105 protein-coding genes, 3 tRNA genes and 1 other RNA gene (2 of these 109 cut by a window edge) are annotated in these 115,343 nt (G+C 42.1%); 58 read left to right on the forward strand and 51 right to left on the reverse strand.

All coding sequences use genetic code 11. The features are described from left to right. Window positions 1-630, forward strand: the 3' portion of a protein-coding gene (locus tag VHE99_04270; protein HVV68238.1) for an FAD-dependent oxidoreductase. It extends 522 nt beyond the left edge of the window; only the last 630 of its 1,152 coding nucleotides appear in the window; its start codon lies beyond the left edge, outside the window; its stop codon occupies window positions 628-630. A gap of 46 nt (window positions 631-676) precedes the next feature. On the opposite strand, the gene VHE99_04275 is transcribed toward VHE99_04270, so the two are convergent. Continuing rightward, window positions 677-1,600, reverse strand: coding sequence for an aldose epimerase (locus VHE99_04275; GenBank protein HVV68239.1), 924 nt, complete (start codon window positions 1,598-1,600; stop codon window positions 677-679). Between the two features lie 335 nt (window positions 1,601-1,935). Here VHE99_04275 and ilvB point away from each other — a divergent pair, with 335 nt between their 5' ends. From ilvB to VHE99_04370, 19 genes are all read left to right on the forward strand, one after another. Then, window positions 1,936-3,633 carry a biosynthetic-type acetolactate synthase large subunit gene (ilvB, locus tag VHE99_04280; GenBank protein HVV68240.1) on the forward strand — a complete coding sequence of 566 codons (1,698 nt, stop codon included), beginning with the start codon at window positions 1,936-1,938 and terminating at the stop codon, window positions 3,631-3,633. A gap of 13 nt (window positions 3,634-3,646) precedes the next feature. Beyond that, complete coding sequence (locus VHE99_04285) at window positions 3,647-3,904, forward strand: ACT domain-containing protein (GenBank protein HVV68241.1); 258 nt, start codon at window positions 3,647-3,649, stop codon at window positions 3,902-3,904. Window positions 3,905-4,060: 156 nt separating this feature from the next. Continuing rightward, window positions 4,061-5,131, forward strand: coding sequence for a ketol-acid reductoisomerase (gene ilvC / locus VHE99_04290; protein HVV68242.1), 1,071 nt, complete (start codon window positions 4,061-4,063; stop codon window positions 5,129-5,131). Window positions 5,132-5,202: 71 nt separating this feature from the next. Beyond that, a complete protein-coding gene (thrC, locus tag VHE99_04295) occupies window positions 5,203-6,999 on the forward strand; it encodes a threonine synthase (GenBank protein HVV68243.1) in 1,797 nt (598 codons plus the stop codon). A 47-nt stretch (window positions 7,000-7,046) separates the two neighbouring features. After that, window positions 7,047-7,997: a bile acid:sodium symporter family protein gene (locus VHE99_04300; GenBank protein ID HVV68244.1), complete on the forward strand. Its 951-nt coding sequence runs from the start codon at window positions 7,047-7,049 to the stop codon at window positions 7,995-7,997. Next, the gene (ilvD, locus tag VHE99_04305) at window positions 7,981-9,663 is read left to right on the forward strand and encodes a dihydroxy-acid dehydratase (protein HVV68245.1); all 1,683 of its coding nucleotides are present in this window, start codon (window positions 7,981-7,983) and stop codon (window positions 9,661-9,663) included. Before VHE99_04300 ends, ilvD begins: the two co-directional genes overlap by 17 nt. A 9-nt stretch (window positions 9,664-9,672) precedes the next feature. Then, window positions 9,673-10,575, forward strand: coding sequence for a branched-chain amino acid transaminase (locus VHE99_04310; protein HVV68246.1), 903 nt, complete (start codon window positions 9,673-9,675; stop codon window positions 10,573-10,575). Window positions 10,576-10,622: 47 nt separating this feature from the next. Further along, a complete protein-coding gene (gene aroA, locus VHE99_04315) occupies window positions 10,623-11,915 on the forward strand; it encodes a 3-phosphoshikimate 1-carboxyvinyltransferase (protein ID HVV68247.1) in 1,293 nt (430 codons plus the stop codon). Continuing rightward, window positions 11,902-12,453 carry a shikimate kinase gene (locus tag VHE99_04320; protein HVV68248.1) on the forward strand — a complete coding sequence of 184 codons (552 nt, stop codon included), beginning with the start codon at window positions 11,902-11,904 and terminating at the stop codon, window positions 12,451-12,453. Before aroA ends, VHE99_04320 begins: the two co-directional genes overlap by 14 nt. Further along, on the forward strand, window positions 12,453-13,496 hold the full coding sequence (locus VHE99_04325) for a 3-deoxy-7-phosphoheptulonate synthase (GenBank protein ID HVV68249.1): 1,044 nt from the start codon (window positions 12,453-12,455) through the stop codon (window positions 13,494-13,496). The genes VHE99_04320 and VHE99_04325 overlap by 1 nt, the downstream gene beginning before the upstream one ends. Beyond that, entirely contained in the window at window positions 13,496-14,605 is a 1,110-nt protein-coding gene (gene aroB / locus VHE99_04330) for a 3-dehydroquinate synthase (GenBank protein HVV68250.1), read from the forward strand. The genes VHE99_04325 and aroB overlap by 1 nt, the downstream gene beginning before the upstream one ends. A gap of 59 nt (window positions 14,606-14,664) precedes the next feature. Further along, window positions 14,665-15,363 carry a transporter substrate-binding domain-containing protein gene (locus VHE99_04335; GenBank protein HVV68251.1) on the forward strand — a complete coding sequence of 233 codons (699 nt, stop codon included), beginning with the start codon at window positions 14,665-14,667 and terminating at the stop codon, window positions 15,361-15,363. Between the two features lie 257 nt (window positions 15,364-15,620). Continuing rightward, on the forward strand, window positions 15,621-16,703 hold the full coding sequence (gene aroC / locus VHE99_04340) for a chorismate synthase (protein HVV68252.1): 1,083 nt from the start codon (window positions 15,621-15,623) through the stop codon (window positions 16,701-16,703). Between the two features lie 36 nt (window positions 16,704-16,739). Then, entirely contained in the window at window positions 16,740-17,480 is a 741-nt protein-coding gene (locus tag VHE99_04345) for a prephenate dehydrogenase (protein HVV68253.1), read from the forward strand. Next, window positions 17,467-17,730 (forward strand): chorismate mutase, encoded by a 264-nt coding sequence (locus VHE99_04350; protein HVV68254.1) that lies wholly within the window; start codon window positions 17,467-17,469, stop codon window positions 17,728-17,730. Before VHE99_04345 ends, VHE99_04350 begins: the two co-directional genes overlap by 14 nt. After that, complete coding sequence (locus tag VHE99_04355) at window positions 17,727-18,902, forward strand: aminotransferase class I/II-fold pyridoxal phosphate-dependent enzyme (GenBank protein HVV68255.1); 1,176 nt, start codon at window positions 17,727-17,729, stop codon at window positions 18,900-18,902. Before VHE99_04350 ends, VHE99_04355 begins: the two co-directional genes overlap by 4 nt. Before the next feature lie 87 nt (window positions 18,903-18,989). Further along, window positions 18,990-19,259, forward strand: a complete 270-nt coding sequence (locus tag VHE99_04360; protein HVV68256.1) for a hypothetical protein — start codon at window positions 18,990-18,992, stop codon at window positions 19,257-19,259. A 100-nt stretch (window positions 19,260-19,359) separates the two neighbouring features. Further along, entirely contained in the window at window positions 19,360-19,575 is a 216-nt protein-coding gene (locus tag VHE99_04365; protein HVV68257.1) for a hypothetical protein, read from the forward strand. Next, window positions 19,566-19,640 (forward strand) — tRNA-Val (locus VHE99_04370). Before VHE99_04365 ends, VHE99_04370 begins: the two co-directional genes overlap by 10 nt. Before the next feature lie 145 nt (window positions 19,641-19,785). Here the strand turns inward: VHE99_04370 and fdxA are convergent. Beyond that, entirely contained in the window at window positions 19,786-20,121 is a 336-nt protein-coding gene (fdxA, locus tag VHE99_04375) for a ferredoxin FdxA (protein ID HVV68258.1), read from the reverse strand. 174 nt (window positions 20,122-20,295) lie between these two features. On the opposite strand from fdxA, the gene VHE99_04380 reads away from it, so the two are divergent. Together VHE99_04380 and grxD are read left to right on the forward strand one after the other, a co-directional pair. Beyond that, a complete protein-coding gene (locus VHE99_04380) occupies window positions 20,296-20,517 on the forward strand; it encodes a BolA/IbaG family iron-sulfur metabolism protein (protein ID HVV68259.1) in 222 nt (73 codons plus the stop codon). 10 nt (window positions 20,518-20,527) lie between these two features. Beyond that, window positions 20,528-20,881 carry a Grx4 family monothiol glutaredoxin gene (gene grxD / locus VHE99_04385; GenBank protein ID HVV68260.1) on the forward strand — a complete coding sequence of 118 codons (354 nt, stop codon included), beginning with the start codon at window positions 20,528-20,530 and terminating at the stop codon, window positions 20,879-20,881. A gap of 215 nt (window positions 20,882-21,096) precedes the next feature. Here the strand turns inward: grxD and VHE99_04390 are convergent, their stop codons facing one another. The 5 genes from VHE99_04390 to VHE99_04410 all read right to left on the reverse strand — a co-directional run bounded on the left by VHE99_04390 (window position 21,097) and on the right by VHE99_04410 (window position 24,405). Further along, a complete protein-coding gene (locus VHE99_04390) occupies window positions 21,097-21,288 on the reverse strand; it encodes a CBU_0585 family protein (GenBank protein ID HVV68261.1) in 192 nt (63 codons plus the stop codon). A gap of 246 nt (window positions 21,289-21,534) precedes the next feature. After that, entirely contained in the window at window positions 21,535-22,416 is an 882-nt protein-coding gene (locus tag VHE99_04395) for a HEPN domain-containing protein (GenBank protein ID HVV68262.1), read from the reverse strand. 159 nt (window positions 22,417-22,575) lie between these two features. Beyond that, window positions 22,576-22,962: a type II toxin-antitoxin system VapC family toxin gene (locus VHE99_04400; GenBank protein ID HVV68263.1), complete on the reverse strand. Its 387-nt coding sequence runs from the start codon at window positions 22,960-22,962 to the stop codon at window positions 22,576-22,578. Then, window positions 22,949-23,188 (reverse strand): AbrB/MazE/SpoVT family DNA-binding domain-containing protein, encoded by a 240-nt coding sequence (locus VHE99_04405; protein HVV68264.1) that lies wholly within the window; start codon window positions 23,186-23,188, stop codon window positions 22,949-22,951. Before VHE99_04405 ends, VHE99_04400 begins: the two co-directional genes overlap by 14 nt. A gap of 341 nt (window positions 23,189-23,529) precedes the next feature. Beyond that, window positions 23,530-24,405 (reverse strand): HEPN domain-containing protein, encoded by an 876-nt coding sequence (locus VHE99_04410; GenBank protein HVV68265.1) that lies wholly within the window; start codon window positions 24,403-24,405, stop codon window positions 23,530-23,532. Between the two features lie 400 nt (window positions 24,406-24,805). Between VHE99_04410 and VHE99_04415 the strand changes: the two genes are divergently transcribed. The 10 genes from VHE99_04415 (at window position 24,806) to VHE99_04460 (ending at window position 38,747) form a co-directional block, all read left to right on the forward strand. Beyond that, window positions 24,806-28,339: an FAD-dependent oxidoreductase gene (locus VHE99_04415; protein ID HVV68266.1), complete on the forward strand. Its 3,534-nt coding sequence runs from the start codon at window positions 24,806-24,808 to the stop codon at window positions 28,337-28,339. Window positions 28,340-28,359: 20 nt separating this feature from the next. Next, window positions 28,360-29,907, forward strand: a complete 1,548-nt coding sequence (murJ, locus tag VHE99_04420) for a murein biosynthesis integral membrane protein MurJ (protein HVV68267.1) — start codon at window positions 28,360-28,362, stop codon at window positions 29,905-29,907. Between the two features lie 46 nt (window positions 29,908-29,953). Continuing rightward, window positions 29,954-30,883, forward strand: a complete 930-nt coding sequence (locus tag VHE99_04425; GenBank protein ID HVV68268.1) for a bifunctional riboflavin kinase/FAD synthetase — start codon at window positions 29,954-29,956, stop codon at window positions 30,881-30,883. Continuing rightward, on the forward strand, window positions 30,880-31,836 hold the full coding sequence (locus VHE99_04430) for a DMT family transporter (protein HVV68269.1): 957 nt from the start codon (window positions 30,880-30,882) through the stop codon (window positions 31,834-31,836). Before VHE99_04425 ends, VHE99_04430 begins: the two co-directional genes overlap by 4 nt. After that, window positions 31,829-34,288, forward strand: coding sequence for a bifunctional aspartate kinase/homoserine dehydrogenase I (gene thrA / locus VHE99_04435; protein HVV68270.1), 2,460 nt, complete (start codon window positions 31,829-31,831; stop codon window positions 34,286-34,288). The genes VHE99_04430 and thrA overlap by 8 nt, the downstream gene beginning before the upstream one ends. Before the next feature lie 10 nt (window positions 34,289-34,298). After that, window positions 34,299-35,228, forward strand: a complete 930-nt coding sequence (locus VHE99_04440) for a homoserine kinase (protein ID HVV68271.1) — start codon at window positions 34,299-34,301, stop codon at window positions 35,226-35,228. A gap of 34 nt (window positions 35,229-35,262) precedes the next feature. Continuing rightward, window positions 35,263-36,537: a threonine synthase gene (gene thrC / locus VHE99_04445; protein ID HVV68272.1), complete on the forward strand. Its 1,275-nt coding sequence runs from the start codon at window positions 35,263-35,265 to the stop codon at window positions 36,535-36,537. A 136-nt stretch (window positions 36,538-36,673) separates the two neighbouring features. Continuing rightward, window positions 36,674-37,303 (forward strand): hypothetical protein, encoded by a 630-nt coding sequence (locus VHE99_04450; GenBank protein HVV68273.1) that lies wholly within the window; start codon window positions 36,674-36,676, stop codon window positions 37,301-37,303. Between the two features lie 195 nt (window positions 37,304-37,498). After that, a complete protein-coding gene (locus tag VHE99_04455) occupies window positions 37,499-38,476 on the forward strand; it encodes an Rpn family recombination-promoting nuclease/putative transposase (GenBank protein ID HVV68274.1) in 978 nt (325 codons plus the stop codon). Window positions 38,477-38,513: 37 nt separating this feature from the next. Beyond that, the gene (locus tag VHE99_04460) at window positions 38,514-38,747 is read left to right on the forward strand and encodes a hypothetical protein (protein HVV68275.1); all 234 of its coding nucleotides are present in this window, start codon (window positions 38,514-38,516) and stop codon (window positions 38,745-38,747) included. Window positions 38,748-38,806: 59 nt separating this feature from the next. On the opposite strand, the gene dnaJ is transcribed toward VHE99_04460, so the two are convergent. The 3 genes from dnaJ to grpE all read right to left on the reverse strand — a co-directional run bounded on the left by dnaJ (window position 38,807) and on the right by grpE (window position 42,840). Continuing rightward, window positions 38,807-39,940, reverse strand: coding sequence for a molecular chaperone DnaJ (gene dnaJ, locus VHE99_04465; protein ID HVV68276.1), 1,134 nt, complete (start codon window positions 39,938-39,940; stop codon window positions 38,807-38,809). A 206-nt stretch (window positions 39,941-40,146) separates the two neighbouring features. Continuing rightward, window positions 40,147-42,114 (reverse strand): molecular chaperone DnaK, encoded by a 1,968-nt coding sequence (dnaK, locus tag VHE99_04470; protein ID HVV68277.1) that lies wholly within the window; start codon window positions 42,112-42,114, stop codon window positions 40,147-40,149. 111 nt (window positions 42,115-42,225) lie between these two features. Next, complete coding sequence (gene grpE, locus VHE99_04475; protein HVV68278.1) at window positions 42,226-42,840, reverse strand: nucleotide exchange factor GrpE; 615 nt, start codon at window positions 42,838-42,840, stop codon at window positions 42,226-42,228. Window positions 42,841-42,975: 135 nt separating this feature from the next. Between grpE and prfB the strand changes: the two genes are divergently transcribed. The 3 genes from prfB (at window position 42,976) to VHE99_04490 (ending at window position 46,000) form a co-directional block, all read left to right on the forward strand. Further along, window positions 42,976-44,077 (forward strand): peptide chain release factor 2 gene (prfB, locus tag VHE99_04480; GenBank protein ID HVV68279.1). Its coding sequence is split into 2 segments (ribosomal slippage): window positions 42,976-43,053 and window positions 43,055-44,077, totalling 1,101 coding nucleotides; the frame shifts between segments, so codons are not numbered across the junction. A 56-nt stretch (window positions 44,078-44,133) separates the two neighbouring features. Further along, window positions 44,134-45,639 (forward strand): lysine--tRNA ligase, encoded by a 1,506-nt coding sequence (gene lysS, locus VHE99_04485; protein ID HVV68280.1) that lies wholly within the window; start codon window positions 44,134-44,136, stop codon window positions 45,637-45,639. A 76-nt stretch (window positions 45,640-45,715) separates the two neighbouring features. Continuing rightward, on the forward strand, window positions 45,716-46,000 hold the full coding sequence (locus VHE99_04490) for a hypothetical protein (protein ID HVV68281.1): 285 nt from the start codon (window positions 45,716-45,718) through the stop codon (window positions 45,998-46,000). Between the two features lie 82 nt (window positions 46,001-46,082). On the opposite strand, the gene VHE99_04495 is transcribed toward VHE99_04490, so the two are convergent. The 5 genes from VHE99_04495 to ffs all read right to left on the reverse strand — a co-directional run bounded on the left by VHE99_04495 (window position 46,083) and on the right by ffs (window position 49,993). Next, window positions 46,083-46,928, reverse strand: a complete 846-nt coding sequence (locus VHE99_04495; GenBank protein HVV68282.1) for a hypothetical protein — start codon at window positions 46,926-46,928, stop codon at window positions 46,083-46,085. Window position 46,929: 1 nt separating this feature from the next. After that, window positions 46,930-47,529 (reverse strand): recombination mediator RecR, encoded by a 600-nt coding sequence (gene recR, locus VHE99_04500; protein ID HVV68283.1) that lies wholly within the window; start codon window positions 47,527-47,529, stop codon window positions 46,930-46,932. Window positions 47,530-47,593: 64 nt separating this feature from the next. Then, window positions 47,594-47,968, reverse strand: a complete 375-nt coding sequence (locus VHE99_04505) for a YbaB/EbfC family nucleoid-associated protein (GenBank protein HVV68284.1) — start codon at window positions 47,966-47,968, stop codon at window positions 47,594-47,596. Window positions 47,969-48,184: 216 nt separating this feature from the next. Continuing rightward, on the reverse strand, window positions 48,185-49,852 hold the full coding sequence (gene dnaX / locus VHE99_04510; protein HVV68285.1) for a DNA polymerase III subunit gamma/tau: 1,668 nt from the start codon (window positions 49,850-49,852) through the stop codon (window positions 48,185-48,187). A 45-nt stretch (window positions 49,853-49,897) separates the two neighbouring features. Continuing rightward, window positions 49,898-49,993, reverse strand: an RNA gene (gene ffs, locus VHE99_04515) — signal recognition particle sRNA small type. 304 nt (window positions 49,994-50,297) lie between these two features. On the opposite strand from ffs, the gene VHE99_04520 reads away from it, so the two are divergent. Further along, window positions 50,298-51,173 carry a hypothetical protein gene (locus VHE99_04520; protein ID HVV68286.1) on the forward strand — a complete coding sequence of 292 codons (876 nt, stop codon included), beginning with the start codon at window positions 50,298-50,300 and terminating at the stop codon, window positions 51,171-51,173. 21 nt (window positions 51,174-51,194) lie between these two features. Here VHE99_04520 and trpA read toward each other — a convergent pair whose 3' ends face one another. From trpA to VHE99_04550, 6 genes are read right to left on the reverse strand one after another with little or no spacing between them, the layout of a single operon-like run. Then, entirely contained in the window at window positions 51,195-51,989 is a 795-nt protein-coding gene (gene trpA / locus VHE99_04525; protein HVV68287.1) for a tryptophan synthase subunit alpha, read from the reverse strand. Between the two features lie 40 nt (window positions 51,990-52,029). Next, the gene (gene trpB / locus VHE99_04530; protein HVV68288.1) at window positions 52,030-53,205 is read right to left on the reverse strand and encodes a tryptophan synthase subunit beta; all 1,176 of its coding nucleotides are present in this window, start codon (window positions 53,203-53,205) and stop codon (window positions 52,030-52,032) included. Further along, complete coding sequence (locus VHE99_04535; GenBank protein HVV68289.1) at window positions 53,189-53,812, reverse strand: phosphoribosylanthranilate isomerase; 624 nt, start codon at window positions 53,810-53,812, stop codon at window positions 53,189-53,191. Before VHE99_04535 ends, trpB begins: the two co-directional genes overlap by 17 nt. Before the next feature lie 48 nt (window positions 53,813-53,860). Continuing rightward, a complete protein-coding gene (locus VHE99_04540) occupies window positions 53,861-54,634 on the reverse strand; it encodes an indole-3-glycerol phosphate synthase TrpC (GenBank protein ID HVV68290.1) in 774 nt (257 codons plus the stop codon). After that, window positions 54,627-55,652 carry an anthranilate phosphoribosyltransferase gene (gene trpD, locus VHE99_04545; GenBank protein ID HVV68291.1) on the reverse strand — a complete coding sequence of 342 codons (1,026 nt, stop codon included), beginning with the start codon at window positions 55,650-55,652 and terminating at the stop codon, window positions 54,627-54,629. Before trpD ends, VHE99_04540 begins: the two co-directional genes overlap by 8 nt. Before the next feature lie 23 nt (window positions 55,653-55,675). After that, window positions 55,676-57,076: an MFS transporter gene (locus tag VHE99_04550; GenBank protein HVV68292.1), complete on the reverse strand. Its 1,401-nt coding sequence runs from the start codon at window positions 57,074-57,076 to the stop codon at window positions 55,676-55,678. Window positions 57,077-57,184: 108 nt separating this feature from the next. Here VHE99_04550 and VHE99_04555 point away from each other — a divergent pair, with 108 nt between their 5' ends. Beyond that, window positions 57,185-58,492 (forward strand): NCS2 family permease, encoded by a 1,308-nt coding sequence (locus VHE99_04555; protein HVV68293.1) that lies wholly within the window; start codon window positions 57,185-57,187, stop codon window positions 58,490-58,492. Window positions 58,493-58,694: 202 nt separating this feature from the next. On the opposite strand, the gene VHE99_04560 is transcribed toward VHE99_04555, so the two are convergent. From VHE99_04560 to VHE99_04570, 3 genes are all read right to left on the reverse strand, one after another. Further along, window positions 58,695-59,261, reverse strand: coding sequence for a 3'-5' exoribonuclease (locus VHE99_04560; GenBank protein HVV68294.1), 567 nt, complete (start codon window positions 59,259-59,261; stop codon window positions 58,695-58,697). A 24-nt stretch (window positions 59,262-59,285) separates the two neighbouring features. Then, the gene (locus tag VHE99_04565; GenBank protein ID HVV68295.1) at window positions 59,286-60,452 is read right to left on the reverse strand and encodes a multidrug effflux MFS transporter; all 1,167 of its coding nucleotides are present in this window, start codon (window positions 60,450-60,452) and stop codon (window positions 59,286-59,288) included. A 121-nt stretch (window positions 60,453-60,573) separates the two neighbouring features. Next, window positions 60,574-60,894: a hypothetical protein gene (locus VHE99_04570; GenBank protein ID HVV68296.1), complete on the reverse strand. Its 321-nt coding sequence runs from the start codon at window positions 60,892-60,894 to the stop codon at window positions 60,574-60,576. Between the two features lie 120 nt (window positions 60,895-61,014). Between VHE99_04570 and apbC the strand changes: the two genes are divergently transcribed. Beyond that, on the forward strand, window positions 61,015-62,085 hold the full coding sequence (gene apbC / locus VHE99_04575; GenBank protein ID HVV68297.1) for an iron-sulfur cluster carrier protein ApbC: 1,071 nt from the start codon (window positions 61,015-61,017) through the stop codon (window positions 62,083-62,085). A gap of 221 nt (window positions 62,086-62,306) precedes the next feature. Further along, window positions 62,307-62,873, forward strand: coding sequence for a dCTP deaminase (dcd, locus tag VHE99_04580; GenBank protein HVV68298.1), 567 nt, complete (start codon window positions 62,307-62,309; stop codon window positions 62,871-62,873). Between the two features lie 54 nt (window positions 62,874-62,927). Here dcd and VHE99_04585 read toward each other — a convergent pair whose 3' ends face one another. From VHE99_04585 to purM, 3 genes are all read right to left on the reverse strand, one after another. Next, window positions 62,928-63,239, reverse strand: a complete 312-nt coding sequence (locus VHE99_04585) for an integration host factor subunit beta (GenBank protein HVV68299.1) — start codon at window positions 63,237-63,239, stop codon at window positions 62,928-62,930. A gap of 142 nt (window positions 63,240-63,381) precedes the next feature. Further along, complete coding sequence (gene purN, locus VHE99_04590; protein HVV68300.1) at window positions 63,382-64,071, reverse strand: phosphoribosylglycinamide formyltransferase; 690 nt, start codon at window positions 64,069-64,071, stop codon at window positions 63,382-63,384. Then, the gene (purM, locus tag VHE99_04595) at window positions 64,071-65,117 is read right to left on the reverse strand and encodes a phosphoribosylformylglycinamidine cyclo-ligase (GenBank protein HVV68301.1); all 1,047 of its coding nucleotides are present in this window, start codon (window positions 65,115-65,117) and stop codon (window positions 64,071-64,073) included. The genes purN and purM overlap by 1 nt, the downstream gene beginning before the upstream one ends. A 212-nt stretch (window positions 65,118-65,329) precedes the next feature. On the opposite strand from purM, the gene VHE99_04600 reads away from it, so the two are divergent. The 3 genes from VHE99_04600 to VHE99_04610 all read left to right on the forward strand — a co-directional run bounded on the left by VHE99_04600 (window position 65,330) and on the right by VHE99_04610 (window position 67,549). Continuing rightward, a complete protein-coding gene (locus tag VHE99_04600) occupies window positions 65,330-66,484 on the forward strand; it encodes a DUF2066 domain-containing protein (GenBank protein HVV68302.1) in 1,155 nt (384 codons plus the stop codon). Window positions 66,485-66,508: 24 nt separating this feature from the next. Beyond that, complete coding sequence (gene hda / locus VHE99_04605) at window positions 66,509-67,189, forward strand: DnaA regulatory inactivator Hda (protein HVV68303.1); 681 nt, start codon at window positions 66,509-66,511, stop codon at window positions 67,187-67,189. 192 nt (window positions 67,190-67,381) lie between these two features. Further along, window positions 67,382-67,549 carry a hypothetical protein gene (locus tag VHE99_04610; protein ID HVV68304.1) on the forward strand — a complete coding sequence of 56 codons (168 nt, stop codon included), beginning with the start codon at window positions 67,382-67,384 and terminating at the stop codon, window positions 67,547-67,549. 53 nt (window positions 67,550-67,602) lie between these two features. Here the strand turns inward: VHE99_04610 and wrbA are convergent, their stop codons facing one another. Beyond that, window positions 67,603-68,193 (reverse strand): NAD(P)H:quinone oxidoreductase, encoded by a 591-nt coding sequence (gene wrbA, locus VHE99_04615; GenBank protein HVV68305.1) that lies wholly within the window; start codon window positions 68,191-68,193, stop codon window positions 67,603-67,605. A gap of 102 nt (window positions 68,194-68,295) precedes the next feature. Between wrbA and VHE99_04620 the strand changes: the two genes are divergently transcribed. Together VHE99_04620 and VHE99_04625 are read left to right on the forward strand one after the other, a co-directional pair. Beyond that, on the forward strand, window positions 68,296-69,282 hold the full coding sequence (locus VHE99_04620; GenBank protein ID HVV68306.1) for a L,D-transpeptidase family protein: 987 nt from the start codon (window positions 68,296-68,298) through the stop codon (window positions 69,280-69,282). Window positions 69,283-69,333: 51 nt separating this feature from the next. Continuing rightward, window positions 69,334-70,371 carry a hypothetical protein gene (locus tag VHE99_04625; GenBank protein ID HVV68307.1) on the forward strand — a complete coding sequence of 346 codons (1,038 nt, stop codon included), beginning with the start codon at window positions 69,334-69,336 and terminating at the stop codon, window positions 70,369-70,371. A gap of 148 nt (window positions 70,372-70,519) precedes the next feature. Here VHE99_04625 and VHE99_04630 read toward each other — a convergent pair whose 3' ends face one another. The 5 genes from VHE99_04630 to ubiG form a co-directional block, all read right to left on the reverse strand. Beyond that, the gene (locus VHE99_04630) at window positions 70,520-71,332 is read right to left on the reverse strand and encodes a MetQ/NlpA family ABC transporter substrate-binding protein (protein ID HVV68308.1); all 813 of its coding nucleotides are present in this window, start codon (window positions 71,330-71,332) and stop codon (window positions 70,520-70,522) included. Window positions 71,333-71,348: 16 nt separating this feature from the next. Next, window positions 71,349-71,999 (reverse strand): methionine ABC transporter permease, encoded by a 651-nt coding sequence (locus VHE99_04635; protein ID HVV68309.1) that lies wholly within the window; start codon window positions 71,997-71,999, stop codon window positions 71,349-71,351. Further along, window positions 71,980-73,026, reverse strand: coding sequence for a methionine ABC transporter ATP-binding protein (locus VHE99_04640; protein HVV68310.1), 1,047 nt, complete (start codon window positions 73,024-73,026; stop codon window positions 71,980-71,982). The genes VHE99_04635 and VHE99_04640 overlap by 20 nt, the downstream gene beginning before the upstream one ends. Further along, a complete protein-coding gene (locus tag VHE99_04645; protein HVV68311.1) occupies window positions 73,010-74,488 on the reverse strand; it encodes an oligopeptide:H+ symporter in 1,479 nt (492 codons plus the stop codon). The genes VHE99_04640 and VHE99_04645 overlap by 17 nt, the downstream gene beginning before the upstream one ends. A 74-nt stretch (window positions 74,489-74,562) precedes the next feature. After that, window positions 74,563-75,276 carry a bifunctional 2-polyprenyl-6-hydroxyphenol methylase/3-demethylubiquinol 3-O-methyltransferase UbiG gene (ubiG, locus tag VHE99_04650; GenBank protein ID HVV68312.1) on the reverse strand — a complete coding sequence of 238 codons (714 nt, stop codon included), beginning with the start codon at window positions 75,274-75,276 and terminating at the stop codon, window positions 74,563-74,565. A 213-nt stretch (window positions 75,277-75,489) separates the two neighbouring features. Between ubiG and VHE99_04655 the strand changes: the two genes are divergently transcribed. Then, the gene (locus VHE99_04655) at window positions 75,490-80,346 is read left to right on the forward strand and encodes an NACHT domain-containing protein (protein ID HVV68313.1); all 4,857 of its coding nucleotides are present in this window, start codon (window positions 75,490-75,492) and stop codon (window positions 80,344-80,346) included. Between the two features lie 396 nt (window positions 80,347-80,742). On the opposite strand, the gene VHE99_04660 is transcribed toward VHE99_04655, so the two are convergent. The 4 genes from VHE99_04660 to VHE99_04675 form a co-directional block, all read right to left on the reverse strand. Next, window positions 80,743-81,636 (reverse strand): cation diffusion facilitator family transporter, encoded by an 894-nt coding sequence (locus VHE99_04660; GenBank protein ID HVV68314.1) that lies wholly within the window; start codon window positions 81,634-81,636, stop codon window positions 80,743-80,745. Next, the gene (gene sohB / locus VHE99_04665; GenBank protein ID HVV68315.1) at window positions 81,620-82,621 is read right to left on the reverse strand and encodes a protease SohB; all 1,002 of its coding nucleotides are present in this window, start codon (window positions 82,619-82,621) and stop codon (window positions 81,620-81,622) included. Before sohB ends, VHE99_04660 begins: the two co-directional genes overlap by 17 nt. A gap of 112 nt (window positions 82,622-82,733) precedes the next feature. Beyond that, window positions 82,734-83,561, reverse strand: coding sequence for a hypothetical protein (locus VHE99_04670; GenBank protein HVV68316.1), 828 nt, complete (start codon window positions 83,559-83,561; stop codon window positions 82,734-82,736). 183 nt (window positions 83,562-83,744) lie between these two features. Continuing rightward, entirely contained in the window at window positions 83,745-85,058 is a 1,314-nt protein-coding gene (locus tag VHE99_04675; protein HVV68317.1) for a TolC family protein, read from the reverse strand. Between the two features lie 197 nt (window positions 85,059-85,255). On the opposite strand from VHE99_04675, the gene rpmE reads away from it, so the two are divergent. After that, entirely contained in the window at window positions 85,256-85,504 is a 249-nt protein-coding gene (gene rpmE / locus VHE99_04680) for a 50S ribosomal protein L31 (protein ID HVV68318.1), read from the forward strand. A gap of 383 nt (window positions 85,505-85,887) precedes the next feature. On the opposite strand, the gene VHE99_04685 is transcribed toward rpmE, so the two are convergent. From VHE99_04685 to rlmD, 3 genes are all read right to left on the reverse strand, one after another. Beyond that, complete coding sequence (locus tag VHE99_04685) at window positions 85,888-88,080, reverse strand: ankyrin repeat domain-containing protein (protein HVV68319.1); 2,193 nt, start codon at window positions 88,078-88,080, stop codon at window positions 85,888-85,890. A gap of 304 nt (window positions 88,081-88,384) precedes the next feature. Further along, on the reverse strand, window positions 88,385-90,604 hold the full coding sequence (relA, locus tag VHE99_04690; GenBank protein ID HVV68320.1) for a GTP diphosphokinase: 2,220 nt from the start codon (window positions 90,602-90,604) through the stop codon (window positions 88,385-88,387). A 3-nt stretch (window positions 90,605-90,607) separates the two neighbouring features. Beyond that, window positions 90,608-91,939 (reverse strand): 23S rRNA (uracil(1939)-C(5))-methyltransferase RlmD, encoded by a 1,332-nt coding sequence (gene rlmD, locus VHE99_04695; GenBank protein ID HVV68321.1) that lies wholly within the window; start codon window positions 91,937-91,939, stop codon window positions 90,608-90,610. A 155-nt stretch (window positions 91,940-92,094) separates the two neighbouring features. Here rlmD and rseP point away from each other — a divergent pair, with 155 nt between their 5' ends. Further along, complete coding sequence (gene rseP, locus VHE99_04700) at window positions 92,095-93,456, forward strand: RIP metalloprotease RseP (protein ID HVV68322.1); 1,362 nt, start codon at window positions 92,095-92,097, stop codon at window positions 93,454-93,456. An 8-nt stretch (window positions 93,457-93,464) separates the two neighbouring features. Continuing rightward, window positions 93,465-93,863, forward strand: a complete 399-nt coding sequence (gene msrB / locus VHE99_04705; protein ID HVV68323.1) for a peptide-methionine (R)-S-oxide reductase MsrB — start codon at window positions 93,465-93,467, stop codon at window positions 93,861-93,863. Here msrB and VHE99_04710 read toward each other — a convergent pair. Continuing rightward, a complete protein-coding gene (locus VHE99_04710; GenBank protein ID HVV68324.1) occupies window positions 93,826-95,064 on the reverse strand; it encodes a serine hydrolase in 1,239 nt (412 codons plus the stop codon). The two genes, msrB and VHE99_04710, sit on opposite strands and share 38 nt — an antisense overlap. 141 nt (window positions 95,065-95,205) lie before the next feature. Between VHE99_04710 and VHE99_04715 the strand changes: the two genes are divergently transcribed. Both VHE99_04715 and VHE99_04720 read left to right on the forward strand, forming a co-directional pair. Continuing rightward, entirely contained in the window at window positions 95,206-96,303 is a 1,098-nt protein-coding gene (locus tag VHE99_04715) for a citrate synthase/methylcitrate synthase (GenBank protein HVV68325.1), read from the forward strand. Window positions 96,304-96,672: 369 nt separating this feature from the next. Then, window positions 96,673-97,545 carry an SPOR domain-containing protein gene (locus VHE99_04720; GenBank protein HVV68326.1) on the forward strand — a complete coding sequence of 291 codons (873 nt, stop codon included), beginning with the start codon at window positions 96,673-96,675 and terminating at the stop codon, window positions 97,543-97,545. Window positions 97,546-97,782: 237 nt separating this feature from the next. Here VHE99_04720 and VHE99_04725 read toward each other — a convergent pair. Next, window positions 97,783-97,869 (reverse strand) — tRNA-Leu (locus VHE99_04725). A gap of 126 nt (window positions 97,870-97,995) precedes the next feature. On the opposite strand from VHE99_04725, the gene VHE99_04730 reads away from it, so the two are divergent. Together VHE99_04730 and queA are read left to right on the forward strand one after the other, a co-directional pair. Next, window positions 97,996-98,502, forward strand: coding sequence for an acyl-CoA thioesterase (locus tag VHE99_04730; protein ID HVV68327.1), 507 nt, complete (start codon window positions 97,996-97,998; stop codon window positions 98,500-98,502). 184 nt (window positions 98,503-98,686) lie between these two features. After that, entirely contained in the window at window positions 98,687-99,706 is a 1,020-nt protein-coding gene (queA, locus tag VHE99_04735; GenBank protein ID HVV68328.1) for a tRNA preQ1(34) S-adenosylmethionine ribosyltransferase-isomerase QueA, read from the forward strand. Here queA and VHE99_04740 read toward each other — a convergent pair. Beyond that, complete coding sequence (locus tag VHE99_04740; protein HVV68329.1) at window positions 99,696-103,847, reverse strand: tetratricopeptide repeat protein; 4,152 nt, start codon at window positions 103,845-103,847, stop codon at window positions 99,696-99,698. The genes queA and VHE99_04740 overlap by 11 nt on opposite strands. A 126-nt stretch (window positions 103,848-103,973) precedes the next feature. On the opposite strand from VHE99_04740, the gene tgt reads away from it, so the two are divergent. From tgt to secF, 4 genes are all read left to right on the forward strand, one after another. Continuing rightward, window positions 103,974-105,080 carry a tRNA guanosine(34) transglycosylase Tgt gene (tgt, locus tag VHE99_04745; GenBank protein ID HVV68330.1) on the forward strand — a complete coding sequence of 369 codons (1,107 nt, stop codon included), beginning with the start codon at window positions 103,974-103,976 and terminating at the stop codon, window positions 105,078-105,080. A 31-nt stretch (window positions 105,081-105,111) separates the two neighbouring features. After that, the gene (yajC, locus tag VHE99_04750) at window positions 105,112-105,486 is read left to right on the forward strand and encodes a preprotein translocase subunit YajC (protein HVV68331.1); all 375 of its coding nucleotides are present in this window, start codon (window positions 105,112-105,114) and stop codon (window positions 105,484-105,486) included. Window positions 105,487-105,678: 192 nt separating this feature from the next. Then, a complete protein-coding gene (gene secD, locus VHE99_04755) occupies window positions 105,679-107,571 on the forward strand; it encodes a protein translocase subunit SecD (GenBank protein ID HVV68332.1) in 1,893 nt (630 codons plus the stop codon). Window positions 107,572-107,590: 19 nt separating this feature from the next. Next, on the forward strand, window positions 107,591-108,508 hold the full coding sequence (secF, locus tag VHE99_04760; GenBank protein ID HVV68333.1) for a protein translocase subunit SecF: 918 nt from the start codon (window positions 107,591-107,593) through the stop codon (window positions 108,506-108,508). A gap of 208 nt (window positions 108,509-108,716) precedes the next feature. On the opposite strand, the gene plsY is transcribed toward secF, so the two are convergent. Continuing rightward, complete coding sequence (gene plsY / locus VHE99_04765; GenBank protein ID HVV68334.1) at window positions 108,717-109,295, reverse strand: glycerol-3-phosphate 1-O-acyltransferase PlsY; 579 nt, start codon at window positions 109,293-109,295, stop codon at window positions 108,717-108,719. A gap of 313 nt (window positions 109,296-109,608) precedes the next feature. Beyond that, window positions 109,609-110,907 (reverse strand): SH3 domain-containing protein, encoded by a 1,299-nt coding sequence (locus VHE99_04770; protein ID HVV68335.1) that lies wholly within the window; start codon window positions 110,905-110,907, stop codon window positions 109,609-109,611. A gap of 94 nt (window positions 110,908-111,001) precedes the next feature. On the opposite strand from VHE99_04770, the gene orn reads away from it, so the two are divergent. Then, window positions 111,002-111,574, forward strand: coding sequence for an oligoribonuclease (orn, locus tag VHE99_04775; protein ID HVV68336.1), 573 nt, complete (start codon window positions 111,002-111,004; stop codon window positions 111,572-111,574). Window positions 111,575-111,576: 2 nt separating this feature from the next. Here orn and VHE99_04780 read toward each other — a convergent pair. Together VHE99_04780 and VHE99_04785 are read right to left on the reverse strand one after the other, a co-directional pair. Beyond that, window positions 111,577-111,663: transfer RNA gene (locus VHE99_04780), tRNA-Leu, on the reverse strand. 117 nt (window positions 111,664-111,780) lie between these two features. Then, complete coding sequence (locus VHE99_04785) at window positions 111,781-112,071, reverse strand: hypothetical protein (GenBank protein ID HVV68337.1); 291 nt, start codon at window positions 112,069-112,071, stop codon at window positions 111,781-111,783. Window positions 112,072-112,175: 104 nt separating this feature from the next. On the opposite strand from VHE99_04785, the gene VHE99_04790 reads away from it, so the two are divergent. Next, complete coding sequence (locus tag VHE99_04790; GenBank protein ID HVV68338.1) at window positions 112,176-112,994, forward strand: DUF2797 domain-containing protein; 819 nt, start codon at window positions 112,176-112,178, stop codon at window positions 112,992-112,994. Here the strand turns inward: VHE99_04790 and VHE99_04795 are convergent. The 4 genes from VHE99_04795 to minC form a co-directional block, all read right to left on the reverse strand. After that, window positions 112,935-113,615, reverse strand: a complete 681-nt coding sequence (locus VHE99_04795; protein HVV68339.1) for a phosphatase PAP2 family protein — start codon at window positions 113,613-113,615, stop codon at window positions 112,935-112,937. The two genes, VHE99_04790 and VHE99_04795, sit on opposite strands and share 60 nt — an antisense overlap. A gap of 65 nt (window positions 113,616-113,680) precedes the next feature. Further along, the gene (gene minE / locus VHE99_04800) at window positions 113,681-113,944 is read right to left on the reverse strand and encodes a cell division topological specificity factor MinE (protein HVV68340.1); all 264 of its coding nucleotides are present in this window, start codon (window positions 113,942-113,944) and stop codon (window positions 113,681-113,683) included. After that, complete coding sequence (gene minD, locus VHE99_04805) at window positions 113,941-114,777, reverse strand: septum site-determining protein MinD (protein ID HVV68341.1); 837 nt, start codon at window positions 114,775-114,777, stop codon at window positions 113,941-113,943. The genes minE and minD overlap by 4 nt, the downstream gene beginning before the upstream one ends. A 137-nt stretch (window positions 114,778-114,914) precedes the next feature. Beyond that, window positions 114,915-115,343 carry the 3' portion of a septum site-determining protein MinC gene (gene minC, locus VHE99_04810; GenBank protein HVV68342.1) on the reverse strand. The gene runs 309 nt beyond the window's last position, so only the last 429 of its 738 coding nucleotides appear in the window; its start codon lies beyond the right edge, outside the window; its stop codon occupies window positions 114,915-114,917.

Genomic DNA, 115,343 nt, shown 5'->3' on the forward strand with positions numbered 1-115,343 from the left:
GCGCCTGCGCGTTATCCTCTTGAGCAATTGTTGCCTGAAGCAGCTGGATTGGCATTAGAACGTGGGTTAGCAGTAAAAGGTGCTAAGTGGCATTTGCAGGATGTAGCAACCAATATAGAGAAAAAAGGCGCAGAATATCAAATTACCTTGGCCAGCCAAGCGCTGCTATCTGCAGACTTAATTTTATCTACCATTGGTTTACGCCCAGATGTGCAATTAGCTAAAGCAGCGGGTCTGGCAATTAATCGCGGCATTCAGGTGAATCGGCACTTACAGACTAGTTGTGAAGATATTTATGCTTTAGGAGATTGTGCTGAGGTGGAAGGATTGGTGTTGCAATTTGTTGCGCCGTTATTGCAGGGCGCACGTGCTTTAGCAAAGACTTTAGCGGGCGAAAGGACGGAAGTGAAGTATCCTGCCATGCCTGTGGTGTTAAAAACGCCGGCTTGTCCAACTGTGTTGTTGCCTGCGCCAATTGGATGTGAGGGTGAATGGCAAATTACCGGTGATGAGCAAAATATTAAAGCCTTATTTGTAGATACGAGTCAGCGCTTGCGCGGCTTTGCATTGACAGGTACGGCTGTTACCGAGAAAAACGTTTTAAGCAAAGAAATTCCCGAATTGTTTTAGCATAGATGCAACCTCTCACCCCCTTTTTCACAGGGGGTGACCCTTTTTAAGTTTTATGCAATTCTAGCCGCAACAATCCATGCTCATTTTGTTCTGGCTGTAACCAGCGAACTCCGCCAACAGTATTCATGGCATTAGGATGCCCCATCCACGGTTCAATGCAAATAAAAGGCTGCTCAATCGGAGTGTAAATCTGAATATACGGAAATAAATCAGGATCTTCGACGCCGCCTGCTGTCATTTCAATGATGTCTCCATTGGGAAAGATCAGCCGAGTAGTTTTATCAATGCCTAATTGGGTTAAGCGTTCATTAATATCAGCAGTTATTGTAGTGGGTACAGCGTATAAATCTCTTTCGCCCACTAAATCAGTTAAGGTTTCATTATAAGCCAGGCATTTAATAGGGTGAAAGTCTAGAATCACTTTTTCCTTGCCTTGATTAAATGCGGGTGTCGAAAAATACGGGTGAAATCCCGCGTAATAGGGCATGGGTTTGTCGCTGCGATTAGTGTAGGTTTGGGCGCATAACAAAACGCCGGATTCGATGGTATAGTCTAGCTCTAAAGTAAAATGAAATGGATAAACAATCCTTGTTTCTGCATTATCTTCTAGGATTAAAATAATCCGCTTATCGGTATACTCAGCAACCTGCCAAGGGAGTCGCCAAGCAAATCCATGTATGGGTAATTGGTAATGATGACCATCATAAAAGTAATATCCCTCTTTGCCATAACGTTCTAGTCGGCCACAGGTTGGAAAACAAAAAGGCCAGCCGCCGGTTAAGCGTGTGAAGTCAGAGTCCCAAAAATATTCGTGCTGAAACAGTAATTCCCGTGGACCCGAATTGCCAGGCATGATAATAGATGAAGCCATGCCGCCGCGTTCAGGAATAAATGTGGCTTGAGTCGAGCCATCAGGTGAACTGATACTATAGCTTTTACCGATAGGGGTGGTTTTTATTTGAGGCATTTTAGATTTATCCTTGTGAGATTTTCGCAAGTATTTACTTCTAAGTTTTCATCCTGAGCGTAAGAGAAGGATGACAGCTTTTGCGGTTGACATTGGTAGCCTATAACTTTAAGATACCAAGATTATATACTTCAAATAAATTAGAGTACAAAATGTCTTCATATAAAAACATAGCCATTCGCATTTTTAACCTTATTATCGTGGTGATTCTTAGTCGCGAGGTGCGGGGCTGTGTCTTGAAACGATAGACGAACAGCAGGGTAAAAGACCCCGCACCTCTTCCAGAGATGCGGGGTTTTTTTTTGAGCAGAATTTTTTTTAGTAAGGTGGATCTTATGCAAATGACAGGTGCACAAGCTCTGTTGCAATGCTTATTGCATGAAGGAGTTGACCTTCTATTTGGTTATCCCGGCGGGGCTATCATGCCCACTTATGATGCTTTGTATGATGTGCGTTCGGAGTTGCGTCATATTCTAGTGCGCCATGAACAAGGTGCAGCGCATGCAGCGCAAGGTTACGCACGGGTAACAGGTAAGACGGGAGTATGTTTGGTAACTTCTGGGCCGGGAGCCACTAATTTAATTACTGGTATCACCGATGCTATGCTGGATTCTACCCCGATTGTTTGTATCACTGGGCAGGTAGCCAGCTCCTTTTTGGGCACTGACGCTTTTCAGGAAGCAGATATTATTGGTATGTCATTGCCCGTCACCAAATGGAATTATCAAATTACTGATGCAGAAGAAATTCCAAAAGTAGTGGCTAAGGCATTTTATATTGCCCGCCATGGCCGACCCGGTCCGGTACTGATAGATATCACGAAAGATGCACAATTTGGTCCATTAAATTTTTCCTATCAAAAATACATACCTGTCGATCCTCCGGTTCATCATCAACCACTTTCACAACAATCATTAATTAAAGCAGCTGAGTTAATTAATCAATCGCATCGCCCATATATTTTAGCGGGGCAGGGAGTTTTATTAGCACATGCTGAACAAGAGCTACTAGATTTTGCAGTGAAAGCCAATATACCGGTTGCTTGTACTTTATTAGGATTGTCGTCATTTCCCATGGATCATCCATTGTATGCGGGAATGCTAGGAATGCATGGCAATTATGGGTCTAATTTATTAACAAATGAAGCCGATGTCATTATTGCAGTGGGAATGCGTTTTGATGATAGAGTCACGGGTAATTTGGCTAATTATGCCAAACAAGCCAAAATTATCCATATTGATATTGATCCCGCGGAGATCAATAAAAATGTCCAAGTTGAAGTGGGACTGTTGGCGGATGCTGGATATGCGCTAAGAGAATTAATGCCTTATTTAGATGGTCAACGCAGCCAGGATTTACATGAAGCTTGGGTAAATCAATTTAAAGAATGTTATCAAACTGAATATGACCAGGTCATCGTTCATGAAATTCACCCTGATGGTAAAAACATCAAAATGGCAGAAGTCATTCATGAACTATCCAATAAAACAGAAGGTAAAGCCATTTTAGTCACAGATGTAGGCCAGCATCAAATGGTGGCCGCACGTTATTATCGGTTTATGCAGCATAATTCTTTAGTGACTTCAGGTGGGCTTGGCACCATGGGTTTTGCCTTGCCAGCGGCAGTGGGCGCCAAACTCGGCGATCCTAACCGGCACGTGATTGCAATTATTGGTGATGGCGGCTTTCAAATGAATATACAAGAACTGGGTGTTATCTCACAAGAAAACTTGCCAGTGAAAATTATCATACTGAATAATGGCCATTTGGGTATGGTGCGGCAATGGCAGGAATTATTTTTTGAACAACGCTATTCATTTGTACAGTTGAAAAATCCTGATTTTATAAAAATTGCTGAGGGTTATGCGATTTCTGGCTGTAGAGTGAAAGACAGTGCTGAATTTCGTTCCGCACTGGATACGATGTTAAATTTTGATGGGCCGTATTTGTTAGAAGTGGTTGTGGAAATGGAAGAAAACATTTTCCCTATGGTGCCATCGGGTTGTGGTGTCGGAGAAGTCCGATTATCTTAAGAGGTATGTTTAAATGCAATATATTTATGCAATTTCAGTAGTCACTGAAAATACTTTGCGGGTTTTGCAACGTTTAGCGGGTATATTTGCGCGTTATCGCTTGAATATTGAACAGATGAATGTCTTTGAAACCGGCAATCGGGGGACTTCGTATTTTAATATTATTGTGCACAGTAATGCTAAAACCGCAGATCGCGTGATAAAACAGCTGGAAAAAATTTTTGAATTGAAAGAGGTTAAGATAGTCAGTCAGATACCATTGTCATCTTGATTCAACCCCACTCGTCGTTCCGGCATGGATGCCGGGATCCATGTCGCATGGAAAGCGAAACTTTAACTTCCCTGTCAACTGGATTCCGGTATCCATGCCGGGACGACGTACCAGGGGTACAGCGTTTATTCCCAATAAAACCATAGGAGTTAATTTATGCCAACCATGCAATTTGGTAGTGTTTCTGAAAAAGTAATCACCCGTGAAGAATTTCCATTAACTAAAGCTAAAGAAGTATTAAAAGACGAAGTGATTGCTATTATTGGCTATGGCGTACAAGGCCCTGCTCAAGCGCTCAATTTAAGAGATAGTGGATTTAAAGTAATCATTGGTCAAAGGCAGAATAGCCCTTCTTGGCAACAGGCTATTAAAGATGGCTGGATTCCAGATAAAGATTTATTTAGTATTGAAGAGGCTTGTGAAAAGGCGACTTTTATTTGTTATCTCTTGTCTGATGCGGCGCAGATTCAAGTATGGCCGACGGTGAAAAAATATTTGACTCCAGGAAAAACCCTTTATTTTTCTCATGGTTTTGCTGTGACTTACCATGACCAAACTCAAGTATTACCTCCTAAAGACGTGGATGTCATATTAGTAGCACCTAAAGGTTCTGGCCGTAGTGTGCGCCGATTATTTTTAGACGGCAAAGGTATTAATTCCAGTTATGCGGTTTTCCAAGATGCTACAGGCAAGGCTGAACAAAAGGCATTGGCATTTGGCATTGGTGTAGGTTCTGGATACCTATTTCAAACTGATTTTAAGAAAGAAGTTTACAGTGATTTATTCGGAGAACGTGGTGTGTTGATGGGCGCTTTGGCCGGAGTCATCAAGGCACAATATGAGGTGTTGCGCAAAAATGGTCATTCTCCCACTGAAGCGTTTAATGAAACCGTAGAAGAGCTGACACAAAGTTTGGTGCCGCTGGTCGGTGAAAATGGCATGGATTGGATGTATGCCAATTGTTCTGCTACTGCACAGCGTGGGGCATTAGATTGGTTGCCAAAATTTCAGCAGGCGGTATTACCGGTTTTTGAAGCACTTTATAAAAGTGTGGCCGATGGTAGTGAAACGGCGCGGGTGATTGAAGCGAATGGTCAGGCAAATTATAAAGAAAAATTAAATAAAGAACTTGAGCAAATGCGCAATGAGGAGCTCTGGCAAGTAGGCGCTAAGGTTAGGGCGCTGCGACCGGAGTCGGAGAGTAAGAAAAGTACTATTACCTCATAAATAAGGAGATATTATATTTCCTTCTCCCACAAGGGGAGAAGGATATCTGCAAGTAACAAACGGATCACATCATGTATCAACTTTTAGATTTTGCCACTAAAAAACCAGTAACTCCACGCGGTTTAGTATTCACCGGCGAAGACTCTCCCTGGGAAGTAGTCATGGACATTGCTGCGATTAAAAAGCAGCTCAATCTGGATTACTTTAAAATCGCTCCACCAGGATTGTCGAAATATTTGCCTTTTATGCCGATTCAGCAAAGTGCTGAATTTATTTCTTTGCGTGAAACGGCCACGCCGCTTATAAAAAGTAAAACCATAGGTAAATTATTAGGTTTAGATTTATATTTCAAAGTTGAGGGAAAAAATACCACCGGTTCATTTAAAGATCGGGGCTCGGCGGTGGATATTTCTGTCGCGCGCGAATTTGGCGCAAGTAGTATTATTTTAGCTTCAACAGGTAATATGGCTGCTTCCTGCGCTTGTTATGCAGCCGCAGCAAAAATTCCATGCTTTATTTTGGTGCCAGAAGGTGTTGCGGTAGCCAAGTTGGCACAGGTGATTGCTTTTGGCGGACGTATTGTGCAAATCAAAGGTCATTATAATGACGCAGCACGTCTAGCGGAATCTCTTGCCGAAAAAATGGGATTTTATTTGGCGGGGGATTACGCTTATCGTGTTGAAGGACAAAAAACCGCCGCCTTTGAAATTATTGACCAATTATTTTTTCAGCCACCTGATCTGGTGGTCGTTCCCATTGGTTGTGGCACTAATATTACCGCCTATAAAAAAGGCTTTAGTGAATATCGAGAGTTGGGTTTAATCGATAAAATACCACAATTGATGGGCGTAGAAGCTGAAGGTGCGGCGGCGGTGGTCAATAGTTTTGAAAAGCATGTCACGACTATTCAACCATTGGAAAGCGCTAATACCATTGCTACGGCTATCGCTGTGCCCAATCCTTTAGATGGCATAAAAGCTTTAGATGCGATTTATTCAACCGGTGGCAGTGCAGTGGCTGTTAGTGACCAGGAAATTTTACAAGCACAATATTTGTTATCAACTGAAGAAGGCTTGTTTGTTGAAAGTGCTGCTGCAGCTACCGTTGCCGCATTGCTTAAAGCGGGTCGCCAGCAAAAACTTGTTTCTGGCAAGGTAGTCTGCGTTTTAACTGGTGATGGGCTTAAAGATGCGAATGTGGTGTTAAAAGCCGCAATTAAACCGCCAACTATTTACCCGGATGAAAAAGCTTTTCTTTCGTTATATCAGAATAATTTCTTCAAAGGCAAGAGCATGATTTTTGTGGATAAAAATCAAGTGCTGTTTGCATCCGAACCGAGTATTTCCCAAATCAAAGAACAACTCGCTTTGCTGTTTGAGGCAGATTATTCAGAAGAATATTTACTGAAAATTAAATCCATTCTTGGAAAATTTTTGCAAAAAGGTAAGGCGGTTACCGTTTCGGATTTTCAAGATTGCATACAAGATGCTTTAGAAACACCACAAAATAAACCGCAAGAAACCTTTGCGGTGGTAGATTTTGAAGTGACTACAGGCAAAGACCGTGCATCTGTAGCTTCGGTAACGATAAAAATTGACGATAAAGAGCATAAAGCTACTGCTCAAGGGGTAGGTCCAGTAGATGCCGTGATTAGCGCTTTGACACATGCCTGTGCCGAAAGAATTGTTTTTACTCTAACAGATTATAAAGTAGATATCCGCAGCCAAGGTGTTGATGCAGTGGTTTATGTGGAATTAAAGTTGGCCAAAGATCATTTTTATTCTTTGGGTCGAGGAACTTCACCGGATATTATTCAGGCTTCTATTGAGGCATTTGAAGAGGCGTATAATGGTTTTGTGGTAGCTTAAATAATGAGAATGAAAATTCTAAATCTTTTAAAAATAATACATTCACTATGATATCCAAAATCGAAAAAACATTTCCGCTAGTGATTATTGTTGTGTCTGCACTGGCTATCTTTTCTCCCGAATTATTTCTTTGGATAAAACCCCATATCCCCATGTTTTTAGGCATAGTCATGTTCTCAATAGGCTTAACTCTGGAAACAGGTGATTTTGTTAAGGTGTTTAGTCTACGCTGGCAAATCGCAGCATTAGCAATACTTAAATATCTTATCATGCCGATTTTAGCTTATCTTATTGCCGTAGTATTTGGTCTATCGCAAACGGATTTTATGGGTTTGATAATCATTAGCGCTTGTCCTGGCGGCACTGCTGCGGCTGTCATGTCTTATTTATCCAAATCAAATGTTGTGTTGACTGTGGTACTCACATTGTTAACAACCTTATTGTCTCCCATTGTCACACCTATCATTATTTATGTATTTTTGCATAAATATGTACCCATCCCATTAACACAGATTGCCAGCACGATATTTTGGATTGTCTTATTTCCGTTATTTGACGGCTTAGTTTTAAGAAGATTATTGGGTAAAAAAGTCGAGGCGATCAAACCGGTTTTGCCTTTGGTATCCATGACAGCGATAACCTTATTGATCGCGTGTATAGTAGCAATGAATCACCAAAACATCCTGGCTTTACCATTTCTGGCAGGATTTGCCGTTCTAACAGACAATCTTTTGGGATTGACTATTGGTTACAGCATTGCCAAAAAACTCTTTGGTTTTAATGCTAAAAATTGCCGTTCAGTGGCCTTTGAATTTGGTATTTTGGATACAGGCATGGCGGTAGTCTTGGCAACTAAATTTTTTGGAGTTGCCACAGCACTTTGTGGTGCCTTGTTCAGTGCAATTCAGAATGTGACTGGCGCGTGTTTGGTCAGAGTATTGCAAAGTGATAGCCAGCATCTAAATATACGGAGGAAAGATCATGAGGCAACTCAATAAATATAGCGCGCATATTACCCAACCCCGTTCGCAGGGTGCATCGCAAGCGATGTTATACGCAACTGGTTTGACGGAAACTGATCTGAATAAACCTCAAGTTGGCATAGCCAGCATGTGGTATGAAGGCAACCCCTGCAATATGCACCTGCAGGATTTAGCCAATATTGTCAAACAAGGGGTACAGGCAGCGGATATGGTGGGTATGCGTTTTAATACCATTGGTGTGAGCGATGGTATCTCCATGGGTACGGAAGGCATGCGTTTTTCACTGCAATCACGTGATCTCATTGCTGATTCAATTGAAACGGTAATGAGTGCGCAGTGGTATGATGGATTGATTACCTTGCCAGGCTGTGACAAAAACATGCCGGGTTGTTTGATTGCTATGGGACGTTTAAACCGTCCGAGTCTGATGATATATGGCGGTACTATTAAAGCAGGTAAATTGGGTAAAGAATCACTGGATATTGTTTCTGCCTTTCAATGTTATGGTGAATATTTAAGTGGCAGAATCGATGATAATCAGCGTAAAGCCATTATTCAACACGCTTGCCCAGGTGCTGGTGCCTGTGGCGGAATGTATACCGCGAATACCATGGCTTGCGCCATTGAAGCCTTAGGAATGAGTCTACCTTACAGCTCCTCTATGCCGGCCATCTCCGCCGAAAAACATCAGGAATGTCTGACAGCAGGTGCCGCAATGCGTTTACTGCTAGAACGTGATATCAAACCGCGAGATATCATGACACGTAAAGCGTTTGAAAATGCTGTGGTATTAGTGATTGCTCTGGGCGGTTCCACCAATGCCGTTTTACACTTGATTGCAATGGCGCGCACCGTCGATGTGTCGCTAACGTTGGATGATTTTCAGACCATCAGTGCACGTACCCCGCTGTTGGCGGATTTTAAACCCAGTGGTCATTTTGAAATGGAAGATTTGCACCAATATGGCGGTACTCCGGCGGTGATGAAAATGCTGCTGGAAGCGGGATACTTACATGGTGATTGTTTAACGGTGACGGGTAAAACCCTGGCTGAAAATTTAGCATCACTACCTGGGTTATCTAAAGGACAGCCAATTATTCACTCGTTAGATCACCCGCTGAAATCAACGGGACATTTGAGAATTTTATATGGCAATCTTGCAGAAAAAGGCGCTGTGGCTAAAATTACCGGTAAGGAAGGATTACGTTTCAGCGGCCCCGCCCGAGTATTTGACTCAGAAGATGATATGGTTCATGCTCTTGAAGAAAAAAAGATTAATAAAGGCGATGTGGTGGTCATCCGTTACTGTGGTCCTAAAGGCGGTCCTGGTATGCCAGAAATGTTGAAGCCTACTTCGGCGATTATGGGGGCAGGTTTAGGCAAAGATGTGGCCTTGATTACAGATGGTCGTTTTTCCGGTGGTTCGCACGGATTTATTGTTGGCCATATCTGTCCTGAAGCTCAGGTAGGCGGTGTGATTGCCCTGATTCAAGAGGGCGATCGTATTGAAATTGACGCTGAAAATAATACCTTAACCGTGGATGTGAGTGAGGCGGAATTAAATGCACGGCGTGCCAAGTGGGTGATGCCGTCTTATAAAGTGACGCAGGGCACTTTGTATAAATATATTAAGAATGTTGCATCAGCCCAATTAGGCTGTGTCACTGATGAAAATGTATAGGAGAAATGCATGCAAACAACTGAATCTATCTGGTTCAATGGCAAAATGGTTCCCTGGGATGAGGCGAAAGTTCATGTGCTGACCCATAGCTTACATTATGGTGGTGGTGCATTTGAAGGCATACGCTTCTATAAAACCCCTAAAGGTACAGCGATTTTTAAATTGAAAGAGCACATTAAGCGCTTATTATATTCAGCCGGTGCGTTAAAAATGTCTTTACCTTATTCCCAAAAAGATATTGAAGCTGCGGCCATTGAAGTCGTGCGGATTAATAAATTGGAAGAAGGATATATTCGACCAATTATCTTTTTTGGCTATGGCAAAATGGGCGTCAATCCCGTGGGCAGTCCTGTCGATATTGCGATTGCTTGTTGGCCTTGGGGCGCTTATTTGCCGCATGATGCAGTCGATATTAAAACCAGCGAATTTATTCGTATTCATCCAGACTCCACGATAGTAGATGCGAAACTAACCGGACATTATTTAAATGGTATTTTGGCGTCACTTGCCATACAGGGTACGCATTACCATGAGGTATTATTTTTGGATAGCGAAGATTTTATTTCCGAAGGTGGCGGTGAGAATTTTTTCATTGTTAAAGATGGCGTGTTGTACACCCCGCAGTTGGGTACGATCTTAGCTGGTATCACACGAGAAACCATTATGCAGCTCGCTCAAGATATGGGTATAAAAGTAGTGCAGAAAAATATTACCCTGGATGAAGCTTATGCAGCGGATGAGGCATTTTTTACGGGTACGGCTGCAGAAGTGACGGCAATTCGTTCTATTGATGACAAAGCAATCGGTGCGGTGCAACCAGGTTCGGTGACGACGCGGATCAAAACGGCTTATATGGATTTGGTACATGGTGGGAATCCTAAATATGCGGAAAGTTTGACTTATGTTAAGTGAAGAGCCGCTGTCATTATCTTAGGAAAAAAGTAACGGTGAATTTAATTGTGCATAAAACCTCAATCTTTACAGGGCAGGTCACTGCCCCGAGCTCCAAATCGCAGTCTGTGCGTGGCTTGCTATTTGCTTTGCTTGCCAGTGGTAAATCTACCTTAACGAATGTGCTGGCTTCAGATGACACACAGCATGCAATTCAAGTCTGTAAAGATTTAGGTGCTACCATCACCCAAGCAGAAGGCAAAATAATTGTGGAAAGTAGAGGTATACCTCTGCCGTCAACTGCACAACTGATTAATACGGGTAATTCCGGCATTACCACACGTTTTATTATGCCAATACTCGGCTTACGTTATCATCCACAACAGCCGATTATCCTAGATTGCAATGAACAAATGCGTTCCCGCCCCATTCGTTCTTTAGCGACAGCTTTAACTGCACTGGGCATGACATGTGCGTATCAAGGTCAAGCTGGTTCGTGCCCGATTGCAGTGTCGGGTGAATTGCAGGGTGGCATAGCTGAAGTGGAAGGTATCACTTCGCAATATTTATCGGCATTATTAATTGCGTTGCCCTGTGCTCCACAAGATAGCGAAATCCGCGTCCATGATTTGCATGAAAGGCCATATGTAGAACTTACCTTAAGTTGGCTGCAAGAGCAGGGTATTTATTTCGAACATCAACGCCTGGGCAAGATGGATATTTATAAAATCCGTGGCAAGCACCGTTATCAACCATTTCAAAAAACCATTATGGGTGATTTTTCATCGGCTTCTTATTTGTTAGCGGCAGCAAGCTTGTTTGAGGGTAGCGTCACATTGCAGGGTTTAGATATGTCAGACTCTCAGGGAGACAAACAGTTAATTGATATTCTGCAGAAAATGGGTGCCGATATTCGGGTGAATCGCAATGATATTATTGTGCATGGCGGTAAGCCGTTACAGGGAATAGCCATTGATGCGAACGAAATCCCTGATTTATTACCTACCTTGGCGGTATTGGGTGTGCACGCAAGCGGTGAGACGCGGATTTATAATGTGCCTCAGGCACGTATCAAAGAGACTGATCGAATCCATTCTATGACTGAAGGTTTAAGAAGATTAGGGGCTAAGGTGGAAGAATTTAAGGATGGTTTAACCGTATCAAACAGTCAATTGCGCGGTGCGGTAGTTGAAGGTTATGACGACCATCGTACAGTGATGGCCTTGGCTTTAGCTGGCATGCAGGCAGAGGGAGAAACGGTCATTACCCAGGGTGAGGCGATTAATAAAACCTTTCCGACATTTGTGAGCTTGATGTGTTCGTTGGGTGCTAAAATGGAGTTAATAAATGTCGCGCAGTAATCAGCATATTATTTTTATAGGTTTTAAAAATGCAGGCAAAACAGTAATAGGTAAGGAGGTTGCCACCCGATTAAAAAGACCCTTCATTGATCTGGATAAAGAAATTGAAAAATTATACGCCGAACAGCTGAACGAAGCATTGTCTTGTCGAGAAATCAGTAAACGGCATGGTGAAACTTTTTTCCGCGATTTAGAAGTTAAAGCACTGCAAGAAGTGATTCATGTGCAACCGTCGGTTATTGCCTTAGGCGGTGGGGCGCCGCTCCGAGAAGAAAATCGCTTACTGCTAAAGCCACATATTTTAATTTACCTAACAGCTTCCCCGGAAATTGTATTTCAGCGCATTATGGCAGGCGGTATTCCCAGTTTTTTTGAAGAAGAAGATCCGCTGGGGTCATTTAAAAGTTTATGGGCGCAGCGTCAACAGGTTTATCAAGATTTAGCGGTGTTGACTATTGATAATAGCGGAGATGTGCAAGATGCTATCCAAGAAATTCTGGAAAAACTGACAGTGATTTGTAAAGAGGAAAATCAGTAATGAACTATACCATCATCAAAAAATTACCCCCAGTAGAAGAGATGCTACAATCCATTCCCTTGTCAGATGCCGGGTATAAACAAATTCAACGTGATCGGGAAGAAATTAAAGATATCCTGGCGGGTAAAGATGATCGCTTACTGATTATTGTGGGTCCCTGTTCCGCATGGCCGAAAGAAGCTGTGTTGGAATATGCAGCAAAACTGCTAAAATTAAATCGACAAGTCAAACACGCGCTCAAATTAATTATGCGGGTTTATATTCAAAAACCACGCACCACCAAAGGTTGGACCGGACCAGTTAACCAACCTGATCCATTTGCCTATCCCGATATTGAAGCGGGTGTACGCTATACCCGTGAAATGATGGTCAAAGTTATCGAAATGGGTTTGCCGATAGCTGATGAAGCTTTATTTACGCATAATGCGCGTGGATTTTTAGAATTATTGTCCTGGGTCGCTATCGGTGCACGTAGTGCTGAGGATCAAGAGCATAGAATTTTTGCTTCAGCCATTGATTGCGCAGTTGGCTTGAAAAATCCTACGCATGGTTCTTTGGCGGTCGGTGTTAATAGTGTGGTCGCTGCACAGCATCCACATGTTGCTGTGTTTGATGGTTATGAAGTACAAACGAATGGCAATTGTTATGCCCATTTGGTATTACGCGGCAGTGATAATCAGCCGAATTATTCCATTCCACATCTCACAGAAGTCAAGCGTCACATGGATGCACATCAGATCAAAAATCCCGCCGTGATTATTGACGCAAGTCACGATAACTGCTTACGCAACGGTAAAAAAGATTATAGTCTGCAGCCAGCAGTCATCAACGAAGTTTTAGATAGTCTTTCTCAACATCCTGAATTAAGAAAACTCGTGAAGGGTTTTATGATCGAGAGTTTTTTAAAAGCTGGGAATCAGAAAGTCGACGGGCAAGACCCGACCCATATTGATATTAATGGCTTATCTATTACTGATCCTTGTTTAGGTTGGGAACAAACAGAGAAAATGTTGCAGGATTTAGCGGATAGGTTGAGCGCTTGATGAAAAAATTATTGATAAACATTCCTGCAGCTGCCACGCATAGCTATCCTATTCTGATTAATTCAGGCTTGCTTGAACAGCCGGAGGCTTTTTTGCCGGAAAACAGAAATTTCGGCAATCTAGTTTTGGTCACTGATAATACCGTGAAAAAATTATATGCTGAGCGTTTTGCCGAGAAACTTATTGGATTGGGGTATAAAGTGACTTTATTGGCATTTCCTGCAGGCGAGCAGCATAAAAATTATCAGACCAAGCAACATTTAGAAACACGCATGTTACGCCATCGTTTCGGAAGAGATAGTTTATGTTTGGCGCTGGGGGGCGGGGTAGTAGGCGATCTCACCGGGTTTGCCGCAAGTACTTATATGCGCGGAATTCCTTACGTACAAATTCCTACCACATTGTTAGCAATGGTCGATAGCAGCGTTGGGGGAAAAACTGGCATAGATACTCCACAGGGTAAAAATTTGATTGGTGCCTTTTGGCAGCCGCAGGCAGTTGTTGCGGATATTAACTGTTTAAAGACTTTGCCGAAAAAACATCTGATTAACGGCTTAATAGAGGCATTAAAAATGTTTTTGACCAGTGATGCTGAAAGTCTGGTTTATGCGCAAGCGAAACTTGATAAGATATTGGCAGGAGATGAAACAGTTTTAAAAAATCTGATTTATCGTGCAGTGAAAGTTAAAGCCGATGTGGTAGCCAAAGATGAAAAAGAAAATAATTTGCGCATGATTTTAAATTTCGGGCATACGATCGGTCATGCAGTAGAAACTTTAAGTCAATATAAAATTTTACATGGTTATGCGGTGGCTTTGGGAATATTGGTTGAAGCAAAAATAGCGCAATTGTTGGGTCTTTTGGATTTTGACAAATATTTATTGATTTATAATTTGTTTACTGGTTTAGGTATTGTGACATCTGGCTTAAAAAAATATACGATTAATCATATTATCAATGCCACAAAGTTAGATAAAAAAGTCAGAAATGGTGCGGTGAATTATGTTTTACTACGCGATATCGGCCAGGTCTATGAAAATAAAAAAGCCTTCGCCCATCCTGTCGAGGATGACATTGTAGTAAGGGCATTGATTGAAGTGATGCAATGATTCGGGCATTGTTATTGATTTTCATGGGTATATTTTCCGTTGGTGCAAATGGTGTGGGCATGAATTACGCAAATAATATAAAAATAGGAATTACCGGAGATTATCCCCCATTGACTGCTTTTGATGAAAATACAGGGGAATATCAAGGGTTTGATATTGATATGGCGCATAATCTTGGGAAATTTCTGCACAAAAAAATTATCTTTGTTAAGACAACCTGGCCTAGTTTAGGAGAGGATTTACAAGCGCATCAATTTGATATTGCTATGGGTGGGATTGCAATAACTAAAGAACGTGCACAACAATTTATTTTCTCTAAGCCGGTACTGGTGGATGAAAAAGTGGCGGTTTTTAATTGTGAGAATCAATCAAAGTATCAATCACTAAGTGATATCGATCAGCCCCATGTAAAAGTAATTGAAAATCCAGGCGGCACGAATGAGCGTTTTGCGCGCCAACAACTACCAAAAGCTGATATCAGGATTTTTGCTGATAATACAACTATATTTTCCCAGTTATTAAATCATCAAGCTGATGTGATGATTACTGATGCAATTGAAGCAGGTTATCAGCAGAAGCTGCATCCAGAATTATGTGTGCTACATTTTCCGCACGAAACTGAGCAGGAGCGTAAGGCGTATATGTTGCGGCCAGAGGATCAACAGTTATTGGCTGAGGTGAATGCTTGGATAAACCAGATAGAAGCTAATCGAGTGTTGGATGAAATCAAGAGTAAGTGGTTGTGGTTGTCATCCTGAATATGCTGTCATCCTCCGCTCCTCCATTAGTATCCGGTAAACTACTGTATCCCCTCTCCCCTTGTGGGAAAGGGTTAGGAAGAGGGGTAGCTAAGGTCGTTTCGCTTAAAAACGAATAAATTTTATATAATTTTTTTAATGAAATGGCTTAATCTCCCCCTTTCCCCAACCCTCTCCCACAAGGAGAGAGGGGGTTACAGTAGTTAACTGGGTGCTACGCTCAGGATGACAGTTTAGACTTATCAGAGTAAAAAATTATGTCAGGAAACACCTTCGGAAATTTATTTAGAATTACCACCTGTGGTGAATCACATGGCGGCGCAGTCGGCGTGATTGTTGACGGCTGCCCGCCGGGGCTGGCAATCACCGAGTCGGAAATTCAGCAAGAATTGGATAGACGTAAACCTGGACAAAGCGCCATTACCACCCCCCGCAAAGAGGAAGATATTATCCATATCCTCTCTGGTGTATTTGAAGGCAAAACCACAGGCACGCCGATATTGCTGATAGCCTATAACGCCGATATGCGTCCTCAAGATTATGCGGAATTAAAAGACATTTATCGTCCGTCACACGCAGATTTTACCTATTTAATGAAATACGGCTTACGAGATTTTCGCGGCAGTGGCCGTGCCAGCGCGAGAGAAACTTTGGCGCGGGTCGCAGCTGGAGTGATTGCATTAAAATATTTAAAGCAATACCTGAATATTGATATTTTCAGTTTTGTGGAGCAAGTAGGTGATATTCGCGCCGATATTGATTACCAGAAAGTGCAACGAGAAGCGATTGAAGCGAATATTATTCGTTGCCCAGATCAAGAAATGGCGAAAAAAATGATCGCGTTGGTGGAGACAGTTAAACAAGATAATGACTCCATTGGTGGCGTGATTAAAGGCGTGATACGCAATGTCCCAGTAGGGCTAGGTGAGCCGGTATTTGATAAATTATCCGCAGATTTAGGTAAGGCCATGTTGAGTATTAACGCGGTAAAAGGTTTTGAAATAGGCTCTGGTTTTGCAGGAACATCGATGCGTGGCAGCGCACATAACGATCCTTTCGTAATTGACCGGGGTGAGCTCAAAATGAAAACCAATCATGCGGGAGGCATTTTGGGCGGAATTTCCAGCGGTGAGGATATTTATTTCCGCGTGGCCTTTAAACCGGTATCGACTATCAGCAAAGAACAAGAAACGTTAAGTGTTATGCATGAGCCTGTCACTTTGGCAGCTGCAGGCCGGCATGATCCTTGTGTGCTACCGCGGGCAGTGCCCATTGTTGATGCGATGGCAGCATTAGTTATAATGGATCATTATTTAAGAAATAAGGCGCAGAATGGTTAATGAACTGTCATCCTCACAGCAACACTGGAGTCAAACATGAAATTTGGAATAGTAGGTTATGGCCGGTTTGGCAAGTTATGGGCAAAAGCCTTGTCCGCTTTTGGAACCGTCATGGTTTGTGAAAAAGCATTCAATCCACAAACTACAGAAGACGCGATACAGATAGTAGACTTACAGCAAGTAGCGCAGGCGGATATGGTGTTTTTGCTAGTGCCGATTTCAGAATTTGAAAGCTGCTGCCAGCAGATCAAACCTTTTTTAAAACCGGAAGCTGTAGTGGTGGACTGCTGTTCAGTTAAAGTTCACCCAGTGACAGTGATGCAAAAAACCTTTGTCCCCACGCAGGCAATTATTGCAACTCACCCACTTTTTGGTCCCGATTCAGTGCAACGCACGGGTGGATTTCAGGATCACAAAATTGTTTTATGTCCGGTGCGTTGTTCTGCCCAACAGCAAACCAAATTGCAAAATATTTTTGAAGAAATGGGACTCAAGGTATTGCTCTCAAGCCCAGATGAACATGATAGGCAAATGGCCAATTCACAAGCTTTGGTACATTATATTGGCAGAGGTCTTGCAGCATTAGATTTGCATCCACAAGAATTGGCTACGCCGGATTTCCAAGCTTTGTTAAATATTAACAAAATGGTAGTCAATGATACTTGGCGGTTATTTCTCGATATGCATCAATATAATACTTATGCCAAGCAAATACGTAAAAAATTTATTCATCAATTGTTACAAATAGAAAAGGCGATCGATCATGCAAAAGCTTGAGCAATTGCGTAAAAAAATTGATGTCATTGATGCAGCAATCATTGAAAAACTTAAACAACGACAAAAACTGACACAGCAAATTGGCCAATATAAAGCCTTGCATAATATCCCAATAAAAGATCGGGTGAGAGAAGAGAATTTGTTAACGCATTATGAGGAATTAAGTGAGCAGCATGGATTACCACCGTTATTAGTCACACGTCTATTTAAAATAATTTTCACTTATTCACGGAAGCAACAAAGCAAATGAGCGCCAATAATTCTTTACCCATTATTAATTCCGCTACCGTTATGATTAATTCTCTGGCGCAGCAAAAAATGGCTGCTGGGGTTAAAGTTTATAACTTAAGCGCCGGTGAACCGCATTTGCCCCCGCATAAACAGGTTGTTGCTGCTACATTGGCAGTGTTGGAACAAGGTAAGATATTTTATCCACCCGTTGCTGGCTTGCCTGAGTTAAAACAATTGGCGGCACAGTGGATGAATGACAGTTATCAATGTCAGTATAAAACGCAAAATTGCTTAGTAGTCAATGGCGGAAAATTTGGCTTATATTTATTATTACAATTATTATTACAACCGCAAGATGAAGTGATAATTGCTGCACCCTATTGGGTTTCTTATCCGGCGATTACGCAAATTTTTGCTGGTAATCCAGTCATCGTGCCCACTACCCCGGGTAATGGTTGGAAATTAACATTAGCTAATATCAAAAAAGCCTATACTGATAAAACCAGAATTTTATTGTTAAATAGTGGTACCAATCCTACAGGGGCAGTTTATTCACGCCGTGAATTAGCTGCTATATTGAAATTTGCTGCACAGCATGATTTGCTAGTTATTTCCGATGAAGTTTACAGTGGTTTGACTTATCAAGATGATCTTTATGTCTCTTGTGGCTCATTTCCCGAATACCAAGATCGGGTGATAGTGATTCAAAGTTGTTCCAAAAATTTTTCTATGACGGGTTGGCGTATCGGCTTTGTTTTTGCGGCGGAAAATTTAATCTCACAGCTAACGTCCTTGGTAAGCCAAAGTACTAGCGGGGTTGCTAAGGTTAGCCAATGTGCTGCAATCGCAGTATTGGCAAAAGCTAAGCAGGTGAATACTTGGGTCAGACGTGCGATGCACAAGAGAAGAGATGTTTTGCTCTCTGCATTGAATACCTATTTTAAAATTTCTGTTGATCCGCCGATCGCCGGTTTGTATGTGTTTATTTCGTTAAAAGAATTGGGTATTAAGAAAATGGGTTCGCCGGAATTTTGTCGCTTGGCTTTGGAACAAGCGAATGTAGCATTGGTTCCTGGAGAGGCTTTTGGTAAGGAAGGTTTTGTTAGATTTTCATTTGGCGTACAGGAACGAGATCTAAAAGAGGGTGTAAAAGCTTTGGCGCAGTTTTGTACTAAATTATCCGTGGGTTAAATAGTCATAATTTTCTTTTAATAAATAGGAGTTATTATTTGTTTGTTAAACTTAGTTAACAATCAACGGTATTTTTAGGAGAGATTTATGTCTGGCGATAAATGTGAAAGAGTAGGGCTGGCTACTTTAGGGTCAGTTCAGGTGGCTACTGGAGTTATGTGTTGTTTAAGCTCCGTGTTTGTAGGTCCAGCATCACTATGTTGTAATTGTTGTCTTGGAGAGATGGTAATAAAAGCTGGAGCGGATTGTGTTGCAAAGGGTCAGAAAAATATTGCAGAAGCTTGTTGTGGGGCTGAAAGACCTGAGCACCAACAAATGGATGATGATGAGCCACCACCCTATAAAAAATTTAATTGAAGCTTGAGTTTTTCATATTATAAAATATGCCTGATTTTTTAATGGCAAATTGAAGTTATATGCGCTAGTATTTGTGAAGGAGAACGAGGCTCCAGCAAATATGCAGGAGAAAGATTTTAAGACAAACCTAGATGAAAAGTATTTTGGCAAGTGGGTTCCTGTGAAGCTTAGCGAGACGAAGGGCACTCCTCCTCTAGCTCCTAGTTCGTCAACTAATGAAAGCTCTCTTACAATAGATACTGAAGATAAAAACCCAAAATTAATAACTGTTGACGAGGATGAGGAGGAGCGTTTCAATCCAAAATTAGGCACGTAGCTCAGTGGTAGAGCACCACCTTGACATGGTGGTGGTCGGTGGTTCGATCCCACTCGTGCCTACCAATAAAATCAATAGCTTACCCGGGTCTTACCCAGGCGCAATCTAGCTCCAAATGCGACAATCATTTTTGTATTGCTATTTACCAATGAGGCACCTTCCGCCTTGCCAGTCAGTGCATAGTTGTGGCTGGATGGATGTTAAGGCGGTTTATTCTAATTCTTCTTTAGATAAGGTCGCTAATTTATTTGTTTTACCTTCCCATTCTGCGGCATCCGGTGGGGCTGTCTTCTTAGTGGTAATGGCCGGCCATTTTTTTGCAAGTTCTGCATTGAGTTCAATAAAATGCTTTTGCGATTCAGGGACATCGTCTTCAGCAAAAATCGCATCAACTGGGCATTCCGGGACGCATAAATTGCAGTCAATGCATTCATCAGGGTCAATGACCAGGAAATGAGCACCTTCACGGAAACAGTCTACTGGGCAGACTTCCACACAATCAGTGTATTTGCAGCGTATGCAGCTGTCAGTGACTACGAAGGTCATGGCGCGATTCTCCAGAATTAAAGTATTCTCCCTTTTTTCAAGGGGGTAAGTAGTTGCTAAAGAGGATTAGAAACCGATATTTTACTAGAAAATTATTTTTCGTCGAGATAATCTTACGTGTTTACGGGAAATAAGCTAAAATAAGCCCAAATATTCTATGGAGATATATCCTTGATAACTGCACCAGAGATTAAACAGTGGATAGAAAGCGGCTTGCCTGGGGCAGAAGCGCAGGTTGAAGGGGAGGATGGTGCGCACTTTCAAGCTGTCGTTACTTGCCCGGGGTTTGCCAATAAAAGTACGCTGGAGCAACATCGTATGGTTTATGAGACACTAGGGGGTAAAATGCAAAGTGCGATACATGCTTTATCGCTGCGTACGTTGGTTCCCAAATGAGGTATAAAAAATGACTGTTTTTGATCGCATTAAACAACAATTGGCACAGTATCCGATTGTACTTTATATGAAAGGTACCCCCATATTTCCACAATGTGGGTTTTCTTCCAAAGCTTCCAAACTGTTGCAGGAGTGTTTAAAAGCTACCTCTGCCAGCCCAGATGATGTGTTATATGTAAATGTTCTTGAAGATGATGAAATACGTGAGGGTATCAAACAATATGCAAATTGGCCGACTATTCCGCAATTGTATATCAAGGGTGAGTTAATAGGTGGCAGTGATATTCTCGGGGAATTGCATAGCCAGGGTGAGCTGATGAAACTAGTGCAGGCGGCTTTTAAAGAGGAGAGAGCTAGTTATTAGTTGTTGGCACAAAATTCAAAAAATGCACGTCGTCCCTGCAGGGATGCTGGGATCCATGCCGCAGGAAAGCAAAACTTTAACTTCCCTGTCAACTGGATCTCGGCATTTTGCTGGGACGACTTGCATTTTTTGAGTTTTGCGCTAGTGACTAAGTGGATGCTTGTAGCTACGAGGATTAGCTTTCTGTGAATGGGCTTTTTTGCAAAAAATGGGATTTATACACTACCATCCGCTAAATCTTTAGCTTCCGCGGCAGTCAACGGTTGATCTCGTAAGGCATATACCCGCTGGTATTTAGCAATTTCTGCCTGCTGGGAAGCAGAAAAAGCATGAGTTCGGTCAAACTCTGCTAAATACAAGTCGATGTTGCTGACAAAGTTGGTATTTTTTTTGCTGTGCTTCATCATAATTATACCGGTTGAAAGTGGTTGAAGGCAGGTAGTATGTAAGCATAAAAAGTGCTTTGCTTCAACTAATTATAGTTATAAAAATAAACTATCAATAACCAGGAGGCCAAATGAAGACTATAATTAGTTATATTGATTTTTGAAGCATTTAATAGTGGTATTCTTTCTAGCTTGAGGTCACCGTTTATGAACTCAAGTTTTCAAGCTCTTCTGTTTTCAACTTTATTGAATCCAAGTTATTGAGAATTACTCCTTAGCTTCCAACAAAAAACTCTGGATTTTTTCCTGGCATAGTTTATCGGCTAGTTGGATGAGATGATTGACTTCATTTGCCAGCCAGGCTAATTCCTTCTCGGTGATGGTAAATTTAGGTTTATAGCGGGCATCCACATAAGCATTGCACAGTAATTCAAAATATCGCTGCTCATCAGGGGTTGATAGAGCGAAAACTTTAATGAAGCGTGGGTCAAGGGTGTTAACCAGATTTCTTAACTCTTTCAATTTGTGGGTATTGGGTTTGTAGCGGGTGAAGACTAGCAAAATTGCACTATATAGGCGCTCAGTTACTTGATGCAGTTCAAAAGCTGCATTGGAGTAATACTCTAATCCTTTTTCAAAATTAAAAAGAAAAGTTTCATAGAATTTTATGGCACTAGTAAACCAATATTCAAAGTCTTCTTTAGCAAACCGATAACGCTCTTTAGGGTTTAATTCGCGCGGTGTGCTTAATTTGAATTTTCCAGAATCATATAAAAGTACCCCTTCTTTTTTTATCTCGGAAAAAAAATATTGTGCACGCGTCAAACGCCGGTTGACAAAATCAATATCGTGAACAATTAGAGAAATGGGTGTATTTACAGTGGGTAATGGTCGGATAGCTTTTTCAATTTCCCGTTGTATGCGTGCTTGTTCCGAAGCTGAGCGGGTTTCCACAATGATGAGTAGATCAAAGTCACTTTGGTATTTAAAATGCATCCCATCATCGGCAAATTCTTCTACCCAATTACCGCGAGCATAGCTGCCAAATAAAATGACCATTTCTACTTGCGCCAGCTGACAAATAGGCTGCAGCAGTTCATGCAGTTCTTGCTGTTTGTCTGGTGGCAAATGCGCTAGGGAGTTTTTCATGGTTGTTCTCTATTCAATAGCAAAACCCAAAATCACTCTGTTTTTATCATAATAAGAGGACGATGATAGGTGCAGAGAGAAATTCATTCATTTTGAGAACACTCAAAAAAATTATGCCTTTATCCAGCTTGCGGTGAATGATTCTTCAAGTGTATAGTTTTATAGTTTTTTTACCGATTTAAGTCGGGAAAATTTGGCATCAAATGTATAAATATGTTCAATGCCGGCAGCCTTAGTTTCGGCTAAAATGAGGCAATCAGAAAAATCAGTATTATTTTCTTTAAACGTAATCAATGCTTCTAAAAATTGCTGCTCTTGCTCAATTATAAATGCTGAATTGTCCAAAAGTTCCTGCAAAATGCAGCAAATTTGTGCTTTGGTCAATTGGTAAGCTCGTGTTAAAACCCATACCAATTCGGCCAATACAATTTGAGCAATATAGATGTGTTTGGCTTTTTGTGCTAAATTTCTCGCCTTTTCTATTTGCGCATGATCTAAATCATCGACAAATATACGTACTAAAATATTAGTGTCAACTGCGATCATCTGTATATCCCTCGGCTATAGCTTTCTGGATATCTTTAAGTGAAATTTTTTTATTAATATGAAACATACCAAATGCCTGTGTGATATCGTCTTTCTTTTTAAAAATCAATATCTTATCATCGAAAGCTTCAAATGCTATTTTATCACCAGTATGCAGATCTAATGCTTGCCGCAGCTCGATAGGTACAGTAACTTGACCTTTCGAAGTAAGGGTAGAAAAAAGCATGGTTACCTCCAATATAAAGTATTACTTATACTTTAAGTATTACATCTATCTCATTGTAAGTCAAATGGATGCTTGTACTCTATAGTATCTCATTTAATCCTGTAAATTCATTAATTAGTCGCTGGCGCGAAACATAAAAATAGTGTCATTCCCGCGCAGGCGGGAACCCATCCTTCCAGGGCATTTGATGACTCATCAGCATAAAAGTATCGAATCTGTGAAAAAAATATAAATAAATGCCCTGGATGGGTTCCCGCCTGCGCGGGAATGACAGACTTGAATTTCGCGCCAACGATTAATTAAAGGGGTGAGGCTCTTGCAATTCTCTAAAGTGGTGAGAATTACCCCTTAGCTTCCAACAAAAAACTCTGGATTTTTTCCTGGCATAGTTTATCAGCTAGTTGGATGAGATTATTGACTTCATTTGACAACGAGGTAAGTTCCTCTTCAGTGATGGTAAATTTAGGTTTATAGCGGGCATCTACATAAGCATTGCACAGTAATTCAAAGCATCGTTGGTCGTAAGGGGTGGACAAAGCGAAAACTTTAATGAAACGTGGGTCAAGTGTATTAACTAGATTTCTTAAGTCTTTCAATTTATGGGTATTGGGTTTATAGCGGGTGAAGACTAGCAAAATTGCACTATATAAGCGCTCAGTTACTTGATGCAGCATAAAAACTGCATAACAATAATCTTTTTCAGAAAAGTAAAATGAAAATCCTTTGAAAAATTTGTTCGCACTAGTAAACCAGTATTCAAAATCTTCTTTAGCAAACCGATAGCGTTCCTTAGTATCTAATTCACGTGGTGTGCTTAATTTGAATTTTCCAGAATCATATAAAAGCACCCCTTCTTTTTTTATCTCGGAGAAAAAATATTGCGCGCGCGTCAAGCGCCGGTTGACAAAGTCAATATCGTGAACAATTAAAGAAATGGGTGTGTTAACAGTAGGTAACGGGCGGATAGCTTTTTCAATTTCCCGCTGTATGCGCGCTTGTTCTGAAGCTGAGTGGGTTTCCACAATGATGAGTAGATCAAAGTCACTTTGATATTTAAAATGAATCCCATCATCGGCAAATTCTTCTACCCAATCGCCGCGGGCGTAGCTGCCAAATAAAATAACCATTTCTACTTGCGCCAGCTGACAAATAGGCTGCACCAGTTCATGCAGTTCTTGCTGTTTGTCAGGTGGTAAATGCGCTAGGGAGTTTTTCATGGCTATTGTCTATTCAAGAGTAAAACTCAAAACATAATAATGGAATGATATTTTTCCCGTTGGTCAAACGGTACTATAACCTCATTTTGAGTGCACTCAAAAAATAACGCTATAACTTTCGAATGTACTCAAAAATTATGTTTTTGTCCAGATTTCAGGAGGTGCCTTGAAGAAGGAAACCATAATTATGAGGATTCAATTAAAAAAATCTAGTTTTGCCTATAAAAATGCATTTTGACGGAAAATATTGGCTTCAGCAATTCAGTCCTTTCATTAAAGTACGCCTAAACCACTTCTGGGGAAAGGTGGGTTAGCAAATTTCCCTTAAAAATACCCTATTCTAAGGAGTCAACTTAGCGAACATCTTGACACTAGCCCGCTATCGGTGTCTCATTGTGTCATGTCGAATCCACCCCTTAAACTCAAATATGGTCAATTTCAGGATTTATTCAATCCTGAATGGTTAAAGCAACTCGATGCGAAATTCATCGAGCGTTTGCGTGCGCAAAATCCCTTATTATACGAAGATTTATTAGCTTATCGGCATCAAAGCCGGCCGTTTGCGGCAACGGCGGTCAGTGCATTATTAATAGCTTGTGCTCCGCTATTAGAGGAGTTTATTGCCGAATTATTCAATATTGAACAGGAATTAGCCGCATCAGCACGTGCGACCTTATCACAGCAACCGATTTTTGCTTTTAAACACTGGTATGTGCAGCGCCAAGCGCGTCGTCGTTTATTAAAGCAGGAAGCGATTCCGGCTTTTGCAGAGCTGGACAATTGGTTGAGCGCTGAATTAAAAGCCCATGGCGAATCCGGTGATGATAGAGAGTTGGCAGTGGCTAAGCTGGGTGAGCATTATTTACAAAACCAGGAGCAGTTCGCTCAGCAAATAGAGCAGTTGACCTGCTGGTGTATACGGGCGTTGACTGACCCCCAAGGTAAAGCAGCTGTCAGAGGCTGGGTGAGTTTTCATTTACCGCAGAAACTCGACTATTACAGGTTAGTGCCTATGGAGCAAGTCGCAGACGATCCCGTCGGACGTATTCAAGGGAACCCCGCCCATTACCGCCAGCGTGACGGTTTTAAACTGACCGATTCTCGCATGACGCCGCGTCAGGTATTAGATGAAATTGACTATTGTGTGTATTGCCATGAAAAAGACGGTGATTTTTGTTCTAAGGGTTTTCCCGTCAAAAAAGGCGAGCCGGAGAAGGGTTTTAAAATTAACCCTTTAGGTGAGGTGCAAACCGGTTGTCCATTAGAAGAAAAAATCTCTGAAATGCATGTATTAAAGAAGGATGGCTATACCGTAGCCGCATTGGCGATGATTATGGTCGATAATCCCATGTGTCCAGCCACGGGACATCGTATCTGTAATGACTGCATGAAGGGGTGCATTTATCAAAAGCAAGATCCAGTCAATATCCCGCAGACCGAGACCGGTATCTTAACGGATGTGTTGGCTTTACCCTGGGGGGTGGAAATTTATGATTTATTGACCCGCTGGAATCCCTTACGCCATGCCCAATGGGTGGCGCAACCCTATAATGGTCTAAAAGTTTTAGTGATGGGTATGGGGCCTGCTGGCTTTTCATTGGCGCATCATTTATTGATGGCTGGGTGCGCGGTGGTGGGTGTTGATGGGCTTAAGATTGAACCCTTACCTGAAAAGTTAATTCATGAGCCAGTGTACCGTTTTACTGATATCAAAGAGTCGCTCGATACGCGGGTGATGGCAGGTTTTGGTGGTGTGGCTGAATATGGTATTACTGTGCGTTGGGACAAAAATTTCTTGAAGCTGATTTATATCAGTTTAAGACGCCGTCCCTATTTTCAAGTGTTTGGTGGTGTGCGTTTTGGTGGGACGTTAACGGTTGAAGATGCTTGGCAGCTGGGTTTCGATCACATGGCGATTGCGGTGGGTGCTGGCTTGCCTAAAGCTTTACCTGTGCCAGGTAGTATGGCGCCGGGAATGCGTCAGGCGAATGATTTTTTAATGGCGCTGCAATTGACTGGTGCCGCCAAGCAAAATAGTTTGGCTAATCTGCAGGTGAGGTTGCCGGCGGTCATTATTGGTGGTGGTTTAACTGGGGTAGATACCGCAACTGAAGTTCAGGCTTATTATATTTCTCAGGTAGAAAAAACTCTGGCGCGTTATGAGAAATTAACCGCTATTTTAGGCGCTGCTCGTTTGCGGGAACAGTTTGACGATCACAGCTTTGAGATACTTGATGAATTTATTAATCACGGTCGACAGGTACGTCAAGAACGTGAGGCGGCAGCGCGTGCTAATCGAGCTCCCGATTTTATCAGCTTAATTCGTGCCTGGGGTGGGGTTACGATTGCTTATAGACGTCTGTTACGTGAGTCACCGGCCTATATCCGCAATCATGAAGAAGTGATTAAGGCTTTTGAGGAAGGGATTTACTATGCAGAAGGTTTAACGCCCAAAGTGGTGCGCTTGGATCAATATGGTCATGTAGATGCTCTGGTGAGTGAGTCGCGCATTTACGATGAACAAGGGCAATGGGTGGTGTCCGATGAGGAGCATATTCTGCCGGCACGATCAATTTTTGTTGCAACCGGAGCTAAGCCCAATATTGCTTATGAGTTTGAACATCGCGGCACTTTTCATCGTGAGGGTACTGAATACCAGGCTTATGATGTCAATGGTCAGCAGGAGGTAATCCATCCTGAAGGGCATTGCAAGACAGCTGAATTTGGGGCTTTTACCAGTTATCATAAAGCAGGTCGTCGCGTCACATTTTTAGGTGATACCCACCCAGTATTCCATGGGAGTGTCGTCAAGGCCATTGCTTCAGCCAAGCGCACTTATCCGAAAATATTGCATGTGCTGGGAGCGGGAGTCACAGCAGTTGGTGATGTGCGTGAATATCATAGTTTTGCTGAAAAAATAAACTATCAATTTTCTAGTTCTGTGCAAAAAATTATCCGCCATACGCCAAGTGTGGTGGAATTACAAGTACATGCGCCTTTGGCTGTGCGTAATTTTTTACCAGGTCATTTTTATCGCATACAAAATTTTGAGACTTTCGCAGCACAAAGTGGAGATACTTTGCTGCAGACGGAGGCGATTGCAGTGATTGGGACACGTGTTGATAAAGCCCAAGGCACTTTGTCGCTGATGGTCATTGAACAAGGCGCGAGTTCTCGGATATTTGCCACGCTTAAGCCAGGACAGCCGATGGCGGTGATGGGACCAACGGGGGTACGCACCAAGATTCCGCAGGATCAAGAAACAGTGCTCATCGTGGGGGGGCGTTTAAGTGCTGCGCAGATGTTGGTTTTAGGTCCAGCTTTGCGGGCTGCCGGGAATAAAGTGTTATATGTGGCGGGTTTTAAAACGCGTGATGAAATTTTTTGCCAAGAAGAGCTTGAGCGTTGTGCCGATAAAATTATTTGGGTTACGCAATATGGTGAACCGGTAACTGTTAATAGAGTAGAAGATCGTGCATTAACAGGGGATTTTATGGCAGCTTTAAGCCGTTATGCCATGGGAGCGTTAGATGGGGGCGAGCCAGATATTCCGTTAGCAAAAGTGAACCGTGTGTTGGTTATAGGTAAGCATCGCTTGTTACGTTTGATGCAGACGGCATGTCATACCGTGTTGAAGGATTATTTTACCAAAGACACTAAATTTCAAGCTTCAGTGTTTGGTCCAATGCAATGTATGCTAAAGGGAGTCTGTGCGCAATGCTTGGTATGGCAAATTGATCCTGATACCGGTAAACGTACTAAAGCGGTATTCAGTTGTTCTTGGCAAGATCAGCCATTTGAGCTGATAGATTTGGAGAATTTGGAGGAACGGCTGGTGCAGAACCGTACTCAGGAAATTCTGACTAATTTATGGTTAGATTATTTGCTGGTGAGTGGTCGCATTGAAGGTGTGATTAGTACGCTGGCGACATAATGCAGTCAAGAGAACAAATAATGAGTCAAAGTAAAAGCCTATTCCGCTCCACCACTATGGTTTCTGGAATTACTTCCATTTCACGCATTTTAGGATTTTTGCGCGATATGTTGATTGCGCAATTGTTTGGTGCGGTGCCGGCGATCGATGCTTTTTACGTGGCTTTTCGGATACCGAATTTCATGCGCGGTCTATTTGCTGAAGGTGCGTTCGCACAAGCGTTTGTGCCAGTTTTGTCGGAGTACCGTCAGCAACGCAGCTTTGAAGAAGTGCGTCAGTTTATTAGTCGCATGCAGGGTAGTTTAGGTTTAGTGTTACTGTTAGTGGTCATGCTGGCTGTGATTTTTACTCCCTGGTTAACGCGCATATTTGCACCGGGTTTTGTGCATGATCCCAATCGCTTTCACTTAGCGACGCACATGTTGCGTATCACCTTTCCCTATTTAATGTTGATCTCTTTAACGGCTTTTTATGGTTCAGTATTAAATAGCTATGGCATGTTTGGCGTACCAGCATTTACCCCGGTGTTATTAAACTTGGTTATGATTATTGCTGCAGTGTGGATGGCGCCGCATTTTCATGAGCCGGTAGTTGCTTTGGCTGTAGGCGTATTGATTGCTGGGATAATGCAGTTTTTATTTCAACTGCCTTTTCTAAAATACCGTGGCTTATTTGTTTGGCCGACCCTCCACTGGCATGATGAAGGGGTAAGAAGGGTGATTAAACTGTTAATTCCTGCGCTGTTTGGGGTTTCTGTGGCGCAGATTAGCTTATTGGTCGATACCTTATTTGCTTCTTTTTTACCGGCTGGTAGCATCACCTGGTTGTATTATTCAGATCGTTTAACTTATTTTCCTTTAGGTATTTTTGGTGTGGCTTTAGCGACGGTGGTATTGCCACATTTGTCTCGTAATCATGCAGATAAATCCGCCCAAGAATTTTCTATCGTGTTAGATTGGGCATTACGTTGTGTACTGGTCATAGCCATCCCGGCAGGGATAGGCCTGTTTATGTTAGCAAAACCGCTATTTACTACCTTATTTCAGTATGGTCGCTTTAATCCATATGATGTGTTTATGGCCGGCCGGAGTCTCCGTGCTTATGCATTTGGATTGCCGGCATTTATGTTGGTTAAAGTATTGGCGTCTGGATTTTATTCACAACAGGATATAAAAACCCCAGTGCGCGTTGCGGTAATTGCTTTGATAGCGAATATGCTGCTTAACTTTATTTTGATATGGCCTTTGGCACATGCAGGATTGGCATTGGCAACTTCATTATCTTCAAGTTTGAATGCCGGGCTTTTAGCTTGGTATTTAATCAGACGTAAAGCGTTTCAATTGCAAAAGGGTTGGGGCGTTTATTTATTGCGGCTATTTATAGCTAGTTTCGTCACTTGGGCTGTATTGACTTGGTTAACCCCGCAGTTAGGTGTCTGGATACATTGGAGTTGGCATCAAAGAGTGCTCTATCTATTGTTTTTAATTTTTGCATCGATGGCTGCGTATTTTATTACTTTAAGAGTGGTGGGTGTGCGCTTAAGAGATTTTCGTGTGGTGACGAAATAAGGTCTAAAGAATAGAAAGAAAATATTAAAGACTGGAGAATATATTTTTGTTGAAACTTATTCGTGGGATCTACAACCTGCCTGAAACTTTTCCGCGTTGTGTCCTTACCATAGGCAATTTTGATGGTGTACATATCGGCCATCAACAACTTCTAAAACAGCTGCAGCAAAAAGCCCGCGAGATGGGGTTGCCTACCTTGGTAATCACCTTTGAGCCGCAACCGAATGAGTTTTTTAAGCCACAAGATGCTCCACCCCGTCTAATGCGATTACATGAAAAAATAAGAGTGTTGAATACTTTAGGCGTCGATTATGTATTATGTCTGCGTTTTGATCCCTTATTGGCGCGCCTTTCTGCTGAGGATTTTGTGCATACCTTGCTCATCGATAAATTAAATGCTGCTTATGTGTTAGTAGGGGATGATTTTCATTTTGGTTATAAACGTGGTGGTGATATCAGATTATTAAAACAGATGGGTGAGCGTTTAGGTTTTTTAGCTGAGCAAATGCCTACGTATGTCTTCAAGGGAGAGCGGGTTAGTAGTTCACGTGTGCGTCAAGCCTTGGAACAGGGAAGGCTTGATGTAGCACAGCAATTATTAAACCGCCATTATGGGATTTCCGGTAAAGTAGCGCATGGTGACAAACGTGGACGTATGCTCGGCTTCCCTACGGCTAATGTATTTTTGCATCGCAAGGCTGTGTCACTTTCTGGGATTTATGCGGTCATAACCCATGGTGTTTTGCCACATCCAGTTAAAGGCGTTGCTTATGTTGGCAATCGTCCCACCATCGATGGGGGTGGTCGGAGTTTGCTTGAAGTACATTTGTTCGATTTTAACCAGGAAATTTATGGGCGGCATATTTATGTGGAGTTTTTGCATAAATTACGAGACGATAAAAAATTTGATTCGGTGGAATTAATGCAACAGCAGATTTTAATAGATGCAAAACAGGCTCGGGAGTATTTCGGATGAAAGGTGTTTCAGATAAAACTAAGGCTGCCATTTGTTTAACTTTTTGTGTTGTTTCATGGGCATCCGCTTTTGTGGGTATTCGCATAGGGCTTAAAGGATATAGTCCTGGCAGTGTGGCTTTACTGCGTTATTTAATTGCATCAATGGGTATGTTGTTTTTATATTTGTTTTTTTCTAAACGCGATAAGCCAGCTTTAAAAGATATGCCGCTGATTTTTTTTACCGGTGTCGTTGGGTTTGGAATTTATAACATCGCGTTAAACTATGGTGAAATAACCGTCTCTTCTGGCATAACAGGGTTTATTATCAGTCAGATGCCGGTTATCGTCACATTATTAGCACCGTTGTTATTGAAAGAAAAAATTGCTAAAAGTGCTTGGGTTGGATTAGGGGTGAGTGTGGTTGGCGTGGGTTTAATTGCCATTGCACATCGAGGCGATGGCAGCGGAAGCAGTTTGCAGGGTAATCTGGATCTTGGCATTTGGTATTTAATCATCGCAGTTTTTTGCGGTGCTATTTATGCGGTGTGCAATAAAATTCTAACACCTAAATATCATCCCATTGAATTGACCGCCTATACTATGTGGAGCGGTACTTTCATATTGTTATTCTATACACCCACGTTATGGACAGAGGTTAAAACAGTGTCTATGAGTGCTACGTTGGCATGTGTTTATTTAGGTGCATTTCCTGGGTTTATTGGCTATTTAGCTTGGAGTTATGCGCTAAGGTATATGCCAGCTTCGCGCGCTTCAAATTATTTATTCTTGATGCCACTGGTGGCGACTGGTTTGGGGTGGTTGTTATTGGGTGAGGTGCCTAAATTATTGGCACTTTGTGGTGGTGTTGTGGCTTTGGTGGGAGCAATCATTGCAACCCAATACAAGGGTAAAGGATATAAAAAAACGCAAGATATGAATTATATTTTAAACAGGCAAGCACCCCATGAATGAAATCTCCAATCCCATAGAAGTCCATAAATTTGGTGGCAGTAGTTTAGCAACGGCAGCGCATTTTCGTGCTGTGCAAAATATTGTGCGCGGCAATCGAACGGCTATTGTTGTATCCGCAAGCGCCGGTATCACTAATCAATTGCAGGCATTGTTAAATTTGGCCTGCCAGCAGCAGGCATATCACGAAAAATTAGCGGACATAAAACAGTTTCAACACGACATCATCCAGCATTTGCTCGATGCTGACCCACAATGCCAAGAGATGGTGAGTATAATCAACAGTGACTGCGACGCGATAGCAAACCTCTTGCGTACCACGCAACTACTAGGCAGCTATAATACGCAAGTGCAAGATAAGGTATTGGGTTATGGCGAGTTATGGTCAGCACAAATCCTGGCAGCATTATTAAACCGTGAAGCCGCTACGTTATTTATCGATGCATCTAAAATATTAATTACTTATCGCAAACACAAGCAACAATATATTGACTGGGAGCATAGTCAGCAGCTGCTAGATCCATTATTGCAGTCTGCAGATTTTCAACATTTAGTGATTACTGGATTTATCGCCACTAATGCAGAACACCAGTTTGTTACCTTAGGGCGCAATGGTAGTGATTATTCTGCAGCTATATTTGCGCGTCTATTGCATGCAGAAAAGCTGATTATCTGGACTGATGTCGATGGAATTTACAGTGCAGATCCTAATAAAGTTCGTTCTGCATTTCCTTTGCCGGAACTCTCGTATGAAGAAGCTTTAGAGCTTGCTTATTTTGGTGCGAAAGTGATTCATCCGCAGACCATATTTCCAGCTATCAATAATAATATTCCCATTTATGTAAAACACAGTGGAAACCCTTTAGCACCTGGAACTAAAATCTCAGCAAAATGCCAGACTACTGACTATTTAGTAAAAGGTTTAAGCTGTATTGATGATGTCGCTTTGATCAATATAGAAGGCTCAGGCATGGTTGGGGTTTCAGGTACGGCAACTCGCGTGTTTCAAGTGTTATACCAGGGAGGCATTTCAGTTATTCTGATTTCTCAGGCTAGTTCTGAACATTCTATTTGCTTTGCAGTTAAGCAAGATCAGGCGAATCAGGCACAGGAGTTTCTGCAGGAACAGTTTCAGTTTGAAATTGGCCAGCAATTAATTAAAGGGATTACTATCGATAAAAATTGTTCAGTTTTAGCGGTAGTTGGCGATGGTATGGTCGGTCACCAGGGGGTGGCAGGTAAATTATTCAATACGCTGACCAAGGCGAATGTCAATATCAAAGCGGTAGCGCAAGGATCATCAGAGCGCAATATCTCTGTTGTAGTGGAACGTCTCGATATTTATAAAGCGCTACGTGCGGTGCATTCCGGTTTTTATTTGTCGAGCAAAACATTATCTATTGGTTTAATTGGTCCAGGTCAGGTTGGAGCGACGTTATTGCAGCAAATAGCTGATACCGCCCCCCAGTTACAGCACAAGCGTAAAGTTAATTTACAGGTGCGCGGTATTATCGATTCTAAAAAAATGTTATTGGCGGATAGCAATATTGATCTGAAGCAATGGCAATCACAACGTGATAGTGTAGCCACAACCGCGAATATGGAAGATTTTATCAATCATATTGCTGCGGATGATATGCCGCATGCGGTCATTATCGATTGCACAGCGAGCGCAAAGATTGCTGATCTCTATCCGCATTTTATTGCTCGCGGCCTACATATTATTACTCCTAATAAGCGTGCTAACTCAGGAAATTTTAGTTTTTATCAGGAATTGCATGCTTTTGCGCAACAAAAAAATCGTTTTTATTTATATGAGACAACGGTTTGTGCGGGTTTGCCGGTTATTAAAACCTTGCAAGATATTGTTGCTACTGGTGATGAAGTATTGAGTATTCAAGGAGTAGTGTCGGGGACACTCAGTTATATATTTAGTCAGCTTGGCATGGGACAAAAATTTTCCTCCATCGTACGTGAAGCTAAGCGGCAGGGTTATACGGAACCTGATCCGCGTGATGACTTATCTGGAATGGATGTGGCGCGCAAATTTGTGTGTTTGGCGCGGGAGTTGGGGCATAACTCGACTTTAGAAAGCTTGTCTATTACTAGCCTGGTTCCTGCGCCATTGCAACAGGTGAGTGCTGAAGAATTCTTGGAGCGTCTGCCTGAGTTTGATGAGCAAATACATGCATCATTGGAGCCTATGTTAGCGCGGGGAGAAAAGCCGCATTATGTGGGTACCATAGATGCTAATGGTAGTATTCATATTGCAATTGCAGGATTTGGTCAAAATCATCCGTTTAGCCGTTTGCAGGGCACTGATAATATGCTGATTTTTACGACACGGCGTTATCAACCACAGTCTTTGGTGATACAAGGTCCAGGTGCCGGTACTGAGGTGACGGCAGCGGGGATTTTTGCGGATTTACTGCGATTGGTTACGGCTTTAGATTAAGAGAATAAATATGCATGATTTACAAACTGTCACTGCCTATGCGCCTGCAACTTGCGGCAATGTGATTGTTGGTTTTGATATTTTAGGGTTAGCTATCTCAAATGTTGGTGACAAAGTCACATTGACGCGTCGTCAAGATAGCGCTTTAGTCATTACACATATTTCTGGCATAGATTCTCTACCGACTGATCCCAAGCAAAATATTGCTTCAGCGGTGATAGCGCAGTTATTGGCCGATCTCAATCTCAATTGGGGCTTTGATATTGAGTTACATAAAGGGATTCCTTTAAGCTCAGGTTTGGGTGGTTCTGCGGCATCGGCAGCCGCTGCATTGATGGCTTTGAATCAGTTTTTGCCTACACCGTTATCACTCACGCAGTTGGCGCATTATGCTATGTTGGGAGAAGCTTTATGCAGCGGTCAGGCACACCCTGATAATATTGTGCCGGCATTGTATGGTGGTATTACGTTAATTACAGAGCAGAATCCGATTCAGGTCGTGTCGCTGCCTATTCCTGATATTGTTTGTGTGTTAGTGCATCCGCATTTGGAATTAACCACGCGCAAAGCACGTAGTATTTTAGCTGCTAGCGTACCGTTGCATGCCCATTGTGTGCAATCTGCTTATCTCGCTGGTTTTATTAGTGCGCTCTATCAAAAGGATTTAAACTTAATAGCACAATCCTTGCGAGACGTCATCATAGAACCGCAACGTGAGCAATTAGTACCTGGTTTTTCTGCTGTTAAAAAGGCGGCATTGGCGAAAGGAGCATTAGGTGCGTCTTTATCAGGTTCAGGTCCAACCGTGTTGGCGTTTGCGCGTGACGCAATGCAAGCAGAACAAGTAGGACTAGCTATGCAGGCGGCATTTGCTAAATGTGGTATTACTAGTAATATATATTTATCGCCGATAAGTCAGCAGGGGGCGTATGTGATGTGATTAAATTCATATAAAGAAATAAGGAGCAAGTTTCATGCAATTTCATAGCACTGAAAATCAACAACCCCACTATGATTTTATATCAGCCGTGTTAAGTGGATTAGCAAAAGATGGTGGGTTATATGTCCCTGATGCATTTCCAAAACTCCAGCTTGATACATTTTCTCTATCTTCCTACCCTGAGTTTGCCAGCCAATTATTAAAACATTTTATAAGCGCACCACTGCAAAATGATTTGCAAGTCATGTGTCAACAAGCTTTTAACTTTGCAGTACCTAATACGCAAATAAACGCAAATACCTGGATGTTAGAATTATTTCATGGGCCGACTTTATCATTTAAAGATTTTGGTGCCCGTTTTCTAGCCCAATGTATGGCGCGTATTCCTACAAATAAACCATTAACAATTTTAGTCGCCACTTCCGGTGATACCGGTTCTGCAGTTGCCAGTGCATTTTTTCAACAGCATCCAACACGAGTCATTGTACTTTTTCCACGTGGAAAAATTTCTTTAAGACAACAGCAACAAATCACTTGCTGGCAGGACAATATATTGGCGGTTGCTGTGGAGGGTGCATTTGATGATTGTCAACGTATAGTTAAAACAGCATTTAGCGATTCGAGCTGGCAAAGTAAATATCAGCTGAGTACTGCCAACAGCATTAACATCGCCCGTCTTTTGCCACAAATTGTTTATTATGCCTATACCAGTTTACAGTTTCAGCAGCAAAAGGGTCAGAGTGTAGGTTTTATTGTGCCATCAGGCAATTTGGGCAATGTCACGGCAGCCTATTGGGCGAAACAGCTTGGATTTCCACTGCGTGAAATTGTGATTGCAACTAATGCTAATCGCCCGCTCACACATTATCTGGAAACAGGTAAATACCAACCTTTCCCGACGCAAGCTACGCTTGCTAATGCAATGGATGTGGGTAATCCCAGTAATTTTGCGCGATTAAAGGATTTATTCCCAGACTTTACTGATTTTAAATCTCAGGTGCACGCAATACGTGTTGATGATGAGGGAATTAAACAGGCAATTACTCAGGCTTATCAAAAAGAACAAGTGCTGATCTGTCCGCATACCGCAACTGCCTATTATGCACGTCAGCAGTTGAATGATAAACCGTGGATTATTGTAGCAACGGCTCATCCATGCAAATTTGAAAATGTGATTGAACCCATTATTAGCAAACCGTTACCACCTGCGCCAGAGCTGATGGCGTTATTGAAACGTCAGCAGAAATTTGAAACGATCCTTCCTGAGTTGTCGGCATTAACTAAAGTGGCCGATAAATATTTTTCATAACTACTCTCCTCTTAAACTTCACGTGTGCTTAATTCTGTTTTTATTAGGAAACACTCTGTTTATTTTTTATGCCTTCTCAATTTTTGCTGATAAATTATAATAAAAGCATTGTAAAAAATGAGATGAGGTATGAAAAATGCAATTTAAAATGTTTCAAAATAAATTTAAGAATGATAAAGATTCCAAAGATATTACATTCGTTTTGTCAGCTAAGTCAGCTTATGATCGTTTAATTAATCTTATTAATCGTGCATACTGTCCATTGGTGCGTGAAGAGGAGGAAACCCTAGCGTTTTGGTCTATATCTGAAAATGTAGATTCATTTCTTAGTCAACGCCCTTGTTTATATTTACCCAAAAAAACGGATGTCATAAATGACCACCAAAAAGAAAGATTAATCGATTTTTTGAAAGGGGCATTTTTACTATCAACATTAGCTTCAGCTGAAGATGGGTGTGTCGCTTTGCAAGGCATGATTCAGCGCTTTCTTGCCTGGGGTAATAGTGATTTCCATCAAGTTTTAGCTGAGGCGATTACTCAAGATTTATTTCGACTTAAAACTGCAGCAGAAGAAAAAAAACTAGAAAGCAGAGGTCTTGAAAAAGAAGAGACGGTATGTTTGGAAGGAGATTTCTCCCGAAGCGCTAAAAAAGTTCAACAGCAATTAATGAGAACTTCGCAGAGTTTTCTTGCAAGAGAGCAAAATAGACAAGATTTCATGCGTTTTGCTAACACGAGTAGACTTCGAGCAATAGGAATTACCTAAATAATTATATAAAAATATGGTTACATCTATTGATTCGATTATGGAAAATTCTCTCTGTAACAGAAGACTGAGTTAATTAATTTAACATAACTGAACTACCTTTTCAAAGAAGGAGAGTAGCTATAATTTAGTTAAATACGGTATTGACAGCAATATCAAACCCAACCATGATGGCTCGCAAATAGGATTATTTCAATGCCAGCCATCAAAAATAGAAAAATTCAAAAAATTTCACTTTCTCATACTAATCCACATGATAGTTTTTTTGCGCAATCATTATCAGACTTAACTATCGCTAGAGATTTTTTAGAACAGTATCTGCCAAAACCATTGCTAGAATCATTGGATTTAACAACGCTAGAAATTTGTAAAGATCGTATTGTGGATGGCAAGCTGCGTTCTTCTTATACAGATGTCGTTTATCGAATAAAGCTGAAAGAGGGTTCTCAAACTGCCTATATTATTAATTTAATTGAACATCAATCAACACCACGAGCTGATATGCCAGTGCGAGTTTTGCTTTATGAGAGTGGTCTAATTAAAAATCATTGGGATAATCATAAAGAAGTTCCTCTAGTCTATTCAACGGTTTTTTATAATGGTAAGGAAGCCTGGTATTATCCTACTCATCTTAAAGCGATGATTAATGCGCCACCTGATTTAATTGATCGTTATGCTTTCCAACCTTTTCAGTTAATACAATTGAATCATATTCCTGATGAAGTATTAAAAGAACATTTATGGTCTGGATTGGTGAGCCTTGCTATGAAGCATATCTATGACCGAGATATACTACCTATTTTGAAAGAATTAATGGATATGTTACAGCAAGCAGAGCAATATGGTAGGCAGGACATTCCTTTGAAAATATTATATTATTTTGCTGTGGCGAATGAAGTATCTGATTCAGATGCATTCAATGAGCTGATTAATTCGCATTTGTCCTATCAAATAGGGGAGAGTCTTATGACGTTAGTAGAGCAGTATCGCCAGAAAGGTAGAGTAGAGGGTATAGCTGAAGGGAGAGTGAAAGGTATAGCGCAGGGTAGAGAAGAAGGAAAAAATGAAACTATCTTGAAGATGGTAAGTACTATGCTAAAACAGGGTTATAGTTCTGAAGCCATTGCTAAAATTACTGGTTTAACTATTGAGGAAATACATTCAATAACTTAATTATTTTCATTTATCCCTTAAGATCGGAGAATTACTTGTGACTTTAGTAGAGCAATATTACCAGAAAGGGTTTTTAGAAGGATTTAAAGAAGAGCTTAGAAAAATTATACCAAAAGTTATAGCAGAAGCTAGGGAACCAGGAAAAAATGAAACTATCTTGAAGATAGCACATAATCTGCTAAAGGAAAATTTTAGTCCTGAAGTCGTTGCTAAAGCGACGGCTTTGACTATTGAGAAAATATCTCTGAAAATATCTCTTCTGGTAGATTAAACTGTAAGATTGAACGAAAATATTTCCTCAATCAGTTGAGATCAAAAAAACCTAGTCATTCAATTAGCCAATCCTTCAAAGAAACTTTTAACACTATCAAACCAAGATTTAGATTTGGGGTTATGTTTATCCCCGCCTTTGTCGATAGATTCTGAGAATTGTTTTAACAAATCTTTTTGTTCGCGAGTCAAATTTACAGGCGTTTCAACCACTACTCGACATAAAAGATCACCGTGACGTCCGCTGCGTACGGAGCGTACGCCTTTGCCACGTAAACGAAATGATTTGCCGCTTTGTGTTTCTGTGGGAATTTTAAGCTTCACGCGACCATCTAAGGTGGGGACATCGACTTCGCCACCGAGTGTAGCAATGGTAAAGCTGATGGGAATTTCACAGAGTAAATCATTACCGTCGCGGGTAAAAATAGGGTGCGGTTTGACTTTAACTTGCACGTATAAATCACCGGCGGGTGCACCAAAAGTACCACCTTCACCTTCGCCTTGTAGGCGGATTCTATCACCGGTATCAACGCCACCAGGAATTTTGACGGATAAGGTCTTTTCCTGTTGTACACGTCCTTGTCCACGGCATTTAGGGCAGGGTTCTTTGATAACTTGACCTTGTCCGCGGCAGTCGGGGCAGGTTTGGGTCACGGAGAAAAAGCCTTGCTGTAAATGTACTTGTCCTTGACCATTACAAGTACCGCATACGGTGGGGCTGGTGCCTTTTTTGGCGCCTGAGCCACTGCATTCGGTGCAATTATTCCAGGTGGGGATCTGGATTTTCATGGTTTTGCCGTGTACGGCGTCTTCTAGATTTAATTCTAGATTATAGATTAAGTCAGCTCCGCGTTGGGCACGTGTTCTTTTGCCTCTACCGCCGCCAAATACGTCACCAAAGATGTCACCAAAAATATCGCTGATATCGCCAAAGTCGAAACCACGCGCACCACCGCCCATGCCACTTTGAAATGCAGCGTGACCCATTTGATCGTATCGCGAGCGTTTTTGTGTGTCGCTTAATACATCATAGGCTTCTTTTATTTCTTTAAATTTTTCTTCGGAAGCTTTATCACCGGGGTTACGGTCTGGGTGATATTTCATGGCGAGCTGACGGAAGGCTTTTTTAATTTCTTCTGCGCTAGCGGAACGTGAAACCCCGAGTGTTTCGTAGTAGTCGTTTTTGGTAGTCATGATGAGTGGGTACCGGATTGTAGTGATGCTTTAATCTGACTCAGAGATGTTTTTCATCAGCTTAACTTTACCTTTGTTGATTGTCATTCTGAGCGAAGCGAAGGATCTCCTTAGGGTGGCAAAATTTTACACCGAATGAGCCACCACAAGGAGATCCTTCACTGACGCTCAGGATGACAGATCTACGGCAAGAGAAAAGTTCGCTGTTATTTATCCTCTTTATTTTCCTTTACTTCTTCAAACTCAGCATCAACGACGTTTTCATTGCCGCTAGGTTTTTGTTCACTCTGTGTGCTTCCAGTATCAGCAGCATGGGCAGCACCTTCTGGTTTAGCAGAAGTATCGGCACCTTTTTTAGCATAAAGACGTTCGGCCATTTTGCCGGAGACTTCGCTGAGTTTTTGAGTTTTTTCTTCTATCGCTTGTTTATCATCTTGCTTCAGGACATTTTTCAAAGCTTCAATGGCTTCTTCGATAGATTTTTTCTCATCTTCAGTGATGTCAGCGCCCAATTCCTTAATGGATTTGGTAGATGCATGAATAAGATTGTCAGCTTTATTGCGAACATCAACTAATTCATGGAATTTTTTATCGGCTTCTCGGTGTTCTTCGGCATCACGCACCATGTTTTTGATTTCATCTTCAGATAAACCGCTGGAAGATTTGATGACAATAGATTGTTGTTTGCCAGTGGCTTTGTCTTTAGCGGAGACGTGTAAGATACCGTTAGCGTCGATATCAAAAGTGACTTCAACCTGTGGCGTACCGCGAGGTGCAGGCGGAATATCCGATAGGTCAAAACGACCTAATGATTTATTGGCAGAAGCCATTTCGCGTTCGCCCTGCAATACATGAACAGTTACTGCAGTCTGGTTGTCATCGGCAGTGGAAAATACCTGTGCAGCTTTAGTCGGTATGGTGGTGTTTTTCTCGATCAATTTAGTCATCACGCCGCCCATAGTTTCAATACCCAAGGATAAGGGGGTAACGTCGAGCAGCAGCACATCTTTGACTTCACCTGATAACACGGCAGCTTGAATGGCGGCACCGATGGCAACAGCTTCATCTGGGTTAACATCATGTTTGGCATCTTTACCAAAGAAATTTCTTACAGTTTCTTGTACCTTAGGCATGCGTGTTTGGCCGCCAACCAAGATGATCTCGTCGATTTCTGATATTTTCAGATTGGCATCTTTAAGAGCGGTTTTGCAGGGTGGAATGGTACGTTCGATTAAGTCTTCAACCAGTGATTCCAATTTGGCACGGGTCACGCGGATATTTAAGTGTTTAGGTCCGGTGGCATCTGCCGTGATATAGGGCAGGTTGACATCGGTTTGTTGTGAAGAAGAGAGTTCGATTTTGGCTTTTTCAGCGGCTTCCTTAAGACGTTGCAGCGCTAAAGGATCGCTGTGAAGGTCAATACCGGATTCTTTTTTAAATTCACTGGCGAGATAATCAATTAGGCGTAAATCAAAATCTTCACCACCGAGGAAGGTATCACCATTGGTCGCCAGCACTTCGAATTGGTGTTCTTCACCGACGCGAGCGATTTCTATGATGGAAACGTCAAAGGTACCACCGCCTAAGTCATAGACTGCGACTTTTCTATCACCGCCTTTTTTATCTAGTCCATAGGCTAAGGCAGCTGCGGTCGGTTCATTGATAATACGTTTGACCTCAAGACCTGCAATGCGGCCAGCATCTTTGGTAGCTTGGCGTTGCGAATCGTCAAAATAAGCTGGAACCGTGATAACGGCTTCTTTGACTTCGTGTCCGAGATAAGCTTCAGCAGTTTTTTTCATTTTCATTAGAATTTGCGCTGAAATCTGTTGCGGAGCTACTTTTTGGCCATTGACTTCTACCCAAGCATCCCCATTGTCTGCTTCAACAATTTTATAGGGCACCATTTTGATATCACGTTGTACGACTTCGTCTTTGAATTTACGGCCGATTAGACGTTTGATGGCGTAAAGCGTGTTATGTGGGTTGGTCACCGCTTGACGTTTGGCCGATTGGCCGACCAGGATTTCGCTATCCTTGGTGTAGGCAACGATAGAAGGTGTGGTGCGATCACCTTCGCTGTTTTCAATAACACGTACTTTGCCACCGGCTTCCATGACTGCGACGCAGGAATTGGTGGTGCCTAAATCAATACCTATGATGGGGTTAGCCATATAATTTTCTCCAAGTGCTTAAATTTATCTCATACTATTTGTTGTAATTGGGGGGGTATTCCCGCAATTTCAAGTTTCTATTGCCATGTCAGGACAGTTGGCGTGCAAAAATTAGGGTTTAGCTACTACAACGAGTGCAGGCCGGATCAAGCGGTCATTTAACAAATACCCTTTTTGTAAGACCTGAAGTACTGTGTTGGGTTGTGCTTCAGGATTTTCTTGCATTGAAATAGCCTGATGCAATTCAGGGTTGAATGGCTGATTCAGGGGGTCGACAGGCTTGACCCCAAATTTAGCTAGCGTATCTAAGAATAGTTTTAACGTCATTTGCAGGCCTTCGTTTACGCGTGCAGCAAATTCATTTTCGGTCACGTCCAGGGTTAAGCCGCGCTCCATGCTGTCGATAACAGGTAATAATTCGTTTATGAGGCGTTCTAAGCCGTATTTATGGGCATTGGCGATGTCTTTTTCAGTGCGTTTGCGGATGTTATCTAGATCAGCATGGGCGCGTAATAGTTGATTTTTATGCTCTTCAAGCGCGGAATTAGCGGCATTGAGCTTTTCTTCGGCTTCATTGAGTTTGGCTTCTAGTTCAGCGTAATCGGGATGTTCCAATGCGAGCGCTGCTGCCTCTGCTTTTATCTCCAAGCTTTGTGCTTGTGACTCTGGGCGTGCTTTGTCTTTGTGTTTTGCATGAAATTGTGGATTTTTGTCTTTATCGCTCATTCCGGCTTCTCCATATTCAATTGGGTGATTTTAATATAGGGATAGTTATTGGTTTTTCAAGTAAGGTTTACTTGTCATACAGAGCAAAAAAATGGTATACGAACGACAATATTTAAATTATAAAACAGGTGGTGCATGTCATTGGAAATCAACCCACAATTAGAGCGTATTAAAGACCTCACTTCACGTGCTACAGCGCTTCGGGGGTATCTTTGAAGTAGATCAAAAGCGTGAACGCTGGGAAGAGGTGGTTCGTCAGTTGGAAGATCCGGCATTATGGAATAGCCCCGATAAGGCTCAGGCTTTAGGACGGGAACGGGTACAACTGGAAACGTTGCTGACGGATTTTCAACAATTAGAGCAGCAGTTAGCCGATACTCGGGAATTATTAATGCTGGTTGCGGCAGAAAATGATTCAGTCACTTTTCAGGAGGTGGTGACGGATATTGATAAACTGACCCGAAAAGTAGAGGCGTTAGAGTTTGCGCGTATGTTTTCTGGGAATATGGATGTCAATAATGCTTATTTAGATATTCAATCAGGATCAGGGGGGACAGAGGCGCAGGATTGGGCGGAAATGTTATTGCGCATGTATTTGCGCTGGGGTGATAAACACGGTTTTAAAACGGAAATTCTTGAAGCTTCAGCCGGTGAGGTTGCCGGTATTAAAAGTGCGACGGTGCGTTTTGAGGGGCCTTATGCTTATGGTTGGTTGCGCACAGAAACCGGTGTGCACCGCTTGGTGCGTAAATCGCCATTTGATTCAGGTAACCGTCGGCATACTTCTTTTGCTTCGGTGTTTATTTCGCCCGAGGTTGATGATGATATTGTCGTAGATATTAATCCTGCGGATTTACGTGTGGATACATATCGTGCCAGCGGTGCTGGCGGTCAGCATGTTAATCGTACAGATTCAGCAGTGCGCATTACGCATTTGCCTACCAATATTGTTGTGCAATGCCAAAATGAACGCTCCCAGCATAAAAATCGAGCGCAGGCATTAAAGCAGTTGCGGGCACGTTTGTATGAATTGGAGTTGCAAAAGAAAACGGCTGAACAGAATGCTTTGGAAGCTTCTAAAGCGGATATTTCTTGGGGCAGCCAGATCCGTTCTTATGTTCTAGATGCTTCCCGTATTAAAGATTTACGTACCGGCGTAGAAACGACGAATACCCAGGCTGTGCTTGATGGGGATATTGATTTTTTTATTGAGGCAAGTTTGAAACAAGGGGTGTAAGAGACTGTCACCACCGGCGAAGATGATGACTTCCAATATTATTTAGGAACTATTGAATGACTACTGAAAATATATCCAATATAGATATCAATGAACAAATTGCGCAACGTCGCAGCAAATTACAAGATTTGCGCGAAGCAGGTAATGCTTTTCCCAATGATTTTCGTAAAGACGCATTTGCCAGTGACTTGTTGGAGCAATTTGCAGATAAAACCGATGCTGAGTTGGAAATTATGGCGCGAACGGTGCGAGTGGCCGGGCGTATTATGACGCGACGCGTGATGGGTAAGGCCAGCTTTGTGCATCTGCAAGATATGACAGGGCGCATTCAATTGTATGTTAAGCAAGAGATACTGTCAGATGCTATTTATGAACAATTTAAGCACTGGGATCTTGGAGATATTATTGGTGCTGAAGGCGTGTTGTTTAAAACTAAAACGGGCGAACTCAGCATTAAAGTGACGGAATTGTATTTATTAACAAAGGCATTACAACCATTACCGGACAAATATCATGGCTTGGCTGATGTGGAGATGCGTTATCGCCAGCGTTATGTGGATTTAATTGCGAATGAAGATGCGCGGCGGATTTTTAAAACACGCTCAGCAGTTGTCAGTGGGATTCGTGATTTTTTTACCACGCGGCGTTATATTGAGGTGGAAACACCTATGATGCATCCGATTCCAGGAGGTGCTGCAGCCAAACCATTTATTACCCATCACAATAGCTTAGATATGGATTTGTATTTGCGGATAGCACCGGAATTATATTTAAAGCGCTTGGTGGTAGGTGGTTTTGAGCGTGTATTTGAGATTAATCGCAACTTTCGTAATGAAGGTTTATCAACGCGACATAATCCTGAATTTACGATGCTGGAATTTTATCAGGCGTATGCGGATTATGAGGATTTAATGGATTTAACTGAAGAATTGATGCGTTATTTGGCCGAGACTATTTTGGGGAAATCGTTAATCACTTATCAAGATAAGGTTTATGATTTTTCTAAGCCATTTCGGCGTTTGACGCTAAAGCAAGCGTTATTATATTTTAATCCCACTGTATCTCTTGATGATATAGTTGATCTCGAGCGGGTTACCGCGGTCGCTCGAAAATTGGATATTGGGGTTACAGAGCAAGATGGGGTTGGAAAAATTCAGTATGGGATTTTTGAAAAAACTGTGGAGCCAAATTTGATGGAGCCGACGTTTATTACTGAATTTCCGACGGAAGTTTCGCCGTTAGCACGAAAGAATAATTATGATCCTGAGATTACCGATCGTTTTGAATTTTTTGTTGGTGGTAGAGAAATTGCGAATGGATTTTCAGAGTTGAATGATCCTGATGAACAAGCCGAGCGTTTTCGAGACCAGGTCAGGCATCGTGAAGGCGGGGATTTAGAAGCGATGGTATTTGATGCAGATTATATTCAGGCATTGGAATATGGTTTACCACCGACCGCAGGTGAGGGTATTGGTATTGATCGTCTGGTGATGTTGTTCACGGATTCAGCGTCAATTCGTGATGTGATTTTATTTCCGCAGATGCGCAAACAAGGTAGTTAATATGCTTTTTTAGCCTAACATTTTCTGATGTCCAGGCATATAATAACTTAATTATATACCAAAGTAAGAGGCATTTATGTCTAGACAGCAAGAAGAATCTATTGGGGACTCGATCAGAACAGCCAACCACAGTTTAAGGTTAATATTAGGAATAATAATTGGTGCCAATGGTTTGAGCAAGTCAGAAAATCCATTGGTTCAAGCAATGTCTGCATTAGTCTTTATAAGTTGCCTATATTTATATTGTAAAGATAGACAACAAGAAATAGAAGGTTCTTATATTCATGCTGATAAAAAGTCATCTACTTCTGGATATGGGCCAATAAATGATGATAATGATGATGAAAAACCATCCCCCTGAGGTAGATATCGGGGGAAACTAAATTAGGTGAGACAAAAACTAAATTTTTTGTTTTGGTTTTACTAAAGAGATGTGGGATCGTTCAGGAGCTGATTCCCTCTTGGACCACCCCTAGCAGCTGGCATTCTTGTGGTGTGGTATGTATAGCGTCAATCACAATACCTATTTCTTGTTGTTTATCATTATGCAATACATCTCCTGGTTTATAGGTTAGTTTAGTATTTAGAGTTATTAGCTCTAAGTGGCGTTTAACTTTTCCTAAGTAATGGGTGCGCGCGATAATTTCCTGACCCACATAACAGCCTTTGGTAAAACTGACTGCATTGAGTTGTGGATAGTTCAGCATATGCGGCGTGAATAAATCTGTAGTTTCGGGATAAATATTAGGAATGCTATTTTGAATATCCAGTAGACGCCAGGTAATCTCATCAGCGAGGGTATCATGGGGTATTAGTTTTTGTTGTATGGCATTAATGTGGGTTGGCGTTCCGAGAAGAATAAAGCGAGGTTCATTTCCAAGCACGCGAATACACAACCAATCTTCTCCGCTTACAACCTGATCGGGTTGTTCTGGCAGATTGCCTATCATTGTGGTCAGTAGGTTAGCGATATTTTCACCATAGCAGCCAATTATAATTAGGGCAGGTTCTTCTGCTAGTGTGACACGAGAGAAAGGAGCGAATTTGCCTAAGTGTTTCAAAGTCAGTTCCAGCATGTTGCGGGGCAATAATAAATAAAAATTATCCTGAAAGTGAATTACCCGCAGCGTTGTTAACACCCGTCCTTTAGCATTGCAATGCGCTGCGAGCCGGCTTTGCGTAGTTGTAATGTCATGTATATCGCAGGTGAGTTGGCCTTGTAAAAATGTATCTGATTTTGCGCCGGTGATTTTAATAAGAGATAAGTGGATGAGTGAGTTGTTATTCATTTTATAACTCTATCGCTGTTCTCAGAGTTAAGGCGCGGGATAAGGTGCCGGCGTCTAAATATCCGAGTTCCCCATCCAGGGGTACGCCATGAGCTATACGGCTACAGTGTATCGTAGTGCCTTTTAGTAAGTTGGCGATATAGTGGGCTGTGGCTTCGCCTTCTACGGTGGGGTTGGTGGCTAGTATTAATTCTTGGATGGATTCTTGTTGAATCAGCTTTTTTAAAGCCGGAATTTGAATTTCTTCGGGGCCTATGCCGTCTAAAGGTGAGAGATGACCCATCAACACGAAGTACAGGCCGTTATAGCTATGGGTTTGTTCTAAAGCATAGACATCCGCTGGGGTTTCAACGACACAGAGTTGCTGGCGGTTTCTGGATTTACTGGCGCATAGATCGCAGAATGGATTTTCTGAAAAAGTACGGCAGCGTTGGCAGTGGCCTACTTGGGTTAAAGCTTGATGTAAGGTGTTAGCTAGAATTAAACCAGCTTCACGTTGACGCTCCAGCAATTGAAAGGCGATGCGCTGCGCTGATTTGGGACCAACACCAGCCAAGCAGCGTAAATGATCTATGAGTTGCTGTACTAGGGGGGTAAACATAGAGTGGCTTTTTCACTGAGGTTTGCCATGCCGGCTTACGCCAGCATAGCACACAGGTTTTTGCTTAGTCTTCGTCTTTATTTTCACCAGACAAAGGCAGTCCAGATTTTTCATAGACTTTCATGACTTCACCTTGCATGGTGGTTTTGACTTTTTCCATTGCACTGTTAATCGCAGCGCGGGTCAGGTCTGCTAATACGGCTACGCCTTCTTCAGTAGCGCCTTTGCCAATCACGACTTTGGTGCATTCTTGTAAGCCATTAATAAAAACTTTAACAAAAATTTCATCAGAATCTTCTACTCCGCCAATACCGTAGATTTCTTTTCTGGCTAGTTCTTCTTGCATTTTTTGGAAGTGCTCAACCATTTCTTGGCCCTTGTCTTTCAAAAACTCCAATACTTGATTATTCATCATGCCAGGTAAGTTAGAATTGCTCATGTAAAAATTCCTCGTGCGGTAGTTAAGTTAAAAGGTGACTATTCACTCTCTAGCCGTCGTCCCGGCAGGAAGCCGGGATCCAGTTGATAGGAACATCAAAGTTTCGCTTTCGTGCGAACTGGATCCTGGCATCCTGCCGGGACGACGGTCTAAGATAGAGTACGAGTAGTTACGTTAAAGTAAAGTATCCTTTTCGCGTACTAATTTCCATCTCCATCATTCATCTTTCGTGGTGATGGTATTCGGGATGATTTGCGCGTTAAATTCCTTGATAAGCGTTTTAACGTGGGCATCATCATTTATTGATTGCACTGCATTAGCCTGTCTGTGTTCTTGTTTCTGTTTGTCCAGGCCAGCAGGGGTGGGCTGGGTAGAGTCGCCAATATCTATTTGTAAGTATAGCTCTTTTTTAAAGTAATCTGTTAAGGCTTTTTTTATACGTTGTGTAATCGTATTATTCAATAATGGCGCGTGTTGTTTGTCCAGCAGTAAGTGAATTTGCTCTGGGGTTTGGTGTGTCAGATTGCAATGTGAGGCTACGACTTGGGCTACGCCGTGCAGATCTAGGTTAGCTAATAATTGTTGCCAGTGTTCAGAACTTAGGGTTGAGGGTAATTCAGTTTGAGCTGGTGTTGAAACGGTGGCTGTTAATGTCGTTGGACTGGCTACTTGTGGCTTTGCAGGTTGTGGTTGTGGAGCGGTAGTGGGGCGCATGGGTTGGGCAGGAGTTGCAGTAGGGGTGTTAGCAATCGCTGCTGATTGCGGGACTTTAGCCGTAGCAGTAAAGGCATCTAAAAAAGACTGTGGCTTAAAAGCTGCCATACGCAATAAAATCATTTCAAAACCGCCGCGCGGTGTGGGCGCTAAAGGCAAGTCGCGTCTGCCAATTAGACCAATTTGGTAATAAAGCTGGATTTCTTCGGCACTAAATTGTGCTGCCAGGGCTTGAAGGTTAGGCCAGACGCTTTCAGCCCTAGGGGGTAGATCAGGTATAGCTTGTTGCAAGGCAATCTGGTGCAGGGCAGATAATAGTTCTTCTAGAACGGCTTGAAAATCTGCTCCCGAAGCAGCTAATTCTGAGATGATATCTAACAAGCGCTGGATATTTTTATCAATCAGAGTGTTGAGCAAGGTCAGAATGAGCTCTGGTTCAGTGCGGCCTAATAGCAATTTGGTTTCTTGGGTAGTTAACTGACCATTGCCATAAGCAATGGCTTGGTCTAATAGACTTAAGGCATCACGCATACTGCCTTCTGCGGCCTGTGCAAGAATCGGTAAACTGCCTGGTTCGTAAGCAATTTGCTCCTGATCTAATATGTGGCTTAGCTGATTGCTGATTTGCTCAACAGACAAGTTTTTTAAATGAAACTGCAGGCAGCGTGACAAAATGGTAATAGGTAAGCGTTGAGGGTCAGTAGTAGCTAGCAGGAATTTGATATGCGGAGGTGGTTCTTCCAGGGTTTTTAAGAGCGCATTAAAGCTATGGTTAGACAGCATATGCACTTCGTCAATCAGGTAGATTTTATACCGACCTTGGGTAGGTGCATATTGGACATTATCCAGCAATTCGCGGGTATCTTCGACTTTGGTGCGGGAGGCGGCATCGACTTCCAATAGATCTAGGAATCGGCCTTGGTCTATGGCTTGACAGGCCTGGCATTGACCACAGGGTTTAGAAGTAACCCCTTGTTCGCAATTGAGGCATTTGGAAAACAGGCGCGCTAAGCTGGTTTTACCTACACCGCGGGTGCCGGTAAATAGATAGGCGTGATGTAAACGGTTTTGGTCTAGGGCATTAATGAGGGCGCGTACAACGGGGGTTTGGCCTACGACCTCAGTAAAGCTGCGGGGACGCCATTTGCGTGCTAAAACTTGGTAGTTCATATGCGCAGGGTCTTGAGGTGCGTAGTTAGATAAAAAGGTGGGCAACTGACTTAGCCTTACTACGCACCTGAATCTACTGCTGCCGCTGCTCCCTTCCGGGCCTGACGGGGTTCACAATATATCACTGCGGAGGGACCAAATGAGCCGCCCATGTTCTAATTATGGCTTAGGAATTACTTGGAGAAGCAATGGATTTTGCCAAATTTTCAGCATTTTACAAGGTTGGGAGGGAGATGGCAAGTATTGTCCGTGAACCAAGTATTTGATTTTGTAAGTTTTACTTCGGTTTGGTAGGAATTATTGTTATAATGTAAAATTCTAGTGATTAAGGTAGATATTTAATGTGCTTAGCTCGCGTGAACGTTTTAAGAAGCGAAGAAAATTTAACTTCGCAATACCGTTAATAATAGCCGCTGTCTTCATTTTTTTATTGGTCGCACTGCGCTTGCAGCGAATGTTGCCTAATTCTAAGCCTGAGCCTAAATTTAAACCTTTCAATCCAAAAGATCCTTCCACTCTCCCCATCTATGAAGGTCCCAGTGTGCGTGTGCTTTTTGAAGATATACGCAATCCAACGGTTAGATATGATTTAGTCACAGAAAAAGATATTTTCTTTTCAGATAGCATGTATCGCAGAGAGGCCAGAAAAGAGGTCAAAAAAAAGAATCAGAGTTATGTTTCTCCAGCTCGTCATACGTTATATAACGAACCGCTTTATGGATTCTCAGGATGTATGAATCTTAGAGATGCGTATTCTTATGGTAAATCAAAAACACCACAGTCGGGACGTTTAACATTGTATGCTGGCATTCGACCTGTTGAAGATAAAGATACTTCACGTTATAAAGTCTTTGCGAATAAATATATTGAACTGGATCGTGGGGGAGACTATGGAAATGGAGTTGCGTTACGACGTTTTTTGCATCTAAATGCTAACCCCTTTAGTTATGAAAATGAAATTTATCATTTATATGCGCACAATGGTGAGATTTTAGAAAAACCGCTAAATGGCACAATGATGAATTACTCGGAACTGGTTGATTGGGCAATTAGTTCTGAAGAAATAGAGAAAGCGCTGCGAGGTGAATTGGTTAGAAATTATTTTGATAACCAACCCATTAATGTCACTTTATGGGAGGAGATACATAATAAAAAGTCTCGTCAGAATGAATATAAAGCAGGATATAAAAAATTTTCTATTTTTCATAATTCTCGCCAGCCAGATCATCCACCTCAAACTATTGTTGATCAAACGCTCGTCAAAAAAGATGACTTAAGGCAAATTCCCACCCCAGTAACAGGTAGAAGTTTTAGCTCTTGATCGTATTAGTTGGCACAGACACTAGCGTGCTATTGCCTTAACCGATTGACAAAGTGTCTGAGCTAAGCGCATGAAAGGCGTAATTTTTTCTTGTTGGTAAGTATTTTCGAGGGTATTTACCAATGCGCTGCCTACGATAACGCCATCACAAAATTGCGCTACAGTATGGGCTTGTTCGGGAGTTGAAATGCCAAAGCCGGCGCATACTGGTAGTTTGAGATTTTTTTTCACTGCGACTAATTCTTCTTGTAGATGTTGTGGCAAATCTTTTTGTATGCCGGTAACGCCTAGGCGTGATACATAATATAAAAAAGTCGGGGGCAAGGCTTGGTAATAACTATAGCGTTCGGGTTTGGTGGTAGGAGAGGCAAGAAAAATCATGCCAATGCCGTGTTTTTTTAGTAGGTTGTATAACTCACTGGCTTCTTCTGGTGGTAAATCTACAACTAGGACGCTGTCTATTTGCGCGGCTTTAGCTTGTTCAGCAAAAAGCTCAAAGCCTAGGTGTAGGATGGGGTTTAAATAGCTGAAGATAATGAGCGGTATAGTGCAACCTTCGGCGCGTAATTCTGTTATGAGCTCTAGACATTGGCTGAGTGTAGTGCCTTGTTTTAATGCGGTTTCGGCAGCTCTTTGATTGACTGGGCCGTCAGCTATAGGATCGGAAAAGGGGATGCCGATTTCAATGGCGTCCACGCCGATTTTTTCCAGTTCCAGGATTAAGTTGAAGGTGGTTCTTAAATTGGGATGGCCGGCCATGATAAACGGAATGAAGGCGGGGGTGTGGGGTTGTTGAAAATATTCGGTGAGGTTCATTGCGGTTCCGTTGTTGTTTAATTAGGTTGACCAACGAGAATTACAGCTTAAGCTGCTGCGCCAGTGTTTCCATATCTTTATCACCGCGACCGGATAGGTTTACTATCATGATGCCATCTTTTAGCTTGGGAGCAATTTTAAGTGCATAAGCCAGCGCGTGAGCGCTTTCCAGGGCTGGGATAATACCTTCGTGGCGGGCTAAAGTGAGGGTGGCTTCTAAAGCTTCTTGGTCAGTGGCATAAGTGTATTGTACACGACCCTGGTCATGCAAAAATGCGTGTTCAGGGCCCACGGCGGGATAATCCAAGCCAGCAGAAATACTGTGAGTTTTTTGAACTTGCCCATGTTCATCTTGTAACAAATAGGTCTTGGTTCCCTGCAGTACACCAATGGAACCACCGGCAAATCGTGCCGCATGTTGTTCGGGTTCAATACCATGTCCACCTGCTTCAACACCGGTCATTTTGACGCTGTCGTCATTTAAAAATGCTGAAAATAAGCCAATGGCATTACTGCCGCCGCCTACGCAGGCGACTAATTCATCCGGCAGACGTCCACATTGTGCAAGAATTTGCCTGCGTGCTTCGATACCGATAATTTTTTGAAAATCTCTGACGATGGTGGGGTAGGGGTGGGGCCCCAGCGCTGAGCCTAAGACATAATAGGAATCATGCACATGGGTGACCCAGTCGCGCATGGCTTCGGAAGTTGCGTCTTTTAAAGTTTGGGTGCCATTGTAAACCGGTTTTACTTCTGCGCCTAATAAGCGCATACGCACGACATTGAGTCTTTGTCGCTCCATATCGACTGCGCCCATGTACACGGTGCAGGATAAGCCTAATAAAGCAGCCGCAGTTGCTGTGGCTACGCCATGTTGTCCGGCGCCCGTTTCTGCCAGCAGATGTTTTTTTCCCATGCGTTTGGCGAGTAAAGCTTGTCCGAGCGTATTATTAATTTTATGGGCTCCGGTATGTGCTAGGTCTTCGCGTTTCAGATAAATCCGCGCGCCCTTCAAATGTTGGGTTAAACGTTGTGCAAAAGTCAGCGCTGTGGGTCTGCCGACGAAATGATGTAAATAGTCTTGTAACTCTTGTTGGAAATCATCGGTTTGAACAAATTTACAATAGGCTGCTTCTAATTCCGCAAGCGGTGTCATTAGGGTTTCTGGCGCAAAACAGCCGCCGTAGTCGCCAAAATAGTCAGGCAGTTTGGACATGATTTTTTACCTTCTCAAAGAGTTGGCGCATTAGATTCAGATTTTTTTTTCCTGGAGAGCTTTCAATACCACTACAAATATCCAAGGCGAAAGGTTGTACTTGTTGAATAGCAGCGACAGCATTATCAGGATTGATGCCGCCGGCCAAAATCAGTTTGACTCTTTGCGCCAAGGATCTGGCGACTTCCCAATTGGCTTTTCTGCCGGTGCCGCCCATAAGGCAGGAAGTATCTTTGGGTGCGTCAATTAATATCATGCTGTAGTCTTTTAGTGGGCCAAGTTCAGGCAGTTCATGGGTATTTTCGGGGCGGGTAACCAGAACCATTTCTTGCTTCAGTTGTGCCGAACAAGAATAATCTTCATAAACTTGCAGCAATGTTAAACCGATTTGTTGTTTTAAAGAAAGTATCTCGTCTAAAGGTTGATTGATGAATATACCCATAGTGATTAGGGTGGGTGGAAGTTGCTTGATAATTTCTGCTGCTGCTTCTTTAGTGATATAGCGAGGAGAGGGCGGATAAAAATTAAATCCCAGCGCCCAGGCGCCAGCATGGTATGCTGCTAGGGCATCTTCAAGGTTAGTGATGCCGCAGATTTTGATGTGCATGGTGGGCTCCCAGTTATAGCTGTCATCCTGAGTAGCAAAGGATGCCAGCTAATTATTATTGAGTAAATTTCTTAACGCAACACCTGGCGTACCGGTCTTCATGAAATGTGAACCAATTAAAAACCCCTGAAAGCCCAATTGTTTTAAATGCACAAGTTGTTCCGACTGAGTAATGCCGCTTTCACTGATGGCAATGACATCTTGAGGTATTTGGGAAATTAGTGTATCGGAGTGACTCATATTGATTTTTAGGCTGCGCAGATCGCGGTTATTGATGCCAATCAGTTGTGGTTTTAATTTTAGTGCAGTCGTCAATTCCGCTTCACTATGCACCTCAATTAAAGGCGTAAGACTTAATTCCAAGGCTTTATGATATAAAAGTTCAAGATCAGTTTCTGATAAAAAAGCCACAATTAACAAAATTGCATCAGCGCCCGCAATGCGCCCTTGCAGCAGTTGCGTTTCACTTAAGACAAAATCTTTCATTAATAAATACGCATCGGGAAATTGCTTGCGCACTTGCTGTAAATAAGTGATATCGCCTTTAAAATATTCAGGTTCAGTTAGAATAGATAATGCAGCTGCGCCATTTGCAAGATATTGTTGTGCAATTTCTACCGCTGTGGCGCCTTTTAGTATCACACCTGCAGAGGGACTCGCAAATTTAATTTCGGCGATAATGGGAAACTGGTGTAGTTTGAAAATATTTAAAAAATTTTGTGGCTGTCTAGCATGAGCTGCCTGTTCACGCAGAGTGTTTAAGTTTAAACCTTGAACGCGTTGCTCTGTTGATCGGTAAATGGTTTTTAAAAAATCATGCATAAGCTTTGGGGTCGCTCAGTTTGTTCAATAATGACCAGGCGCTGCCGTCATCAATTGCCCGTGTCGCCAATTGAATGCCTTCATTAAAATTGCTGACACGATCTGCAACTATAAAACCTGCGGCGGCATTTAGAATAACAATATCGCGTTGTGGGCTTGGGGCTCGATTAGAAAAGATATTTCTTATAATGGCGGCGTTTTCGTGAGCATCGCCGCCGGTAATGTCAGCAAGATTGCAGCGTTGCAGGCCAAAATCTTCCGGTTGCACAGTATATTTCTTAATGTGATTATTTTTCAAGTGCACAATGTGTGTGGGGCTGCTGAGCGATATTTCATCCATGCCATCGACGCTGTGGACTACCATGACATGGATAGAACCAGCAGCTTTCAGGGCTTCAATGAGTGTTAGTGCTGGTTTATCGCTATATAAACCTATCACCTGACGTTGTACTTGTGCGGGATTTGCAAGGGGTGCTAAGAGATTGAAGAAAGTACGTATGCCGAGTTCACGGCGTAAACCGCTGATATTTTTAAGTAAAGGATTAAAAAAAGGCGCAAATAAAAACGCGAAATGATGCCGTGTTAAACTATTAATAATTGCGCTAGGTTGCTCAAAACGCGGAATATTTAGTATTTCTAAAACGTCAGCGCTTCCCGATAAACTGGTTACAGAGCGTCCGCCATGTTTAGCCACATGAATGCCGGTACTTGCTACTACGATGCTAGCGGCTGTAGAAATATTGAAGGTTTTGAGTTTATCTCCACCCGTGCCGACTATATCAATCATTGGAGAAGTGTGTGTAGTATTTATTGGCAGCGCGTTTTGTTTAATAAACTGCAAAAAACCGGTTAATTCTTCAGCCGTTTCTCCGTGCGCAGCTAGCATGGCTAGAAACGCAGCACGTTGGGTGTCAGGTGTTTCGCTTGCGCTCATCAGCTGTAAGGCGGCATAAGCTTGTTCTGCATTTAAAGTTAAACCTTGTTGGATTTTTTGCAATATATCGTTAAAGGTGTTCATAGTTTATGCCTAATTGGATAGCTTCATTTAGCCTCGCGTACCAACATTTCCAATCCATCCCCAGGTTTTAAAGCGGTGAAGATGATGATGGAGATCATAGTTACCACACCCAAGGTAAAGAAAGTATGCTGAAATGTCCCTGTAGTTAGCAACGAGCCTGCCGCTGTACGACTAGCGGCAAACAAATGCAGGCATAATGCTGCGGCAGCGACGCCGAAACTTTGGGATAACTGTTGTAAAGTGCTCATAATACTGGTTGCAGCACTGAGATCCTCTGTAGCAATTCCCGCATAAGCTAAAGTATTCATGCCGGTATACTGAATCGAGGTTAAAAATCCAAATATAAAAGTCAGACTGACGATCATTGCAATCGATGTGTCTTGGGTAATCAGCATAAGCGACCACAGTGACACTCCGACAAACAGCGTATTGATAATTAATAATTTCTTATAACCCAGTACCCGTAATAAAGGCAATGAAACTTGCTTGGCTATTAGCAATCCGCCAGCAATAGGCGCAACTAATAATCCAGATTCATAAGAAGAGTAGCCCAATACTACTTGTAATAATAGCGGTACTAAAAAAGGTATGCCGGAAAAACCCAGTCTAGCCCATAAATTAGCGGAAATTGCCGTTTTAAAAGTACGATAGCGCAGCAGAGCAGTTTTGACTATGGGATACGATTGATGTCTTGAATGCCAGATATAAAGAAAAAATACCAATATAGAAGCAGCAATAATCATAGTAGCCAGCAGGCTGTATGAAGTAGATTGGCTAATCAGTGCTATACCAAAAGTGAACCCGGCAAGACTGCCGCCAAATAGTATAAATCCAAGTAAATCCAGAGGTGGCGTTTCTTGCTGCAGTATATCCGGCAAGCTATGTTGGATCATCACAATAGCAGCCAAGCCAATTGGAATATTAATCCAAAAAATCCATGACCAGGAGAAATAATAAGTGAGTATACCGCCTATAACGGGTCCTAACATTGAGCCTATAGAGGCAATGGTGATGACGCGATTCATCACTCCGACGATTTTATTGCGTGGAAAAGTACGCACGATAATAAGTCGCCCCACAGGTAGCATCATAGCCCCACCAATGCCTTGAACACTTCGGGCGATAATTAATTCCAGCAGATTATGGGCAAAACCGCACCATAACGAACTGGCGGTGAAAATCGCTAAGGCATAAGTAAAAACTCGTTTGGCGCCAAATTTATCTGCCACCCAGCCACTGATAGGAATAAAGATAGCTAATGCCATCAAATAACTAATCAAGGCAATTTTCATATCAACAGGGTTTACTTTGAGATGAGCAGCCATTGTGGGTATGGCGGTATTAATGATAGTGACATCCAGGGCTTGCATAAGCGAAGCTAAGGAAATAATGAAAGGAATTATTTTTTTGGAAACGGGTTGCATGATTATGAGATCGTGGCTGCTTTTGATATAATCCTGACTTTTTTGTCTATGGTCAAACTAGCCATAAAATAGCCCTATGTCAAGCGCTAATCTTAAAGGAAACTTACCATGCAGCAAGTATTAAATCGGCTTTTTAAACTGACTGAAAATAAAACAACTATAAATCGAGAATTGGTAGCAGGGTTAACTACATTTTTGACCATGTCGTATATTATTTTTGTCAATCCCGCAATTTTAAGTACAACGGGTATGAATGCCGGCGCGGTATATGTTGCGACTTGTCTTGTCACTATCATTGGTAGTGTGCTGGTTGCTTTTCTGGCGAATTACCCCATAGCAGTGGCTCCGGGTATGGCGGTGAATATCTTTTTCGCTTATACCGTAGTGCAGAGTTTAGGCTATTCTTGGCAGTTGGCTTTGGGGATGGTATTTATTTCTGGGGTGATATTTTTTTTGATTACTCTGACTAAGGCGCGGTTATGGGTTATTGAGTCGATGCCGGAGAATATTAATCTGGCTATTGCGGTGGGGTTGGGCATGTTTATTGCCATCATTGCGTTAGAAAATGCCGGTATTGTGATTAAGCCTTCCGGTAAAGCTTTGTTGACTATGGGTGATGTGCGTTCTTGGCAGAGCCTTTTATTTTTTATTGGATTTCTGATAATCGTGGTGCTTGATTATTTTAGGGTGCATGGCGCCATGATTATTTCTATTCTCTTGATTACTTTGGTGAGTTTGGTATCTGGTTTGGCTAAGTTTCACGGTGTTTTTGCTTTGCCGCCGAGTCTTGCGCCTACTTTGTTGGCAGTTAATATTCAAGAGGCGCTGCATTATAAATATTTGCCGATTATTTTTACTTTTTTTCTGGTGGTGTTTTTTGATTCTACTGGCACCTTGATGGGTATATTACGGCAGTCGTTGTTTCGACAGGATGAGCAGCGTTCGCAGCGAATTTCGCGTGCTTTGATTGCTGAAAGTGGTGCTACTATTTGTGGTTCGTTACTGGGGACTGCTAGTACTAGTCCGTATATAGAAAGTGCAGCGGGTATTGAAGCGGGGGGTAGGACAGGTTTAACGGCATTGACGATTGGGGTGTTATTTTTTGTGGCTTTGTTTTTATCGCCCTTGGCAATGGCTATTCCAAGTTATGCGGTGGCGCCAGCGCTGTTGTATGTGGGTATTTTGATGATGAAGAATGTGGTGTTGTTTCGTGTTGATGATCCTACGGATTTTATTCCCTGTATTTTGATTGCTATTATGATTCCTTTTACTTTTTCTATTGCCGACGGTTTGGGTATTGGCATTATAGTGTATGTGGTGTTAAAGCTGTTTACGGGTAAAGTGAAAGCGCTTAATCCTATGTTGTATTTTATTACGTTAGTATTTTTGGCTTATTTTGCGTTTATGTTGCGTTAGGGATTTGTGCCAAGGGGGTGTGCCACATATCGGCGAAAGTAGCGGGGAGGGGCTCATCAGACACGCTGTGAATACGTCCGTGTACGCTCGACGGGTTCATCCATGAACCCGACGGTCTGATGAGCCCCTCCCCGCCACTTTCGCCTTACTTTAACGCCATCATTTAATAAGATGAGCTGACCACAACTACATGTGAGTTAATTCAAGATGATAGTTGTTGGTTGGCTTTCAATATGTTGCAAAATAAACTGCCTTGTTCTAGGGCGTCGTCGAGGGCGATGTGGGTGTGGGGTAGATTGTCAAACCATTCTGCGGGGTAATGGTTTTTTCCAGCTTTGCGGTAAGGGAGGTTTTGCATGCCCATGACGTAGCTGCGAATGTCTATAACGGCGAAGCCGAAGGGGTTTTCTCCGACGAAGCGTTGTAGGTAATAATTGACGAAATTAAAATCAAAGGCGGCGGGGTAGGCGACGAAAATTATTTTTCCTGGTAGTTGTTTTAGCCAGCGTTGGTATTTTTGCATTGCGGTTGCTGGGGGTTGGCAATCGCGGCGGCAGGCTTCGAAGGCTACTGGTTGGGTGTTCCACCAGTGTAGGGTAGCTGGTTCTTGAACGGCATTGGGCAGGGTTTCAAGGTTGACGGTGAAGGTATCAAGTAAGGTTTTATCAGCGAGGAAGGCTGCTGAACCTAGGCTGAGCATGGAATTTTTGCCTGGAGTCCAACCATCGGTTTCAATGTCGGTGCTGACATAAATTTCGGGTAATTGCATAGTGTAAATTCTCCCTATCTATCTCTATGAATGTAGTGTTAGCCATTGTTTGCGAATTAATACAGTAATTAAGATTAAACTTAAACTGAGAAATATCGTCATGACTAAGCCGATTGGTAGAAATGTTCCATGATAAAAATAGCTGACTAACTGTAAGCAAAGTGAAGATAGCAAGAGGCGTCCTGCTTGAATAAGTGCTGTTGATCGGCCCTTGGCATTTTCTATCACATCGACTGCCAGCGGAAATGAAATATTGATGGGAAATAAAATACCGGCAGCCAAAATCAACATGGCTCCGGTGATGATTAAGGGATTGTGGACTTGAAATAATGCTATCAGCAGAATAAAAATAATGGCCACACCAGTCAATATAATACCAGTATATAAACAGCGGCGTTGGCCAAAAGCTGCTAAAATTTTGGGGCTGAGTAGGCTTAAGATTGAAAAAACGGCAGCGATCGCGCCTTGGTAAAAGCCAAATTGTTTGAGTGAGACGCCAAGGCTTTCCATATATAAAATCGAGGACATGCCGACAAAAACCCAGTAGGGAGTGATAGCAAAACAGATGCAAGCGATGAAAGTCATGAGCTTGCGAGAGCATAATAACGGCCAGTAGCTTTTGGGTGAGAGGCGGATGGAGGGATCACCTTTGCGGCTAGGTAGACCGATTGCGCTGGTAATAAGGCAGATAATACCTAGACTCAGCAATAGGACGAAATTTCCGTGCCAGCCGAAGTAGAGGTTGACATAGCTACCGATGGTGGGAGCAAATGCCATGGCGATGGTGATAATGCCATTTAAAATTCCTAGCATGCTTGCTTGTTTTTCAATTGGGTAAGTATCTGCGATCACCGCATAGCCTAACACGGCAGGTCCGGCTATGCCGGTACCTTGGAAGAAACGCCCGAGTATTAGCATATCGATATTCACTGCACTGACACATAACAAACTACCTAATACAAACAGTATCAAGCCACCAAGTATAATGGTGCGTCTATTGAAACGATCCCCCAAGGTGCCAGCAAATAAGCTGCAGATGCAAAAAGCGAGGAAATTAACGCTTAAAGTTAATTGCACCTGGAAGGGTGACAGGTGAAAAACCTGGCGCATTTCGGGAAAACTAGGAATAAATAGATCAACTTCAACACCTGCCAGTATGCAGATGATGAGCACGATAATAAATTGAAACATAAGCTCGAGATTTTTTATCTGGGTTTATAGCGAGTATGGTTTTGAATTATGACGGGTTGCTACAAAAAAGCTAGTGTTATCATCATGGGCTAGCTAAACATCGGCGAAAAAAGTGAGGAGGTTAACGATGTCCCCCATGCTCCCCGCCATGCATCATATGTTCGCCATGAAATTCCTCATGGTTTTCCCCTTCATTACCATTTTGAATAATGACATTTCCTGAGATATAAGGGTAATTATAATTATAGGGGTAGGGATAATAAGGTTGGTTATAGTAGTAAGGCGGGTTATAGTAGTAGCTGTCGTCGTAATCATTGCAATATTGATTTGAATAGTTACAGTAATCCTCATTTGGAGATTGTCCAAAGGCGTAGGTTGTAAGTCCTATAGTGCCCAGGATAAAAGCAGCTTTTAGTGCTAAAATATGATATTTGTTGTACATAACTTACCCCTCATTGTATCTGTATAATTATAGCTTATGTATATATTCTAGAAGTCTAAAATCTGGTAAAATACGACAAACTTGTATCAAATTAATATAAATCTGGTGGTTCGATACCTCATGTCTTTAGAAACATTACTGCAAAATTACTTAGATCCTTATCTAAAAAAAACCTGGGGAGAATTACAGGCTGTCAAACACCTGGAAATTGCTCCGGGAAAAATTACTTTGCACATCAAATTACCCTATCCTTTGGCACATTTAAAAGCCGCCATGGCAGCGCTATTGCAAGAAATGATTACTGCAAAGTTTCCAGGGTATCAACTTGAACTCACAGCAACTTGGCAGATTGATTCGCATCTGTTTCAACCGGGAGTACAAAATATACCCGGGGTAAAAAATGTCATTGCAGTGGCTTCAGGGAAAGGTGGGGTAGGAAAATCCACTACGGCAGTGAATATTGCGGCTAGCTTAAAAGCTGAAGGGGCGCGCGTGGGTATTTTAGATGCCGATATTTATGGGCCTAATCAGCCACATATGCTGGGAGTTAGCACGCGGTTAGTGACGCAAAATGGTCAACCTATCTCTCCAGTGTTGGCGCATGGGTTACAATCCATGTCCATTGGGTATTTAATTGATCCAGAAACGCCGATGATTTGGCGTGGACCTATGGTCAGCAGTGCTTTGCAGCAATTGGCACGTGATACGGCTTGGGATGATCTGGATTATCTCATTATTGATTTGCCGCCGGGAACGGGGGATATTCAACTGACTCTGGCGCAGAAAATTCCCTTGAATGGGGTGTTAATTGTGACTACGCCGCAGGATATTGCTTTGTTGGATGCGCGCAAAGGTTTGGAAATGTTTCGTAAAGTCAATGTGTCGCTATTGGGTATTGTCGAGAATATGAGCATACACGTATGCGGCCAGTGTGGTCATGAGGAGTCTATTTTTGGCAATGAAGGTGCTTCTCGCTTAGCTAAAGATTATGCGGTTGAATTGTTAGGCAATTTGCCGTTGGCCAAACAGATTCGCGAGCAGGCTGATTGCGGGCAACCAGTGGTGAATGCTGCGCCCGAAAGTGATATTGCAAAAATCTACCGGGAAATTGCGAGAAAGTTGGCGGGAAAGATTGCTTTACAACCGAAAAATTATGGGGCTAAATTTCCGAAGATAGTAGTTGAAGGGTAGGGATTAGTTAGTCGCCGGCGCAAAATTCAAAAAATGCACGTCGTTTCGGCATAGATGCCGGGATCCAGGCCGCACGAAACTTTAACTTCTGTGTCAGCTGGATCCCGGCTTCCTGCCGGGACGACGTGCATTTTTTGAATTTCGCGCTAACGACTAGTTAGTCCATGTTAGTTTCCCCATTTTTCAAAGGGGATGGTTCTATAACATTCTACAGGTGCACTATGCCAATAAAATCAGATAAATGGATTCGCCAGATGGCGGAAAAGCATCATATGATTACGCCATTTGCTTCTCAACAAGTGCGCCAGAATGCGACTGGCCGGATTGTTTCTTATGGAACTTCCAGCTACGGTTATGATGTGCGTTGTGCAGATGAATTTAAAATTTTTACGAATATCAATTCAGCTATTGTGGATCCCAAAGCGTTTGATGGGAAAAGTTTTATCGATGTTCGCGCTGATGTATGTATTATCCCGCCTAATTCATTTGTTTTAGCTCGCACCATTGAATATTTCCGCATTCCACGTAATGTGTTGACAATTTGTGTCGGTAAATCTACCTATGCGCGTTGTGGCATTATTGTGAATGTGACTCCCTTAGAACCTGAATGGGAAGGGCATGTGACGTTAGAGTTTTCAAATACGACAAATTTACCGGCCAAGATTTATGCCCATGAAGGTGTAGCGCAAATGCTGTTTCTTGAATCAGACGAAATTTGTGAGACGTCTTATAAGGATAGAGGCGGGAAGTACCAGGGGCAGAAAGGGGTGACGTTGCCGGTGACTTGATTTGTTTTTCTTTCTCTAATCATGCCCCCCTTTTTCAAAGGGGGTGCAAAAAGTTTATTGTTTATCCGTATTTGCAGCTTGATTCACTCGATCGCGTAAATCTTTTCCTGCTTTGAAGTGTGGCATGTACTTAGCTTCAGTTGCTAGTTTTTCCCCTGTTTTAGGATTATGAGCATTACGAGGTGGGCGGTAGTGTAGGTTAAAACTGCCAAAGCCGCGAATTTCAATACGCCCATTTTGGCTTAAGGTCTCGCTTAAATATTCAAAAATCTGGTTGACGCTCATTTCCACATCTTCAAGCGACAGGTGCTGACGTTTTTCTGCCATGTGTTGTGCAATAAGATAGATTAGCTCTGATTTAACCATAGTGAGGTGTCCTATCCTTTGTTATCAAAAGAATAATAATCCCATAAGGGCTGTGAAAAATCTAGGGTGTGTTGTTAAAATCACTGTCACCACTGTCATCCTTCGCTTATGCTCAGGATGACAGCTGGGGAAAGAGAGAAGATCATTCAGCGTTCTGATCTGCCAAAGGCGAGAAAGAAAACTGCCCCCCCTGTACTGGAAGCAACTGACCATCAAGACTCACTCCATTATCATGCAGCTGTAAACGTCCTTCAGCATATAACCTGATGACCTCAGGGTAAATTTGATGCTCTAATTGTTGAACTTTGGCTTTTAAAGAATCCGTAGTGTCTTCTAGTGTGATGCGAGTTGCAGCCTGGGCAATAATGGGTCCGGCATCGACTTCGGGTGTGACTATATGCACAGTGACGCCGTGGGTACTATCTCCATTAGCCAATGCTTGTTGGTGAGTATTCAAACCAGGATATTTGGGTAATAAAGAAGGGTGGATGTTTAACAGCCGTGGATGGAAGTGTCTGACAAATTCATCACTTAAAATACGCATAAAGCCGGCTAAAATGATTAATTCAGGCTGATATTCATCCAGGCAAGACTGCAAGGCTGCATCATAGCTGGTTCGATCTGGGAAGGCTTTATGCGATAAGATTTTAACAGGAATGCCAGCGCGTGCCGCGCGTACCAGGCCAAAGGCTTGTTCCTGATTGCTAATCACGACGCTGATTTTGGCGGGAAGACCAGCAGCAATAGCATCAATGATCGCTTGTAAATTACTGCCATTACCAGAGATTAAGATGGCTAGCCGGAGTGGATGGTTGTTAGTGTATTGAGACATTAAGCGATGATTACCTCGGGAAGGGAGGACTGAGATGTTTCAATAGTACCTATCACACAGGCGGTTTCACCTGCGAGTTGCAATAATTGTAAACTAGTTTCAATCGCATGGGCTGGGACAACCAGAGTCATGCCGATTCCACAGTTGAAAGTGCGATACATTTCGGCTGCTTCAATTTGGGCTTGCGTTTGTATCCAGTGAAAAATCTCAGGAAGCGGCCAACTGCTTGCATTAAGTCTGGCTTGTGTGTATGGGGGTAGTACTCGCGGCAGATTTTCTAATAAGCCACCACCTGTGATGTGCGCGATGGCATGTACTTCCACTTGCTTCAGCAGTTGCAAGATAGGTTTGACATAAATGCGTGTTGGTTGTAGCAGTGTCTCTCCTAGGGTGCTCTGTGCGAATGGCATGTGAAGATCGCTATGGGTTTGTTCTAGTATTTTGCGGATTAGAGAAAAACCATTGGCATGTACACCAGAAGAAGCTATGCCGATTACCGCATCACCGGCACGTACTTTGGTGCCGTCCAGCAGGGCATTTTTTTCGACTATACCTACGGCAAAACCGGCTAAGTCATAATCGCCATGCTGATACATTCCGGGCATTTCGGCCGTTTCACCCCCAACGAGTGCAGCACCTGCTTGTTCACAACCCTGGCCTATGCCGCGTATGACCTCTGTTGCAATGGCAAGATCTAGGCGGCTTGTGGCAAAATAATCTAAAAAAAACAGTGGCTCGGCACCTTGTACAATAATGTCATTGACGCACATAGCAACTAGGTCTATACCGATGGTGTCATGTTTATTTAAAGCCAATGCTAACTTGAGCTTGGTACCTACGCCATCGGTTGAGGAAACTAAAATGGGTTGTTGGTAACGATGTAATGGCAATTCAAATAGTGCGCCAAAGCCACCAAGACCGGCGAGGACGCCTGGACGATGGGTTTTAGTGGCGATGGGTTTAATGCGTGTGACTAATTCATTGCCTGTTTTTATACTGACGCCGGCGTCTTCGTAGGTGATTTGGGAGTTTTTTAAATTGCTCATGCGGTTATATTCTACTGATGTGAGGGTGGGATAATTATAGTGAGGCTAGGTTTAAAAGGGTAGGTTTTTAATGAAAGTGATTGGTTACCAGCTACCTAAAAGTATTTTTTAAAAATTAGAAGAGGAAGTACGAACACATGAAATGTTATCGACTATATCTTAAAATTCTGCTGCTGTTACTAATACCGTATAGTGGAATCCTTTTGGCAGCAATGCCTTTAAGTGCTTATCAAGGGCAGGTGGCAGTAGCCAGTCATTCTCCCGCAGATTGGAATAAAGCGGTGGCGCCAGCGTTGTTACAGGTGTTAGTTAGGATGAGTGGTAATCCGAATATTGGTGATAGTGATAGGGTTAAGCAAGGGTTAGCCAAAGCGGATGCTTATGTGCAAAGCTACAATTATGTGACCGATAGCCGTTCAGGATCGCTTTCGCTGCAAATTCGCTTTTCACCTAAAGCTGTAGATAATTTGTTACAAAATGTAAATCAAGCTTATCAAGCTCCACCCACGCAGATGGCGACATCGCAAAATCGTTCACTGACTTTGGTATGGCTAGCTGTGCAAGATGCACAAGGTCAGCCGCAAATATTAACAGATAGCAAAGATGCAACGGTGGCGAATGTGCAGCAGCAGGCCGATAAAGCTGGTTTATCCTTGTTGTGGCCGGCAGGAGATTTACAAGATGTTTCAAGCGTGTCTGCCAGCCAAGTATGGCAGTTAGACCAGGGGGCTGTGCAGCAGGCTTCGCAACGTTATCGGGCAGATAATATTTTATTAGGTAAGATACAAAAGCAACCTGATGGTAGTTCACAAGGGAGTTGGGTTCTACTGAGTAACCAAGGCAATGTCTCATGGCAAACCCAAGGTAATAATGCCAACCAGGCAGCTGCTGCAGTATTGACTAAATTGGCTGGGATTACTACGGCTACCAATACAGCTGAACCAGCCATGCCAGCATCTGGGCAGGTGAGTTTGACGGTGATTGGGATTAATGGCTTAAAGGATTATGCGGCATTAGTGAATTATTTACGCAATTTGACCAGTGTGATGGGGGTGGATACGACGCGAATGGCTGGTGATAGTGTGATGTTGGCGGTGAGTTTGCGTGCCGCGCAGAGTGCTTTTGTTAATGAGATCAATCAGGGTGGGCAATTAACTGCGCTCAATTCTCAAAATCAGGGAGGGCTGACTTATCAATGGGCTGGGGCTGGTAATGCGACAACCGTATTATCATCAGCTAGCACTCAAGCGCCTGTCAGTGTTGGCAATGCTCCCCAATCCAATGTGCAATCTTACTCAGTGCCGGATACGCCGACACAATTCACCCCGGATACGAATAATGTAGTCCCGGATGAAGTTTCGCCGTAGTTGTTAAAAAAAATGGATCACGCTATGCAATTACCACTCCCTTTAAAATGGGACGACACCACGACTTTTGCAAGTTTCTATCCAGGTGATAATGCGCAGGTGATAGCGTATTTAAAAAACTTTGTTCAAGGGTTAACTGAGCCTTGCGTTTATTTGTATGGAGTTTCGGGCGTGGGGTTGACCCATTTATTGCGAGCGTGCTGCCTGGTTTTAAATCGTGAAGGAAACGCGACTGCTTATTTACCGCTGGCTAAAGCCAATTTTTCTCCGACTATTCTTGAAGGTTTGGAATCATTGGCGCTGATTTGTTTGGATGATATTGAAGCAGTGATTCAGGATGCAGCTTGGGAAGAAGCATTATTTCATTGCTATAACCGTCTATTGAGCACGGGTTGTCGGTTGTTGATTGCCAGTCATGCACCACCAGTGCAGCATACCTGGGGGTTGGCTGATTTAGGTTCGCGGTTGGCGGCAAGTGTGGTATTTCAAGTTAAACCGCTGGCGGATGAACAGAAAATTGCCGCATTGCAGTTGCGTGCCAATGCTTGGGGTTTGGGTTTGTCATTGGAAGTAGGCAATTATCTTATCCATCATTATTCGCGTGATATGCATGCTTTACAGGCGGCATTGGAAAAATTAGATCAGGCTTCGTATATTGCGCAGCGTCGGCTTACAATTCCTTTTGTGAAGACGATATTGGGCTGAACTGTCATCCCGCACTTGTGATTAGGATGAAAGTTATTTGTGGGGTTTTATTTTTTAAATTTACCAAAAAAGATTATAAATTTTTTGTAAATTTTAAGAGGATTGTTAATATTTCTTTAAGATAAACTCGGCAGAATGGCAAACAAGATACTTGAATCAGTATTTATGTAAACCATATGGAGATCTGAAAAAATGTTACATCAAAAAACCACACATCATTTTTATAGAAATGTAGAAAACGATTCTCAATACTTGTCAAGACTAGAAAGCAATGAAACCTCTGATTACGAGCTTTATCAGATTCTGGCCGAATATGATGAAATGCAACGTAAGTCAGATAATGAATTAGAACCTAAATAGCGATTAAAATTTTTGTTGTCTCGCAAAGTAAGGCTTTGCGGGACAATAAATAATTATGTCAATTTTAATGCCACCTCAGCCAAGCGTTTACCAAGTGCCTTGCATAATCTCATTTCTTCCTCACTTAATGGAGCATTACTCTCTAAACCGGCTACATGGCTTGCACCATAAGGTGTGCCACCACTTCGGGTAGTGACTAAATCTGCTTCAGCGTAAGGAATGCCAACAATCATTGCGCCATGATGCAATAAAGGCAGCATCATGCTCAATAAAGTAGCTTCTTGTCCACCATGTAGGCTGGCAGTTGAAGTGAAAAAAGCTGCTGGTTTCCCAGACAACTCTCCAGATAACCATAAATTGCTGGTACCATCCCAAAAATATTTCATAGGCGCAGCCATGTTGCCAAAGCGGGTTGGGCTACCCACGGCTAATCCAGCGCATTCTTTTAAATCTTCCAGCGTTGCATAAGGAGCACCGGATGTGGGTATTTCTGGGGCAGTGGCTTCATTGACGGGTGAAACCGGAGGAACAGTGCGTATTTTAGCTTCTATCCCGTTCACCATGGCGACACCGCGTGCGACATATTCTGCCATTTTTGCTGTAGCGCCATAGCGACTATAATAAAGAATCAGTATATTTTTCATGAGATTTCTCGTATAGAATTAAGATTTTGCTCTGCAGCAAATTCAGTTTATAATGTTATGCCGTAAAAACACGTAAAAAACAACTTCAAAAAGGTTTGCAACATGATGGTAACAATAGGTAACACCTGCCGGTTCAGTGTAATTCATTTTATTTTGGCATTATTTTTTATTTCTACAAGTGCGTTTGCACAAACTTTCAATGTTCCTGCCCAGGGTGATGTTGTGGGATCAGTTAAAACTGCAGTGGTCAAAGCGGGAGATAGCTTGCCGCAGATCGCCCGCGATTATGATATGGGATATACCGAATTAGAAGAAGCTAATCCTAATATTGACCCTGACCATTTAAATCCAGGCACCGTAGTAGTCATTCCCAGCCAGTTTATTCTACCGAATACCCCACGCAATGGCATTGTTATCAACTTAGCGGAGATGCGGCTGTACTTTTATACCAACGGTGGCCGCACCGTCCACACTTATCCTATTGGCATTGGCCGCGAAGGTGAAGATACCCCGATAGGTGTTTTGAAAATTATTCAACATATTCCCAATCCCACCTGGTATTCACCAGAATCCATCCGCATAGCCCGTGCTAAAGAAGGGATTGATATCCCTAAAGTTGTGCCTCCAGGACCTGATAATCCACTGGGCAAATTTGCTATGCGTTTATCAAAGCCAACCTATTTAATTCACGGTACTAATGATCCGTTGGGCGGCATAGGTAGACGCAGCAGTTCCGGTTGTATCCGCTTATATCCTGAAGATATAGAGCGGTTATTTAGCATGGTACCTAATGGCGCGAATGTTTATATCATTAATGAACCTTATAAAGCCGGCTGGTTAGCTGGAGAGCTTTACCTTGAATCGCATGTGCCTTTAACCGATAAAGATGCGGATACTCCTGCCCCCAAAGATGCAGAACGCATCAAGACAGTGGTACGGCTGGCTATTAAAGATAAACAAGCGATGGTGGAATGGGATAAAGCGATGGATATTTCGGATGAAACGCAAGGTTTGCCGCAACCAATAGGACGGGTGGCATCAAGACCGTTGGCAGATAGTGGAATGGCTTCGAGCAATGTTTCTGGCTGATTTAGACCTTGGATTCATAAGAATACATAATAATACATAAGGTGTACAAAAATGCCGCTTTCAAAAATGACTTTTGATGAAGTAGAGGTTTTGTTAAATAAAAGTTTGAAACAATTTGTTTTACGACCCATTGCTACTACGGTTTCTGATTCTGTAAAAATAGCCACAATAAAACGCTATATCGACTTAGGCATTAAGTTAAATTCTCTATTGAGATTATGGCATAGGGATCAACAGCATATTGATGATTCAATTTCACTAAATATGAAAGGCGTGCTTGCTGCCCTCGATGAATTTATAAAATCTGAAAAAGAAAAACATTTTCCCTATTTAGGTAAAGGTGTGCGGCCTTTGGAAAATTCCATGATAAACCAGGAATTAGAGGACCATGAAATTGGAATGCAAGACAGATATGAGAAACGAGAAAAAAAATTAGTTTTATCTAGAAGTGAAAATAGTGTTCTTGCCTCAAAAGAAACCATAGCTTCCACTGCCGATAATGATCATTATCCGAGTCGCAAGCGGTTAAATCGTCAAGATAGCCAAAATCTGATGCAGCAGGAGCAACTTCAACAAGAATTATTTCAGCAACAGGTTATATTTGAATCATTTAAAAAGCCAAATAAAACAACTGTTTCAGATAATGGCGACGGCGACAAGAAACACAAAGAACAAAAATTTAGAGTCAATGCAACCCCAGCAACATTAACTCAACAAGAAGATAACTCAGCTTCAGATACAGAGGGAGTTACCAGCGAAGAGGAGCTGGATATCGACAATGACAACGAACCTGAAAATTTAAAGCTAGCAAAAGCTATTTCGCTTTCGCATAATCCTTCGGCTGAAAATAATGGAGAGGAAGAAACCCTGGTTGATGTTGCTCCTGCAGATTTACAGCAGAATTCAGCTATTAGCACATCTTCAGTGGGCTCTACTAGTTCAACTATGTTGCCTGCACAATATTCAGAAGGGGCGGGTGTAGTAGGATTTTTTCCGGTGCCTACTAATCCTGTTATCTCTGATTCACAGTTGACTTCACCCGCATCTTCATCTGCATCTTCACCTACTACTTCCTCGCTGTCATCCTGAGCGTAGCTGTCGTCCTTCGCTTGCGCTTCTAAAGACGTCACCATTCGCACGTCGTCCCGGTATGGATGCCGGGACGACGTGCATGTCGCCTTTTTGTGGCGCGGAGCGCAAGTAGTTACGTTGAATTAAGCCATTTCCACAAAAATGCTTACCAAGCTGGTACCGCCTGATCTTTAAACAGCGCTTTGGCTTCTTTCTTGACCGCATCAGAATGTAAAGCATCCACCAAGTGCTGTACCCGCGGATCATTTTCTGACCCTTGCCGCACTACAATCAAATTAGCATAAGGCGAATCAGCGCTTTCAACAATCAACGCATCCCGAGAAGGAAGCAAACCTGCAATCATGGCATAGTTAGTATTGATAACAGCTAAAGCCACATCCGGTAATACGCGTGGCAATTGCGCAGCGTCTATTTCTCTGAACTTAAGCTTTTTAGGATTAGAAGCGATATCTGCGACAGTAGCGTTGGGATTATCACTGTTTTTCAGCGTAATTAAATTAGCTTTTTGCAGAATCAATAGCGCACGAGCTTCATTACTTGGATCGTTGGGAATTGCTACAGTTGCTCCATCAGGTAGAGCGGAAATTTCATGAATTTTTTTCGAATACACACCCATGGGATAAACAAAAGTTTTACCTACAGGGACGATTTTATAACCTTTGGCTTTAATCGCTGCATCTAAGTAAGGTTTATGCTGGAACATATTGGCGTCAATGCTGCCATCTGCCAAAGCTTCATTTGGCATGTTGTAGTCAGTGAAGGGTACGATTTCTATATCCAGATTATAATCTTTTGCTGCTACCTGTTTCGCTACTTCCATCAGTTGAGTTTCAGGTCCAGCAATGGTGCCTACCTTGATAGTATTGCCATCAGCGGAAGATTTTTGGCTGCAAGCTGAAACAACGACGAAGGTAGTGGCCAGGAGAATAATTTTAAAGAGTTTTTTTAATAGTGACATCTGCTATTCCTTTTATTTAATGCATAAATCTTCGGGAGAGCCAATCACCTAAAAATTGGATCCCGTAAACCAGTATAATTAACACCACAATAGTAATCAAAAGAATGGTTAAATTAAACCTTTGATAGCCATAATTAATCGCAAGACTACCCAATCCCCCACCGCCAACGGCTCCAGCCATGGCTGAATATCCAACTAAGCTGATCCAAGTAACAGTGATACCCTGAATAATTCCCGGGCGTGCTTCAGGCAGTAATATTTTATAAATGATTTGCCACGGCGAAGTACCCATAGCATGACCCGCCTCAATCAGACCCGAATTCACTTCGGCGAGAGCGTTCTCTACAATTCTGGCGACAAAAGGAATAGCGCCGATGGTCAATGGTACAATTGCAGCCTGCGTACCGATAGAGGTGCCTACCAGTAAACGCGTCAGCGGTATTAAAGCAATCAGCAGAATGACGAAGGGAATGGCGCGTACAACATTGACTACAAAGCTTAGGCCGCGATTACACAGCAGATTTTGTAAGACTCCACCGGTTCTTGTGGTTAATAAAATTACTCCCAGGGGTAATCCAAATAATACCGAAATACTCCCGGAAAGTAGTACCATGTAAATGGTTTCCAAGGTGCTTTGCAGTACTTGATTAATTAGATCGGCTGACATATCCCAACACCTCAACAAAAACACCTTTTTGTGTTAAATATTCTATACCCTGTTGGGCATTTTCAGGTTCGCCTTGGACTTCAACCATCATGACTCCAACCATCGTATCACGCACCTCCTCGATATTGGCCTGCAGAATATTTAAGTTTAATGAATAATGACGTGCCAAATGTGAAATCATCGGCTCTTGTGCGACTTTGCCGAAAAATGACAAGCGCCAAAGTGGTGCAGATTCTGGTAACGGCACAGTCGATACATGAGTTTGCAAACTTTCAGGTAATTCATGCATGGAATAGCTGCGAATAAATTTTTTCGAGGTCGCTGTTTGTGGGCGAGTAAAGAAATTAAACACCTCAGCTTGTTCAATTACGCGACCGTGTTCCAGAATGGCTAAGCGGTGACAGATTTCTTTGATAACTTGCATTTCATGGGTGATTAACAAAATCGTTAAACCCATACGTTCATTGATTTCTTTGAGCAAATGTAAAATCGAATGCCGGGTTTCCGGGTCTAGAGCAGAGGTGGCTTCATCGCTTAACAGAACTATAGGATCATTGGCTAAGGCGCGGGCAATGGCTACACGTTGTTTTTGTCCACCGCTTAATTGGCTGGGATAATAATTCTTGCGTTCGCTAAGACCAGTTAACTCCAATAATGGTTGCACTTTTTTGGCAATTTCACTCTTGGAGAAACCGGCTAATTCCAGAGGAAAGGCAATATTTTGGTAGACGGTGCGGCAATTGATCAAATTGAAATGTTGAAAGATCATGCCAATTTTGCGGCGTGCTAAGCGCAATTGTTTTTTATTCAGCGCCGTCAATTCCTGGTCATCGACGATCACCTTGCCGGAATTAGGAATTTCCAGCAGATTGACACAGCGGATCAAAGTACTCTTACCCGCGCCACTTTCGCCGATGATGCCAAAAATTTCACCGCGTTTAACCGATATTTGTACATCTATCAAAGCGGGTATGATCGCGCCATCAGCTAAACGATAGCTTTTATTGAGATCATGCAGTTCTATCATGCGGTAATTGACCTATGAGGCGTTTTAAGAAGGGGATAAGTAAAAAGCTAATAACTGTCAATGCCAATGAAAATAGCCCAAATAATAAAAATGCATGATTATATATGGTTAAGGAAGTCATTTTATCGACATTTTCCGGTGCGGCCGCCAAATTTGCCAGCGTGCCGCCTAAGGCAAAGGACGCCGCTTGTGCAAAGAACCATACGCCCATCATCATACCAACTAAACGCTTGGGAGTGAGTACCGTAATCATGGACAGTCCTACCGGCGATAATAACAGTTCACCTAAGGTCTGTAATAAATAACTGATGACCAACCACCAAGCGGAGATAATACCGGCATGGGCGGTAAATTTGATACCTAGCGGTAAAATTAAAAAACCTAACGTGACAAAGGCTACGCCTAGGGCAAATTTCAGTGCAAAGCCGGGATTGATGTGTTGACGGCTTAATTTAACCCAAAGGCTGCTAAGAATTGGGCTGAGCAGGATAATAAATAACGGGTTAAAAAATTGCATAGTCGAAGCATTCACTGGAATGCCGAGAAAATATTGCTCCATATTGCGGTCAGCAAATAAGGTCAGTGAAGTGAAGGTCTGGTTGTACAATGCCCAAAAGCCAATGGAAATGGCAGTCAAAATTAGGCTAGCCCACATTTTATTGCGATGTGCCTTGGGTTCTTTATACATAAAATAAACAACGATTAATGTAATGACTACAGCAGCGGCTTCAGTGAGCCAAGCGGTGGCTTGTGGATAATGAAATGCCAGCATACACAGCAGCACTGCGATAATAAATCCTAGATAAAATAGAATTTCAAAGCGGATTTTAGCTGATTTAGATTGATTCAACGGACTGATAAGTGGAATTTTACCTGCCAATGGCAGGCGCTTTCTGCCTAATGAAAAGATCACTAAACCCAAAATCATGCCGGCAGCTGCCAATAAAAATCCACTGTGCCAGCCGTAATGTTCAGTCAAGGTGCCTGCGATCAATGGGGGCACTAAGGCGCCAATATTGATTCCCATATAAAACAATGTGAAACCCCCGTCGCGGCGTGGATCACCCGGCGCATAGAGATCGCCAACGATACTGGATACATTGGGTTTAAACAAACCGTTGGCACACATCAAAATACTTAAACCAACGAAAAATGACGTTTCATTAGGAATCGCTGTGCATAGATAACCTACGGCAGATAAAGCGCCGCCGATCATGATTGCGCGCTGGAAACCCAGAAAGCGATCGGCCATATAGCCGCCGAGTATGGGGGTTACATAGAGTAAAGCTGAGTAGACGGCGTATAAAAGGTTGGCTTTATGATCTTCGTAACCTAGGCCTTTGGTCATATAGAGAATAAGAATGGCTTGGATAGTGTAGAAACCAAAACGTTCCCATAGCTCGGTTGAAAATAATAAGTATAAACCTTTGGGTTGTCGGTATAGGGAAATGGCTTCTGGCATGAAAGTGTAATCCTGAAGTAAAAGTAGTTAGTCTTTCGCGCGAAACTCAAAAAATGCACGTCGTCGCTGGAGAGTTACTCAACAATCCCAGCCTTACAATGCACAAGATAATTCACATCCGTATCCTGTTTAAGACGGCAAGCATGCGTGATGGGATTATAAGAAAGCCCCGCAACCCGTAAAAGCGCTAAGTCCGACTGCCGCAGCCAAACAGCCAATTCAGAAGGACGGATAAACTTATCATAAGTATGTAAGCCTTTAGGCAGCAGTTTTAACAAATATTCCGCGCCGAGAATAGCAAAAGCATAGGCCTTAAAAGTGCGGTTAATGGTAGAGAAAAAAATCTCTCCGCCAGGCTTAAGTAGCTGCGCGCAAGCTTTAACTACTGAAGCTGGATCAGGCACGTGTTCCAATAGCTCCATACAAGTAATCACATCAAATGCTTGCGCATGAGAATTGGCAAAATCTTCTACAGTCGATTGCTGATAATTAATCTCAATATTTTTTTTAAGCGCATGTTCGCGAGCAGCAATAAGCGCCTTTTCAGACATATCAATACCCGTCACCTGTGCCCCTTGCGCTGCAAGACTTTCCGTCAAAATCCCACCGCCACAGCCCACATCCAATACCGTTTTATGGTTTAAATTTGTCGTATCAGTGATGAACTGTAACCGCACTGGATTAATATGGTGCAGGGTTTTAAATAGACCTTCAGGGTTCCACCAATCATAAGAAACCTGGTCAAAAGTTTGTAATTCCTGAGGGTCGGCATTAGTGGCAGGAGACATGTTATGCTCCAAATTGAGGCAGAAAAAAGCCGGTTAGCATAGGAATAATCCACTTGATAGGGTAAAAAAAAAGGATAATAGTATTTGTAGAGAGAAACGGCAAGACATTGATTTATAGGCTAATATATGGACATAATGCTAAAATATTTTTTTAGCGTGAAAAATTACCAATTAATACATAAATTTAACTTTTTGCTATTGTAAGAGGAACCAATGTCACATCAAAAAGAGCAAGAGCTTGTCTCATTAACCTCTTCTGCCGATCTGCAAGAAGAGCAAGCCCTTGAAGATACAGCCGATCAGAAATCATCTGAACCTGAAAAAATAGCACCGGTAGACCCATCTCCTCTTCAAATGTCGCCACCGCTTTTAAAAAAACAAGAAAAAAAACGTCGAGAGACGACCTATCAGCAACTACTGGAGCCGTTAGCTTTTACCTCCTATTCGTCTCCCGTTACTGCAAATTTCAGTTTCTTGGAGGCTCTTCAAGAATGTTGGGAAGCTTTTGAAAATTTAAATTTTCTGAATACTGGAACACAATTTACCTTGCAAGAAAATATTATTCTGGAGCAAGCTGTGGCTAAAGTTGTGGGTGCAATGGCAAAGTTACTCCATGAACATAAATTTTTCCCAGACTATACAGCAGAGGCTGTTTATTCTGCTAATAGTCTTTTGGCCATCATCGAAGATATGCTAAAGCTTAAAAAGCCAGAGCTCGAATTGTGTAGTGTGCAGATACGGCTTAAGGAATTAGTGGAATTGATGCAAAGTCAAATTTCCGTGTCATCCATGTTAACTAGTTTAATAGAAGATGCTAAAAGTTTGACCCAAGCGATAAGAGCTTATATGGAAAAGCCAGCTGATGGTAAAAGTCTTAAGACAACAGAGGGATCTAAACAAATCATACAGGCATATGGTGAATTATTAATAAAGTGTCGCATAAACGGTTTTTTACTAAATGATATATTTTTTTCTATAGATCTTTCCAATAATAAACAAAGAGACATAATTGAAGATGCTCTTTTAGATGAAATAATACATCTAGTCGATAACAACCCTAAATATAAAGATCAAATTAACGAGGCTGGGGTGGCAATAGGAGAAGTGCAAACGGAGTTTTGTAAATTGATAAAAACCATTCCAAGTGTTGCCAGTATTAATCACTGGTCTCAGGATTTAAAGAGCACTTCATCTTCCACAGAACCCAAATACCCTTTGTTACAAGCGATGCTAAAATATCATTACTTGCAGCAGGATACAGTGCCACTACCTTGTTCCGGCAGTAGGTTTCCTATTGAAGATTGTCAATTTCGTTTTTCATTCAAGGATAAAAATAAAACACCAGTAATAGAAAAATCTCCAAGTTTAGAAGAAAAAAAGTTCGGAGAAAAAAAAGTAGAAAGAGTCGAAGAGCAGTCAGAAGTCAAAGACCAAAAATTATCTCACGCGTCCTCTGAAAAAGAACCGATGCTTAAATTGTCACGACGCACTTTGCTAGAAGGTAGGGCCGCCGGTTCAGGGAATACGACCCTTTGTCAATTTTTTGCCAGGCAATGGGCGCAGGAAATAGATGAACAATCCGCACATGCATGGCAAGCACAGCAGTTTCATTATCTTTTTATTGTTTCATTACCCGACTTGTTGGCAGACGGCAACAGCTGCGGCAACATGCCAAGTCGAGTTGCAGCCTATATTTATAAACAGTTTAACCATGACTTGCAAAGTCAAACCAGTCTACGAGAAATTGCAGCGGTTCTAAGTCATGAACAAAATTCTCGCACATTATTATTCCTCGATGGCTTTGACAAAGTTGCAAGGTTTCTTGCAGATCATAAATCAGCGCACTATAAAATTCTCCATGAACTTATGGGATTTAGAAATGTATTTGTGACTACACGCAATTATGTGATTCCGCCAGCGCAATATCCTTTTGACTCTTGCAAAGTAAGTTCGAAATTGAACGAAACTGAGGTTAATGCTTATATTCAAGGCTATTGCAAATTTGCTCTGGAAGACAAAGAAAAAAAACGCCATGATCTGGCGCCTGATGCACAGACGGTAAGTCAGCAGGCATTTGCTTTGCGGGGAGAATTGGCACGCAATGACTGCTTCATGGAATTGACACAGACACCACTTTTTTTGGCGACAATCTGTGAAGATTACTTGCCGGCGTCGGTCGTTTCCAGCAGTGTTGGGGGTAAGGCTACAGACAAAGACTATAAAGTCGCAAAAACGGCCACTTGTGATTTGCCGAAATTGAATTTAGGTGAAATACATCATCATATCGTAACGCAAATATTAGAACGTCATATGCAGGCGTATCGGCCTGCTGCCACTTCTGCTCCCGAGCAAAGCCCTCATGAGTTTTATGCAGCGCGGCTGATGTTGCTTGGTGAGATGGCTTGGCGTATGTATGAATCACAAAAGTCTATAGTTGCAGGCTCTATACTTCGAGAACATATAGGAGGAATGAAAGATTTTCCTCACATTTATCAGCCAATGCATCAACGCATTGAGCAAGAATTTGCAGAAAGTTTGGCGTTAGGGTTTTTACAGTATCATCCAGATGATGAAACTAAACCGTTATTAGAGCGCAACTATTTTTTTATTACTTCAGGGTTTGAGAAATATTTCGCTGCTTTATATTTATTGCCATTGCTAACTCATCAGCATAAGGAGCAAGTAAAAAGCATGTCCAACTGGTTAGGGAAAAATAAATATCATCCCCAGCATGCGGTATTTCTGGAGTTTTGTGCAGGTTTAGCGGCGCAACCCGGTTATGATTTTGCATTATCAAGTTTTTGGGAGGCATTGCAGTTACCACCTCGGGATGTAGTGGGGAAAAGACATGCGCACTTAATCGCCAAATGTTTGATAGCATCATGGTTTGATCCCCGTATTCCAGGGCGAGAGCAATTGCTGGCTTCGATTCGGCAATGGATAGATAGTATGCTGTTAAAAGATAATTTGGAAAACACGGCATGGTTAGAGGACTTATTGCATGATAAGCCTGGATTAGTGCGTGCTTGTGGATGGCAGCTATCGACAAATTGGATTAAGGCTGCCAAGCATGAGGATAAAAATATTCAATTACGAACTCTCATTGCATTGGGTCGATTCGGTGTGAATCTTGTTTCCTATCCTTTGGGTTTAGAATTGTTTTTTAGTGCTGTGCGAATGCATGGTAGCGATGAACTTAATATTGGTTCTGTGGTAAAAAAAGCAATGGCTAGTTTGACAGTAAATTTTGCAGCCTATCCTGACAGTTTTAAACAGATACACGTTGCAAGATACTATACGACAACTGATGCTTTAACAGCCGTATGTTTCGCATTACGCGCAAGTGTTGTGGCAGGTTATCGGCCTGCTATTGAAATAGTATTTAAAATTTTGAAGTTTGAGGCGAGTTCAGGGCGTTACTTAAGCCATCCTGTTATGATGGCCGCATTATCAGTCCTAAGCGAACTAAGAGAAAAGCGTGCCACAATACCTGACCTTACCGATGTGATGTCTGAGGTGGCGATGAGCAGAAAATTTTCAGCTCAGATTCGAATAGCGGCATTTTCTACATTTTGTCCACTGACTGCTTCTCCTACAGCGCTTGCGGGAGTGCTTCAATTTACCAATCCAATGGGTGATCTTAATACTATAGAAACCGCGATTCAAGCGCTGGTTCCCAGCATAGCAGCGAGTCAAGAAGTACAAGAAGCCATTTTTCAACTTGCTATAAATAGTCGTCCAGCAGTTCGGGGAGCAGCGCTTTGCGCATTGGGTCAACTGCCAGATAATCTTATTTATCAGGAAAAATATTTAGCTGGAATACTTGCAATGTCAGCTCCTTTAGCGCGAATAGTAGAAGTTAGCCCAAGGTTAGCAAAGAATCTTGGCTCATATCCTCAGGCTTTATCATTGATATGTAAAGCGGCGGAGCAGGGAAATAGATTGGCAATTTATATTCTGAAACATGCTAATCCATGTGATGAAGTTGTCAAGGCGTTTTGCCAGGTTGCAAAAAAAGAAGATAGCGTTGCTCGGAAAATGGTGCTTTCGAAATTAGGTGAATGGTTACCTCTTTTTAGACTTTATAAAAAGGATTTATATAAAGAATGTTTAGGGTGTTTGTTGCTCGCTGCCAAAGATAAAGATCCTGAGGTTCGAGAAAATGCAATTGCTGCATTTAGTGGTTCTAAGCAGATTTCTTATCGACCGATTTTTGAGGCGGTATGCAAAGCGGCAACAGATGAAAAAAACATCGTACGGGTAGCAGCGGTCAATATTCTTACTGAATTGCATCTTCAGGTTCTTGAGCAACCCACTTACAATATCTTATTTAATGCGCTGGAACATAAAAAAGCTTTGATCCAAAAAGCCACGGTCATCGCATTGCGTAAGATTGGTGAAGAAGTTCTTACACATCCTAGGGCTGAGAAATTTTTGGACAATCTCAAGGCGCGAGCCGAAAACCATAAAGATTGTGCGCACAAGGAGGCGCTGGCTACATTGAGTGCAATGAAGCAGCATTTAGCTCGCCGTCCTGATATTTTAGCCTTGGTGCTGTCAGATCAGGAAGCGCGCGATTTGTTAGATACGCATACCTTGATTCAAATTTACCTGGAATTAGAAAGAACAAAGGAAAAGACAAAGTCATTTTGGTCCTTCAGTAGCTCTCCAAATCCTTGTCTGCCAGTACTGGTTGCTCGCGTCCAACAAGAAGATCTGGCTATTGTGCTAGATTATAATTCACTCACTTTGGTAGCAGGTGGTCAACAATCACGATTTTATTTGGGGAACGATATTGAGTCAGCACATGCTTTAAGCACGGCGATTCGGCAAACTCGTGAAAAATGTGAACAACCTGCTGTCACGTTTAAATTTTGCACGAAAATGGACAATATTTATCCAGCTACAGCGTCAGCCAAGGCTCAAGCGCCATTGTTAAATGCGCATGGCTTTAAAGTGGATAAAAAACAGGTTAGGTCTACTTCTGTTTCTACCTCTACTTCGACCTCCATCTCCACCACCACTCCAAGCCACACTTCTATGACTCCAATAGTCCCTAGAAAAAAATAAATGATAACTACTCGCTAATCTAACTACTAGCACGTCGTCCCATGGATGCCATGGATGCCATGGATTTATACATAACTTTGCTCTAGATTGAAAAGTATGTCATTCCCGCGAAGGCGGGAACCCATCCGCTCATGGCAAGTAGCATAGAAGAATCCTCCCCTAGACTATAGGTACACTTTCTTCCATAGTCGCTGCCACGCGTGGATAGATTCCCGCCTTCGCGGGAATGACAAAGTTATTTTACCCGCTCAAAAGGATATAGAGCCAAAGTTATGTATAAAGCCATGGCATCCATGTCGGGACGACGTGCTAGTAATTAGATTAGTGCGAGTATTTACATTAGTAAGAGTATTTACATGGGATAATAAATTCACCACCATTAAAAAGAGAGAATCACTATTTCCATTGAACCAACTGTGAGCGCATTTCTGGTTGCAAAGTCACATGAGTGATGGCAAATTTTTCAGATAACATGATGCGTAAATCATGTAAAGTCCTTTGCCAATCCGTGAGGTCATCGAGTTCAATATGGGCTGATAAGACAATAAGACCAGAAGATAGTGTCCAAATATGTAGATCATGTACGGCGATGACTTTGGGTGTGTTAGCAATCTGCTTACCCACTTCGGCCAGATCCAAATGCAGCGGCACGCCTTCCATCAAGACCAGTAATGTTTCTCGTAACAGATTAATACTAGAAATCAAAATTAAAATAGCGATAAACATAGACAGCAGCGGGTCTATCGCCAACCAGCCGGTCAAGTGAATAACAATACCTGAGATTAAAGCGGCAACTGAACCTAATAAATCTCCCAGCACATGCAAAATAGCCGCACGCGAATTTAGCGTATGCTCAGCATGATGCAATATCCAAACCAGTAACAGATTAACGGCAATACCCAATGCACCGATCAACATGACAGTGTTGGAAGCCACAGCTTGTGGCCTTGCAAAGCGTTCTAACGCATGAAAGCCAATAAATAAAGCAATCAACACCATGGCCATACTACTGATCCAGGCGCCTAATACTTCAGCCCGACCTAAGCCGTAAGAGTGTTGTTTAGAGGGAGGTTTGCTGGCAATCCAGGCAGCAATGGTGGCCAATATCAATGATGCACCATCGGCGACCATATGCCCGGCATCACTGAGTAAGGTCAATGAGTTAGCCATCCAGCCGAAGATGCCTTCTATAATGGCAAAACCAAATAGCAATACACTGGCGATCAGTAAGGCATTTTTAGAAGTCTTATGCTTATGGTTGCCATGAGCATGTTTATGTGGGTGTGACATGTTTTAGATTCGCTTTAAGCTGTTCCATTCCTTGTTGAGCCGCGGTACTAAATTTACTCATCCAGGTCTTTTTAACCTGATAACACACTTCATAAATATCGGCATTACGACTGGCAGTAAGCAGATAATCATCGCTGGTCATAATAGCATCGATTAATTTGAGTTCCAATGCGCGACTTCCGTACCAATGTTCTCCGGTTGCGACTTTATCCATGTCGAGATTGGGACGATTTTCTAAGATAAAAGCTTTAAATAAGGCGTGGGTTTCATCCACTTCTTCCTGAAATTTTTCTCTTCCTTGCCGGGTATTTTCGCCAAATAAGGTCAGTGTACGTTTATATTGTCCTGCCATAATTTGTTCAAATTCTATGTCTTTTTTCTTGAGCAATTTGTGGAAGTTGGGAATCTGCGCGATGACACCGATAGAGCCGACTACGGCGAAAGGAGCAGATAAAATGTGATTGCCAACGGCAGCCATCATATAGCCGCCGCTAGCGGCGATTTTATCGACGATGACGGTTAAGGGAATTTGTTGCTTGCGTAAGCGTTGTAATTGTGAGGCAGCTAAACCATAAGCATGTACCATGCCGCCGGGGCTTTCTAAGCGTAAAACGACCTCGTCTTTGGGAGTGGCGGTGGTGAGTATGCCGGTGATTTCTTCACGCAGGTTTTTGACGGCTTGTGCGCGGATGTCGCCTTGAAAATTCAACACAAAGATGCGTTTGCGCATTCCCGATTTTTTTTGTTCTTTTTGGAGTTTTTTGGTTTCTTTGTGGTGGCGTTTTAGCTCCTGCTTGCTGCAGGTTGTTTCGCATAATAACTGCTCCATGGCTTCGTACTTATCATTGATTTTTTTGACTTCTAGCCGGTCTTTGGAGCGGCTTTTACCTTTGCTGGAGATGGCGATGATGCCGCCGAAGAGGATAAGGATGGCAATGACAATCGTCAGAGCCTGGGCCAAAAATAAAGCATAGTGAGCTAGCATGGAACAGTCCTAGTTATTTGGAAAGTTCTACAATAAATTCAGCTTCTTTAGATGTCAAGGTTAGTAGGCGTATCCCGGCATGGATGCCGGGACGACGTTATGGAAGGTAAAGTTAAGCGGGAGCAACTTGTAAACTTTTGCGTTGTTGGCGCAGTTTCAAGTCATTGAATTGCACCAGCAATACTGAAAAACCCCAGAGGGAAATGGTGGCAACCATAATCATTCCAATCACGAGACCGAGGGTGGGTAGGGAGCTGAATAGGAACGAGGTTAGCATTAAGGCTAATAAAGTGACTAATGCTTGGATAATTGAAAAGACCAGCAGAACGAAAAAATTGCGCCACCAATGACCCCAAACGAGTTTGCAGCTGGCCTTGATAGATTTAACAGCGCTGCAGTTGTCCAATACCATGGCGAGCTGATAGTAGCCTACCAGGAAAAAAAAGAAGAGAGTCGCAAATAGCAATGGTATTCCCACCACAATCATTAGAATAATAAGAAGAGGTATAGAAATGAATTTTAATAAAATCTCCACACCTATGACTAATCCCCAGAGCAGCGTGGGTATTATAAAAATCAGCAATGTAGCACCTATCGCTGGTAAAAGTTTTTTAAGGGCGATTTTTAATGAGGCTCTGCTAGTTAGATAGGGTGGCGTCACTAGGTTATAGATGCGATGAAAGTTGAATAAACAACCAAATAAGGGCACAAGAACGCAGGCTAGGGCTAATATTGCACCTGCAATGGAAAAAAATGTCCCATTGGGAAGATTTAGCTGGTGAGCTATGGGCGAGTTGTCGTCTAGCAGCGATAATATCAGCAAGGGAATTTGCCACAGTAATTGCCAGAGCCATATTTTTAAAAAAGTCGTTTTATATAATCGAGTACTATCAGAAAAGATACGCACTATGGATTGGGGTTGTGTAGCGAAATTAAACATTCTGCTGACTCTGGTTAGGTAAAGATTTATTTTGTATTATAACTATTAACGTAGTATTAAATGTTGAGAAAGTGTGACCTTTCTCTAGGGAACAAAAAAAGCTCCACAACCTTCTCCCATTCTGGGAGAAGGTTGTGGAGTATTTTTTGTACCCACAGAGCGTACAACCTCTGCAGCAAAGGACTAATCCTTCTCAAAATAACGCAATGCAGCACGTGCTTGAGCTAAATCGACGGCAGTGCGCAATTGGTTGAGTTGGGTGTCTAAAGTTTGAAGCTGTGTTTGTAATGCTGACAAAGTAGTGGAGAGGTGTGTGGGGTTTTGTATGGTTGAGTTATCTGAGGCCGCATTGTTCATTTTCGATAGCTGATGATCTAAATTTTGCCAAGTTAGATATTGTTTTATTAGGTTTTTTAACAGGTTACGCGAATTGATTTGCTGTTGCTGGCGGGCGGCGTTAAGGCGGTTACTAATGGCAAGAGTATCCTGCATTTGCGTGGTACCGCTGTGGCTAGGTAGGTTGAGGCTCAGTTGGCCACTAATCATATCCAACTTGGGATCGGCGTTGATGGCATCTTGTTGTCGCATACCATAGCTTGCGCCCACTTCCAGTGTCGGTTTATTCAGTTGTTTGCTCCAGGCGCTTTCAGCTTCAATCGCTTTAATTTGGGCGGTGTCGGCTTGTAGTTGGGGGTGATTTATGAGCTGTGATTGCAGGGTCGGTAAAGCAGGTGGGTCAGGCCAGGGGGGTAGGTTGTCGGGCAGTGGACGGTTACTGTTTGGCTTGCCTATCCAGCGTGCCAGTTGGGTTTTAGCCGTGGTGATTTTTTTCTGGATGGTATTTTTTTGATTATTCATGCGGATTAAAGCCAGCTTGGCTTGTAGGGCATCTTGTGCGCTATGGTGTGAATTGGCTTCTGACAGGATTTTATCAGCCAGTTGTGTGATGGTATCGCTATTATTTTCGATAATTTTTGCTGCCTGATACCCATAATAAAGTTCTAGCCAGTCATGGCGCACATCGCGTAATAGTTGACGTTTTTTTAGCTGATTGTTTTTCTGTTTAACGGTTACAAGCGCTTGTTGGGATTGAATTTCTTGTGTTTCATTGTTGCTAAATGCTTTGTGCAGGCCAACATTAACTACGGTTTTGTCATCTTGCTGGGGAAGGAGCGGGTTAGGTGAAAAATTGACGGTATCAAAAACTAAGTAGGTATCGGAAGAGGGTTGGTCTACTTTGGTTTGGATATCGCCACTGCTAAGGGCTATTTTGGTGGGTTGGAGCTTGAATTTATCCCATAAAGCTAGGCTTTCGGCTTCATTTAGCGTCAATGGTTGGTTGCTATTGGGGGTAGCAATGGCATCAAAGGCTGAAATCCATAATATGAATATTAGGATAGTCTTATGGGGGAATTTAGATGAAAGTATGAATTTGAACAAGTTGTGCAGATAGAGGTTAATATTTAATAATTGACTGATTTGATACCTAAAGATCATGGTTGATGCTCCTTGATCCTTGGAAGACTTTATTCCATGTGAAAGGATCTTAACTATGTGTCTAATTGTACCACAAGAATACTAATATTTTATTAACAATTGATCTCCCTGCGTCTACGTGGTTTAATTTACGACCTATTTAGCACTCTATTCCTTGAGTGCTTAAGTTTTTTAATGTTTAGTTAGAAGGCAAAGCTATGAAAAAAGATATACACCCTTCTTATGAAGAGGTTACTGTTGTTTGCAGTTGCGGGCATTCATTTGTTACCCGCTCTACCATAGGTAAAAAAGTCCTGCAGATTGAGACTTGTTCCAGCTGCCATGATTTTTATACGGGCAAGAAAAAATCATTAGAAAATGTTGGACGCGTCAGCCGATTCCGCCAAAAATATGGTCAAGGTGGGGGAGCTTCGGGGGGAGAAGGGAAGAAGGAAGCAGCGCAGTAATATGCTTTCACTTCCCTTATAGGGGCGAATCTCACCCCCTTTTTCAAGGGGGTGAACCACCGTATGTTCAACCTTCCCTAAAGGGGGAGGAGGTTACAATAGTTAACGAAGTGGCTTGCCTAATAATGTTCTGTACACTGGGCAAAAAGCACTGTCATTTCCGCGTAGGCGGGAACCCATCCGCATATGGCAAGGAGTTTAGAAGAACTGCCTCCCCAGGCCATAGGTAAGTGTAAATTGTTTTTCTTCCTTAGTTGCTGCCATGCGTGGATGGATTCCCGCCTACGCGGGAATGACAATACTTTTTACAGGAGTGACATTTTTTGTCCAGTACAGAGCTAATAATGACGCAGATACTTATCTTTTATAAATTGCATACTGGATCAAGGGCCTCTGTTTTTAACATGTAAATTATTTAGCTTCTCAATCTCTTTCAGCGTTTCTACGCAGTTAAAACCCTGTCCTATTATTTGAATAGCACTGTTAAAGGAAATTCCACGCCTATTAGTTATGCCACGCTGTGACTCAGGAATCGACATTAACTGACTATGCAATCTTTCTAGCTCTTCTGTCAAATCAGCCGAAGTAATGTAAGCTGGGAGTTCGCGTAGATTTTTAGCATCAGCAATTCCTTGAACGGTATTAGCATTCTTGCGTAGTAGCTTAGCAACGATTAATAATTGTTCTTTAAGTTGTTGCAGTGTTCCAATCTGTTCTGAAACTGGTTCTTCTGCTGTATCAGTTTTTGAAAAAAATGCTCCATAATCCGATGGAGACGGTTTTTTTTCTTCAGGTGCCATTCCTGTACCTAAATTTACCAGGCCAATAGTTAATAAATATTGATGGATTTTACGCGCTAGATATTGTTGATAATTTTCTGGCTGTAGCGGAGAGGATGAGGGGCTTTTCTGTTGTTGTTGCAACAAATGACCTAATAATTGGCCTCTTTTATTGTTCCAATACTGTTGCAGCCAACTTTGAAATTTCTCATTTTTTTTACTTTCTTGAATAGGTTGAGCCGAGATATTTTGCAGTTGCTGTATCACCTTAGGACTCAATTGAAATCGCTGTTGATTCTGTTTCAAGAGAGCAGCTATAAAATTATTCATGACATCTAAGGTTATTGGAGGCCAGAAATGGTCTCCCGTTATTTTAAAATCGTTTTCAATGTGTTTATTTTCATGTGGGAGGGATTCAGCTCTAAGCCTTGCCAGTTTTAAAATTTCTTTTTCTTCTGCGGCGTCTTCAAGATCCGGGGGGACATAACTTTGTATCAGCTCAATAAGTACGATTGGCATGCAAAGGGGTAAGTTAAGTCTGATATTTAATAATAATAAAGGTCGTATCTCTTCGAAGATTGGTATGACAAAACGTTTTAAGTATTCTTGCCACCATCGCTCAGAAAGAGAACCAGCAGGTTCAATTGAGCCATCGACCAGATAATGCCAAATTTGAGACCTATGCTTTTTAAGATAACAGAATGGAGTAAAACCCTGGTTATCTACTATATTCAGATAGGCGCCTTTTTTTATTAAAAAATCTATAATCTGGAGAACACTGACATTGTTATTTAATTGAGCTGCTACAACATGGTGTAATGCTGTTTTTCCATCACGATCCTGCACATTGATGTCTGCTTGCCGGTCAATTAGCTTTTGAATTATTTTTAGAGCCAACTCCAATTCTTGAGAGCGACAACCGTTAAGTTCTTCGCACAATATTCGTAGCGGTGTGTGTTTATGAATATTTATGGCATTAACATCTGCCTTATGATCCAACAACTCATTCATAACAGCCAAAGAGCTTGGTAAAATCCGCGTAAGAGCATAATGTAGGGGAGTTGCCCCTTCCTTGTCCTTAAAATTTACCTTTGCTTTGGCATCAAGCAATATTCTCGTCGCCGTTTCTTGACCCCTTCGTGCACTTAAATGTAATGGTGTTTTCCCAGTTTGATTTGTAGCATTTACATCTGCGCCAGCGTTAATTAGTATCTGCATGTACTCTGAATGTCCATGAAATGCAGCTAAATGTAAGGGTGTATTTCCAAAGCCTTCGTCAAACTTAGCAAAAGTCTGGATCACTCGATTTCTTTTATTAATATTATGATTTTTAGATTCTAAATCCAGCAGTTTAGTGCCCAGGCGTGCCTCAAAATGCCTTGCGATATTTCCATAAGCATCTTCACTATCTTTAAAGATAATATTTAATAGCTGCCTTGCTGCCGATATATTTTTATAATCAGGGGTTGTTATAAAATGTAATAAAGTAGTTACGGATAAGTCTTCTGCGTGAAAGAGAGCTATAGATAGTCTGGAATGTTTATTGGTTAAGCTAATTTGGCAATCTTCTTCTGGAAGTAGGTCGTGCAGAGGCTTATCCAGATGCTGTACTTCAGCTATTTTTTCCTGAGAAACCTTCAGGTATTTTGGATAAGCACTCAAAGTTGGATAATTTAGTTGGTTGGATTGCTTTAAACCAATATATAAATCTGTGAGAAATTCTGCCAAAGTGATACTGGAGTCATCAACCGTCATGGTATATTTAAAGCCATTATCTAGAATGATGGTAATACGCATTTGCTCTTTCTCATTATAGGATTGTCTGCAGAGTTATATGTTAAATGAGCAATCTTAATTGAAAATTAAATCTCAGTGTCGCGGGTTCTAGATTCTCTGTACTAGACAAAAAATACTGTCATTCCCGCGAAGGCGGAAACCTCCTTGAAAGGCATAAAAACATCGTTAATTTTATCAAAATAAAGTTTTTATGGTCTTTGAAGGGTTTGAGTGCCTGTGAGGGATGGGTTCCCGCCTTCGCGGGAATGACAGTCTTCGAGCTGATAGACTGTGGTTTTAGCTTTTTCGTACTAAGAGTTTTATATCAAACCCGCTTCACATCCGTAACATTTGTAATTTGTGAAATTCTAGCCACCACTCGACTTAACGGCGTCAGCCCATGAATTTCAATACTAATATTAATTTTAGCGATCTGATCTTTTTTATCGGTGTAAGTGTTTAAGGCGATAATGGATATATGTTCATTCACCAGCAGTTGGGTGAGATCGCGTATCAAACCATGTCGGTCATAAGCGTGTATCACCAGATCCACCGCATATTTTTCCTGAGTTTTAATTCCCCAGCTTACCTCGATCAACTTATTCTTTTGCTGCTCATTAATATGCAGGATGTTGGCACAGTCCTGGCGATGGATTGAAACTCCGTGGCCTTGGGTGATATAACCGATCACGGCGTCTCCTGGAATTGGTTTGCAGCAGGATGCCATATGCGTTAGCAGATTTCCTACCCCTTGGATATCAATGTCGGTTCCAGCTGATAAGGCTTTAGCAGCTTGAGAGGGAACAATTTCTGGCTCTACTTCCACTCCCGCATCCGGGGCCAACATTTCTTGCAGAGTATGTACTAAATTATTTAAGGTGATATCTCCGCGGCCTATAGCAATATATAGCTCATCGGGTTTAGTGAAATTCAATTGCTTGGCGAGACTCATTAGATCCACACCTTTTAAGCCCAGGCGTCGCAATTCTTTTTCTACCAATGTTTGCCCTTCAGCCAGATTTTTTTCAGCATCTAGCTGCCGAAACCAGTGGTGGACTTTAGCTTTAGCGCGCGCAGTTTTGAGATAACCAAGATTAGGGTTTAACCAGTCGCGGCTGGGATGACCTTCTTTCGCCGTTAGAATTTCTACGCATTCGCCAATTTTTAGATGATAGGTGAGTGGCACGATGTGCGCATTGACTTTGGCGCCGCGGGTACGGTGGCCAATTTCGCTGTGAATGTGATAGGCAAAGTCTAAGGGTGTGGCTTCTTTGGGGAGTTCCACCACATCACCTTGGGGGGTAAACACATAAATGCGGTCGTCCAGTGCTTGAGAATAGCTCATATCACTGGGTGAGGGCACATTGGTTTGGGTCACTTCCTGTTGCCAATCCAGTACTTGCCGTAGCCAAGCGATTTTGGCTTCATAACCGGCTTTTTTCAGTCCGCCTTCTTTGTAAATCCAATGTGCAGCGACGCCAAGTTCTGCTTCTTGATGCATATCAAAGGTACGGATTTGGATTTCTATGGCCTTGTCATCGGGGCCTATGACAGCGGTATGAATAGAGCGATATCCATTGGCTTTGGGTTGGACGATATAATCATCAAATTCCTTAGTGATGGGTTTCCAGAGTGAATGCACATGCCCAAGTATCGCATAGCAATCTTCGATCGTTGGAACTAATATGCGGAAAGCGATCGCATCATAGATTTCCTCCAAAGCGACATTTTTTCGCTGCATTTTTTTATAAATGCTGTAAATATGCTTGGCGCGGCCAGTCACTTCAGTTTTGGTAATACCCAGTTCTTGAGTAATTCTCTCCAATAGGGTCATCACCGTGTGGACATAGTGTTCACGTTCTATGCGTGTCGATTTCAGGGCTTTGGATATATTTTTATATATTTCTGGTTCTAGATAGCGAAACGATAAATCTTCCAGTTCCCACTTTAAGTGGCCTATGCCTAGACGATTAGCGAGGGGGGCATAAATGTCTTGGGTCATTTTGGCTTCGCGGCGCTTTTCCTCATCAGATAATAAGCCGATATGGCGTAAGATAACCAGCCGTTCCGCCAGTTTGATTAAGACGATACGCACATCATCTACCATGGCCAAGAGCATTTTACGAAAGTTATCAATGGCATTGTGGGATGGCGTTTTGCCAATTTGCTCTTGCAGGTTTTGTATGGCTTCCATTTTTTTTACCCCACCGGTCAGTCGGGCAACATCGGCACCTAGTTGTTCTTGTACATCTTCTAGTATTAAGCCAGCATAACGTACATTGCTGTAAATAATGCCGGTGGCCATTGTCTCTTGGTCGACTTTGAGTTCAGACAATATGGCGGCAATCTGTAAACCCTGTAGCAGGCAGGATTGTCCGTTGGGGGTGGCGATATCCGTGCCGGTGAGTTGAGCTAATGCACAAGCTTGGCGGATAAGGCTGTTTTCGCCGGTGGGATATTGGCTGGACCAGCTTTGCATCCAGCTTTCGATATTATGGGTGGTATTATCGGCTGAGATGACTAAAGTGGGTTTGGTTTTCTTCATGCGTTACATCTTTTCAAATAATGCCATAGATTCTACATGGCTGGTGTGTGGGAACATGTCCATGATGCCAGCGATAGTTAACTGGTAGCCTTGTTGTAGTAATTCTTTACTATCGCGGGCAAGGGTGGCGGGATTACATGAGACATATAAAATTGCGCGTGGTTGTAGCATAGGTAGTTTTTTTACTAGTTCCAGGGCGCCGGTGCGGGGAGGGTCGAGTAGGATTTTATCATAGGAGGCTTGTCCCCACTGTGTTTCTATGAGGTCTTGTGTCAGATCCGAGGCGAAGAATTGTGCATTGGTAATCTGATTGTGGGAGGCATTATGACGTGCACGTTCAACTAAGCTTAAAGCACCTTCAATGCCGGTCACACTCTGGCAATGGCGTGCTAAAGGTAGGGTAAAATTGCCAAGGCCGCAGAATAAGTCGAGTATACGTTCGTGGGGTTGAGGGTTTAGCAATGTTAATGCCTGTGAAACCATTTGTCGGTTAATTTCTGGATTGACCTGGGTGAAATCGCTGGGGTGAAAAAGTATTTCCACGTTATATGCGGGTAAACGATAGCTTAAGAGGTCGCTGCCACCCTCAGGCCATAAGCGGTGTATGGTGTTTATGCCGCCTGGTTGTAGGTAAATAGTTAGGCTTTCTTGACGGGCAAACTGCGTGAGTTTGTAGAGGTCGCCTGAAGAGAGCGGTTGTAGATGACGAAAGATTAGGGCTACAACCTCATCACTAATAGCCACTTCAATTTGCGCAATGGTTTGTTGCGCATCAAGACTTTGCACCAAGGCGCTTAAATGGGTAATTTTTTGACCAACCGCAGGATGCAGCACGGCGCAGCTTTGCATATCCACTAAATAGCGGCCATTGATTTCATGGAAGCCTACTAGGACTTTGTTTTTGGCGCGTACAAATTTTACGCCCAGACGGGCTTTATAGCGGTAGCCGGTGGTGGGGCTGGTCAATGCCGGTAACACCCTATGTGGCTTCGTGCCGCCGATATGTGCGAGCTGATCGAGGAACAATTGTTGTTTGGCAGCAAGCTGACCATGATGAGCGAAATGTTGCAGGCGACAGCCGCCACAGTCGCCAAAATGCGCGCAAACGGGTGGGATACGATCAGGTGAGCTTTGTAATACTTCTACAACCTGGCCTTCATCGTATTGGCCGTGTTTTTTTAAGTAGACGAATTTTACGGTTTCGCCTGGTAAGCCGCCAAAGAGGAAGGTAATTTTGCCGTTGACGGAGGTAATGGCACGTCCTTCATGACTCAGTCCGGTGATGGTGGCGGTGACGGGGGGGAGGTTTTTATGTTTTGGGTGGCTTTTGGTCATAAGGGTTCTTGAGAGGGCTGCAAAAATTATAATTTTATATTGATATGTCTTAACTTGTCATCTTTGGTGGGTCATCCCCTTTTTCAAAGAGGGTAAGAACAGAGATTTTATTCTTATTTTAAGGTAAAATACCCTTTTTAACTAACCAATTTCTCATGACTCAATTACTTATCAATTTGCTAGTCTTCCTGGTTTCCGTATTACTACTCATCACGGTGCATGAATTTGGTCATTTTTGTGTGGCCAGATGGTTAGGGGTCAAGGTGGTAAGATTTTCAGTGGGCTTTGGTCGGCCGTTATGGCGTTGGATAGGGCGTAGTGGTACAGAGTATGTGATCGCATTATTACCTTTGGGTGGGTATGTCAGGTTGTTAGATGAACGTGATGGTGGCGAAGTGCCTGAAAAAGACCAGCCGCTAGCGTTTAATCGTCAATCCATATTAAAGCGCGCGCTGATTATTTTAGCTGGACCAGGAATTAATGTGCTGTTTGCAGTATTCGCTTTTTGGATTATGTGGATGATAGGGGTTGAACGGATGCGGCCAGTGGTAGGCGAAGTGATACCGGAATCTATTGCGGCGCAAAGTGGGTTTCCAGTGGGCGCTGAAATTATGGCCGTTAATGGTCAGCCAACCACTAACTGGCCAAAAGTAACTATCGCCTTAGTAGGCTGGTTAGGTGAGACGGGGGATTTGCCGATACAGGCACGTTTAAAAAATGAGCCGCCGCGCACCTACATCATGCATTTGAATAATTGGAGAACCAATAGCCTGCAACCCGATCCATTAACGAGTTTAGGTTTAAAACCTTTTCAGCCTGAAATTCCATTAACTATAGGGAAGGTGCGCGCTGATTCACCTGCAGCTTTGGCAGGTTTGCGCGTGGGGGATAAGATTTTAACCATCAATGGTGAAAAATTAACGGACTGGGTGGACTTGGTGAAACAGATCCAAAGCCATCCTAATGAACTCGTGCAGCTGACTGTGGAACGTGGCCATGAACCTATTCATCTAGATATCAAAGTTGGCAGGCAATTATCGCGATTTCAATGGATAGGCTATATGGGTATAGAGCCCATCGCTGTGGATTGGCCGGTAGGTATGGTCTATCAGTTAAAATATTCGCCAGGCAGCGCATTTTTGGCTTCACTCAAAGAAGTGCAAGTGCTGACTAAATTTAATTTTGTAGTTTTGGCTAAGTTGATTCGTGGCCAGGTTTCAATGAAAAGTTTAGGCGGTCCGATCTCGATTTATCAATCGACTTCATTTGCATTTCATCAAGGGCTGATCATTTTTATTGGATTTTTAGGTTTGCTTAGCTTGATGTTAGCTATCGTAAATATTTTGCCAATTCCAGGGTTGGATGGTGGTCACATTTTGTTTTTTATCATTGAAGCTATTATGCGGCGTCCGCTATCTCCAGCAGTACAAATGTTAATTGTGCGTCTTGGGTTTATTTTTCTGTTGGTTATCATGATGCAAGCGACTATTAACGATATATTTAGGTCTGTTTCCTAGGAGGGATCATGGTTAAAAAAATATTTAAAACCGATGCTCAATGGCAGCAGGAATTAACGCCGGAGCAGTTTGAAATTGCTAGAAAAAAAGGCACCGAGCGACCATTTACTGGTGAATTTTGGGATAAACATGACCCGGGAGAATATCGCTGTGTTTGTTGTGGTAATCTCTTGTTCAGTTCGGATGCTAAATTTGATTCAGATTGTGGCTGGCCAAGTTTTTCAGCGCCGCAGAATGCAGAAAATATTGCTACGCAAAAAGATAGCTCTCACGGCATGCAGCGGGTAGAGGTATTGTGTTCACAATGTGAAGCGCATTTAGGCCATGTTTTTGAAGATGGACCACAGCCGACGGGTTTGCGTTATTGTATTAATTCGGCTTCTTTGAAGTTTGTGGAAAAGAAGTGATTACTTTTCGTATGACCTCTTGTCTAAATTCTGTTAAATCATTATAAACTCCCTGCGCATTTAAGCCGAGATTTTGTCGGTTAGTTAATAGAATAATATTTAATCGTTGCTCTGGGATGCATAATACTAAAGTACCGGTAAACCCAAGGTGACCAATGACCTTGTGTGTCACAAAATCAGTCTGCGCCAGAACAGCCTGTAATTCCTGATTAAAAATTTTCCACCCCAGACAAAAATGCAGACCGCAATCCCGAGTTAGGAGTTTGATCGTTTCGGGTTTAATCACGAGCTTGTTACTAAAGTAGCCGTGGTTATTCACTAATTCTAACAAGGTATTCACTTCAGCTGCTGTGGCAAATAATCCGGCATGGCCTGCTATGTCGTGAAAAGCATAAAATGCATTACCATCACTGACTTCTCCAATCAGAGTGTAATCTCGCCATTTAGTAAATTTTTCAATATCTTCAGGCTGTTGGCTGCCAAACTTATTGCTGGTTATTAAATTATATTCATAAGGATTCCCATGCGAGGTTGCGGCAAAAGGGTATTTATGTTTGTCAGGGTTGAAAGTAGCCTTATGTAAATTCAGCTTATGAAATAAGTATTTTTTTATAAAGTTATCTAATGAATAACCGGTAATTTGCTCAATCAAATAACCTAAAGTGATAAAGCCTAAGTCGCTATACAAATATTGTGTGCCTGGCAAATACTGGAGCGAAAGCTGGGCGATATAGTTAATCGCATCTTTAGGATTGTCAGCATGGTAATAAAGCGGTACCCAGGGAATAAAACCTGCGCTGTGGGTGATTAATTGCGCGAGTGTGATGTCGCGTTTATCCGCGGTATTAAATATTGGCAAATACTGATGTAATGGTTTGTTTAGGGCTATGCTGCCTGCATCCAGCAAAAGCATAATGGCGAAAGAGGTCACCAATACTTTGGTTACTGAAGCTAGGTCAAAAATATGGTTTACGGTGATGGATTGGGTTGTTGTTAAAGGCTTGATATTGGCTGCTATTTTTAACGGATAGCTTTGATCGCTAGCTCGGAATCCTGATTGATCTAAATAGAACAATTGTTCACACCCATAAGCCGCCTCATGCACTATTTTTCCTTGGCTGGAAATCATCAATACCGCGCCAGGAACTAATCCTTCAGTAATTTTTTTATGAATGTATTCGTCTAGTCCATTTGAATGCATAATTTTTATCCATTTGGTGTTGAGGCATGGTCTGTTTCAGCAAGCCATTTTATTTGGCTTAGGGGTAGATATCGCTATCGCTTAGAGTATACAATAAGAAATATAAGTCAAATTTAACAATAACTGAATTGAGGGTAAAAAATGGATGAATTAAGAATTGGTTTAGAAGGCATTGCGGTTGCTGAAACCAAAATTTCTTGTATTGATGGTGAAACTGGCAGACTGATTTATCGTGGGGAGCTGGTGGAAGATGCCATTAAAGATCGCGCATTTGAAGATATCGCTTATTTATTATGGAATGGTACCTATCCTACTAAAGAACAAAGTGAAAATTTTAAGAAAACCCTCGCCAATCATCGCAATCTCCCAGATTATGTTAAAGCAGTTATTAAAAATCTGCCCTCTGATCTGGATGCTATGAGTGTGTTACGTACTGCCGTCTCGGCACTGCATGTTCAGGGCTCAAGTTGGCCTCCTACTCAAGAGCAAGCAATTGAAATTCTGGCTAAAGCACCTGTTATCATTGCTTTTTATTACCATAATCGCCAAGGTCAGAAAGAAATTCCTCCCGATCCTTCTTTAGGCCATGTAGAAAATTACCTCTATATGCTAACGGGTAAAAAACCTGAGCTTTCCCACCTGCGTGCGCTTGAAACCTATTTAATGCTAGCGGCTGACCATGATATGAACGCCTCTACTTTTACTGCGCGTGTCGTGACTTCGACCCAGGCGGATATTGTTTCGGCTATTGTGGCGGCTATAGGCGCACTGAAAGGACCTTTGCATGGTGGCGCTCCATCAGAAGTTGAAAATATGCTGGATGAAATTGGTAACGAAGCCAATGCCGAAGCCTGGATTAGGGCACAGCTAGATAAAGGTGAGCGAATTATGGGCTTTGGGCATCGTGTTTATAAGACCTATGACCCAAGAGCAGTTGCGCTTAAAGCCATAGTCAAACAGTTTTCAGCAGATAATGCTATGTTTAAATTGAGCTTAGCTGTGGAAGAGAAAGCAATAGAACTGCTGAATGAATATAAACCGGGAAGAAAATTATTTACTAATCTTGAATTTTGGGCAGCGGGTGTTTTAAGGACTATCAATATACCTAAAGATTTGTATACGCCGACTTTTTCTATTGGTCGAATTGCCGGCTGGAGTGCCCAGATTTTGGAGCAGGCGGAACATAATCGTATTATTAGGCCAGGTTCGGTTTATGTGGGTAAGAAACCAAGTAAGTAATTTAGGCTTAAAGACATTAAGTGCCATCCGCCTGATCCTGCGATCAAGTCGCGGGATGACGTTGCAGGGGATGGCAAAAGCCATTTGATAGATCTCGTCATCCCACGACTTGATCGCAGGACAGGCGGAGGGCGCCAAAGCATATATGAAGCTCAATTGCAAAAAAAATGATGGCTGCTTTGTTTTTTGCTTTCTGTTCAAAACTTAATCAATCGTGTGGTTGTAACTAACTTATGTTTGCCGTAACTTCTATCCCCTTGAAAAAATGAGAAGCAGTTACTTTAACCACTAATCATTGCGTCTAAAATTTTTGTCAGTTTATGCCTTTGCATAAACAGGAAAGGATATCCAGATTGACAGGAGAAAATAGTGAATCATTGTTCCATTTCAGGAAGTCGTTTTACAAGAGGAGCAGCATGGATCTATCGAAGTTTAGTCTTATTGCTGTTATTATGCGTTTGTCCAGCGATCTGGGCTGCTGCAAATTTACAGCCTAGCCAGATTCCGCTTAACAATTTTACTTTAGATGAATTGCAGCAAGCAGCAGATGCGGGTGATCCTGATGCACAATACGCTTTAGGTTATATGTATTATTATGGTAAGGGAGTGCCGCAAAACACCCAGACGGCACTCAATTGGTTGAAACGCGCTGCAGTGCAGGGACAAAGTCAGGCGATAAGTGCAATGAGTTTGCTCGGACAGAATACTCCGGCACCACAGCAGACTATGACTTATGTTCCAAGTCAAAATTATGCGCCACCGACAAATCGATCAAACTCTGCTAGAAAAACTTCAACACCTGGGAATGTTAATACAACGGTAACTACTACCACAACCCTGGTTTCTGAAACAGGTGGACAACCCTTATCAAAAGCCCAAACAGGCCATTATTATACTATTCAGCTTTTGGGTGCCTCAAATAAAGACACCTTGAATAACTATATTAATACTTATCATTTGCAAGGTAAGACGACGTATTATCAGACTAAACACCAAGGTAAAACCTGGTATGTACTGGTATATGGGAATTACCAAACTCATGATGAGGCACAAGCGGCAATTGCCAGCTTGCCAGCAGCAGTGCGTGCTAAAAAGCCTTGGGTAAAATTAATAGGAAATGCAGAGTCTAAACCGCAATCAAAGCCTAGCGCTAAGTCTGCATCTAAAAAAACGAAATCAACTAGTGGGAAAAGTACAAAAGCAAAAACAAAAGCGAAAAAGGATGAGGCGTTACCGTTTTAGCCTTTTCCCTGGTAGGGAACAAAAAGCTAAAATCCATTTTTGCAGTTTGTTGCGGGTCGTCACGGCATGGATGCAGGGATCCAGTTGATAGGGATGTCAAAGTTTTGCTCTCCTGCAAGCTGGATCCCGGCATCCCTGCTGGGACGACGAACCTTCTCTTTGAGCCTTAAATGAGATATATGCATTGGATAGGTAAGAGAAGGAGGTGATATTTCTTATTCTGCAAGATTTAGAACATGGTGCCGGAGGTCGGACTCGAACCGACACAGTGTCGCCACTACCAGATTTTGAGTCTGGCGCGTCTACCAATTTCGCCACTCCGGCACGATAACTTGGCTTGAAGAGGCGATGAGTATATCAAACTAAACTTCCAGGTCAAACGCATTTTTAAAGAAATGTCCGACACTTTTATTTCATGAGATGAAACTACAGAGAGAAACTTATATGAAAATGCTCGAGCCTAAAACAGTCAGTGAAACAGCAGTCCACGACCATGTGTACCGTATATTTCCGAATGATTTGAATTCCAACAATACCGTATTTGGTGGGTTAATTATGTCGACTTTGGATCGTATCTGCTCTGTAGTCGCCGAGCGACATAGTGGTCGGGTCTGTGTAACTGCTTCAGTGGATTCTATGCATTTTTTAGAGCCGGCAAAACATGGTGAAATTCTTATTTTTATGGCCTCTATTAATCGCGTGTGGCGAACTTCCATGGAAGTGGGTGCGAAAGTGATTGCTGAGGATCGTGCTACCGGTGATAAAAAACATATTGTTTCCGCATATTTTACTTTTGTTGCCGTAGATGAATTTTTTGCTCCAGTGGAAATTGCCCAAGTAATTCCTGAGACTTTTATGGAAAAAAGACGTTATAAAGAAGCCCAGGAAAGACGAGAATTACGCCGGATGGAAGCAGAGCAACGTAAGATTAGACGTCAGGAAGAACAGGAACCGTAAAAAATATCAGGTTACTCTATAGGTTCCCGCCTACGCGCACTAGTGTCCACTAAAACTCTATATCCCCTCTCCCCTTGTGGGAGAGGGGGTACAGAGTTTTGCCAGACACTATTGCGCGTACGCGGGAATGACAGTTTTTTATCACCCGCAGAGTTTTCGCACTTTATAGAGATCAGGTTACGCTGTGTACTTACACCAATTCAACTTCCAACTTCCTGACAATTTAATTGCGCGCTATCCACTGCTGGAACGCAGTGCCAGCCGTTTATTATGTTTAAATAAAGTCAGCGGTAAAATCACCCATCAACGTTTTGTTGATATCTTACAACTACTTTCCCCCTTAGACCTGCTGGTTTTTAACAACACTCGCGTCATTCCTGCGCGTTGGTTTGGTGAAAAAGCTAGTGGTGGTCGCATTGAAGTTTTAATTGAAAGAATATTGACTGAGCATAGTGCTTTAGCGCATATACGCAGTAGTAAATCCCCAAAACCCGGCAGCCAATTATTATTACAAGGTGGAGTAAAGGTAGAAGTTGTTGCGCGTCAAAATGATCTGTTTGTGCTGCATTTTATTGATGAGCGTCCGTTATTGGTACTTTTAGAACACTATGGACATATCCCGTTACCACCTTATCTAACTAGAACCGATGAAGCGTTAGATCAAGATCGTTACCAGACCGTTTATGCAAAACACCCAGGTGCTGTGGCGGCTCCGACGGCGGGTCTTCACTTTGATGAAGCATTATTAGAACGCTTAAAGCAGCAAAAGATAGAAACAGCTTTTGTCACATTACACGTAGGTGCTGGCACTTTTCAGCCAGTGCGTGAATCTGTGATTTCTCAGCATAAAATGCATGCTGAGTATCTTGAAGTGTCTACTTTAGTCTGTGAGCAAGTTAAGGCGGCTAAGGCCAGGGGAGGGCGAGTGATTGCCGTGGGGACTACCAGTGTGCGTGCCTTGGAAACAGCAGCGCAAATGGGTGTTATTGCCCCATACTCCGGCGATACTCGGCTATTTATTTATCCGGGTTATGCTTTTCAGTGTGTTGACGCTATGATAACTAATTTCCACTTGCCGGAATCCAGCTTGTTAATGCTGGTGTGTGCATTTGCCGGTCATGTCGCGGTTATGCAGGCTTATCAAGAGGCAATTTTAAAACAATATCGTTTTTATAGTTATGGTGATGCTATGTTCATAAGCTAGTTAAGGTTTTTCCATTTAACTTATTTAAACGATTTTCAGACTCACTGTGTCCCTTTGCTGCTGCAGCTTGATACATTTCTATAGCCTTGGATTTATCCTCTTCTACAAGCCAGCCATGTTCATGGACCAGGCCAAAGATATATAGCGATTGCGTGTCATTTTGCTCTACTCCCTCTTCTACCATTGACAGTATTTGCTGAATATAGAATATACTTTTTTCCCTTAAACCAGAATGTATTTGGTTAGCTTGTCGCATTGCTTTGTCGAACCACTGAATGGCTGTCAATAAATCTTGCTTTACAACTTTCCCTTCGTAATAACGACATCCCAACTCACATTGCCCATTCGCATCACTAGATTGCGGCAGGCTAGTAGTCATTGCTGAAACTTTTTTGTCTGGAAATTGTGATTCTTTGCGAATAGGTGAATCAGGTGCTATGGGCGCTAAATTTTTTTTATCTTTCTGAGGGTTGAGAATCCGAGTTAGGACGCTTGCGCGTTGTTTAGCTTCGGTATGATTTTGCTTTTCTGCTTTTTGGTACCAAGAAATCGCTTTTGAGATATCTTTTTCAACTAACCAACCTCGCTCATATAGCATGCCTAGTTCATATTGGGCTATTGAATTTGATTTTGCTTTAGTTTCTAACCCGGTTAATATTTGAGCTATTACGGTTTGTTTTGTTTGTTCGAAATTTTTTGGCAATGAAGTAGCTTTCGAAAGCCACTTTGCTGCTAACAATAGATTTCTTTCAACACCATCACCATTATAATAGCAGAGGGCCAGGTTAACTTGTGCTTCAGGTAATTCTCCTATCGCAGCTTTCTCATAGTTAGTGAATGCTGCTTTTGCGTCTTGGGGAGTACCTTTTCCCATTATATAACAATTGCCTAAGTTGGCTTGTGCCTGGGGCAAATTTTGCTCGGCAGCTCGTTTAAAATATTCAAGCATCAATGATTCATCTCGTTTGGTACCATTTCCATCTCGATAACAAAATGCGATTTGATGCTCAGCTTCAGCCCAATGTTGATCTGCAGCTAATTTCAAGAAATTAAATCCTGTTTTTTTATCTTGTTTGATACCATTTCCATGCAAATAAGCCATACCTACATTGTACTGTGCTGGAGCAACACCTTGGCTTGCTGCCCGATTATTCCAATAAAATGCAGCGTTAATATCTTTATCAGTACCTTCACCATTTTGAAAGCATCTTGCTAAAAACCATTGTGCAACAGCATCATTTTGGGCAGCACTACGTGTAAAGCAATCAAAGGCTGCTTTATAATCTTTTTTGCCTAGATAACAAATTCCCAAAGCAAGGTATGCTGCTAAGTTACCGTGCTCTATTGATTTTTGGAAGTGAGTGATTGCTATTTCTAAATTTCTATTAACACCCTCTCCATAAAAATAACAGGCTCCTATATTAAATTCTGCCACCGAGTCATTTTGTTCTGCAGCCTTGCGATATAATGCAAGTGCTTTGGCAAAGTCTTGGTCAACTCCTTTTTGTGAATAATGATATCCTAATTTACATTGAGCATCTGGATTATTTTGTTCTGCAGCTTTACTCAACCAATGAATAGCCTCTTTAATATTTTGCGTAACACCTTCGCCATCGTAATAATTTGCTCCCAATTGATACTGAGCTTGAGCAAAATTGTTTTCTGCAGCCGCTTTATACCATTCAAATGCTTCTTTAAAGTCTTTTTCTACACCATAACCATTATGATAGCATGTCGCCAAATTATATTGCGCTGGTGGATATTCCTCTTCTGCTGCCAATCTATACCATGCCACTGCAGCTTTCTTATCTTGTTTTAAATTAACCAGTCCATGTGTATACAAATCACCTAATATTTTTTGTGCGGCTGGGTCATTTTGTCTTGCTAAATTAAACACCCTCTGCAGATTTCTGTGAGATTGAAGATAAAGTTGTAAGGCTTTTTTAGGATTGACATGACTAGTATTGGGTTTTTGGTATTTAATAGTACCCAATGGATGGTCTTTAACTGTTTGTTTTTTATCTTCATGTGTGGAAACAACTTGAGGTTGCAAGTTGGTGTCGATTTGGGGGTTATTAGAAACAGTTTTTTTCAGCGGCGCTGAAACTTGACTCTTTTTTTTGCGACGTTGTTTGCTTTTACTAGGGATTTTATCTTTAATTCTTTTCAGCTCTTTGGGTGCTTCTTCCCGCGGAGTAAAACTTTGCGGTATTTCTCCGCCTGATTGTGACGATACAGAGGCTGTTGAAAATGATGTCGAAGATGAAGATGCAGTTGATACCACAGGAGTAGAAGCAGAATCCAGAAGTGGGAGTTGTGGGGCAGTAAAGTCGCGCAATATTTCATACATTTTGGGTTGCGATAAATACTGGACAATGTGGTGACATAATCTTGTGTGGCTTTGTTTCTTTTCTTTTTCCTCAGTTGGCAAACTTACATTTTCATCGTGTTTGGCAACAGTCCGCTCCAGTTGCTTCATGACATCATCAACAGTATAGCTGCGCTGCCAAGTGTCAATATCTACTATATCATCAGCATCGTCATTAAATTTAATTAAACAAGCGCGTAGAAAATCTCTACCTGCTGCGATAATACCTTCATGGGTGCTGCCGTTGTCTTCGATTGGTAAACGTAAATTCTTTCGATGATGCGGAGTAATTACTTTCAAAAAAATATCAGCAAAAAAAGGACCAAAGTTAAATTCAGGATCTACGAATGAAACAATAAAATTCTGGTATTTTTTTGGCGATTTTTTGATGTTTGTTAACCGGTCTCTAACTTGTTGCATTAAAAAAGTCATGTCACTTAATAAAGGACGTTGTGTTTTTATAGCTTTTTGCAATACCAAAGGCCAAGATGTATGTTTTTCTCTTCTGCCATAATGGAAAAAAATCAATTGATTGGTTAGTTTTCTAAATTCTCGTAATGAAAAAACCGTTTGATTTTGTGCCGCGCTAATATAAGTTTCTACTTTCTCGGCCAGTTTTTTCGGAGTATCTTTAGTTTCCTTATCTAGCTTGGGTTGTCCTGACCACACTGATCCTAACAAAGCATGGGTGATATGCCAGCTTGATTCTCTATCAAGGGGTTTCTTTTGGGTCGCTATCAATAACTGTTCCAGTAATTCATCCATTATTTGAAAGTCTTCTTCAGTCAGCTCTGCATATAATAGCCGTCCCTTTATGGTTGCACCTAAATCTAACAAGGTTTTACCAATGGCTTTAGCTATATTGTCTGCAGATAAAAGCGTATTTTTGCTATCGCCGTTAGATTTTGTAGGTTGTTGGCAGATTTCAAGTAAACAGTTTATTGCTGATCGAAATATCTCAAAATCAATTTCGATGTCGTCAGGTTTATAATGGACAAGGATTTTTGCCACACCCATCATTTCTGCTAATATCTGTGGATCATTGGTTGCGTGGATGGTTTGCTGAATCAGGAAAAATAGTGATTTAAAATCCAATAAGCCATCATCTTGAACTACCGAAATTTCTATTAAGTGTTTTAAACTGGTGATTATTTGTTGAAAGATTGCAGTTTTATCTTTGAAGGCACATTGTGCCAATCGTGTTATTAGGGTATTGATATTTTCAGCTGGCAAACAAGCAGAGAGTTGACAGTTATCAGCCAGACGACAGAGATTAGTCAGTAAACAAGCAGAGGTTCTTGTAATATCCGGCGTTGCTGCTGAAGGCAGATCAGTTAAACAGTCTAAGCTGGATAAGATAGTGCGCGCTGTTTGCTCATCGAGCGGTAAATAGGTAGATAAAGGAGCGAGGGTTTTTTCAAATAGTTGTAGGAGGCTAGCTACGCAGGTGGTTCGTTGTTCTACGGGTAATTTTTTAAAATATCCGGTGGCATCTTGCTGAATTAATGCCAATGTATTGCTAATGCTGAGTAGTTTTTGTCTGGGGGTTTGGGTATGTTTATTCAGCCAGGCTTCATAAGGCTTACCTATGTCTAAATTTTTGGCTGAGGTTATAAATTCTTGTAAATCTTTTATTGTGAATGTTGGAGCAAGGGGGGTAGTGGAGGACGATGGAAGTTTTTTATTTTTTATCTCAGTTGTTGGGGTGGATAAGTTGTTTTGAATTAATCTAAAACTTTGGCTAGTTACTTCTTTTGTGTCTTTCTTGTCCATACGCTCTCCAATATTTCATATTCAATAGCAGAACCACAATTGCAGGCTAATTTTTAGTGAAAGTCTATATTTTTTTCCTTGTTAAAGCTATGATATATTTTTGTAACCACAAGAAGAATATTCAACGTGCAATTTAAACTCCTTAACCAAGACGGCCATGCCCGGCGTGGGCAGTTAATTTTTACGCGGGGTGTGGTTGACACTCCAGCTTTTATGACGGTAGGCACTTATGGTGCTGTTAAAACCGTCACTATGGACGAAGTTGCGCAAAGCGGTGCGCAAATTATTTTGGGTAATACCTTCCATTTGATGTTACGGCCTGGTACTGAAATTATTCAAGCGCATGGCGGGTTGCATCAATTTGTCAATTGGCCTAAGCCTATACTCACCGATTCCGGTGGATTTCAGGTGTTCTCTTTGGCAAAAATTCGCAAAATCACCGAGGAAGGTGTGCGATTCCGTTCTCCTAAAGATGGGGCTGAAATTTTTCTAACGCCCGAGCGCTCTATGGAAGTGCAGCGCGCTTTAGGCTCAGATATTGTCATGGTGTTCGATGAATGTACGCCTTTTCCTAGCAGTGAGGCGACTTCTGCCTTATCGATGGAATTATCCTTACGCTGGGCAGAGCGCAGCAAAATAGCGCACGCTGATAATCCATCCGCATTATTTGGTATTGTACAAGGCGGTATGTATTTGGACTTGCGCGAACGGTCATTAGCGGGTTTGGTGAATCTTGATTTTGATGGTTATGCTTTAGGAGGTTTATCTGTAGGAGAGCCGAAAGAAGAGATGCTACGGGTATTAAAGCATTTGGCGCCACAATTGCCCCAGCATAAACCGCGCTACTTAATGGGTGTGGGAACGCCGGAGGACTTGGTGGCGGGTGTGTGTCAAGGTATTGATATGTTTGATTGTGTGATGCCTACGCGCAATGCCCGTAATGGCCATTTATTCACTTCCGAAGGCATTATACGTATTCGCAATAGTACTTATAAGGATGATATCAGAGCACTGGATCGTTTCTGTGATTGCTATACCTGTCAGCATTTTTCAAGGGCGTATTTGCATCATCTTGACCGCTGTCACGAAATGTTAGGCATGCGGCTGAATACATTGCACAATCTGCATTATTATCAGCAATTAATGTTGGGTTTGCGTACGGCGATAGAACAGGGTAAATTAGGCGACTTTGTGGCGCACTTTCAAGCGACAGGCGGCAATCTTTTTCCATAACTGTCCTTTATTATTTTTTTGAGGAGTATTAATGAATATCCTAAATTTATTCGGCATTTCTGATGCTTTAGCTCAAGCAACGACTACGACTGCTACTACTACAGCAACTCCTGCGCATAGCACTCAGGGAAGTTTATTATCACTATTACCTACTTTAGTCATCTTCATTTTAGTGTTCTATTTTTTATTGATCCGTCCGCAAGCCAAACGTGCGAAAGAACATCGTAAATTGATTGACGGTTTGGGTAAAGATGATGAAGTGGTGACTACTGGCGGCTTGGCCGGAAAAATTATCGAAATTAATGACAATTTCCTTATTTTACAAGTAGCTAAAGATGTGCAAGTGACATTTCAGAAAGGTGCAATCGCGGCGGTACTGCCTAAAGGTACTTTAAAATCAGTGTAACTATTCAGCACATTGCTGTAAGTAGCGCAAACGGTCAGATTTTTCCAAGATCATCCCTAAAAATTTAGGAAAAAGTGCAGCATACACAGAGTATGTGAGCATTTTTCCTAAATTTTTAGGGGTGAGATTGGGAAAATATGGCCGTTTTAGTCCTGTGGTGAACAGTTATGAATCAGTTTAATTGGACGTTATATGCTTAACCGATACCCCTTGTGGAAAAACCTGCTATTAATCGTTTTGATTGTATTAGGCTTGATTTATGCTGCGCCCAATATGTTTGGGTATGATATGGCGGTGCAGATATCGCCTAAAAATACAGCTACGATTGAAGCAGGCATTTCGGATCAGGTTAAGCATATTCTGGCTGCGCAGAATATCCCTTATATCTCTATGCAGCAGAGTGCGAATAATCTGACGATACGCTTTAATTCTACTGATACCCAATTTAAAGCCCGCGATGTTTTGAAAGAAGCCTTGGATGAAAACTATATTGTTGCCTTAAATTTGGCATCACGCACCCCTGGTTGGCTTGTAGCTTTGGGTGGTCACCCCATGAAATTAGGCTTGGATTTACGCGGTGGTGTTAACTTTTTGCTAGATGTAGACACCAATGATTTAATTAAAACCCGTCAGGAAGCCGATGCCAACAATATGGGCACTGAGTTGCGTGAAAAGAATATCCGCTATGCCGGTGTCTCACGTCAAGCGGGTAAGCCGGTGATTTTATTTCGTGACAGTGATACCCGTGATAAAGCTTTAAGCCTGTTAACCAGCCGTTATACTGATTATATCTTTACTGCTTCGGGTGAAGGTGAACAAGCGATTATTATTGCTACCTTAACTCCTGCTGCCCAGGTGAGTATTATTAATTATGCGGTTGACCAAAATATGGACATTTTGTCTAAACGTGTCAACGAATTAGGTGTAAGTGAGGCAGTCGTACAGCGGCAGGGAGCTAATCAAATTAGCGTAGATTTGCCTGGCATTCAAGATACCACACGTGCAAAAGATATCGTGGGTAAAACTGCCACCATACGCTTTCAGCTAGTAGATACTGAAAATGATCTGCAAAGCGCCATAGCCGGTTCAGTACCTTTAGGAAGCCGCTTATATAAATTCCAAGACCAACCCGTCTTATTAAAAAATCAAGTGGTGCTTCCAGGCAGTGCGATTACTTATGCGACAGCAATGATGGGTGAGAATGGACGGCCTGCAGTTTCTATACGTTTGGGTGGTGGAGGTGAAAGTTTATTTACTAAGGTCACTCAAGAAAATATCCATAAACCCTTGGCGGTTGTTTACGTGGAAACTGTACCGCAAACGACAATGGTGAACGGCCAACCTGTAGTGACGCAGAAACAGACTGAACAGGTTATCAATATTGCGACTATCCAATCAGCTCTGGGTAATAGTTTTGAAATTACTAATTTAACGGATATTCAATATGCACAGAACCTTGCATTATTGCTGCGTTCTGGGGCTTTAGTCGCATCAGTGGCTATTGTTCAAGAGCGTACAGTGGGTCCTAGCCTGGGCGCAGAAAATATTCGCAAAGGAGTTATATCGGTTCTAGTGGGTGCTGCAGCGGTTATTATTTTTATGGCACTTTATTACCGCATATTTGGTTTGGTAGCGGATTTAGCCTTGTTGTTGAATATTGTGTTTATTATTGCTTTATTATCTTTGCTTGGAGCAACACTGACTTTGCCAGGTATTGCCGGTATTGTGTTAACGGTGGGCATTTCGGTAGACGCTAACGTTTTAATCTTTGAACGTATCCGCGAAGAATTGCGCAATGGAGTGAGTCCACAAGCCAGCATTCATACAGGCTATGATCGGGCATTTATTACCATCGTCGATGCGAACGTGACAACATTAATTGTCACGATGATTCTGTTTGCTTTAGGCAGCGGTGTGGTGAAATCATTTGCTATTACTCTGACAATTGGCGTGCTTACTTCTATGGTGACAGCGATTTTCTTCACGCGTGCGATTATCAATTGGATTTATGGGGGGCGCTCAGTTAAGAGCCTTTCTATAGGAATTAATGTGAATAAACCGGAAGCTGTTAAAAGCTTAAGATAAAACTATCTGAGAAAATGCAATGGAATTTTTTAAAGCCAATACCAAAATTGATTTTATGGGACAACGCAAATGGGCGGCGTTGTTTTCTGCGATACTATTCATAGCTTCTATTGTTTCTCTGGCGGCGAACCACCTCAATTTTGGCCTGGATTTTACTGGCGGTACTCAGATTGAATTACAATATCCACAGGCTGCTGATTTTAATGCGATTCGCCAGAATTTAGTTAAGGCTGGTTTTGACCAAGCGCAAGTGCAATCTTATGGAACGTCGCGTGATGTATTGATTCGTATTCCGCCGCACAAAGAATTTACAGAACAGGCGCTGCGAGATAAATTAACGGCAGCATTACCGGGAGCCAAAGTACAGCAAATTGAATATATTGGACCTCAGGTGGGTAGAAGCCTCGTGACGAATGGACTGTTGGCGATTCTGGTGTCATTGTTGGCAACGATGGCCTATATTGCCTTTCGTTTTGAGATGCGCTTTGCTATTAGTGCCGCAGTTGCATTGATACATGACCCAATTTTGATTTTAGGAATTTTTTCTTTTTTCCATTTGCAGTTTGATTTAATTTCTTTAGCGGCGGTATTGACGATAATTGGTTATTCGCTGAATGACACGATTGTGGTGTATGACCGGGTACGTGAGAATTTCCGACGTGTGCGTAAAGGCACGCCCACAGAGGTTATGAATTTATCCATTAATCAGACTTTATCTCGTACTATCATGACTTCAGGGTTAACTTTATTGGTGGTGGTTGCGCTGTTCATTTTTGGTGGGGCAACATTGCATGGATTTTCTCTGGCATTGATTATAGGTATTATCATTGGTACCTATTCATCGATTTATGTGGCAGGTTCTTTGGCGATTAGTCTAGGGTTGAATCGAAGTCACCTCTTACCTCAGGCGAAGAAGGAATTGGATAGCTTGCCATAAGTATTTTTGCCGCATTATATCTTCTCTTGTATCACCTCTATGGTATGCACACATCTTTCATGCGCGCTTCTAAGCTAAGGATTAGCGCTGTAGCCCCCTCTCCCGCGAAAAGAGTTTGAAAGAACTCTGAACCTATTCGCGGGAGAGGGAGCTACAGTGCTAATCCTTAGCTTAGAAGCTTATGGATGTGTGTACCCTAGATCATCATTTACCAATTAAACTTATTCTCTGTTCCAGCCTTCAAGCGTTGAATATTTTCCATATGTCGCCAGATTATCAATATAGCTGCAATTAATATTGGCAGAAAATAAACTGTGTGGAAAAAGAGCACCAAAAGAGTGCCTAATACCACAGCAACCAGAGAGGCAAGGGAAATATAGCGAGAAATGGCAACGACTACGATCCATACGATGAGTGAAATGAGGGCAATTGGAAAGGAGAGTACTAACATTCCGCCAAACAGCGTTGCAACGCCTTTACCGCCCTGGAATTTGAAGAATAGCGGGAAGATGTGTCCTACCACTGCAGCCAGCGCAACTAAAGCCAGCATAAAACCCCATGCCCCTAAAAGGTAAGCGATTAATACGGGCAGAAAACCTTTAAGTAGGTCTCCAACCAGTGTCAGTATTGCAGGCAATTTGCCAGCAATGCGTAGCACATTCGTCGCGCCGGCATTACCAGAGCCTTCAGTTCGGGGGTCAGGTAAACTCATTGCCTTGCATACTAATATGGCGCTTGATAAAGAACCAACTAAATAGGCGATAATGATAAAAATTATTCCAACAATAATCATCGGTCACTTCCCTCTTGGTTTTTGTGAACCTTTTAAAGATACCTGAGAGTCCAGGTATCGCCTGGATTTTACTCTGCATGCTTAGTGTAGAGAAAACTCAAACTCCAAGCCGTAATATTAGGCGAATCTTTAATTAATATCTAGTTTTAACTAGGTTTTTTCGTAACTATTCACCCTATAAAAAATACTGCCATTCCCGCGCGCCACTAGTGTCCGGTAAAACTCTGTACCCCCTCGCCCCTTGTGGGAGAGGGGATATAGAGTTTTACCGGACACTAGTGTGCGCATAATGCTTCATATTATTTTTTTAAGGGCGAATAGTTACCTTTTTTTTATAATTCAATTTATCCCTATCGACTAAATTCGTCATACTATCCACCTGGGTAAGCAAGCTAGCGCTGGTTTTCTTCTTAAGATTAAGGGGAGTAATTACCGTCCCCCCAAAATGCCAGACAGCATGTAATAAGTAGGCTTGATTATTCTCTGCGCCAATATATAAAGCGATATGGCCTGGAAGATGAATTAAGGTCAAAAAAGGAATGGCGTTGTGAATGATATAGCTCTCTTTTTCAGCATCAGCCATATCAGCTAAATTGATTACCTGTCCAATCCGGCACTGTTCTCCTGAATTTCTGGGTAACCAGATACCAAAAGGCGCCATTAAATCCATCAGGGTAGATGAGCAATCACGGAAACCATAAATACCTCCCCAGCCATAAGGGTTGCCAAGTAATTCATTGGCTACTAGCGCTATATTATGGAGCGTAAGTTTCAAGGGAAAAAGATTAAGCTGTTGTTTTTCTACGTGCAAAAGTTTGGTGACGGCTCGGTGATTACTATTACTGACGGCAATTGGGATATCATAGCTTTTAACAAGTCGGTGCTGTATAGGATATAAGTTACCAATACGTGCATTGAGTGGGGGTAGGTCAGTGTGGACGAATGCAGCCAGGTAACTTTTGCTGGGAGCGAAGTATTCATGAGTCTCCCAAGTTTTAATATAACTTCGATTGACAAAGGCAATGTCTTGGCTTTTGATCCAGCCGGAGCAAGCGCCGCTGAAGATGAGGTACCATGCGCCATCACGCGATACATGCAATACAGCTATAGGGGTATTTGCCGCAATCAAAGAATTCTGCAGGTTATCAAATGGATAACCATTATTTTTAGATAGCCACTCAGTAAAAGTGGGTTCAAGGGTTGGTAAGAGGCGTACATCCGCATCATGAATAGTAATAGCTTTTTTAGAAAGGTTAGGAAAAGTGCTTAAATCGGCATTAGCGGCAATTTTCTCTACCCAGGTTTTGCTATGGAGGCGCCCGTTTGCAGCAAAGCCTGGCGATTTTAGTAATTTATCTATCGTATTTTGTGTTTGCTCTTTTATTTCATCAGGGGTATTGAGGAGATGTGTGTCTTTCCAGGGCGAAAAATAATGGGCTAAATAGTCAGTGGCTAATTTTTTTTGAATTTTATCTGGGAGTTCAAAATAAGATTGACTGCCTATCCAGGTTAACGCATCTTGAGTGACGGTGGCTAAAATATCATCAGGGTTGTCAATTTCAGTGGCCTGCCCAGTCAGGGTGGAGGCTAAAGGTGGATCATCCATAGTCTTCCGAACACCCCAGTTATTGAATAAGATATTAGGTTTTTTAATTAACTAAGGATACAATTTAACTCCAACCACTGAGGAAAGTCAAAACATGAATCCAAGACGCGATCATTTAATCTGGATAGATCTTGAAATGACAGGATTAAACCCAGACCGCGATCATATTATTGAAATTGCAACGGTAGTCACTGATTCTCAATTAAATACTGTAGCTGAAGGCCCTAATTTTGTTATTCATCAGCCGGATTCAGTTTTAGAGACTATGGACGAATGGAATACGAATCAGCATACCAAATCTGGTCTTGTTGCAAAGATTAAAGCCAGTCATGTGACTGTAGAGCAGGCTCAGGCTGAGACGATTGAGTTTTTGATGCATCATGTACCTCCGGGAAAATCTCCTATGTGTGGCAGTAGCATCTGTCAGGATCGTCGTTTTTTATATCGATGGATGCCTAAATTAGAGCAATATTTCCATTATCGTAACTTGGATGTCAGTTCGATTAAAATTTTAGCGCAGCATTGGTTTCCGCAGATTTTGCAGGGGGTAAAGAAGGAATCTCGCCACTTAGCTTTGGGGGATATTTATGATTCGATTGCAGAATTAAGGTATTACAAGGAAAGATTTTTTCTGCTGCCTGATGAAGCGGGCAGGACAGTATCTTAAATTGGTGCCGAGAAGAGGACTCGAACCTCCACAGGGTTTCCCCCACAAGTACCTGAAACTTGCGTGTCTACCAATTCCACCATCTCGGCGAGGCTGACAATTTAAGGGGAGTTAGAAGGTTTGTCAACCCGTATATTTGGTATATTTGGTGGTTGGCAATCGGTATGAAAATATATCCTAACTTTAATAGTTTGATAGAACTTGTTTTAGCTCGTAACTTTAACAGCTTTCTTCTTACCAGCAATCACATCATCACAGTTATGCTGGTCATATTGTTTGTAATAAGAAGCCGCGTCAGTCGGAGAGGGTCCGTTAGGATTCATGCTGCTTAGGCCATCATTTAAGATAATATCTTGCTTGAGGTTTTCACAGAATAAGGTTAACTGGTCAGGTTCTTCTCCTTGTGCTTTATGTGAAAAACTACAGCTACATAGTAGCATCACTATACTAACGTAAGCGCCAACTGCTAGATATTTATTTTTATAAGTTAGATTCACGGATGACTCCCTTCAAAAGTAGATAATATAACATTGTTGCGCATGGCAGCAGTAATGGCAATCTTTTTTTGTGATGAATAAAAGCATACACTGAGATTCACACCATGAGTTTTTTAACTGGCAAGATTACAAAAATGTCTGTGGAATTAACTAACCCAGTTACTTATCATTTCCACTTGGGTGAAGAAAAAATTTTAGCTAATTCTTTATTGGGGGAAAAAATACGTTTCCGATTTACCGGTGAAATACGTTGTATTCAATGTGATAGAAAAATTAGCAAAAGCTTTCAGCAAGGTTTTTGCTTTCCTTGTTTTAAGCGTTTAAATGAATGTAATCTTTGTAATATACATCCTGAGAAATGCCGTTTTTATGAAGGTGTGTGTAATAACGATGATTGGGCGCATGCGCATTGTGGAAAAGAGCATGCGGTCTATCTAGCAAATTCTTCAGGCATAAAAGTGGGTATTACCCGTAATTCGCACATACCTTCTCGATGGATCGATCAGGGTGCGAGCCAAGGTTTGGTGATTGCGCGAGTACAGAATCGTTATCAGTCAGGTTTGGTGGAGGTTGCGATCAAACAATATGTTGCCGATAAAACGAATTGGCGTGCTATGTTGAAATCTGAAAACAGTATACAAAACTTGACTAGCAAACGTGAAGAACTATTGACTTTGGCAAAATCTAAGCTTAGTCCGATTTTAGAGCGTTTTTCAGATGATATCCAGTTTGTGTCATCGGAAGAAGCTACACGCATTCACTATCCTATACTGGAATATCCTAAAAAAATAACTACTTTTGACTTAGATAAAAATCCTGTTGTCGAGGGAACCTTACTAGGTTTAAAAGGACAATATTTAATACTAGACACCGGAGTTATTTTGGTGCGGAAGTTCGCTGGGTACTGCCTGCAATGGGGATAGAAAAAATTTATCATATAACCAGGATACAACTAAAATTGATATGTACATGCCGCCAATCACATCGCTTAAGTAATGTGCGCTGACCACTACGCGACTAAAGCTGATTAGTAAAAAAATACTCGCAAATACTACCCAATAACGGGTGAATAAAAATGCTAATCCCATCATCAGCGCAGTAATAAAGATACTATGACCTGAAGGAAAGGACAGGTAAGCCGCTTTCATATGAAATAAGTTAAAACCATATAAATTATCATCGAATAATAATTTGGGGCGGGCTCTACCTAAAATAATTTTTATGACAATGGATAGTAGACTGGGTATAGCAATAGCTGTAATTAAGAACATGCATTTTTTAGCATATTCTGGATTTTTCATGATAAATTTAAAGAGTAAAAACAATAAGGGTAGTGTAATAAAATAGATATTGCCTTTGCCAAATTTAGCCAGTTTATCAGCAATGACAAAGGTGTGAGTGCTGATTGAATACCTGACGGATATTGCTAGGTGTTTGTCGATGTAAAAGTAGCTGATAGTACAAAAAGCGATGACTAATAGTAGGAACCAAGGTGAGCGAAGGATGGCTACGAATTTTGTAAAGGATGGTGAAGTGTTGTTCATGGAGAAGGTTTTAATCTTGGTATTGGCTGTCATCCTAGGCGTAGCGAAGGATGACAGCCAAGGGCTTAGGACTGATCCGGCAATGTCACATTGAGCTCTAACACTGAACGGTTAGCATCCCTTTGCAACTCAACGTTAACCTGATTTTTATCAATATGCAAATACTCGGCAATCACAGTAATCAGTTTTTGCTGTAATTGCTGTAGGTCGACCACGCCATTTTTTCGCTGTATGCGCTCATGGGCTACGATAATCTGTAAGCGTTCTTTAGCAATTTGCGCTGTATTGGGGCGGTTAAGTCTGGTTTTCAGATAATCTATTAAGCTCATGCCGGGCTAGTCTCCGTCGTCGATTTGCTGCCAAAAAGGCGGCGTAAAAATCCCTTTTTTTCGATTTTGAGGAAACGATGTGGTACCTCTTCGCCTAAAAATCGGCTTACAGCATCTTCATAGGCGCGTCCGGCGTCACTTTGTTTATCCATGATTACCGGGATGCCGGAGTTAGAAGCGCGTAAAACAGCTTGCGATTCTGGTATAACCCCTAATAAAGGCACTGATAATATTTCTTGTACAGTTTCAACGCTAATCATGTCACCATTTTCTACACGCTGTGGTGAGTAGCGGGTAATTAAAAGATGTTCTTTCGGAGGTTCTAAACCTTCTTCCGCACGTTTGGTTTTGCTAGATAGTAACCCTAAAATGCGATCTGAATCACGTACTGAGGACACTTCTGGATTAGTGACAATGATGGCGCTATCGGCATGATACATCGCCATATGCGCACCACGCTCTATGCCAGCGGGAGAATCACAGACAATATAATCGTATTCCTGTTTAAGTGTTTCTAGAATTTCTTGTACCCCTTCCGGTTTAAGCGCATCTTTATCGCGGGTTTGCGAGGCAGGTAGAATATAGAGATTTTCTGTATGCTTATCTTTGATTAAAGCTTGGTTAAGTTTAGCTTCGCCATTAATCACATTAACAAAATCATAAACCACGCGACGTTCACAACCCATAATTAAATCTAGGTTTCGCAGACCCACATCAAAATCGATAATGACGGTTTTAAATCCGCGTAAAGCGAGGCCAGTGCCAAAAGCTGCGCTGGTAGTTGTTTTACCAACACCGCCTTTGCCCGAGGTGACAACAATAATTTTAGCCAAGTGAATTTTCCTTTGAGTAAACAAAAAAACGTCCAGAATAAATATTTTGAGTAATCACTCAGCCTTTTTTAGAATGAGCTATTACGTTTTTTGCGCAATTCTACTCTGGATTTTTAAAATTGAAAAGGGAGAGCTGTTTAAATTTTGCCAGCAATACCGTCTATGTGAATTTGCTCACCTTGTAAATAAATTTGCGTAACTGGCATTTCAATATTGGGTATATCATCGCGCAGTTTATAATACCCAGCAATAGAAACTAGCTCGGCTTCTAGCCGCAGGCAAAGAATGCGGGCAGTTTTATCGCCTGTTATGCCAGCCAATGCGCGGCCTTGGAGATTTCCATACACATGGATATAGCCATCGGCCAATAATTCTGCCCCATGACTTACGGTGGAAAGCACCACCAAATTTGCATTGCGCGCATAAACCTGCTGTCCAGAACGCACGGGTTTAGTGATGAGCAGGGTATGGGGTGCAGTGTCGGTTGTAGGTTTATCCTGAGAAATTTTGGTCTTTGCTTTGAGGTTGTTGCCGCTCGTGGATTGACTGGAAAGCAAAGCTAGGCC

Source organism: Gammaproteobacteria bacterium (genome assembly GCA_035546635.1).
Classification (GTDB): domain Bacteria; phylum Pseudomonadota; class Gammaproteobacteria; order JAURND01; family JAURND01; genus DASZWJ01.

Excerpts from the sequence above, each read along its gene's own strand:
- VHE99_04540 (HVV68290.1), bottom strand. The coding sequence starts at position 54,634 with ATGCATGATTTTTTAAAAACCATTTACCGATCAACAGAGCAACGCGTT.
- VHE99_04600 (HVV68302.1), top strand. The coding sequence starts at position 65,330 with ATGCCTTTAAGTGCTTATCAAGGGCAGGTGGCAGTAGCCAGTCATTCT.
- apbC (HVV68297.1), top strand. The coding sequence starts at position 61,015 with ATGTCTTTAGAAACATTACTGCAAAATTACTTAGATCCTTATCTAAAA.
- thrC (HVV68272.1), top strand. The coding sequence starts at position 35,263 with ATGCAATTTCATAGCACTGAAAATCAACAACCCCACTATGATTTTATA.
- fdxA (HVV68258.1), bottom strand. The coding sequence starts at position 20,121 with ATGACCTTCGTAGTCACTGACAGCTGCATACGCTGCAAATACACTGAT.
- VHE99_04675 (HVV68317.1), bottom strand. The coding sequence starts at position 85,058 with ATGATCTTTAGGTATCAAATCAGTCAATTATTAAATATTAACCTCTAT.
- VHE99_04715 (HVV68325.1), top strand. The coding sequence starts at position 95,206 with ATGGATGAATTAAGAATTGGTTTAGAAGGCATTGCGGTTGCTGAAACC.
- VHE99_04325 (HVV68249.1), top strand. The coding sequence starts at position 12,453 with ATGAACTATACCATCATCAAAAAATTACCCCCAGTAGAAGAGATGCTA.
- VHE99_04395 (HVV68262.1), bottom strand. The coding sequence starts at position 22,416 with ATGAAAAACTCCCTAGCGCATTTGCCACCAGACAAACAGCAAGAACTG.
- VHE99_04450 (HVV68273.1), top strand. The coding sequence starts at position 36,674 with ATGCAATTTAAAATGTTTCAAAATAAATTTAAGAATGATAAAGATTCC.
- sohB (HVV68315.1), bottom strand. The coding sequence starts at position 82,621 with ATGCTAGCTCACTATGCTTTATTTTTGGCCCAGGCTCTGACGATTGTC.
- VHE99_04655 (HVV68313.1), top strand. The coding sequence starts at position 75,490 with ATGTCACATCAAAAAGAGCAAGAGCTTGTCTCATTAACCTCTTCTGCC.
- dnaJ (HVV68276.1), bottom strand. The coding sequence starts at position 39,940 with ATGACTACCAAAAACGACTACTACGAAACACTCGGGGTTTCACGTTCC.
- VHE99_04285 (HVV68241.1), top strand. The coding sequence starts at position 3,647 with ATGCAATATATTTATGCAATTTCAGTAGTCACTGAAAATACTTTGCGG.
- VHE99_04505 (HVV68284.1), bottom strand. The coding sequence starts at position 47,968 with ATGAGCAATTCTAACTTACCTGGCATGATGAATAATCAAGTATTGGAG.
- rpmE (HVV68318.1), top strand. The coding sequence starts at position 85,256 with ATGAAAAAAGATATACACCCTTCTTATGAAGAGGTTACTGTTGTTTGC.
- rseP (HVV68322.1), top strand. The coding sequence starts at position 92,095 with ATGACTCAATTACTTATCAATTTGCTAGTCTTCCTGGTTTCCGTATTA.
- hda (HVV68303.1), top strand. The coding sequence starts at position 66,509 with ATGCAATTACCACTCCCTTTAAAATGGGACGACACCACGACTTTTGCA.
- VHE99_04635 (HVV68309.1), bottom strand. The coding sequence starts at position 71,999 with ATGTCAGCCGATCTAATTAATCAAGTACTGCAAAGCACCTTGGAAACC.
- VHE99_04355 (HVV68255.1), top strand. The coding sequence starts at position 17,727 with ATGAGCGCCAATAATTCTTTACCCATTATTAATTCCGCTACCGTTATG.
- VHE99_04555 (HVV68293.1), top strand. The coding sequence starts at position 57,185 with ATGCAGCAAGTATTAAATCGGCTTTTTAAACTGACTGAAAATAAAACA.
- VHE99_04710 (HVV68324.1), bottom strand. The coding sequence starts at position 95,064 with ATGCATTCAAATGGACTAGACGAATACATTCATAAAAAAATTACTGAA.
- VHE99_04440 (HVV68271.1), top strand. The coding sequence starts at position 34,299 with ATGCATGATTTACAAACTGTCACTGCCTATGCGCCTGCAACTTGCGGC.
- VHE99_04365 (HVV68257.1), top strand. The coding sequence starts at position 19,360 with ATGCAGGAGAAAGATTTTAAGACAAACCTAGATGAAAAGTATTTTGGC.
- VHE99_04795 (HVV68339.1), bottom strand. The coding sequence starts at position 113,615 with ATGAACAACACTTCACCATCCTTTACAAAATTCGTAGCCATCCTTCGC.
- VHE99_04610 (HVV68304.1), top strand. The coding sequence starts at position 67,382 with ATGTTACATCAAAAAACCACACATCATTTTTATAGAAATGTAGAAAAC.
- VHE99_04320 (HVV68248.1), top strand. The coding sequence starts at position 11,902 with ATGTCGCGCAGTAATCAGCATATTATTTTTATAGGTTTTAAAAATGCA.
- trpB (HVV68288.1), bottom strand. The coding sequence starts at position 53,205 with ATGTCCAAACTGCCTGACTATTTTGGCGACTACGGCGGCTGTTTTGCG.
- VHE99_04645 (HVV68311.1), bottom strand. The coding sequence starts at position 74,488 with ATGCCAGAAGCCATTTCCCTATACCGACAACCCAAAGGTTTATACTTA.
- dnaX (HVV68285.1), bottom strand. The coding sequence starts at position 49,852 with ATGAACTACCAAGTTTTAGCACGCAAATGGCGTCCCCGCAGCTTTACT.
- VHE99_04770 (HVV68335.1), bottom strand. The coding sequence starts at position 110,907 with ATGGATGATCCACCTTTAGCCTCCACCCTGACTGGGCAGGCCACTGAA.
- thrC (HVV68243.1), top strand. The coding sequence starts at position 5,203 with ATGTATCAACTTTTAGATTTTGCCACTAAAAAACCAGTAACTCCACGC.
- minE (HVV68340.1), bottom strand. The coding sequence starts at position 113,944 with ATGAGCTTAATAGATTATCTGAAAACCAGACTTAACCGCCCCAATACA.
- secD (HVV68332.1), top strand. The coding sequence starts at position 105,679 with ATGCTTAACCGATACCCCTTGTGGAAAAACCTGCTATTAATCGTTTTG.
- VHE99_04335 (HVV68251.1), top strand. The coding sequence starts at position 14,665 with ATGAATTACGCAAATAATATAAAAATAGGAATTACCGGAGATTATCCC.
- VHE99_04740 (HVV68329.1), bottom strand. The coding sequence starts at position 103,847 with ATGGACAAGAAAGACACAAAAGAAGTAACTAGCCAAAGTTTTAGATTA.
- wrbA (HVV68305.1), bottom strand. The coding sequence starts at position 68,193 with ATGAAAAATATACTGATTCTTTATTATAGTCGCTATGGCGCTACAGCA.
- ubiG (HVV68312.1), bottom strand. The coding sequence starts at position 75,276 with ATGTCTCCTGCCACTAATGCCGACCCTCAGGAATTACAAACTTTTGAC.
- VHE99_04455 (HVV68274.1), top strand. The coding sequence starts at position 37,499 with ATGCCAGCCATCAAAAATAGAAAAATTCAAAAAATTTCACTTTCTCAT.
- dnaK (HVV68277.1), bottom strand. The coding sequence starts at position 42,114 with ATGGCTAACCCCATCATAGGTATTGATTTAGGCACCACCAATTCCTGC.
- VHE99_04300 (HVV68244.1), top strand. The coding sequence starts at position 7,047 with ATGATATCCAAAATCGAAAAAACATTTCCGCTAGTGATTATTGTTGTG.
- purM (HVV68301.1), bottom strand. The coding sequence starts at position 65,117 with ATGAGCAATTTAAAAAACTCCCAAATCACCTACGAAGACGCCGGCGTC.
- rlmD (HVV68321.1), bottom strand. The coding sequence starts at position 91,939 with ATGACCAAAAGCCACCCAAAACATAAAAACCTCCCCCCCGTCACCGCC.
- VHE99_04560 (HVV68294.1), bottom strand. The coding sequence starts at position 59,261 with ATGCAATTACCCGAAATTTATGTCAGCACCGACATTGAAACCGATGGT.
- dcd (HVV68298.1), top strand. The coding sequence starts at position 62,307 with ATGCCAATAAAATCAGATAAATGGATTCGCCAGATGGCGGAAAAGCAT.
- VHE99_04570 (HVV68296.1), bottom strand. The coding sequence starts at position 60,894 with ATGTACAACAAATATCATATTTTAGCACTAAAAGCTGCTTTTATCCTG.
- VHE99_04670 (HVV68316.1), bottom strand. The coding sequence starts at position 83,561 with ATGTTTAATTTCGCTACACAACCCCAATCCATAGTGCGTATCTTTTCT.
- thrA (HVV68270.1), top strand. The coding sequence starts at position 31,829 with ATGAATGAAATCTCCAATCCCATAGAAGTCCATAAATTTGGTGGCAGT.
- ilvB (HVV68240.1), top strand. The coding sequence starts at position 1,936 with ATGCAAATGACAGGTGCACAAGCTCTGTTGCAATGCTTATTGCATGAA.
- trpD (HVV68291.1), bottom strand. The coding sequence starts at position 55,652 with ATGAACACCTTTAACGATATATTGCAAAAAATCCAACAAGGTTTAACT.
- VHE99_04405 (HVV68264.1), bottom strand. The coding sequence starts at position 23,188 with ATGCTTTTTTCTACCCTTACTTCGAAAGGTCAAGTTACTGTACCTATC.
- VHE99_04620 (HVV68306.1), top strand. The coding sequence starts at position 68,296 with ATGATGGTAACAATAGGTAACACCTGCCGGTTCAGTGTAATTCATTTT.
- VHE99_04400 (HVV68263.1), bottom strand. The coding sequence starts at position 22,962 with ATGATCGCAGTTGACACTAATATTTTAGTACGTATATTTGTCGATGAT.
- VHE99_04310 (HVV68246.1), top strand. The coding sequence starts at position 9,673 with ATGCAAACAACTGAATCTATCTGGTTCAATGGCAAAATGGTTCCCTGG.
- lysS (HVV68280.1), top strand. The coding sequence starts at position 44,134 with ATGACTACTGAAAATATATCCAATATAGATATCAATGAACAAATTGCG.
- secF (HVV68333.1), top strand. The coding sequence starts at position 107,591 with ATGGAATTTTTTAAAGCCAATACCAAAATTGATTTTATGGGACAACGC.
- VHE99_04535 (HVV68289.1), bottom strand. The coding sequence starts at position 53,812 with ATGCACATCAAAATCTGCGGCATCACTAACCTTGAAGATGCCCTAGCA.
- trpA (HVV68287.1), bottom strand. The coding sequence starts at position 51,989 with ATGAACCTCACCGAATATTTTCAACAACCCCACACCCCCGCCTTCATT.
- msrB (HVV68323.1), top strand. The coding sequence starts at position 93,465 with ATGGTTAAAAAAATATTTAAAACCGATGCTCAATGGCAGCAGGAATTA.
- VHE99_04390 (HVV68261.1), bottom strand. The coding sequence starts at position 21,288 with ATGATGAAGCACAGCAAAAAAAATACCAACTTTGTCAGCAACATCGAC.
- recR (HVV68283.1), bottom strand. The coding sequence starts at position 47,529 with ATGTTTACCCCCCTAGTACAGCAACTCATAGATCATTTACGCTGCTTG.
- VHE99_04585 (HVV68299.1), bottom strand. The coding sequence starts at position 63,239 with ATGGTTAAATCAGAGCTAATCTATCTTATTGCACAACACATGGCAGAA.
- VHE99_04790 (HVV68338.1), top strand. The coding sequence starts at position 112,176 with ATGAGTTTTTTAACTGGCAAGATTACAAAAATGTCTGTGGAATTAACT.
- VHE99_04660 (HVV68314.1), bottom strand. The coding sequence starts at position 81,636 with ATGTCACACCCACATAAACATGCTCATGGCAACCATAAGCATAAGACT.
- VHE99_04565 (HVV68295.1), bottom strand. The coding sequence starts at position 60,452 with ATGTTTCAATTTATTATCGTGCTCATCATCTGCATACTGGCAGGTGTT.
- grpE (HVV68278.1), bottom strand. The coding sequence starts at position 42,840 with ATGAGCGATAAAGACAAAAATCCACAATTTCATGCAAAACACAAAGAC.
- VHE99_04415 (HVV68266.1), top strand. The coding sequence starts at position 24,806 with ATGTCGAATCCACCCCTTAAACTCAAATATGGTCAATTTCAGGATTTA.
- VHE99_04625 (HVV68307.1), top strand. The coding sequence starts at position 69,334 with ATGCCGCTTTCAAAAATGACTTTTGATGAAGTAGAGGTTTTGTTAAAT.
- relA (HVV68320.1), bottom strand. The coding sequence starts at position 90,604 with ATGAAGAAAACCAAACCCACTTTAGTCATCTCAGCCGATAATACCACC.
- orn (HVV68336.1), top strand. The coding sequence starts at position 111,002 with ATGAATCCAAGACGCGATCATTTAATCTGGATAGATCTTGAAATGACA.
- VHE99_04430 (HVV68269.1), top strand. The coding sequence starts at position 30,880 with ATGAAAGGTGTTTCAGATAAAACTAAGGCTGCCATTTGTTTAACTTTT.
- grxD (HVV68260.1), top strand. The coding sequence starts at position 20,528 with ATGACTGTTTTTGATCGCATTAAACAACAATTGGCACAGTATCCGATT.
- yajC (HVV68331.1), top strand. The coding sequence starts at position 105,112 with ATGAATATCCTAAATTTATTCGGCATTTCTGATGCTTTAGCTCAAGCA.
- VHE99_04550 (HVV68292.1), bottom strand. The coding sequence starts at position 57,076 with ATGCAACCCGTTTCCAAAAAAATAATTCCTTTCATTATTTCCTTAGCT.
- VHE99_04630 (HVV68308.1), bottom strand. The coding sequence starts at position 71,332 with ATGTCACTATTAAAAAAACTCTTTAAAATTATTCTCCTGGCCACTACC.
- VHE99_04410 (HVV68265.1), bottom strand. The coding sequence starts at position 24,405 with ATGAAAAACTCCCTAGCGCATTTACCACCTGACAAACAGCAAGAACTG.
- murJ (HVV68267.1), top strand. The coding sequence starts at position 28,360 with ATGAGTCAAAGTAAAAGCCTATTCCGCTCCACCACTATGGTTTCTGGA.
- VHE99_04490 (HVV68281.1), top strand. The coding sequence starts at position 45,716 with ATGTCTAGACAGCAAGAAGAATCTATTGGGGACTCGATCAGAACAGCC.
- VHE99_04350 (HVV68254.1), top strand. The coding sequence starts at position 17,467 with ATGCAAAAGCTTGAGCAATTGCGTAAAAAAATTGATGTCATTGATGCA.
- VHE99_04360 (HVV68256.1), top strand. The coding sequence starts at position 18,990 with ATGTCTGGCGATAAATGTGAAAGAGTAGGGCTGGCTACTTTAGGGTCA.
- VHE99_04640 (HVV68310.1), bottom strand. The coding sequence starts at position 73,026 with ATGATAGAACTGCATGATCTCAATAAAAGCTATCGTTTAGCTGATGGC.
- aroB (HVV68250.1), top strand. The coding sequence starts at position 13,496 with ATGAAAAAATTATTGATAAACATTCCTGCAGCTGCCACGCATAGCTAT.
- purN (HVV68300.1), bottom strand. The coding sequence starts at position 64,071 with ATGTCTCAATACACTAACAACCATCCACTCCGGCTAGCCATCTTAATC.
- VHE99_04495 (HVV68282.1), bottom strand. The coding sequence starts at position 46,928 with ATGAATAACAACTCACTCATCCACTTATCTCTTATTAAAATCACCGGC.
- VHE99_04685 (HVV68319.1), bottom strand. The coding sequence starts at position 88,080 with ATGCGTATTACCATCATTCTAGATAATGGCTTTAAATATACCATGACG.
- VHE99_04345 (HVV68253.1), top strand. The coding sequence starts at position 16,740 with ATGAAATTTGGAATAGTAGGTTATGGCCGGTTTGGCAAGTTATGGGCA.
- VHE99_04730 (HVV68327.1), top strand. The coding sequence starts at position 97,996 with ATGCTCGAGCCTAAAACAGTCAGTGAAACAGCAGTCCACGACCATGTG.
- VHE99_04275 (HVV68239.1), bottom strand. The coding sequence starts at position 1,600 with ATGCCTCAAATAAAAACCACCCCTATCGGTAAAAGCTATAGTATCAGT.
- aroC (HVV68252.1), top strand. The coding sequence starts at position 15,621 with ATGTCAGGAAACACCTTCGGAAATTTATTTAGAATTACCACCTGTGGT.
- ilvD (HVV68245.1), top strand. The coding sequence starts at position 7,981 with ATGAGGCAACTCAATAAATATAGCGCGCATATTACCCAACCCCGTTCG.
- ilvC (HVV68242.1), top strand. The coding sequence starts at position 4,061 with ATGCCAACCATGCAATTTGGTAGTGTTTCTGAAAAAGTAATCACCCGT.